Here is a 110413-nt window from a genome sequence, read left to right on the forward strand (position 1 = left end):
ACCGGCCGTCGCCTTCACCCCTTCCGCACCACCTGTTGCCGGAGAACCCGCACCGTTCTGATCACTCCGCGGTCGCCCCCCACCCATCGCCTCCGGGCACCCGTCGCGTCGTGACGCGCGTCACCATGCAGCGCCCGCGTCACTCCTCCAAGATCCGCTGGAACAGCAGATGGTCCTGCCACCGCCCCGCGATCCGCAGATACCGCGACGCCACGCCGATCTCCGTGAACCCGCACCGCCGCAGCACGGCCTGTGATGCGGCGTTGTGCAGCAGCGTCGCCGCCTGAATGCGATGAAGCCCGAGCTGATCCCGAGCGATGTGGGCCGCGGCATCCACCGCTGCGGTCATCAGCCCGCGGCGACCGAACTCGTCATCGATCCAGTAGCCGAGATTCGCGCTCTGGAACGCGCCGCGCACGATTCCCGACAGGTTCAGTCGGCCGACGATCCGCGCACCCGCGGCGAGCACGAAGGGAGCAGCGAGCCGCGCGTCGCACTCCCGCAGTACCGCGTCGACATCCGCGGCCTGACCGGCCTCGGTGAAGAAAGACGGCACGCGCACCGGCTCCCACGACGCCAGCCGCTCGCGGTTCCGGCGGTACGCCTCGGCGAGCGCCGCAGCATCCGCCGACGCGAGCTCCCGCATCACCACCCCGTCGCCGAGCGCGACCTCCGGCATCAGTCGAGCAACTCCGCCTCGATGACGTCATCGCCAAACGAATCCGGCGGTGTCTGCCCGCTGCTCGTCAGCACGAGTTGCGAGCCGTCGACCGACACGTCCACGCGCACCAGGTCGCCGTCATGGACTCCGCCCGACAACAGCGCCATCGCGAGCCGGTCCTGGATCTCCGACTGGATCAGCCGGCGCAGCGGCCGCGCACCGAACAGCGGGTCGAACCCGCGCTCGGCGAGCCACGCCCGCGCATCCGGCGTCACTGCCAACGTCAGCCGACGAGAACGCAACCGCACCTGCAGCGCATCCACCGCCAATTCGACGATCTGCGCGAGATCCGACTCGGTCAACGGCGAGAACATCACGACGTCGTCAAGACGGTTCAGGAACTCCGGCCGGAACGCTTGACGCACCATCGCCATGACCTGTTCCCGCTTCTTCTCGTCCGTCAGCGTCGGATCGATCAGCACCGGCGACCCGATGTTGCTCGTCAGGATCAGGATCGTGTTCGTGAAGTCGACCGTCCGCCCCTGACCATCCGTCAGCCGGCCGTCGTCGAGCACCTGCAGCAGCACGTCGAACACCTCGGGGTGCGCCTTCTCGACCTCGTCCAGCAGCACCACCGAGTACGGCCGACGCCGCACGGCCTCGGTCAGCTGCCCGCCCTGCTCGTATCCGACGTATCCGGGAGGCGCACCGACGAGCCGCGCCACCGCGTGCTTCTCGCCGTACTCGCTCATGTCGATGCGCACCATCGCGCGCTCATCATCGAACAGGAACTCCGCCAGCGCTTTCGCGAGCTCGGTCTTACCGACACCCGTCGGACCGAGGAACAGGAACGACCCCGTCGGCCGGTTCGGGTCGCTGATCCCGGCACGCGAGCGACGCACGGCATCCGACACCGTCTTCACGGCCGCCTTCTGCCCGATCAGGCGCTTGCCCAGCTCCGACTCGAGGTGCACCAATCGCGCGCTCTCGCTCTGCAACAGCTTTCCCACCGGGATGCCGGTCCACGCCGCAATGACCTCGGCGATGTCCTCGTCGGTCACCCGATCGCCCACCATCCGCTCGGCACCCTCGCCGATCGCGCCCTCAGCCATCTCCGCCTCGGCGAGCTTGCGTTCGAGCGCCGGGATCTCGGCGTACAGCAACCGCGACGCGCGCTCGAGATCACCCTCGCGCTGAGCCCGCTCCGCCTCGACACGCAACGCATCGAGACGCGTCTTGAAATCGCCGACGGCGTTGAGCGATGCCCGCTCTCGCTCCCACCGCGCCTGCAGATCGTCAAGCTCCTGCTGCGCCTTCGCGAGTTGATCGCGAAGCGCCGCGAGGCGCTCCTTCGACGCGTCGTCCTTCTCCTTCTTCAGCGCGAGCTCTTCGAGCTTCAGCCGGTCGGCGTGCCGACGCAGCTCGTCGATCTCGAGCGGCGCCGAATCGATCTCCATGCGCAGCCGCGACGCTGCCTCGTCGATGAGGTCGATCGCCTTGTCGGGCAATTGCCTCGACGGGATGTACCGGTTCGACAGCGCCGCCGCAGCCACGAGCGCGCCATCCGAGATCGCGACCTTGTGGTGCGCCTCGTAGCGCTCCTTCAGCCCGCGGAGGATCGCGATCGAATCCTCGACGCTCGGCTCGCCCACGTACACCTGCTGAAAACGCCGCTCCAGGGCGGCATCCTTCTCGATGAATTCGCGGTACTCGTCGAGCGTCGTCGCGCCGATCAGGCGCAGCTCACCGCGCGCGAGCATCGGCTTCAGCATGTTGGATGCCGCGACCGACCCTTCGCCGCCGCCTGCGCCCATCAGGGTGTGGAGCTCGTCGATGAAGGTGATCACGCGGCCCTCGGACTCGGTGATCTCCTTGAGGACGCTCTTCAGCCGCTCCTCGAATTGCCCGCGGTACATCGCACCGGCCACCAGTGCCGAGATGTCGAGCGCGATCAGTTCCTTACCCTTGAGCGACTCGGCGACGTCGCCGGCGACGATGCGTTGCGCGAGCCCTTCGACGACGGCGGTCTTGCCGACTCCGGGCTCACCGATGAGAACCGGGTTGTTCTTCGTGCGCCGCGTGAGCACCTGGCTCACCCGGCGGATCTCGCTGTCGCGACCGATGACGGGGTCGAGCTTGCCCTGACGCGCACGGTCGGTGAGGTTGATGCCGAACTGCTCGAGGGCGCTTCCCTGCTCCCCCTGTCCGGATGCCGGTTGTGCGTTCATCGTCCACTCCTGAAGGGTCGATCAAAACTTGAGTCCGTCAGGCTCAACTTTATCACGAGGCCATGCCGGGGGATCCGGCCAGCTCGGGCGCGCAGGCGAACCGGGACCGGTATGCCGTCGGCGTCGTCCCCAGCACCCGCGAGAAGTTCTGGCGGAGCACCGCTGCCGACCCGAACCCGCATTCGTACGCGATCGCGTCGAGGCCGAGGTCGGTCTGCTCGAGCAGCCGCTGCGCGTGCAGGATCCGCTGGCGCGCGAGCCACGCCGCCGGTGTCGTGCCGTAATCGGCCTTGAACCGACGGGCGAACGTGCGCGGCGACATGTGCGCCTTCCCCGCCAACTGGTCGACCGAGAGGTCGAGACGGAGGTTCTCCAGCATCCATTCGGTCACGGGCGTCAGCGAGAGCGACGTCGACACCGGGAGCGGCGAGGCGATGAACTGCGCCTGCCCGCCGTCGCGCTGCGGCGGCACGACCATCCGGCGGGCGATCGTGTTCGCCGCTTCGGCCCCCAGCTCCAGTCGCAGCAGGTGCAGGCAGGCGTCGAGTCCCGCCGCGGTCCCCGCGCTCGTGATGATCCGGTCCGACTGCACATAGAGCACGTTCGGGTCGACCTCGATGTCGGGGTACATGCTCGCCATCGTCTCGGCGTACCGCCAGTGCGTCGTCGCGCGACGACCCGACAGGACACCGGATGCCGCGACCGCGAAGGACCCGCTGCACACCGTCAGCACCCACGCGCCGCGATCGACGGCCCGCCGGATCACGTCGAGCACGCGAGGATCCACGTTCGTCCACGCCTCACGCGGGATCGGCGTCACGATCACCAGGTCCGCCTCGTCCGCGAACGACAGGTCCGCGTCGACGTTGATCGAGAACGACAGGTTGCTCGGCACGGCGCCCGGGTCGGGCGTCACGATGCGGAAATCGAAGTTCCGGATGCCGTCGTCAGTCCGATCGAGCCCGAACGCCTCGCAGGCGAGTCCGAACTCGAAGGGCGCGAAACCGGGCTGCACGAGACACGCGACGGTGGTGAGCATGACGACCCCCAAAGAGGTGAAACCGAGTTGGCAGGATTCCTGCGGGCAGTGTCCCAGCGGCCACTAGTGGCAGGATGAGGGCAAGCATAGCGTTTCTGCCATGACCGCCGCACTGCTTCTTCTCTTCCTGGTCGTCGTGATCGTCAGCGCCGCCCTCGCTGTCGTCCGAGTTGTCGCCCTCGATGGCTATCGCCGCCAGCCGACCCGGACGCTCGGGTCCCGCTTCCCGTGACCCGCCTTCCGCCACTGAGAGGCCCGCCCCTAGACTCGGGGTCCCGCGAGAGGAACCCTGATGAGCGAACCCGTCCCGCCGTACCCGCCGCAGCAGCAGCAGCCCGGCTACCCGTACGGCACTCCGCCCGCACCGGCCGGCGCGGGTCGTGGCCTCGCGATCACCGCCGTGATCATCGCCGCCGTCCCGGTCCTGCTGGGCGGCATCTGGCCGATGATCACGATCCAGCTCTACCGCATGGCCTCCGACCCCACCCTGCTCGGCATCGCCAATGGCTTCTCCGCGGTCTTCACCTGCGCGCTCGCCCTGGTCGCCCTCATCCTCGGCCTCGTCGCCGTGAAGCGGGATGCCGCTGTCCGCCTCCTCGGCGGCATCGCGATCGGTCTCGCCGCAGCCACGGTCGTCGGCACGGTGCTGGGATTCCTGTCCTCCACGATCGCCAGCGGACTCTTCTGACAGGTGCGCCCGCGAGCTGGATCCGGCTAGGTTGAGGACATGGAATACGGTTTCGCAGCTGTCGTCGTCGGGATCATCGCCGCGAGCCTGTTCATCGCGAACCGTCGCGCGCGTCGCGACCGATCGGTCACCGACGAGGAAGGTCGCGGCGCGGCTGCCCGTCGCGCGATCGATTCCGAGGCACGCATGGCCAAGGCCACCGCGACGTACGTCGACAACCGGAGCAACGCCGGCGGCGCCGGCGGGATCTGACCCCGCTCAGCTCCGGCTGAGGTCCTTCGCCGCCGCCAGCAGGATCTGCGCGGAGCGAGCCCAGTCGAACGAGCGGATGTGGCTCGTCCCCGCGTCGACGAGGCGCTCTCGCACGCCCGGCTCATCGAGTGAGCGCACCGCGCGCGCCACATCGTGCGGATCGAGCGGGTCGACGTACAACGCACCGTCACCCGCGACTTCGCGGAAGATCTCCATGTCGGTGACCACCGCGGGAACACCCAGCTCCAGCGCCTCCGCCACGGGGAGTCCGTACCCCTCGTCGAGGCTCGTGGTCACCAGGGCGGCGTCGTCGGCGAGGAGCGCCGCGTAGGCGGCATCCGTCACCCCGTCGTGGAAGACGACCGACGCGCCGCCGGCCAGGGCCGTCAGCTCGGCGCGACGCTCGGGCGTGATGCGCGACAGCAGGTGCAGCGTGTGCTCGGGAAGCTCCCGCATCGCCGTCACGAGAGTTTCGACGTTCTTGTACGGCATGAACGAGCCCATGTAGACGAGGTTCCGCACGGGACCCGCACCGACGGCCGTTCCCTCCGGCAGCAACTCGGCGAGACGCTGCGGCGCGTTGGGGATCACGACGACCGGGCGCTTCGTCAGCCGCACGCGCGCGAACTGGCGCGCGCTCGTCTCACTGACCGTCGCGACGAGATCAGCCGCGTTCAGGGTCCACCGCTGCGGCCAGTACGACAGGTGGAACACCCGCCACCCGAGCCGCACGTACCAGGGCAGCGCACGCGGCGGGGTGCGGTGGCGGTAGTAGATCGTGTCGTGCAGCGTGAGGATGAGGCGGAACCGTCGACCGGCCGACCCGATGGTCTGCATCGGCGAGAACAGCACGTCGGGTCGGTGCCGGTTCAGCAGCAACGACGAGAGCGGTTCCTTGGCCGACGTCGGCGAGTGGATCGTCAAGGTGATTGCGCCGTCGGGCAGGAAGGCGCGTTGCCGCTCGTCGTGGATCACATACGTGACTTCGGCCTGATGGGCGGATGCGGCATCCGCCACCGCCTGCGCGAGCTCGGCCGAGTAGCGGCTGATGCCGTCGTGGAAGTCCGTGCGGATGTAGCGCGCGTCGAAGAACAGACGCATGTCAGCGGTCGAGCGGTTCGCCGCGGTACAGCTTCTCGAACGTGTCGAGGGTGCGCTCGATGTCGTGGATGACGACGCCGTCGAGCGAGGCCTGCTGCATCCGCGAGTATTCGGCCTGGTCGGCGGTGAGCACCGTCCGGAGCTTCTCGGCGAGCTCATCGGCGTTGCCGGGCTCGAACAGGTAGCCGTTCTCCCCGTCGTGCACGAGGTGAGGCAGTGCGACCGCGTTCGCGGCGATGACGGGCAGACCCGAGGCCATGGCCTCCATGGTCGCGATCGACTGCAGCTCGGCGACGGAGGCGATGACGAAGACATCGGCGCGCGTGTACGCCTCGCGGAGCTCCTCTTCGGACACTCGTCCGAGGAAGGTGACGCGGTCCTCGAGGCCGAGGCGCTGGGTCACCTGCCCGAGACTCTTGCGCTGATCACCGCCGCCGACGATTTCGAACTGCAGGTCGAGATCGGGCAGCTTCGAGATCGCCTCGAGCGTGACCTCGACGTGCTTTTCGGTCGTCAGTCGCCCGACGAACAGCACGCGACGCCGCTTCTCGCGCGGCTCGAGGTTGGGCGTGTAGTTGCTCTGGCGGATGCCGCAGCTGATCGGCACGACGCCGGAGATGTCGATCGTGTTCTCGAGGAACTCAGCGGCCTTGCGTGTCGGCGTCGTCACCGCGCGCGACATCTTGAAGGTGCGCTCCGCGTCGGCCCACGCGACCTTGAGGAAGATGTCGTACAGGAACTTCGGCAGCAGCGTGAAGTCGAGGATGTTGTCGGCCATGATGTGGTTCGTCGCAACCACAGGGATACCGCGCTGATGCGCGATGCGGGTCAACGCGCGACCGATGACGATGTGCGACTGGCTGTGCACGACGTCCACGTCGACCTCGTCGAGCAGCTGACGCGAGTAGTGCTTGGCCCGCCACGGCGCGACGAACCGCAGCCAGTCGTGCGGGCGGTAGCGCCACCCCGGAAGGCGGTGGACCGTCAGCGGCTGACCCTCGATGACCTCGGTGAAGACGCCGTGGTTACGGTGGGTGACACTCGGCGTGACGACGTGCACGTCGTGGCCGCGCGCGGCGAGGCCTGCGGAGAGGCGCTCGGTGAATCGGGCACCGCCGTTGACGTCGGGGGCGAACGTGTCGGCCGCCACCATGATGGTGAGGGGCCGGTGCTCGGCGGCGGGATCGTCCGGGGGCGTCATGGTCACGGGGTGCGGGCCAATCTGTGCGTCGGGGGCGGGAGGGCGCTCTCGCCTGAGGGGCGCAGGGATGTGCGGGGCGCCGGGGCTCGATTCTAGCCCGGGACCGGGTGGTCCTCCGCTGGGAGAGCGGCGCGCCCCAGGCTCAGGATGGTCCGAGGCGCCGCAACCTACGCTGGTCGATATGACGCGCATCTCCGCTCAGGCCGACCCCGCACACTGGGTTCCGATCACCGGTTCCTTCGGGTTCCGCGGGCGTCGCGCCCGCAAGAAGGCGATCGGGATGCTGCTCGCCCAGGCGAACACCGCCTTCGGTCGCGAGCAGCCCGGCAGCAAGGTCGCCGCGTGGGCGATGAGCCAGGCGATCCCCGCCCTGATGCGCCGTGCCGACGGGCGTCTGCTGGCGTGGGTGTGGAAGGACGACCCCGAGCTGCTCGTCGCCATGGCCCAGGTGCAGGAGCTCACGCCGCAGCTGCGCACCCTGCGCGCGAGCATGCCGATCGAGTACGACGACACCGTCTCGTTCACCGGTTCGCCGCTCGGCGTCGGCGAGAAGCTCGAGATGCCGCTGCCCCCGAACCCGCGTCAGACTCCGTTCGCGTCGTACACGTGGGACACCGGCACGCACCTCGTCACGCTGACCGCAGTGATCTCCGACCGCGAGCGGTTCGGCACCGTCATCCCCGCCGTCGACGCACTCGCCCGTTCGCTCCGCCTGGTCAGCGACCTGACCGTCGGCGAGGGCCCCGGCACCCTCCGCATCGACCCCGCCTGACCGTCGCTCGACCCCCGGCATCCGCTTCGTTTCGTCGACCCGTCGCAGATGGTCACTTCCGACCCCGCTCGGCGACCATCTGGGACGGTTCGGGGTGCCACCCCCGTTCCAAAAGGGTGGTTCGGACCCGTTCCAGGATCCACCGGCGGGCAGTGCCACGGTGTGAGCGATTGACGCGGATGACGCGCCACCCCGCGGCCGCGAGGTCATCCAGCCGCTCGACGTCGCGGGAATACTGACGGTCGTCGAGGCGGTGCTGTTGCCCGTCGTACTCGAGCAGCACCTTCGTCGGCGCATGCACCAGGTCGCCGTAGGCGAGGAACCGGCCGTACGCATCACGGATCTCGGCGTTCACCTCGAAGGGCGGCAAACCCGCGTCCCGCGCGTCCAACCGCAGCAGAGTCTCCGCGACGGAGTCGGTGCGCGGCGCCGCGGACTGCAGCGCGCGTCGCAGTCGGCGCACCTCGCGCGTTCCCGGGCGGGCAGCCACCTCGTCGAGCAGGTCGTCGAGCCCGAGTACGGGGTTGTGGCGTCGCATCAGTGCATCCGCGGCGACGATGAGTTCCCGATCACTGAGAAGGGATGCCGCCTGGCACCACGCCGCGGCCGGGGTGGACACCGGCAGCCCTTCGACTGCTTGGATGCGAGCGGTGGTCAGCTCGTGGCCGCGCACCCCTGCCCCGCGCGCCCGAACCGTCGGCGGGATTGCGGTCACATCGACCGCACGATGCAGCCTGTCGGGAGCCCAGCCACCCACGAGGATGAGCGCGGTTGCGTGAGAGCAGTGCTCCTGTCGCCGGAGCTTCGGCACATAGGCGAGGGCGAGCGCCCGGACATCATCGCCGCGATCGCGCGAGCGCACGCCATAGAACGGCGCGGCCAGCGACAGGTTACGGAGACGGCGGCGTGAGACGCCCGCGTCGAGCGCCTGGGCTACGTGGAATCGGTCGGGAAGGTCCGGGGGCAGAGTCAGCGGCATCCGCCCACCGTCCCCTCGTCGGGGCACCCGTCGTCGCGTCAGACCCCTCTCTGTGGACTGTTCTCGCCGCCCGCCACCGGGGAGGAGTCGCGAAACGTCTCAGATGGTCGCTTTCCTCGCCATCGAACGACCATCTGCGACGGCTCGACGCCGCCGGTCAGTCGTCAGACGACGGGCGCCAGAGGACCACGTCGGTCGCGCGGCGGACGCGCGTGCCCTGCCGGAGCGTGACGACCGATCCGGTCGCGCCGGCGGCGAACACCCGGGCGCCGCGGCGCGCGGCGACCTCGTCGCGCAGGCGCGCCTGCAGTCCCGACACCTCGCGGCGCAGCATCCGCACCTGGTTCTCGAGCTCGATGATGCGCGAGATGGCCGGCAGACTCACACCGTCGGCCGACATCTGCGCGACTTCCCGCAGCTGCGCGACGTGCCGGAGGGAGTACCGGCGCGACCCGCCACGGGTGCGCGCCGGTACCACGAGTCCCAGCCGGTCGTACTGACGCAGCGTCTGCGGGTGCATGCCGGCGAGCTCGGCGGCCACCGCGATCGCGAGGATCGGGGCTTCTTCGTCGACCTGCTCGTTCGCCATGCCTCTCACCTCACTCGCGCGCCTTGGCCATCAAGTCGGCGCGGGGGTTCTCCTTGGGCTCCAACTCGTGGAACCGTTCGAGTGCTTCGCGGGCCGGTCCGTCGAGGTGGGTCGGAACCGCGACCTGCACCTCGGCGAGGAGGTCGCCGGTGCCCTTCGCGGTCTGAACCCCGCGACCCTTGACGCGCAGCACACGACCCGACGGGGTTCCCGGCGCGACGCGCAGCTTGACGCTGTCGCCGCCCAGGGTCGGCACCTCGATCGTGGCGCCCAGCGCGGCCTCGGTGAACGTGACCGGCACATGGATGCGGAGGTTCAGCCCTTCCCGCGTGAAAACCGGATGCGGGCGGACCCCCACCGTCAGGACGATATCGCCCGACTCCCCACCATCCGGCGAGGGACGACCTCGACCGCGCAGCTTGATCTTCTGGCCGTCCGAGACCCCCGCGGGGATCTTGACCTTGATCGGCTTGCCGTCGTCGCCCTGGAGCGTGATCGTCTCGCCACGGACCGCCGTGGTGAAGTCCAGCGTCGTACGAGCGGTGACGTCGGCTCCGCGCTGCGGGCCGCCGAAGCCGCGGAATCCACCGCTCGGCTGCCCGAAGCGACCGGAGCCGAACCGGCCCCCGCCCTGCTGCCCGAACATCGCGAAGAGGTCGTCGAAGTCGGCCTGCTGGCCGCCCGCGCCGCCGGGCTGGAACCGGCTGAACACGTCTTCGAACCCGCCGCTCGCCCCGGGCTGGAAGCGTGCACTCCCCGAGCCCATGGCGCGCAGCTGGTCGTACTCGGCGCGCTGCTCCTTGTCGCTGAGCACCGAGTACGCCTCGCTGACCTCTTTGAACTTCGCCTCGGCCGTGGGGTCTCCCGCGTTCGAGTCGGGGTGATAGGTGCGCGCCAGCTTGCGGTACGTCTTCTTCAAGTCGGCGTCGGAGACGTCCTTGGACACCCCGAGCACCTTGTAGAAGTCCTTATCGAACCAATCCTGACTGGCCATCGATGCGCTTCCTCACTCAGCCGGAACGGCGACCACGACCTTCGCCGGACGCAGCTCGAGATCCCCGAGGCGGTAACCGACCTCGACGACCTCGAGGATCGTCGGCTCGGTCGTGCCGGGGGTGGGCGCCTGGAAGATCGCCTCGTGCTGCTGCGGGTCGAACGCGTCGCCCGCAGCGCCGTAGCGCTCTACTCCCAGCCGTGCCACGACAGCACGCGTCTTCTCGGCGATCGCCGCCAGCACGGTGCCCTCTTCGAGGTCGCCGTGCTTCTCAGCGCGATCGAGATCGTCGAGCACGGGCAGCATCCCCTTGGCGACCGCACCCTTGGCACGCGCGATCTCCACCTCGCGCTGGTCCTCGGTCCGGCGACGGTAGTTGGCGTACTCCGCCTGCACCCGCTTCAGGTCGAGGAGCAGATCGTGCTCCTCCTCCGGGGCGTCCGCGACGGCGGCCTCGTCGGACTGAGCCGCGCCGAGGATGTCGTCGACCGTGAGCGCGTCCGGCTCCGTGTCGGCATCCCCGGCGTGCTCGGCCGACTCGTCGGCCGGCGTTGCGGCGACGTCGTCGCCGTCCTCCGGCTTGTCGAAGTCCTTGTCCGCCATGGTTACTTCTTCTCGTCCTCGTCGTCCACGACCTCGGCGTCGACGACATCCTCATCGGAGGATGCCGGCTGCTCGCCGGCGGGCGCGTCGGTCGGGGCCTGTGCGGCGTCCGCCTGGCTCGCGGCGTAGATCGCTTCGCCGATCTTGCCCTGCGAGGCGTTCAGCTTGTCGAAGGCGTCCTTGACGGTGTCGTCGTTGTCGCCCGCGAGCGCCGTCTTGAGCGCGTCGACGTCGGCCTGGACCTCGGTCTTGACGTCCTCGGGCAGCTTGTCGGCGTTCTCGCTGAGAAGCTTTTCGATCGAGTACGAGAGCGTCTCGGCCTGGTTGCGGACCTCAGCGGCCTCGCGGCGCTTCTTGTCCTCAGCCGCGTGCTCCTCGGCCTCGCGCACCATCCGCTCGATGTCGTCCTTCGGCAGCGACGAGCCGCCGGTGATCGTCATCGACTGCTCCTTGCCGGTGCCCTTGTCCTTCGCGGAGACGTGCACGATGCCGTTGGCGTCGATGTCGAAGGTGACCTCGACCTGCGGGATGCCGCGGGGTGCCGGCGCGATGCCGGTGAGCTCGAACGTACCCAGCGGCTTGTTGTCGCGGGTGAAGTCGCGCTCGCCCTGGAAGACCTGGATGGCGACGGACGGCTGGTTGTCGTCAGCGGTCGTGAAGGTCTCGCTGCGCTTGGTCGGGATGGCCGTGTTGCGCTCGATGAGCTTCGTCATGATGCCGCCCTTAGTCTCGATGCCGAGGCTCAGCGGGGTGACGTCGATGAGGAGGACGTCCTTGCGCTCGCCCTTCAGGACACCGGCCTGCAGAGCGGCACCGACGGCGACGACCTCGTCGGGGTTGACGCCCTTGTTGGGCTCCTTGCCGGCTTCCTTCTTCACGAGCTCGCTCACGGCGGGCATACGCGTCGATCCACCGACGAGCACGACGTGGTCGATGTCGGCGACCTTGATGCCGGCTTCGCGGATGACGTCCTCGAAGGGCTTCTTCGTGCGGTCGAGGAGGTCCTTGGTGAGGTCCTCGAACTTCGCGCGGCTCAGCGTCTCGGACAGCGAGACGGGGCCCGAGTCGGTCAGCGACAGGTACGGCAGGTTGATCGAGGCCGACTGCGAGCTCGAGAGCTCCTTCTTCGCCTGCTCGGCAGCTTCCTTGAGGCGCTGCAGGGCGATCTTGTCGCTCGAGACGTCGACGCCGGTCGTGTCCTTGAACTGCTTGATCAGGTACTCGACGACGCGCTGGTCCCAGTCGTCTCCACCGAGGCGGTTGTCACCGGCGGTCGAGCGGACCTGGATGGTCGAGAAATCGTCGTCCTTGCCCACCTCGAGGAGGGAGACGTCGAACGTTCCACCACCGAGGTCGAAGACGAGGATGAGCTCATCTTCCTTGCCCTTGTCGAGGCCGTAGGCGAGCGCGGCGGCGGTCGGCTCGTTGATGATGCGGAGGACGTTGAGGCCAGCGATCTCGCCGGCTTCCTTCGTGGCCTGACGCTCGGCGTCGTTGAAGTAGGCGGGGACCGTGATGACGGCATCCGTCACCGTGTCACCGAGGTACTGCTCGGCGTCGCGCTTGAGCTTCTGGAGGATGCGCGCCGAGATCTCCTGCGGCGTGTAGTTCTTGCCGTCGATGGCCTGGGTCTTCCAGTCGGTGCCCATGTGGCGCTTGACGGAGGTCAGGGTGCGGTCGACGTTCGTGACTGCCTGGCGCTTCGCGGTCTCACCGACGAGCACCTCGCCGTCCTTCGTGAAGGCGACGACCGACGGAGTCGTGCGAAGACCCTCGGCGTTGGCGATGACCTTCGGCTCGCCACCTTCGAGGACGGCGACGACCGAGTTGGTCGTTCCCAGGTCGATTCCCACTGCACGTGCCATGTGATGCTCCTTCGTGTGACGTTCGCGTAGATCTGAAGTCTTTCCGCGGCGTCGGGTGGAACCTGAGCCGCGATGACTCAACGTTACTCCGACCGACGTCGAGCGTCAAACCAACTTGAGCCGACTCATATCAAGTTTGCAGGCTGGCGCCGAGGTTAGCGTGAACGGATGCCGATCCGCTTCACCCCACTCGACCCCACCGGCGCCGACCGCGACGCACTGATCACCTTCATGACGTCGCAGACGTTCCCGTTCCACGTCCGCACGAATCCGACGGCAACGCAGATCGCGGACGCGATCGACGACGGCGCCTACGCGGATGAGGACCACGCCTCGTTCTGGATCGACAGCGACGAGGACGGCCGCCTCGGTTTCTTCCGCCTGGAGGACCTCAGCGACGATGCGCCGCTGTTCGATCTGCGCCTGGACACGGCCCACCGCGGCCGGGGGCTCGCCGCCGAGGTGCTCCGCGCCGCGACCGACTACGTCTTCACGACCCTGCCGGACGTCAACCGGTTCGAGGGGCAGACCCGGGAGGACAACGTCGCGATGCGACGCGTGTTCGTCCGTTGCGGGTGGGTTCAGGAGGCCTACTACCGCGAGGGCTGGCCGACCGACGACGGGCGACTGCGGGCATCCGTCGCGTACAGCATCCTCCGCCGCGACTGGCGTGACGGCACCGTGACGCCCGTCGTATGGGACCTTCCGACGCAGGGGTGACGTCGCGACACCGAGTTGTCCCGCGGCGGGGGTAGTGTGCGGCTCATGACGCGTTCCAGCGGCGGGACGCCCGAGATCCCCGCCACCGCCGACAGCGGCGCCCTCCCCGTGATGTTCCAGGACCTCGAAGAGCGCCCCGTCGCGCGCAGGAACGTCGTGTCCTGGGCGATGTGGGACTGGGCGACCCAGCCGTTCAACTCGGTCATCCTGACCTTCGTCTTCGTGTCGCTGTACCTCGTGTCCGACACGTTCCTGCCGGCCGACATCGCCGCCCTCGCCGATGACGACCCGGTGAAGCAGTCCGCTCTGGCAGACCTGTCGAGCGGCTACGGACTGGTCTCGACCATCGCCGGACTCGCGATCCTGCTGCTCGCGCCGATCCTCGGGCAGGTCGCCGATCGAAAGGGGCGCAAGAAGCGCTGGCTGCTCATTGCGACCGCGCTCCTGGCGCTCCTGCAGTTCGGCCTGTTCTTCGTCTTCGCCGAGCCGTCGTACTTCTGGCTCGGCGCGATCATCGTCTCGTTGGGCGCCGTCGCATCCGAGATCGCGGGCGTCAACTACAACGCGCTGCTGGTGAGCGTCTCGACCCCGCGCACGGTCGGCAAGGTCTCGGGGCTCGGCTGGGGGCTCGGCTACATCGGCGGCATCCTGGCCCTCGTGGCCGTCGTCATCCTCAACGCGGTCGAATGGTTCGGGCTCGACACCTCGGATGGCCTCGCCTACCGGCTGATCGCGGTCGGGTGCGCGGTCTGGACCATCGTCTTCGCGATTCCGCTGTTCCGGAACGTCCCCGAGCCGCCCGCACCCGCCGGCGAGCCCCCGCTGGGGTTCACGGCCTGGTTCCGCGCCTTCTTCCGATCGATCCGCGAGCTGTTCCGCTCGCACCGGCCGACGGCGTGGTTCCTGCTCGCGAGCGCCGTCTACCGCGACGGGCTCGGCGGAGTCTTCGCGTTCGGTGGCGTGCTCGCTGCGGTCGCGTTCGGGTTCTCACCCAACGAGGTCATCCTCTTCGGCATCGCCGCGAACCTCGTCGCCGGAATCTCGACGGTCATCGCCGGCCGCCTCGACGACCGCTTCGGCGCCCGGGCGATCATCCTGACCTCGCTCGTCGGCCTCGTCGTTGCCGCGCTCGGGGTGTTCCTGCTGCACGACGCCGGGAAGCTGCCGTTCTGGATCCTCGGGCTCGCCCTCTGCGCCTTCGTGGGCCCGGCGCAGGCGTCGACGCGGTCGCTGCTCGCGCGCATCACGCCGGAGCACATGCAGGGCGAGGTCTTCGGGCTCTACGCGACGACGGGCCGCGTGGTCAGCTTCCTCGCTCCGGCGATGTGGACGCTGTTCATCACGGCCTTCGGCGCCACCTACTGGGGCATCCTCGGCATCGCGATCGTGCTCGTGATCGGCCTCGTGCTCATGCTCTTCGTGAAACTGCCGCGGCCCGCGCATCTGCGCTGACCGCGGCAGTTCACCGAGGGGACCGATCCGAGCGGATGCCGGGGCTCAGCGCTCGGCGCGGGCCAGGTTCGCGCGCAGCTCGTCGGCGGTCTGCCGGATCACGTACGCGGGCTGGTCGCGCTCGACGCGCCAGCTCTCATCGAGAGGTCCGACGTTGACGGTGTCGAAGCCGAAGTCGTCGTAGAGCTTCGTGATGAAGACGATGGCGTCATCCGAGTCGCTCGAGGTCGCCAGCGCACGGCGATCCGCCGCACCGGCGGGGGCACCGTCGGTGGTGATGTCGGCGGCCGGGATGTGGTTGAAGCCCTTGACGACGGTCGACTCCGGCAGGCGGTCCTGCAGCATCCGCGAGGTCGTGGTCTTCTTCTCGTCGAGCTCGGCGATGTGGCCGTCGCGCTCCCAGTAGTAGTTGTTGGTGTCGACGACGATCTTGCCGGCGAGCTCGACGACCGGCAGGTCGTCGATGTTCTTGAGCGGGATGGTGACGACGACCCACTCGCCGAAGGCGGCGGCATCCGCTGCCGTCATGGCGTGGGCGTTCTCACCGAGTTCGGCGACGAGATCTGCGAGCGTCTCGGGTCCGCGCGAGTTGCTGATCGCGACCTGGTGTCCCTGCGCGACGAGTCCGCGTGCAACTGCCGAACCGATGTGACCTGCTCCGATGATTCCTACGTGTGTCATACCTCGGGAAACGCATCGGCCCCGCGTCCATTCCCGGCGGAAGCTGCGCAAAGCCGATCACTCGCCGATGAGCGCACTCCACGCGTCGCCGAGAGTCGCGTCGATCTCCCGGTCACCGGCCCGGAAGGCGTGAGCGCGGTGCGCCGAGGCGACGCGCGCCCGCGCGCGGGCCGAGGTCACCGTGCCGGCATCGTCCCACGCGAGGTCGAGTTCGATACCGGGACGGGCGACGAGACCGCGCACCGATCCGGCTCCGAGGACGCCGGGCCAGGCCGGCAGGAGCACGATCGAGTCGCCGTGCGAGTGCACGAGGCACTCCGCGATGCCCGCGGTGTAGCCGAGGTTGCCGTCGATCTGGAACGGCGGGTGCGCGGCGAGCATGTTGTCGTAGAGTCCGCCGGACTGGTCGCCGCGGTCGACCGACATGTCGCGGAAGACGAGCGAGAGGAGATCCGCGACGCGCTCGGATTCGCCGAGGCGCGCGCGGAGGGCGATCTTCCAGGCGAGCGACCACCCGGTCGATTCGTCCTCACGGAGGTCGAGGAAGCGGGATGCCGCCGCCGCGAGCTCCGGGGTGAGGGGACCGGTCCCTGGGTATGCGAACACGAGCGGCGACAGGTGTCGGTGGTGCGGGTCCACGGCCGTGCGGTCGCCGGGCCACTCCGCGATCGAGCCGTCGTCATCGAGCGGGATCTCCGGAAGCTGCGCGCGCGCCTCCGCCGCCTCCGCCACCAGCGGGTCGTCGTCGTGACCGAGCAGGTCGGCGAGGCGGAGGAACTCGTCGAGGTGGGCGCGCAGCAGCACGAGGTCGAGCGTCGCCGACTCCGAGACGGCCGCCGACCCGCCGCCGGCAGTGCGGAACACGTTCTCGGGAGAGGTCGAGAGAGCGGTGCCCCATTCGCCCGATTCGGTGCGCATCGCCCAGGCGAGCGCGAACGCCGTCGCACCGCGGAGCAGTCGGAGCGCGCGGCGGCGCTCCGCCCCATCGGCGACACCGAATGCGTCGCGTTCGGCGAGGTGGCGACACAACCAGAGTCCTGCCATCGGCCAGAACGCCCAGGCTGCATCGTGCGCACCGTCGCCCACGGGCTGGGTGTAGCCCCAGGCATCCGTGTTGTGGTGCGCGACCCACCCGGGGGCGTCGTACAGCCGGCGCGCCGTCTCGGCGCCGCTGTCGGCGAGGGCCTCGATGAGGCTGAGCAGCGGCTCCTCGGTCTCGCTGAGGTTGGTCGTGTGGGCGGCCCAGTAGTTCATCTCGACGTTGATGTTCGTCGTGTAGTTCGAGCTCCAGTCGGGCCGGAGGTACTGGTTCCAGATGCCCTGCAGCGTCGCGGGCAGGCCGCCTGGACGCGACGAGCATATGAGCAGGTACCGGCCGTAGTGGAACAGCAGCGCCGCCATGCCGGGATCGCGACGCACGTCGACGCCGCCGTCCGCCGCGAGATCACGAAGACGCTCCGCAGTATCGCGGTCAAGGTCGGCGTCGGTCGCTCCGGCGAGCGCCAGCTCAGCACGGTCGTACAGGGCGGCGTGGTCGCGCACCTGCGCAGTGCGGACATCTTCGAGACCCGCGGCGATCGCAGCGTCGACGAGTCCGGCTGCGCGGCGAGAGGCAGCACGTTCGGTGCCGGCCGGCATCCGTCCCATGGCGGTGAAGGTCGTCGCGCTGGCGAGCACCACGGTGACCCGGGTCGCGCGGAGCACACGTCCGCCGCGCACGGGAGTGCCGTCGGTGAGGATGCGGGCGTGAAGCGCACCGCGAACCGAGGCGGCGCCCTCCTCGTAGACGACGGGCTCGTCGACCTCGTCGTGCGGTGGCGTCACGTCGGACGGCGCCTGGATGAGGAGAGTCGTGGCGGTGTCGTTCTCGACCCGGCCGAGTTCGCGCAGCTGAGTCTCGAGCTCGACGCGGACGTCGATCGGCTCGTCGCTCTCGAGCTCGTGCACCAGCACGCCGTGCGGAGCGCTGATCCAGGTGCGGTGACGGAGGCCTCCCCCCGCCCACAGGCCCTCGGCCGAGTGGGTCGCCGTACGGAGGTCGAGCTCGCGACGGTAGTCGGCGACGTCGGCGGCGTTCGCCCCGTCGATCCTCACGCGGAGGTCGGCGAGGGGGAGGAAGGACTGCGCGTGGCGGTGCTGCAGTCGACGGACGTGCTGGTCGGCATCCTCTTCGCGTCCGTCCGCAACGGCGTCACGGGCGGCGGCGAGTGCATCGCGGGCCTCCTCGGCGGTGACGACGGGCGCCACGAGTTCGCTGGCGGGGCTTCCCGACCACATCGTCTCGTCGTTGAGACGCAGGAGCGCATCGGTCACGCCGCCGAAGCACATGGCGCCGAGGGCGCCGTTGCCGAGTGGGAGGGCCTCGTTCCAGGTCTCCGCGGGGCGGCGGTACCACAGGACGTGCTCAGTCATCGTTCTCCTTCGGGCGCGAAGCCCTCTGCATCTGGGGGGCCGCGCCAGAACTCCTCGGTCGGATGCCGGTGGGGGGAGTAAAGGGCAGCGACTCGACGATAGACGGCTTCGGTGGTGCTCCCCTATTCGTCGCTCTTGCGCGGGGGGCACCCGTCTGCTTTTATCTCAGAGTAAGACGAAAAGGTCTCGAGGGGAATGATGAGCGGCGAGCGCGCAGCGAGCAGGGGCACGGCGACCAACGCCGACGTCACCCGCATCAACCGCACCGCGATCCTCGACGCCCTCCAGAACGGCGGTGCACTCACGCGGGCCGAGTTGATCGAGGCGACCGGCCTGGCATCGGCGACGGTGCACCGGCTCTGCGCACGCATGGTCGCCGACGGGCTCCTCGCGGTCGAGCGCGATGCGAGCGGCATCGGACGCCCGACCCACCGCTATCGCCCCCTCGGTGAGGCCCGGACGGTCGTCGCGATCGACGTCACCACCGCCGTCGCCCGCGGCGCCCTGATCGACTTGAACGGCGACATCCGCCACGAAGACCGCGCGTCGCTCCGCGATGCCGCCGGGCTACTGTCGGCATCCTCTCGGCTCGAGGGGATCGGGGTGCTCGCCGACCGACTCATCCGCACCGCCGCCGAACTCGGCACGCCGGCACAGGGCGTCGGCCTGTCGGTGCCCGGGGTTGTCGACGCCGACGGTGCCGTGAGCGACTCGGTCGAACTGGAGTGGAACGGCGTCGCTGTCCGCGATCTGATCCAGGCGCGCACGGGGCTCGGGGTCGTCGTCGAGAATGACGCCAACGCCGTCACGATCGGCGAATGGACCCGGGGCGCGGGGCAGGGCACCGGCGACCTGGCTGCCCTCGTGTTCGGCGTCGGGGTGGGCGCCGGCATCGTCTCGGGCGACCGCCTCCTGCGCGGCGCGGGCGCCGCGGCAGGCGAGATCGGCTACCTCATCACCGACCCGACCGCCTTCGAGAAGCCGCGCCGGACCGGCGGCGATCTCGAGACCCGCGTGCTCTCGCTCGGGGCCGCCGACGTCGATGACGCCTCGAGCATGGCGGTCCTCGACACAGCGGACGCCGGTGCCGAGGCATCCGAGCGTGCCGAGCGCCTCCTCGACCACATCGCGATGTCGGTCGCGGCGCTCGCGGTGATCCTCGACTGCCGGGTCGTGATCCTCGCCGGACGCCTGCCGCGGCGCACCGACCTGCTCGTCGACGGCATCAACGAGCGCCTGACGGGCCGCATCCCGCGTCCGCCCGCACTGGTCGTCGGCGCCCTTGGCGAGGACGCCGCCCTCGTCGGCATCGGCCAGCTCACGATCGACCATGTGAAGGGGGCGGTCTACCTTGCCTGACATCCTCGACCGGGAGCCGGCGTCCGGAGCGCTCGTCGGCGTCGATGTGGGCGGGACGAAGACCCACCTGCGCGCGATCGTGGACGGTGCGCTCGTCGACCGCATCGTGCCGAGCGACCTCTGGCGCCAGGACGCGATCTTCGACGACGTGCAGAACTTCGACCGCCTCGCGCAGCTCGTCACCGAGACGGTCGGCGCGGCACCCGCCGTGACGGTCGTCGGCGCTCACGGGATCGACAGCACGCGTCAGCGGCACCAGGCGACGGCGCTCCTCGGCGAGCGGATGCCGGGGGTCGTGGCCGTCGTGAACGACGCCGTCCTCCTCGCCCCGGCGATGGGACTCGAGGCCGCCGTCTGCGTCATCGCGGGAACGGGCTCGGCCGTCGTCGGCTTCGATGACACCGGCGAGCCCGTCACCGCCGACGGCTACGGCTGGCTCATCGCAGACGACGCGAGCGCTCCCGGTATCTCCCGCCGCGCGGCCGTCGCCCTCCTCCGTGCAGTCGACCGCCGGGGCACCGAAGCGATGACCGATCCGCTGGCGGCGCGATTGCTGGCCGCGTTCAACGCCCTCGACCACGTCGACCTCGCGCTGCGATTCCAGGCCGATGCGAGCGAGGCGTCGTGGGGCGGGTTCGCCCCCGAGGTGTTCGCGGCAGCCGCCGCGGGCTCGGCGATCGCACACGAGGTCGTCGCGGCATCCGCTGCTCATCTCGCCGATGCGGTCAGCGCCGTCCGCGCGCGCGGTGCGCGGGGTGCCGACGTCATCGCGGCCGGCGGTGTCATCACGGCGCAGCCCCTCCTCGCCGACCTCCTCCGGGCGGATCTGCAGCGCACCGACGGCACGCTCCGCTTCCACGTGCTCGACGAACCCCCCGTCGCCGGCGCGCTCGCTCTGGCGGTCGCCCACTCCGACGCCCCCTCCCCTCGAAAGGTGCTCTCGTGAGGATCCTGCTCTCCCCCGATGCCGCCGGCGCCGGCGAGATCGCCGCCACGCTCGTCGCGGCCTCGCTTCGCGACCTGCCCGCTCCCGTCCTCGGCGTGGCCACCGGCTCGAGCCCGCAGCCGCTCTACCGCGCGCTGGCTGCGCGCGTGCACGCGGGCCTCGACCTCTCCCGCACGACCGCGTTCGCGCTCGACGAGTACGTGGGTCTGCCGGTCGACCACCCCGAGAGCTACCACGCGGTCATCGCGCGCGAAGTCACCGCACCCCTCGGCCTCGACGCGGAGCGCGTGCACGTTCCGGAGGGTGCCGCGGCCGATCCCGTCGCAGCAGCAGCCCGGTACGAAGCCGCGATCGTCGCGGCCGGGGGCGTCGACCTGCAGATCCTCGGGATCGGCGCGAACGGCCACATCGGCTTCAACGAGCCCGGGTCCGACGCCGACTCGCGCACCCGGATCGTCGAACTCGCGCCGCGGACCGTCGCCGACAACAGCCGCTTCTTCGACGGCGACGCCGGTCGCGTTCCGACCCACGCGTTGACCCAGGGGATCGGCACGATCCTCGCCGCCCGCGAGATCGTCCTGGTCGCGTGGGGCGAGTCGAAGGCCGACGCCGTGGCACGCGCCGTCGAAGGACCCCAGACCGCGGAGCTGCCGGCATCCTTCCTGCAGCGCCACGCCCGCGTCACCCTCGTGCTCGACCACGCCGCCGCCTCCAAGCTCAGCCCGAACTCTCTCCCCGTGGAGGTGGCACGATGACCGCGCCCGTCTTCGACGTCGCCCGCATCGGCCCCGGCGAGGGCTCGATCGACCCGCGGACCCGGCTCCGCACCGACGCCCCCAGCCAATCTCTCGACGGCTGCTGGAGCTTCCGCCTCTCGCCCTCGCCCGCGCTCGCGCCGCACGACGAGTGGACGCAGGGCGAGACAGAGGGTTGGGACGAGATCACCGTCCCCGCGCACTGGAACATGAGCGGCTTCGGCACCCCGGCCTACTCGAACGTGCAGTTCCCGTTCCCGATCGACCCGCCCTACCCGCCCGACGAGAACCCCGTCGGGGACTACGTGCGCCGCATCGACGTCGACGCGGAGATCCGACGGGTGATGGATGCCGGGGGCCGCGCGCTCCTGCGCTTCGACGGGATCGAGTCCGCCGCCGACGTGTTCGTCAACGGCATCCGTCTCGGGTCGACCCGCGGCAGCCGGCTCACCCACGAGTTCGACGTGACCGACCGACTCACCGGCGCGGGCGACGTGATCGCGGTGCGCGTCGCGCAGTTCTCCGACGGGACGTACCTCGAGAACCAGGACATGTGGTGGCTTCCGGGCATCTTCCGGAGCGTCACCCTGCTCGCCCGTCCCGTCGGCGGCATCGACGACGCGGTCCTGACGGGCGACTTCGACCACGAGACCGGACACGGCGCGGTCGCCGTGACGACGACGGCCGGTGCCGTCCTCGAGGTGCCCGAGCTCGGCATCCGCGTCGACGTGGCTGCCGGCCGCAGCACGGTCGACGCCGGGGCGGTCGAGCCCTGGTCCGCCGAGACGCCGCGACTCTACGACGCGACCCTCGCCACGGCATCCGAGACCGTCTCCGTGCGGCTCGGCTTCCGCCGAGTCCGCGCCGACGACGGCGTCCTGACACTCAACGGCCGCCCGATCATGCTCCGAGGCGTGAACCGTCATGAGCACGACCCCGACCGCGGGCGCGTGCACACGACCGAGCTCGCGCGGCGCGACCTCGTGCTCATGAAGCAGCACAACATCAACGCCGTCCGCACGTCGCACTACCCGCCGCATCCCGAACTGCTCGACCTCGCCGATGAACTGGGCCTGTACGTCATCGACGAGTGCGACCTCGAGACCCACGAGTACGAGTACGTGTCGTGGCGCGGCAACCCGAGCGACGATCCGGCGTGGGAGGCATCCTTCGTCGACCGCATCCGCCGGACTGTCACACGCGACCGCACCCACCCGAGCGTCATCATGTGGTCGCTCGGCAACGAGTCGGGTGCGGGCTGCAACATCCGCGCCATGGCGCGGTGGGTGCGCGAGAACGACGCCACGCGCCTCATCCACTACGAAGGCGATCACTCCAGCCGCGACACCGACGTCTACTCGCGCATGTACGCCTCGCACGACGAGGTCCGCCGGATCGGCGAGGAGTCCGACGAGATCGCGCCCGCCGGCATCGGGGCGGCCGAGCTGCGGCGCCGGTCGCTGCCGTTCGTGCACTGCGAGTTCGGCCACGCCATGGGCAACAGCCCGGGTGGCGTCAAGGAGTACTGGGAGCTGTACGAGCGGTTCCCGCGCCTGGCCGGCGGGTTCATCTGGGAGTGGATCGAACACGCGATCGCCATCGAGGACGAGCACGGCCGCCGGGCCTTCCGCTACGGCGGCGACTTCGGCGAGTCGGTGCACGACCACAACTTCGTGATCGACGGCCTGATCAGCGCCGACCGAGACGTCCGCCCCGGCCTCGTCGACTACGCCGCGATCATCGCGCCCCTCGTGATCACCGTCGAGGGCGACCGTCGCGGCATCCGTCTGGAGAACCGCTACGACCACGTCGACACGAGCCACCTCGCCGTCATGTGGCGTCGCGAGGTCGACGGCGTCGTCGTGGCGCAGGGCGAACTCGACGTGCCGCCGATCGCGCCGCGACAGCGCGGCGTCGTGCCGCTCCCCGCCGAGGCACGCACGGTGTCGGCGTCGAGCGTCGCCGATGTGCTCACGATCGTCGCCGCGCTCCGCGACGCGACGAGCTGGGCGCAGCGCGGCCACGTGGTCGCGACGGGCCAGCGGGTGGATGCCGGGGCTCCCCGCCTCGGCGCAGCTGCGGCACCCGACCAGGGCGAGTTCGACCGGCGCGGTCGGCCCCTGCGACTCGGTTCGCTCGACGTGGTCGAGGGTCCTGGCATCGGGATCTGGCGCGCTCCGACCGACAACGACCTCTTCCCCGGGTGGGACGAACCGACGCTGCCGCCGATGGCGGAACGGTGGGCACTCGCGCGGATCGACCGGATGCAGACCCGCGTCCGCGGCATCCGACCCGAGGCGACGGCCCTCGTCGTCGACACGCGCGTCGGCGCGCCGTCGTTCGACAGCGGCGTCGATGCGCTGTGGCGCTGGTCGGACCTACCCGAGGGCCGACTCCTCGAACTCGACCTCCGCAGCATCGGATCGTGGGACAACGCCTGGATCGAGAAGGCGCCGTTCGCGTGGACCGTCGACTGGGCCCGCCTCGGCATCGACGTCACGCTCGCGGGCGCACCCGTCGGTATGGAGTTCGCGGGCTACGGTCCAGGGCCGAGCTACCCCGACACCGACTCGGGCGTGCACTTCGGCTGGTTCGAGGCCGGCGCCGACGAGCTCGTCACGCCGCACGTCCGGCCGCAGGAGAGTGGATCACGCCGGGGTGTCCGCACCGCCGTCATCCGCACCTCCGAGGGTGCGGTGCGCGTGAGCGTCGTCGGCGGCGAGGCACTGGACGCCGGGGTTGCGCTCACCGTGTCGCCGTGGGATCGCACGACGCTGAGCACGACGTCGCACGCATCGCTCCTGCCTGCACCGACCGCCACGCACGTGTCGATCGACATCGCGCAGTCCGGCGTCGGCACCGCCACCTGCGGGCCCGGCGTGCTCCCGCGGCACCGCCTGCCCGCGCGCGACGCGTCGTTCGCGCTGCTGTTCGAGACGGTCTGAGCCCGGACGGGCCGGAGCGGGTCAGTCGACCCGCTTCCGGCCCCAGGGCAGTCGGATGCCGCGCTCGTTCTCGGATTCGACCTCGAGGCCGTAGTGCTCCCCGATGTGGTCGAGCAGCTGCGCGCGCTCGGCTTTCTCGTAGATGCGTCTCTCCCGCTGGAATGCGACGACGGTCGACCAACAGATCAGCAGCATCACGATGCTGAACGGCAGAGCGATGATGATCGCCGCCGTCTGCAGGGCGGTCAGGCCACCCGCGATGAGCAGCGCGATCGCGAGGAGCGCGGTGATGAGCGTGAAGAGCGTGCGCACGGGCTTGCTCGGCTCGGGGTCGCCGCCCGTCGCGATCATGCCCATGACGAGCGCGCCCGAGTCCGCCGACGTGACGAAGAACAGGGCGATGAGGACAAGCGCACCGATGGTCAGCAGGAGCGGTGCCGGAAGGTGCTGGAACAGCTGGAACAGCGCGCCCTCGACGTTCACCGACCCGTCCGCCTGCGTCATCACGCCGGGCTCATCGACCTCGAGCTTGATCGCGGAGCCACCGAGGACGGCGAACCAGAGCACGCCGACGAGTGTGGGAACGATGAGCACGCCCATGACGAACTCGCGCACGGTACGACCGCGGCTGACGCGCGCGATGAAGATGCCGACGAAGGGCGCCCACGAGATCCACCAGCCCCAGTAGAACGACGTCCACGTCGCCTGCCAGGCCTGGCCCTCCGCGCCCTGGAATGCGCTGACGCTGAAGCTCAGACCGACGAAGTTCTGCAGGTAGGCGCCGATCGACTGCACCCACTCCCGCATCAGGTAGAACGTGTCGTTCGTGAACAGGACGAACAGGAGCAGAAGACCGGCGAGGATCAGGTTCAGAGACGACAGCCACTTCATGCCGCGGGTCACACCCGACAGCACGGAGAACAGAACGGCCGTCGTGATGACGGCGATGATGATGACCTGGACCATGAGGCTCGGATCCTTGATGATGCCCGCACTGTCGAGGCCGGAGCTGATCTGCAGCACACCGAGGCCGAGGCTGGTGGCGACACCGAAGAGGGTCCCGACGAGGGCGACGGCGTCGATCGCGTTGCCCCATCCGCCTCGGACGCGGCGACCGAGGATGGGCTCGAGCGCCCACCGGATCGACAGCGGACGCCCGCGGCGATGAATCGCGTAGGCGAGGGCGATGCCGACGACGACGTAGACGGCCCAGGCCTGAACACCCCAGTGCAGGTAGGTCTGCGTCAGCGCGGACTGCGCGAGCTGCGCGGTCGTCCCCTCGACCCCGGGCTTGGGATCGACGAAGTGGCTGAGCGGCTCACTGACGCCGTAGAAGACGAGACCGATGCCCCTACCCGCGGCGAAGAGCAGCGAGAACCAGGCTCCCGTCGAGAACTCGGGCTTGTCGTCGTCCTTGCCGAGACGGATGTCGCCGAACCGACTGAACCCGAGGAACAGGCAGAAGGCGACGAAGAACGCGGTGATGAGGACGTAGTACCAGCTGAAGGCGTCGATGATCGCGCCCTGGATCGTCCCGAAGAACGCCTCCGCCTGGGCGGGAAGCGCGATCGCGAAGGCGCTGAACGCGATCGCCACGATCGCCGCGGGCGCGATCACCCACACGCTGGCTTTCGCCCGGGGTCCTGCGGCGGTCGATCGGGTCTCTGACGGTGGGGCGCTGTCGGACATGCCGCCAGGCTACTGACGCCCCGGCATCCGCTCATCTTGTTGCGCGACGCGGGGGTGGGAAGGTAACGGGGTCAGTCGCGGGGCCAGGATGCCGCGAGTTTGCCGAGCAGGCGGACGAGTTCGGCGCGCTCCGCGTCGCTGAAATCGGCCAGCGCGGCAGAGAGCCGCTCGCGCCGCTCGCCTCGGAAATCACCCGCTCGTCGACGGCCCTCGGAGGTTAACGCGATACGCGTGCGTCTGGCGTCGTCGGGGTCGGCCTCGCGCTGGGCGAGTCCGAGCTCGACCGCCTGCTGCACGAGGCGCGAGGCGCGAGGCTGGTCGACGCCGATCGTTTCGGCGATTTCGCTCACCGACAGTGGCTGCTCCGCGTGCACGAGTGCGTCGAGCAGGCGGATGCGGGCGGGAGCGCCCGCGAGGCGCGCGCCAGGTCCGAAGGCGCGGTCGCCCCGCATCCACGGCGGCCCGGGCATATCCGAGTGCGGACCGTGCGCGTGCGGTCCGCCCGGGTGGTGGCGGCGATGCGGACCACCGCGGCCGCGCATCTGCGCGAACGCGGCCAGGAGGGCGTCGAGGTCGCCGGTCGGGTCGGTCACCTCTCGACGATACCGCGTCAGCCCGATTGCATGTCACTTGACATGCGACCCAACTGCATGTCACACTGCATGTACTTTCGCAATGACATGCAATGGTCATCACGGACAGTCCGTCGGTGACAAGACGTCCCGGAAGGACACCCCATGAACACCTCCATCAACGACACCCTCGGATTCCGCCTCAAGCTCGTCCACCGCCTCCTGGCGCGCGAGCTGCACGACAAGCGGGTCGAAGCCGGCGCCGACGCACGACGCGACGAGATCGTCGCCGCCGTGCAGGCCCGCGTCTCGGCCGCCGTCCCCGACGAGGACTACGACACCCTCCTGCGCTCGCTCGACGCGATCGCACGGGAACTCGGCTGGGACGAATCCCAGCCCATGCCTCCCCGCCCTGATCGCGGCCACCGGCGCGGTCCCTTCGGACGCGGCTTCGGTCGCGGGTTCGGCCCCGGGTTCGGTCCCGGGCACCGGTTCGCGCACTCCGACGCGGAAGACGACGAGCACGCCGAGCACCACGGGCACGGCCACCACGGCCACCACGGCCGCGGCTGCGGCGAGCGGCGCGGATTCGCGCAGCATCCCGCCGTCGCCGAGGCCTACGAGCGCGGCTTCAGCCGCGGATACGAGCAGGCGCAGCGCGACTGAGCGCGGTCAGTTCCCCTTCGCACCGGCGTCGGATGTTCCGACGTCGGTGCGGTGGAAGTTCTGGAACGAACGGGATGCCGTCGGCCCCCGCTGCCCCTGATACCGGTTCTTGTACGAGCCGGTGCCGTAGGGGTTCTCGGCGGGCGACGTCAGGCGGAAGAAGCAGAACTGCCCGATCTTCATGCCCGGCCACAGCTTGATCGGCAGCGTCGCGACGTTGGCGAGCTCGAGCGTCACGTGACCCGAGAAGCCGGGATCGATGAATCCCGCGGTCGAGTGGGTGATGAGGCCCAGCCGGCCGAGCGAGCTCTTGCCCTCCAGCCGTGCCGCGACGTCGTCGGGCAGCGTGATCTGCTCGAACGTCGCCCCCAGCGCGAACTCGCCCGGGTGGAGGATGAACGGCTCATCGGGCGCGACCTCGATCAGCCGAGTCAGTTCGGGCTGATCCTCGGCCGGATCGATGAACGGGTACTTGTGGTTGTCGAACAACCGGAAGTACCTGTCGAGCCGCACGTCCACGCTCGAGGGCTGGACCATCGCCGGGTCCCACGGGTCGAGGCCGATACGGCCACCGTCGATCTCGAGTCGGATGTCACGATCGCTGAGCAGCACGCGGCCAGCCTACTGGCCGCCCGTCAGCGCGCGCTGCGGACGACCGAGACGCTGCGCGGCGGGACGACGACACCGGATGCCGCAGCCTCCCCGACGAGCACGTCGCCGACCACCGGCGCCACGACCTCGTCGTCAGTGCGGTTCGAGAGGAACACGTACCGGGCGGCGGCATCCCCGCGCTCGATGACATCGAGCCGGCCGCCGGCGGACCGCGGGTCACCGGCAAGCGCCTCCAGCCCGAGGCCCGCGAGCACCGCGCGGACGCCGTCGCGGCCGATGTCGGCCGAGACGTACGTCGCACTGCCACCGGCCGCAAGGCGACGCCGGGTCACGGCGGGCGCGTCGGCGAGGTCGCCGTCGGCGTAGGTGTCGAGCACCTCGACGTCGTCGCCGACGTGGACGATCCGCTCGGTCCAGCCGTGTGCCACGGCTCCCGAGGCGAGGGCGATGCGCTCCGCGGGCAACAGCGGCACGAACTCCTCGACCACGACCCCGAGCAGATCGCGCAACGCGCCGGGGTATCCCCCGAGCCAGACGCGGTCGTTGCCGTCGACGATGCCGGAGAAGTACGTCGTGACGAGGTGGCCACCGGCATCCGTATACGCCTCGAGGCGGGACCGCAGGGCGCCGGGCATGACGTGCAGCATCGGCGCGACGAGCACCTCGTAGTCGTCGAACGACGCGCCCACCGGGATGACGTCGGCGCGGATTCCCAGGTCGAGCAGGGCGCGGTACCAGGCGAGGGTCTCGTCGTCGTAGGCGGGTGAGTCCGACGGGTGGGCGTCGCGCCCGCTGACCCACCACGACTCGTAGTCGAAGACGATCGCGACGCGGGCCTTCTCGCGGCGCGAGCCGTGGACAGGCGACAGGTCGCGGAGCGCGCCGCCGAGCGCCACGACGTCGCGGAACACGCGGCTGTTCTCACCCGCGTGCGGGACCATGCCGGAGTGGTACCGCTCGCCGCCGGCGCGCGACTGGCGCCACTGGAAGTAGCAGACCGCGTCGGCGCCGTGCCCGACGTGGGTCAACGCATCGCGGACGAGCTCACCCGAACGCTTGGGCGGATTCACCTCGCGCCAGTTCACGGCGCTCGTCGCGTGCTCCATGAGGAACCACGGCAGGCCACCGGCGATGTTGCCCGTGAGGTTCGCCCAGAACGACAGGTCGTCTCGACCGTGCTCGCCGGGGCGCAGGTAGTGGTCGTTCGAGACGAAGTCGACGTCGGGCACCCAGGAGGGGTAGTCGATGTCGCGGACGTTCTGCGCGACCATGAAGTTCGTCGTCAGTGGGATCTCGGGCGTCAGGTCGGCGAGCACGGCGGCTTCGGCGCGGAGGTGGTCGCGGACGGCATCCGACGAGAAGCGCTCGAAGTCGAGCTGCTGCCCGGGGTTGCGGATCGTCGGTGCGCTTCGCGGCGGCAGGATCTCGTCCCACTCCTCGTAGTGCTGCGACCAGAACGCGGTGCCCCACGCGTCGTTCAGCGCGTCGATCGTGCCGTAACGGGCGTGCAGCCAGAGGCGGAACGACCGTGCGGCGTCGTCGGAGTAGTCGTAGAGGTTGTGGCATCCGAGCTCGTTCGAGATGTGCCACGCGACGACGGCGGGATGGTCGCCGTAGCGCTCGGCGAGCGCGCGGACGAGTCGGAGCGCGTACTCGCGGAAAATCGGCGATGTCGGGCGCCAGTGCTGGCGCGCACCGGGCCAGAGGGTCGTGCCGTCGACGGTTTGCGGCAGGATCTCGGGATGCCGCCGGGCCATCCACGAGGGCGGCGAGGCCGTCGCGGTGGCGAGGTCGACGTCGATGCCGTTCGCGTGCAGCAGGTCGATGATCTCGTCGAGCCACGAGAAGTCCCACTCGCCGGGGCGCGGTTCGAGGAGTCCCCACGAGAAGATGCCGAGCGAGACGATGTTGACGCCCGCCTCGCGCATGAGCCGGACGTCGTCGTCCCAGACCTCGCGCGGCCACTGCTCCGGGTTGTAGTCGGCGCCATAGCGCATCGTCCCGGGCTTCTGTGAGCCGTCTTTGACCCAGCGGTAGTTCTCCATCCGATCACGGTAGCTCAAAAGCGTGCATGTGCACGGTTTCAGGTGTTCTAGTGTTCGTCTATGACCGATGCACCCGGCCGCGGACCTTACGCGAAGTCCGCCGCCCGGCGCAGTGAGATCATCACGACCGCGACGGCCGTCTTCGGCACGCACGGCTACCGCGGGGGATCGCTCAGGCAGATCGCGAAACAGCTCGACCTCGGCCTGACGACCGTCATGCACCACTTCCCCACGAAGGTGTCACTCCTCGCCGCGGTCCTCTCGCAGGAGGATGCCGCTGACACGGACTTCCTCGACAGGTCCGCTCGTGACGGCTTCATCCCGACAGTGCTCGCGATCGTTGAGCGGAACATCGGTCGACGCGAGCTCGTCCGCATGTTCACGGTCGTGCAGGCGGAGGCAACCCACGCGGACCACGAGGCGCACGCGTGGTTGCAGGAGCGCTACGCGTCGGTGATCCCCGACTACCGCGATGCGATCGAGCACGACCGGTCACTCGGTCGCCTGGCGACGACGCGCGACGCGACGATGCTCGCCGATCTCGTCATCGGCACGTGGGAGGGGATCCAGGTGCGCTGGCTCGCCGACGGCACCGATCCGGTCGCCGCGATGCGCGTCGCACTCGAGGCGCTGCTCGAGCCGATCCGGCGCTGACAGAGGTCAGCGGCGCGGATCGATCATCGTCATCCCGGCCGGCGACGCCGAATCCATGACCGGCAGGAGCTCGGCCGCCTGCTCGAGCGACACCGTCCGCTCGATGAGGTCCTGCGGACGGAGCGTGCCACGGGCGATGAGCTGCAGCATCCCGGGATAGTCCTCGGCCGCCATGCCGTGGCTGCCGAGGAGGTCGAGCTCCCACGCGATGGCGCGCGCGAGCGGTGCCGGCGTGAGACCGGATGCCGAGGGCAGCAGCCCGACCTGCACGTGCCGACCCCGGCGGCGGAGGCTGTGGATCGCATCGGCGCAGGTCTGCTCGCTGCCGACGGCGTCGACGGCGACGTGCGCGCCACCGCCGGTGAGCGCGTGGACGGCGGCCGGCACGTCGCTGCCGTCAGCGACGATGACCTCGTCTGCGCCCAGCGATCGCGCGACGTCGAGCGCCGCGGTCGAGCGATCGACAGCGACGACCTTCGCGCCGAGCGCCGTCGCGATCATGACGGCACTGAGCCCGACGCCGCCGGCTCCGACGATGACGACCCACTCGTCCGCTGTCAGACGGGCGCGCGCGGTGAGCGCGCGATAGGCGGTGGCGAAGCGGCATCCGAGCGCAGCGGCGGAGGCGAACGAGATCGACTCGGGGACGGCGACGAGGTTGCGATCGGCGGCGTGGATGGCGACCCGCTCAGCGAACGATCCCCAGTGGGTGAACCCGGGCTGCTTCTGGTCGGGGCATACCTGCGCGTTGCCGCTGAGGCACCACTCGCACCGACCGCATCCGCAAACGAACGGCACCGTCACGCGATCACCGACCACCCAGTGCTCGACGCCGGCGCCGACCCGGACGACGATGCCCGCCAACTCGTGACCCGGCACGTGCGGCAGCGCGATGTCGTCATGGCCCACCCAGGCGTGCCAGTCGCTGCGGCAGAGGCCCGTCGCGTGCACCTCGATGACGGCGCCGCCGTCGGGGGCGGTCGGTTCGGGCACGTCGGTCACGACGAGGGGTCCTGCGATCTGTTCCATCACCATCGCGCGCATGCCTCGATTCTGCCGGGCGGTGGGTGGTCCTCCGTGCGGGTCAGGGTCGGGTCAGGTCGACGAGCACGGCGATGACGTCGTCGAGAACCGTCGGGCGCGCGCCCGGCCGGAAGACGACCCCCATGTCTCGCGCCGCCCGCGGGTCGTCAATGGGGCGCTGCACGCAGCCGTCGAGCGGATGCGGCACCTCGGGGCCGACCGCGATCCCGAGGCCCGCGGCGACGAGACCGTGCAGGGTGCGGATGTCATCGCCCTCGAACGCGATGTCGAGCGCCGCACCCTCCGCGGCGAACAGCTGCTCGAGGGTCCGGCGCAGCCCATAGCCGGGCTTGAGGGTGACGTGCGTCTCGCCGAACACGTCGGCGAGTGTGATCCTCTTCGCCGTTGCCAGTCGATGGTCGGCGGGCACGACGACGACGAGCGGTTCGTCGTAGAGATGCACGCTCTGGTGGGCGGGATGAGTCGCCGCGGCACCCGACACGATCGCGAGGTCCGTGCGACCCGAGTCCAGCTCGGCGAGGCACGCGTCGCGGGCCCCTTGCCAGAGCTCGATCCGGATGTCCGGCCGCTCCTCGCGCAGCCGACGGACGAGCCGCGGGACGAGGTGCTCGCCGAGCGAGTTCTGGAAGGCGAGGCCGACGGTCGAGCGCGACCCGTCGAGGGAGTCGAGCGCGTCCTGCGCCGCGCGGAGCGAGACCCGGACGGCGGGCAGCATCCGTCGAGCGGCCTCGGTGAGACGGATGCCGCGACCGTCCGGGATCACGAGGGTCACGCCCAGCCGCGACTCGAGCTGCCGCAGGGCTCGGCTCACGGTCGGCTGCGGCACCCCGAGTGCCTCCGCCGCGCGCGTGACGTGCTCGTCTTCGCCGAGCGCGTCGAGGAGAGGGAGATGCGGGAGGAGGTCGGCCAGGCGATCGCGACTCATGCGCGAATGCTATCGGTGTACGCGGATTGCTATTAGATCTGTATCTAAGGGATGCCTACCGTAGAGCGAGTGACCACCGTCGACATCCCTCCCCTCACCGCGTCACCGCGCCGACTCGGCGCAGCGATGTGGACGACGGGAATCGCGACATTCGGCGTGCTCTACGCGCCGCAGGGGCTGCTGACCGGCATCGCCGACGCCTACGACCTGACGGCCGCCGACGCGTCGTGGGTCGTCTCGACGGCAACGCTCGGCCTCGCGCTCGCGATCCTGCCGTGGGCGCTGGCAGCGGACCGCTTCGGTCGGCGACGGATGCTGCAGGTCGCCGCAGTGGCCGCCGCGGTCATCGCCATCGCGTCGCCTCTGCTGCCGGGGTTCGCGGGGCTGCTCGTCGGGCGGTTCCTGCTCGGAGCGGCGCTCGGCGGCATCCCCGCCCTGGCGGTCGCCTATCTGCACGAGGCCGCCGGCCCGCAGCGGGCGGGGGTCGCGGCCGGGGCGTACGTCGCGGCGACGAGCGTCGGCGGACTCGCGGGCCGATTGGTCGCTGCGCCGGTGGGCGAGCTCGTCGGGTGGCGATGGTCGTTGGAACTCCTCGGCATCCTCGCTGCAGCGCTGACGATCGTGTTCGCGGTGCTGCTGCCGGCGACCGAGGAACATCGACCGGTGCCGCTCCGGCGGAGCCTTCGGATCCTGGGGCGGCAGGCCCTGAACGTGAGGGCGCTGCCGTTGTATGCGATCGGTGCGCTGGTCGTCGGCGCGATGGTCGCGGTGTTCAACGCCCTCGGGTTCCGCCTCGAAGCCGCCCCGTTCTTTCTGAGCTCGACAGCCGTCTCGCTGGTGTTCCTGACGTATCTGTCGGGCACCGTGACCTCGCGACTGTCGGGCGCCCTCGTCCAACGCTTCGGAACCAGGATGCCGCTGGTGGCCGGCGGTCTCGCGATGACAGTCGGGGCGGCGGTGACGCTCGCGAACAGCGTGGTCGTCATCGTGCTAGGCGTTCTGTTGATCACGGCGGGGATGTTCCTCGCGCACGCGACGGCGAACGCCGCGACCGCGCGCGCTGGCGGATCGGGGCGTCAGCACGCCGTCGCGCTGTACAGCGTCGCGTACTACATCGGCTCGAGCGTGCTGGGAACGGTCGGCGCGGTGGCCTGGACGGCGGGCGGGTGGTTCGCGCTCGCTGCACTGGTCGCCGTGGCGGGGGCTCTGGTGGCGGTCGTGTCGGTCAAGGTGCGGGACTAAAAGCGTTGCCCTCGCTACAGTGCCAGGCATGGACAGATACGGAGACTTCACAGGGCTCGGCGTCGGGATCATCATCCTGATGATGGTCCTGTACCTGGGCACTCTCGCCCTGGCACTGTGGGTCGGCTACGTGATTCAGCGCACCGCAGTGAAGAACGGGATGCTGCGGGCCATGCAGGAGAGCGGGATGACCTTCGCTCCGCGACCCGGACCGCAGTACCCCGGCTCCGGACGCCCAGGTGCGCAACCGCCGTATCCCGGCCAGCCGCCGGTGCCGCCGGCCACTCCCCCGCAGGCACCTCCCGGGCCGTCGTCGAACGACTGACGGACTCGCGTCCGGGCGGGCACTCCCCGAGCTTGCTAGGCTTGCGTGGCGCCTCCGGGCGCATGGGGCTGTAGTTCAATGGCAGAACTTCTGCTTCCCAAGCAGATAGCGCGGGTTCGATTCCCGTCAGCCCCTCCATTGTCACTTCTCGCGCGGGTGCATTTTTCGATCCGAGTGGCACTCGTTCACTTCCAAGCGGGTTTCACGCGACTGGCCTTTCTGCGGCACGAAGGCGATCCGCACCCGGCCGCCTCGTGCTAGCCGAACCTCGCCTCTTCGACATCCGAAGAATGCCACCCCGCAGCGAGTCGGGTGCGAGAGGTGCCCCTGATGCCTGCTACCGCAGCTTCGGCGACCGTGGGTCGGTCCGCTTCGGCGGGCCGACCCCCAGTCACGTCAGTACGTCATCACCAGCGAATTCGTGACGCTGATGATCGTCACGATCGCTGCGTTGAGGAATCCGGCGATGTACGGGTTGTTGGTCTCCCGATAGATCTTGCGGCTGATGACCGCGGCGACAGCCAGGATGACGACCACCGGGAACAGCCAGATGCTGAAGATGCCACCGAAGCCGTCGATCGTCTCACCGGTGATGAAGAACGTCGTGTACTGCGCGACGACCAGCACGATTGGTCCAAGCGAGTTGAACAGCGCGAGCAGTGCGGTGTTCACCCATTCGCGTCCCCGCAGCGTGAAGCGGTTGAACGAGTTGATCGCCACCGAGTTCGCGATGAAGTAGACGAGGAACAGCGGCAGGACGATCAGGGAGTACCCGATCATCTCGGGGTTGAACGCCTTGACGGCGATCACCCAGAACCGGAAGTCGGTCTTGAAGAAGTAATCCAGCACGAAGACGATGCCGAATGCGGCGACGGTCGTCGTCAATGCGAGAGCCACTCCGAGACCGAAGCGCCGCCAGCCCGGGAGGACACCGACGGCCCGCAGGTCCTGACCACTGCGGCGACCGAACAGCAGGTACGAGACGATCATGATGACGAGACCGGCGACACCGTTGATCGCGGCCCAGATGCCGATGAACCACGGCACACCGGGGGCGATGAGGTTCACCGAACCGAACGCGATCGCTCCGGCCCACTCGGCCTGGCTGAGCAGCACGTAGCTGAGGATCGAGAAGACGGCCGTGACGACCAGCCCTCCCCAGAACCAGACCAGACCGCGGCGCGTGTTCGCCACCGCCGCGATCGGCTCCGAGACGCGCACCCCCGCGAAGGCTCGGGTCCCCAGCAGCGCGCGCGTGAACGCGACGAGGAAGATGCCGAAGCCGATCAGACCGAACGTCGTGAGGACTTCCTTGAGCTGCCAGTTCTGGTCGCCTGCCGCAAGCGGGTTCGGTGCGCCGAGCGACTCGTCGAAGAAGTCGACCAGGTGCCCGACGGCCGTGCTCGAGATCGTCGACCATGGGTGCGTCTGCGGGAGAGACCAGACCACGCGCATCGCGTCGGCGCCGTCGACGTCCTGGGTGTAGACCTGGCCGGCCTCCCGCACGTCCGTCGCTTCGGACGGGTCCTGCCCGAAGTGCAGGAACGACTGGGCGTTGGGAGTGGAGAGGTATTCGCGCGGCGGGGTCAGCGCGTTGCCCTCGGCGTCGTAGCTGCGGAAGAAGAACTCGTCATACTGCGCCTGGATCACTCCGGTGTCGCGGCTTCCGTAGATGTTCGTGAATGCACCCGCGTCGTCGACGTAGACGGGGTCGTTGTCGACGAGCAGAACAGAGGCGATGAGGGGAGTCTCGGCCTGGTTGTCGAGCGCGACCGAGAAGTTCGCTGCACGTGCGCCGTTCGAGTGACCGGTCACGCCGATCCGGCTCGGGTCGACATAGGGAAGGTCGGCGATGAGCTTCACCGCGTCGTACATGCCGGTTCCACCGACGGCCTCCTGGCCGGCGGGGAGCGGGTCGGAGTTGCCGTGACCGTACATGTCGATCGACAGCACGACGTAGCCGCGTCGGGCGAGCTCGACGTAGTTGGCGTCCTGCATCTCGCGGTTGTTCCACCAACCGTGGCTGACCACGATCGCCGGGCGCGGGTCTTCAGCAGAGACGGCAGCCGGCTTGAACAGCAGGGCACTCATCTCGCGACCCGAAGCGGCCTCCCAGCGCATGTCCTCGACGGCGACGCTGCCACCGACGGTCTGCACGAGCGAGGCACCGATGCTGGAAACCAGCATCAACACCAGAGACAAGGCCAGCCAGAAGCTGTTGCGTCGGAAAGTTCGTCGCGTCATTTAGGGGGTGCTCCTTCACACACGGACCCCTCATCGGGCCCGACCTCTGCAGTGGGCTCGTTCCCGCTGCGCGACCGCCAATCTACGGTCGCAACGGCCGACACCCTGCGAAATGCACACGTGTGCACCGCCGAACCCGCACGCCTGAACGGTGCGCACCGTGTCATTTCTCCCGCGAGAGCGAGTCAGAGGTAGCTCACCACCGCCCCGACGGATTCGGCCGGCTCGGACACCATGTGAAGTCCCGAAGCGCTGTTGGCTGTGCGCGATAGCGACTCGAGCCAGGCATGGTTGATCTTCGGGGCACGGCTCCCGTGGAACTTGAAGTCGAGGGCGGATGCGGGATGAATCCACACCGAGTGCCGCCCGTCTCCCAGGGAGGCGTCGTCGCGCCAAGTGAAGAAGAACGGTTCACCACGCTTCAACTTGTTGCCGATCACGATCTGCATGTGAGCGAGCGCGCGGTCCTCGATGTCCGTTCTCACGGCGTTGCCATAGCGAAAGCTACCCATGGTCGACCCTCCGACCGGGAGTCCTGCGAACACACCGGCAGAGCCGACGATGCGGAATCCGCTGGACCTCATCCCTCTGCTGAGACTCCTCCGGCCGTGACTGGTCGACAAGGGGATGGCGCACATCGCGTTCACGTGCTTCGGATTCGGTCTGTCAGACGAGACTCGCGATCAATCCTTCGACGCGACTCCGAATATCGTCGCGGACCTCACGGACGACGTCGACCGGCTGGCCGGCGGGGTCGGTGAGCTGCCAGTCCTCGTAGCGCTTGCCGGGGAAGATCGGGCATGCGTCGCCGCATCCCATCGTGATGACGACATCCGCGTGGCGGACAGCATCGGTGGTGAGGATCTGGGGGACGGCATCGGCCAGGTCGATACCTTCCTCTGCCATGACGGTGACGGCCTGGGGATTGACAGCGTTGCCCGGCTCACTGCCGGCGGAGAAGACATCGATGCGGTCCCCGGCGAGTGCCCGGAGGTAGCCTGCGGCCATCTGCGATCGTCCGGCGTTGTGCACGCAGACGAAGAGGACGGCGGGCTTGGTGGTGTCGGTCATGGGTGCTCCTACTGAGTGGTGTCGGGGGAAGGGGGAACAACGGCCCGACCGATGATGCGGGGAGCCGTCGGGTAGAGGACGAGAAGGAGTGCGAGTCCGGCTGCGGCACCGACGAGTTGCGCCGCGATGAACGGCATCACGGACGCCGGCGCGATTCCGGCGAAGGTGTCGGTGAAGACGCGAGCTATCGTGACGGCGGGGTTCGCAAACGATGTCGAGCTGGTGAACCAGTATGCGGCGCCGATGTAGGCCCCGACCGCGGCGGCGGTGACGGCCACCGTGGTCGTGCGTGCGAGGGCAAAGATCAGCAGCACGAGTCCGGCGGTGGCGACAACCTCTCCCACGAGGTGCCCGAGGGTGGCTCGCTGGTGGGTCGAGAACGCCGGGGCGACGTCGAACATGACGCCCGCCAGGAAGGCGCCGGCGATTCCGCCCGTGACCTGAGCCGCGATGTACGCGCCGAGGTCGGCGGATGAGCGAGCGCCGGGCCCGCGTCGGCTGAGTGCCCAGTCCACGATGGAGACGACGGGGTTGAAATGCGCTCCTGACACGGGGCCGAGCATGAGGATCAATGCGGCAAGGCCGAGCGCTGTGGCGAAGCTGTTCTCGAGCAGTTGCACGCCGACATCGTTCGGGGAGAGTCGCTGAGCGGCGATCCCCGAACCGACGACGACGGTGACGAGCATCCCGGTCCCGAGCAACTCTGCCAGCAGTCGGCGCATCAGCGGTGGTCGCGCCCACGATGGCGGGAGCGGTTGAGCGCCCACGATTCAGACGGATGCCGGTGCGAGGCCGGCCTGCAGGGGCGGGGCGCAGCACGCACCGCTGCGAGAGGCGCCGTCCGCACCGATCACGATCACGGGCAACACGTTCTCCACCGGAGCCTCCCCTATGCATCGACGAAACTCGATGGATTGAGAATGCCCCGTCGCATCGACAGATGTCAATACGACGTGAGAGGATCACGGCATGCCCCCACAGCTCCCGCTTCTCCGTCCGAGGGACGGCGCGGCGTGCTGTGGCACCGTTATGGGCGGTCTGATCTCGGTCGAGGACGCTGAGCACTCGGCACGGGTGTTCAAGGCGCTCGGCGACCCCACGCGCGTTCGGCTGCTCTCACTGATCGCTGCTTCCGAAGGCGGGGAGGCCTGCATCTGCGACCTGACCGAGCCGGTGGGCTTGTCGCAGCCGACCGTCTCTCATCACATGAAGCAGCTCGTCGATGCTGGACTAGCCACCCGTGAGCAGCGCGGCCGGTGGGCCTTCTACCGTGTCGTCGCCGACACCCTCGACGCGGCATCCCAGACTCTCCGCCCGTGACCGGCACGACCATCCGGGCCATGAGGGGGGACGACTGGCCCCAGGTGGAATCGATCTACCGCGAAGGCATCGCCGCAGGAAACGCCACGTTCGAGAGCGACCCCCCATCCTGGGATGACTTCGACGAAGGAAAGCTCCACATCGGCCGGCTCGTCGCAGCCGACCCCACGGGTACCGTTCTCGGCTGGATCGCCGCTTCCCGCGTATCGACCCGAGAGGTCTACCGAGGCGTCGTGGAACATTCCGTCTACGTCGCCGATCGCGCTCACGGCCGCGGCGTCGGCACCGCCCTGCTTTCCACTTTCATGAGCGAGGCCGTTCGGGCCGGGGTATGGACGATCCAAGCGAGCGTCTTCCCCGAGAACACAGCGAGCCTGACTCTGCATGAACGAGCGGGCTTCCGCCGCATCGGCCACCGCGAACGCATCGCCTATATGACTCATGGGCCCTGGGCGGGTACCTGGCGCGACACGGTCCTCGTCGAGCGTCGCCTCAGCTGAATCGCGTCGAAACCCACGCGGCCACGGGGAGCGACAACCTGGGCGGCTCACCGAGCCGACTCACTGGGTGAGTTCGCGATCCAACCGGTCGAGCAGGAGTTCGAGGGCGATTTCGAACTCCTCTTCGCTGTGGTCTTCGCTCAGCAGATCGCGGAGCCGACGAACCTCCGGCGCATCATCCAATGTCTCCTGGCCATCCGCGTTCGGGATGGAGGCGTTGCCTTCATCGAGCGGAACATCGTCGGGGCCGAACTGGGCCCCTCGGACGGTGGTTTCCAGCAACAGCTGACCGAGGAGGAAGCTACTGAAGGTCCGATAGGCGCCGACCGCCTGCACATCCGTGAACCCTTGGGCGATCAGCGCACGGAGGAATGTGTCGACGACGGTCACGCTTCGGAGCGGTGGGCGGAGCCACGGCGCCGCCGGGTGGCGTGTCGCGATCAGGGGAAACGCCTTGGGGTGTGCGATCGCCACATCGCGGACGGCGTGCGCGACATTCTGCAAGAAGGCCTGCCAGTGCTGTCCCGCTTCACGTTCCATCGTGGTGGTGAGATCCGCCATCAGGGCGCTGACGACGCCCTCCAGCAGATCCTCCTTGCCATGCACGTATCTGTAGAGGGCCATCGCCTCGACGCCCAGCCGCAGCCCGAGGGTGCGCATCGACAGTCCCTGCGGGCCGGACTCGTCCAGCGTGGCCAGGGCCGTCGCGATGATCGCCTCGCGAGTCAACTTCGGGGATGTGGTGGTGTCGGACTTCTTCATGAGGTGGCCTCCACCTCGATCTTCCCCTGCCCCGGCAGATGTGTGGGGGTCGAGCTGCTCCGGCGACGGTGTTTACACCGTAAACTTGACCGTCGACGTGAGGACCTGCGGTCGCAGCAGCACCGTCTCGCTCGAAATCACAGCAGCTTCAAACACGAGGAAAGCGAGAGGGCGGCATGGGGCGCCTCACGATCGGAACCGACGCGATCACCTTCGACGACCACACGCTGGCGCACCTGGACGCGGTGATCGCGACCAAGCTTCGCCGCCAGGAGCCCTTCTCGTTCACGTGGGTCATCGATGCCAGCTTCGGAAGCGGACGAATGTCGAGGTGGATCAGCCCGGCGACGAACTGGAGTGTTCGTTACGACGACCGCTACCCCGCCGCCCTGAACCCGGCATGGCTGCAGCAACTCATGAAGGCAGCAAACTCTCCCGAAGGTCTTCGAGTGATCCCCGAGCCGGCGGACCGACCGTCCGAAGGTCGAGCGGGGTCGGCGACCGCCGCGGATCCCCGCTGACCCCCGGTCTCTTCGCCGCCACCGCATGACACGCTGGGACCGTGATGGGGAAAGACGAGCTCATCCGCGCGGTCGAGGCGGCGGCATCCGTCGACGGGTTCTCCCTCGATTCGGCTCAGCGCGCTGTCCTCGATCGCCTGTCCATGCTCGGCACCGAGCCGGCCGGCGCGGCGCGCAGCGTCTACGTCCACGGTGAGTCCGGCCGGGGAAAGTCCTGGTTGGCGGATGCCGTCTACACAGCTCTCCCCCTTCGTGAGAAGAGTCGCGTCCACTTCCACGGGTTCTTCCACGAGTTGCACCGCAGCATCCAGCGGCACCGGGGCGAGCCCGACGCGGCGGACCGGGCGATCGAGGATGCCATCGGGAACAGCAGGCTCCTCTTCTTCGATGAGTTGCACGTGCACGATCCCGGCGACGCGCGGCTTCTGACCCGGCTGCTCGATCACGCCTTCACCCGGAAAGTCACCGTGCTCGCGACCTCCAACTACGCACCCGACGACCTCCTCCCCGACCCCGACTGGCACCACATCTTCGAGCCCGGCATCGCCCTCATCACGGCGAACATGGACGTGCTGGCACTTCGCGGACCCACCGACTACCGCACGGTCACCGACGACCACACGCGAGGATTCGCCTCGGGCATCTGGTCGACTCGGACACCGCCGCGCACCACTGCTTCGCCGTCCAGCCTCACACTCAACGGCCGGGTGTTCCCAGCGACGTCGACGGACGACGGTCAGCTGAGTGTGACGTTCGACCAGCTCTGCCGCACCCCGACATCGACGATCGAATACCTGCGATGGGCCCGCGACTTCGGCAGCTGGACCGTAACGGATGTGCCTCGCTTCGACGCCGTCGATCCTCCGGCGCAGCAGCGATTCATCAACGCGATCGACGTCCTGGTGGCCGAGGACGTCCCCGTCGACTTCTATGCCCACGTCGACCTCGACGAGTTCCTCGAGGCTGCCTCACGGCGGCCCGATGCGTCCCGCATGTCCAGCCGGATGCGCCTCCTGGAGACGGTGAGTGGCGAACCCGTCATCCCGAAAGCCTGATCCGCGGACGGTCCCCGACTCTGCGGCATCCATTGACGCAGAAGGGGCGGGACCCGCGGCCCGCCCCTTCTGTCAGCGCGGTCAGTTCTCGCTGATGGTGCTCCGCGCTTCCTGAGCGCGATCGGTGACGGTGCCCGCAGCGTCGGCGCCGTCCTCCTTGACGGTCTGGACCGCTTCCTGGGCGCGATCCTTGACCGCACCGGCCGCCTCCTGCGCGGGCTCCTTGAGGTGACTCGCAGCATCCTTCGCCACCTCGCCGAGCTCGTCGACGAGCGGCTGCGCCTGCTCCTTCGCGGTCTGGGCGAGCTCCTTCTCCTTTGACGACGCAGGGATGAGCGACGCGGCGAGAAGGCCGGCGCCGAACGCGATGAGGCCGACAGCGAGGGGATTACCCTCGGCCTTCGCCTTCACGTCGTGCGCGACACCGGAGGCCGACCCGGCGAGGTCGTGCGCGGACGAGCCGGCGCCATCGGCCGCGCCCATGATCCGGTCGCGGACCGAGCCGACGGCGCCCGTGATCTTGCTCTTCTGGCGGTCGACGATCTTCGACGGGCTGACCTTGTCCGCCAGGGCGTCGACGTCCAATCCGAGTTCGGCACGCGTCCGCTCGATGTCGGCACGTATGGCGTCAGGTGAATCACTCATCGGTTCTCCTCGTTTCTCTTGAATGTCTCGGGAATCTCTTGGAGCGTCTCCACGGTCTGCGGGGCTCCCTGCACGTTCTTCAGTTGCTTGCGTCCGGTCACGTACAAGACGGCCGCGATGATCGCCCACAGGACCGCCACGATGACCCCCGACCAGCCCCAGCCGACCAGGGTCGCGAGCGCGGCCCAGAGAGCGAGGGACAGGAAGAGGACGACCATGGATGCCGCGTACCCGGCGCCGCCGAGCATGCCGGCACCCTTGGCCGAGGTCGTGGCCGACTCCTTCAGCTCAGCCTTGGCCAGCGTGATCTCCTGACGCATCAGCGTCGAAAGGTCCCGCGTCACTTCACCGAGGAGGTCGCCGAGCGAGGTGGTGGTGGCTTTCTGCTCAGAAGGAGTCGCGTCGCTCATCCGTGTCCCGCCCTTCAGTGCCGCGGAGGGCGCCCGCCGACTCGTCGTAGAGCGGTGTGCTCGACGACGGCAGTCCAGCGGTCGGGTTGGTCGCGATCGGGTCGAGGTACGACGGCTCGTCTCCGCCCACAGGTGTCGCAGAAGCGGATGCCGGCACGCCCGCGCCCGCCGGAGTCGGCGTGATCGAGCGGCCCGCGGTCGCGGTGCCAGCGTCGTCGTGAGACGCCATGGCCCGGACGAGGCGTCCGGCGACGATGCCCACGACTGCGGCACCGGCGATGAACGCGACGGGGCGGCGCCGCGCGAACCGCTTCACCTCGTCGAGAAGCGCCGCGGGGTCGCGGTCGCCGAGCCACGTCGCGGCGTCGGCGAGGCGCGTGGAGAGCTGCTGCACGAGGTCGGTCGCGACGCCGCCGCCCTCGGAGTTCCGGGCCATGGACCCGAGTTCCTCGCCCACGGATTTCAACCCGCTCGCGACACGCTCCTGCTGCTGCGCCGCCTGGCCGGACAGCTCCGACCGACTCTGCGAGTAGAGATCCTTGAGTTGCGTCTTCGCCTCGGTCGCGACGGATGCCGCTTCGTCCTTCGCGGTGTGCGCGACATCCTTCGCGGCATCGGTTGCGGTCCCCGTGACCGCGGATGCCTCCTGCTTCACGGTCTCGGTCGTGCCCGAGTCTGCCTCGGCTCCACCGGTACCGGCGGGTCCATTTCCGACTGACATGGTTGCTCCTTTGCTGAGGACTCGTGTCCTGGGAGCGCAACTGTGCGACCGGTTGTGGTGTCGCGAGACGGGGGTTGCGCGCGGCCCCGATGACGGGTAAACGCGAGACCGTCTATCAGGATCGGCCCGCGTAAGATGGGACCGGCGCGTCGGGAAGTCTGGTCGACATTTCTGTCTGTCGACCCTTCCGGAGGACCAGCCCGTGAACACGCCGAGCACTGACCGCACCGACCTGCGCGCGCCACGCTGGCGCGGCTACACCGAAGCCGCCCGTGTGTCCGAGATCCTCCGCAAAGAGGCCGTCGGAGGAGTGCTGCTCGTGATCGCCGCCGTCGCAGCCATCGTGTGGGCGAACGCACCGGCATCCGACAGCTATTTCGCCCTGCGCGACTTCCGTGTCGGTTACGAACCGTGGCATCTCGAGCTCTCCCTGGGCGCGTGGGCGGCCGACGGCCTGCTGGCGATCTTCTTCTTCCTCGTGGGGCTCGAACTCAAACGCGAGCTCGTCGTCGGTGATCTGCGGCGGTTCAGCACCGCGGTCGTCCCGGTGACGGCGGCGATCGGCGGCGTGGCCGTGCCGGCCCTGATCTACGTCGCCGTGGTGCGCGGGCAGGACGGACTCGCTCAGGGGTGGGCGATCCCCACGGCGACCGACATCGCGTTCGCCGTCGCCGTCCTCGCTCTCGTGGGTTCGCACCTGCCGAGCCCGCTCCGCATCTTCCTGCTCACCCTCGCCGTGGTGGACGACCTGATCGCGATCGGCATCATCGCCGTGTTCTACACCGAGGACATTGCCGTCGTTCCTCTCGTCGTCGCCGTCGGCGTGGTCGCGGTCTACGGCGTCATCGCGCAGCGCTACCGGTCTCTGTTCGCCGGACATTCGCTCGCGGCGTGGCTGGTGCTCCTGCCGATCGGCCTCGTCGCCTGGGCGTTCCTGCACGCGTCGGGCGTACACGCGACCATCGCGGGCGTCGCCCTGGCCTTCACTATCCCCGTGAAAGCGGCCCGCGGCGCGACCGACGGCCCCCGCGCAGCGGACCTCGCCCATGAGTTCGAGCACCGCTTCCGCCCGCTGTCGGCCGGCTTCGCCGTGCCCGTGTTCGCCTTCTTCGCCGCCGGAGTCGCCGTGGGCGGCACCGACGGCATCCTTCGCGCAGCGACCGACCCGGTCGCAACCGGCATCGTCGCGGGACTCGTGCTCGGAAAGCCGATCGGCATCCTCCTGGCCGTCCGCACGCTGACCCTGGTGACGAAGATCCGGCTGCACCCGGAGCTGCGGTGGGTCGACCTGCTCGGAGTGGCCCTGCTGGCCGGCATCGGCTTCACCGTCTCGCTGTTGATCGCCGAGCTCAGCTTCCCCGCCGGCTCGACCGAGGGTGACGACGCGAAGATCGCCATCATGATCGCGTCCTTGCTCGCGGCGCTGATCGCGTCCGGCATCCTCATCGCTCGCAACCGCCGTTACCGCCAGATCGCAGCGGAGGAGACCGTAGACGAGGATGCCGACGGCACGCCCGACATCTATCAGGATGCGCCTGCGCCCACATCGCGGCACGAGGGGTAACCTCGCCTGCGCACGAGAATGGCGAGCCGGGAAGTCTGGTCGGCAGCGGTTGCTCGACCGTTCCCTTCGAACGAAAGCCAGTGATGGAACACCCCGCATTGACACTCGGCGACACGGATACCGCTGTCGCCCGCGGCATCACCGCCCGCCGACCCATCGACGGCGAGGAGGTGATCCGCCCGCGCGCGGTCCTCGCCTTCGCCGATCTGCGCGACTACTCCCGCGGGACCGGCAAGGATCGCCTCCGTGCGCTCGCGACCTTGGCGGCTGTCGAAACGAAGCGGCATGTCGGGGTGCGACAGGTCGTCTTCGCGGTGATTCTCGCGCCAAGACATGCGCTGGCGTTCGACCGGGTCGCATCCGCGCTGGGTGCGCGTGTCCACGCAGAGCTGGAGCGCGACAACGCGCGGGACGTCGAGGTCACGTTCCTGGACGTCAGCGAGTGCGGAGACGTCCCGGCGCTGACGGAGCGCCTGCTCGACCGTTGCGCGGACCCCGTGGGCCAGCACGGCGTCGTCGTGCTGGACTGGGACGACATCCGCGAACACTCGATCCGGCGGGCCGCGCGCGACCAGTACCTCTGACGTCCACCGTGCCGCGCTGAGCAGGAATGCTATCGCCGGGCAACCGTTGTATTCGTGTGCATGGCGTCGGCCGCGAGAGTCACGGCGTCGACAGCAAGCACGCCCTCGTCGGGCTGACCAAGGTCGCAGCCCCTCGAGTACGCGGCGCAGGGCGTTCGCACGAACGCGGTCGGCCCCGGCTTCATCGACACCCCGCTCGTCCGTGCGAGCCTCTCGGGTGAGGCGCTGTCCGCCCTCGAGAAGGAGCACGCGGCCGGGCGCCTCGGGACGGATGCCGAGGGCGCCGCGCTCACGCGGTTCCTGCTCAGCGACGACGCGTCGTTCATCTCGGGCAGCTACCACCTCGTCGACGGTGGATACTCCGCTCACTGACGCCGGCGCTTCGCCCCGACGACGATCGTCGTCCGGGGCGGAGCCTGCGGGCGGATCAGGCTGAGGGCGCCGCTTCGATGTGAGCAACCGAACGGACCTCGAGGTACCCGCACAGGTCGGCGGCGGTCGCGAGCTCGGCCACGAGCGCGCTGGTCTCCTCAGCCGAGAGGGCGACCTCGTCGAGCTGCGGTTCGAACACGACGCGCCAGCGAACGTCCTCGCCCATGGGCGGCCGGACGTAGACCGTCGTCGATGCGTTCCGCAGTGGCACGACGACGAGCCCGCCGTCATCGCCCCAGGAATCGTCCTGGATGACGACCTTGATCAGGTCGCCGTCTTCGCGAGCGGCGGTGAAGTCGTCGAGCCACGTCTGCAGAGTGGTGCGGCTGCGGTACGGCATGTGTTCGTCCTTCTCGCGCGAGACGATGCCGATGGACCCGGCGGAACGATGTCATGCGCTGTCGTGAGGGTAACACCCCCCGCCGACCTCGTTCCGCCGGGTATCCGGACTCAGTCGCGCAGCGTCTCGATGTCGATGACGAACCGGTATCGCACGTCGGAGCGCAACACGCGCTCATAGGCGTCGTTGACCTCGTTGACGCCGATCAGCTCGGTCTCGGGGACGATGCCGTGCTCGGCGCAGAAGTCGAGCATCTCCTGCGTCTCAGCGATCGATCCGATGCTCGACCCGGCGAACGACCGGCGGTTGCCGAACAGCGTGAAGACGCGGAGCGGAAGCGGCTCGGGCGGGGCCCCGACGTTGACCATCGTGCCGTCGAGGCGCAAGAGGCGCAGGTACGAGTCGAGCTTCAGCGGTGCGCTGACCGTGTTGACGATGAGGTCGAACGTGTTGGCGAGGGTGTCGAACGTCGACTCATCACTCGTGGCGAAGTAGTGCGTGGCACCGAAGCGCTTTCCGTCCTCCTGCTTCGAGAGGCTCTGCGAGAGGACCGTCACCTCGGCGCCCATCGCAGCGGCGATCTTGACGGCCAGGTGGCCGAGCCCGCCCATGCCGACGACGGCGACCTTCGAGCCGGGACCGACCTTCCAGTGCGCGAGCGGCGAGTAGGTGGTGATGCCTGCGCAGAGGAGCGGTGCGACCGACTCGTAAGGGATCCCTTCGGGGATGCGGAGCACGAAGTCCTTGTCGACGACGACGTGCGTCGAGTAGCCGCCCTGCGTGACGGTGCCGTCGCGGTCGATCGAGCCGTAGGTCTGAGTGTTGCCCTTCAGGCAGTAGTTCTCCATGCCGGCGAGGCAGTTCTCGCACTCGCGGCACGAGTTCACCATGCAGCCGACACCGACGCGGTCGCCGACAGCGAAGTCGGTCACCTCGGAGCCGACCTCGACGACCTCGCCGGCGATCTCGTGACCGACGACCTGCGGGTAGGTCACCGGACCCCAGTCGCCTCGGACCAAGTGGATGTCGGAGTGGCAGATGCCGGCATAGCGGATCGCGATGAGGACGTCGTGGGGCCCGGTCTCGCGACGTTCGATCGTCGTGCGAAGAAGTGGATCGGACGAGGATGGTGCGGCGAAAGCGGCGACGGTAGGCATGTGGTCTCCTTGCTGATCGATAGACGGATGCCGCGGGTCGACGCATCCGTCGAGAACGACGCTACGCCCGCCAGGTGATGAGTCTCGTCTGAGCCGACCCCGCGTCAGACGGTGCTCGTGAAGATGTGACCGCCGCCGTGGACCTCGACCACTCGACCGTCGGGCAGCACGATGTCAGCTGGAACGCCGTCGGGGAGGGCGACGTCGAGGGTGAGCCCCCCCCGCCTCGACTCGCCAGGCGACGCTCACGTACCCCTGTCGCGTCTCGAGCGAGGTCTCGGCCCACTCGATTCCCGGCCCCGGGCGCGGCTCGATGCGGATCCGCTCATACCCCGGTGCCGCAGGGCGGAGCCCTCCGACGACCTGGTAGACCCAGTCGACGACGGCGCCGAGCGCGTAATGGTTGAAGCTCGTCATCCCGCCCGGGTTGATCGACCCGTCGGGCAGCATCGAGTCCCATCGCTCCCACACGGTCGTGGCGCCCATCGTGATCGGGTACAGCCAGGACGGGCACTCCCGTTCGAGGAGCAGCCGGTAGGCCTCGTCGAGGTGCCCGGTCTCGGACAGCGCCCACGTGACGTACGGCGTACCGGCGAATCCGGTGGTCACCCGATAGCCGGAGTCGCGCACGATCTGAGCGAGACGATCGGCAGCCAACCGCCGCACGTCGCCGGTGAGGACGTCGAACGCGATCGCCAGCGCATAGACCGTGGCGCAATCCGAGGCGACAATGCCGGCCTCGGTGACGTAGTGGCGGATGAAGGCCGTGCGCGTGCGGTCGGCGAGGGCGCGCCAGCGTGCGGCGTCGGTTTCCTTGCCCAACGCCGCTGCAGCGTCGGCGGCGAACGAGGCTGACCGGTAGAGACACGCGGTGGCCACGACGGCCGGATCGGCTTTGGCCGCTGCCGGGTCCTCCGGCGGCGCGTCGGGATCGAGCCAGTCGCCGAACTGGTTGCCGTGCTCCCACAGCCCCCGTTCCGAGATGAGCGGTTCGACCGAGGAGAGGTGGAGCACCATCGCGGGGTAATGAGCGGCGAGGCGGTCGAGGTCGCCGTACGCGTACCAGAGGGCCTGCGGCACCCACACTGCCGCATCGCCCCAGACCGCCGTCGGACCCGACCAGCCGCTCATCATGTCGGCGGGGAAGTTCGCGTACTTCAAGATCGCGGGGATGACGAAGGGCACGGCGCCGTCGGGAGCGTGCTCGGTCTCGAGCAGCAGGTCGTTCAGCCAGCTGTCGAGGAAGTCGGCGGAGTCGAACGCGAACGCTGCGGATGCCGCGAAAGCTGCGATGTCGCCGGTCCACCCCAGGCGCTCATCACGCTGCGGGCAGTCGGTCGGGACACTCAGGAAGTTGCCGCGCTGACTCCAGACGGAGTTCTCGACGAGCTGCGTGACGAGCGGCTGGGAGCACGCGAATCGTCCCGTCCGCGCCATCTCCGAATGGACCACGACGGCCTCGAGGTCTCCCGAGCAGAGCTCGCCGGGCCACCCGTCGACCTCGGCGTAGCGGAAACCGTGGAACGTGAAGGTGGGCTCGAACGCGTCGACCCCACCCGAGAGAACGAACTCATCGGTCGCCTCCGCGTTGCGGAGCGGCCGGACGCCCAGCTCGCCGTCCTCGAGGACCTCTGCGTGACGGATGCGGATGACGTTCCCGCGGGCGCCCTGCACCCGAAACCGGAGCCAGCCCACGAGGTTCTGCCCGAAGTCCACGAGAACACGACCCGCCGGTGAGCGCCAGATCCGCTGGGCCGGGAGCGCCTCGTGCCGCAGGACCCGCGGCGACGTTTGCGGCGCGAGCGCGGTGCGGTCGACGTCGCACTCGCGAACGGCGAGCGACGGAGCACCCTCGCGCAGGCGGGCGTCGATGGTCTGCCCTCCGTAGAGCGAGTTCCGGGTGACGTCGGATGCCGCGGCGTGCCAGGCATCCGATGTCGAGATCCGCTGCACCGTTCCGTCGCGGGAGACGATCTCCAACGTCGCCGCGACCGCGATCTCGTCGCCGTAATCGGCGAGCGCCTCGCCGAAGCCCAGCTGTCCCCGCCACCATCCGTTGCCCAGCACCAGCGCGAGCCGCAGGTCACCGCTCGCCGCACGGATCGTGGAAGTCACGTCGAACGACTGGTATGTCAGCCGCCACTCGTAGGCGGTCCAGCCGGGGTTGAGCACCGACTCCGTCGCTGGCACCCCATCGACCTCAGCCTCGTATACGCCTCGCGCCGAGGCCCAGAGAGTCGCAGACGCGACCTCATCCCGGGGTGCAAAGAGCGGAGTCGAGAAGGTGAACCGGAGGGCGACCCCACTCTCGGCATCAGCGGTCAGGAAGGCCGCATCCGTCAAGGGTGACGTCGTTACCGACATGAGGGAGCCCCTTCGCTCAGACTGAAATCGCGCTTCAGCCTAGGGGGACACGACTCAGCGCGGTCCGAACCCGTCGAGGTCGGGATCCCAGAACGTCTCGGGCTCGACGTCGTAGGCGATGTCGCCGGAGGCGCCGTCCTCGCGGGGGAAGAGCGGGTGGTGACGCAGCTGCGCCGCCGCGAAGGCGAAGTCGGGCTCGGGCCCCTCCCAATCCGTGGCGACGGACAGGACGTCATTACCCACTCCGATGACGAGGGATGCCTCGCCGATCTCGCCGTTCTTTTCGAAGACGATGGGGATGGTGATCGCGTCCGCCCGCCCACGTTCCGCGATGGCGGCTGTCAGGGTGATGAGAGCCTCCGCCACGTCATCGGACGTGACCACGGTCTCGCCGGCGTAGGTGATGCATCTCATACGACCACTATGGAACGTCCCACTCGTTTCGGCGGAGTAGTTGCGCTACCGCCTCGAGCCAGGTACGGCGGGTGCCGGGTCAGACGTCAGCGACGACCGGGGCGACATCGTCGACGGCATCCGACATCCGACGCAGGAAGTCGACGACGTGCTCCTGCGCTTCGGGCGTCATGCCCGCCGCGACGTCGTACATGAGGCCGTGCATGCGGCCGAGTGTCTCGCGCACTTCGTCGTCGGCATGCGAGGTCGCCTTCACGAAGATGCTGCGGCGGTCCGTCGGATTCGCGACGCGCTGCACGCGTCCCGCCTTCTCGAGGCGGTCGAGCATCGTCGTGATCGACGCCGACGTCACGCCGAGATACTTGACGAGTTCGGCGGGTCGAGCGGCGTGGTCGGGCTGGCGGAGCAGGAAGCGGAGCGCAAGCATCTCGTTCTCGCCCATCGACATCGAGTCGCGCGTTCGGCGCCGCATGGCCGACTCGGCGGCACGGTAGGTGCGGAGGGCCTCGAGCACCCGGCGAGCCCGCTCACGATGGCCGGGCGCCTCGTCATACCAGTACCCCACCGGTTCCGACGTGCCGTCACTGGTTATCGCGTCGGCGTCCGCCACATCCACTCCCCGCTGATGACGCCGATTGCGGCGATCTCGTCGAGAATAGGGGATGAGAGAGGGTGCCGACCTGCCCGTAGCCCCGTGTCCGCGGATCCGATACCCTCGCGCCGATCCCCAGAGGAGTCCCGATGCCGTTCCGCAGTAAAGAGACACTCGAGAGCTGGGTGTCGGATTTCCACGACGCACGCGGAGCCGGCGAGCGCATCAAGGTCATCGTGCAGGACGGCTCCGACGGCTCCGACACCGGCCTCGTCATCGTCCCGCTGGAGAACGCCACCGTGTCGATCTCGATGGAGCCCGTCTCGATCGGCGACTCGTCGTGGCGCGTGACGTTCGAACCGCAGCCCGACACCACGATGCTCAACAGCCACCAGCTCCACGGCATGGCCGCAGAGCTGGCCGTGGCGGCCGAACTCTGCGCCTACCTCGAGGGTCGCTCGGTGGGTCACGACGAGTCCGACGAGTAACGCCCGGCACCCTTCTCACATCGCGCCTTCCCTCGAAGAGAGGAAGAGGTAACCAAAGCAGTCGATCCCCGTGCGGTCGGGGAAACACCCGCCCTTTAGCGTCGAGCCTCACACCCGGCTCCACGACTGAAAGGCACTGCGATGACCTACGTCAAGCCCACCGAGCTCGTCCAGACCGTGATCGACGCCGGCGCGTCGAAGGTCATGCTCTCGACCCGCGACACCCTCATCCGCTCGATCATGGGCGGGGCGATTCTCACACTCGCCGCCGCCTTCGCCGTGACGATCAGCGTCACCACCGGCAGCCCGCTGCTGGGCGCCCTGCTGTTCCCGATCGGGTTCATCATGCTCTACCTGCTCGGCTACGACCTGCTCACGGGCGTCTTCGTCCTGGCGCCACTCGCGTGGCTCGACAAGCGCCCGGGCGTCACGCTCGGCGGCATCCTCCGTAACTGGGGACTCGTGTTCCTCGGCAACTTCATCGGGGCCTTCGCGATCGCCGTCCTCATGGCCATCGTCTTCACGAACGGGTTCTCCACCCCGCCGAACGAGGTGGGCCAGGCGATCGGCCACATCGGCGAGGGACGCACCGTCGGCTACGCCGAGCACGGGGCAAACGGGATGCTGACGCTCTTCGTCCGCGCCGTGCTCTGCAACGCGATGGTCGCCACCGGCGTCGTGCTCGCGATGGTCTCGAAAGACGTCATCGGCAAGATCGTCGCCATGTGGATGCCGATCACGCTCTTCTTCTTCATGGGCTTCGAGCACTCGATCGTGAACATGTTCCTGTTCCCGTCGGGTCTCCTCCTCGGCGGCGACTTCACGATCGGCGACTACCTGATGTGGAACGAGATCCCGACGGTCGTCGGCAACCTCGTCGGCGGGCTCCTGTTCGTCGGACTGCCGCTGTACGTCACATACGGGCGCCCGGCTGCACCCCGTCGGCTCCGCCCTTCGCGCCGCGAGACGGCTGCGGCACGCACCGCGTCCACGGACGCGCCCGTCGCCGCTCGGTGATCACCGTGGCCCGCATCGTAAAGAGCCCGCAACACGGCGGGACCGCCCACGCAACGTCACCCGCCTACGTTCGCGACATGAGCTCCACCGGCCCCACCCCGCCCCATGTGGTCGTGGTGGGAGCCGGGATGGTCGCCCATCGCTTCGTCGAGAGCCTGCTGAGCCGCACCGACGACGCGTGGCGGGTCACCGTGATCGGTGAGGAGCCGCGGTATCCGTACGACCGGGTCGGTCTCACCTCCTTCTTCGCGGGGGCGTCCGCCGACGACCTCGCCCTCGACGCGTCGCCGCTCGCGGACGACCGGGTGCGCTTCCACCGCGGCGTGACCGTCACCCGCATCGACCGCGACGCCGCCGAGGTCGTGACCGACCGCGACGAGCGCATCGCGTACGACCGGCTGGTCCTCGCCACCGGCTCGTACGCCGCGCGGCTCGCCGTCGACGGCTACGACCACGACGGATGCTTCGTGTACCGCACGATCGAGGACGTCGAGGCCCTCGAGGCTTTCGTCGAGCGACGCTCAGCCGAGCTCGGCCGGCGGCTCGTGGGGACGGTGATCGGCGGGGGGCTCCTCGGGCTCGAGGCGGCGGGCGCCCTGCAGGGGCTCGACGTCGACTGCACGGTCATCCAATCGTCGGACCGCCTCATGTCGGCTCAGCTCGACCTGCCCGCGGGCGACGCGCTTCGGCGTCTGATCGAGGAGCGCGGCATCGGCGTGCGGACCTCCTCGCTCACCACCCGACTCGACGCCGACCGGAGCGGTCAGGTTGTGGGCCTCGAGTTCCGGGACGGGTCGTGGGAGAAGACCGACGTGGTCGTCTTCACCGTCGGCGTGCGTCCCCGCGACGAGCTCGCCCGGTCGGCCGGGTTGACCGTCGACCCGCGCGGCGGGGTCGTCATCGACGCCGCGTGCGACACGTCCGATCCGCAGATCCTCGCGATCGGCGAAGTGGCGAGCTTCGACGGTCAGTGTGTCGGACTCGTCGCGCCCGGCTACGCCATGGCGGAGGTCGCGGCGGCTCGCCTCTTGGGCCTCGAGGCATCCTTCGCCGGCTTCGACGTATCGACCAAACTCAAGCTCTCGGGTGTCGATGTCGCGAGCTTCGGCGACGCGTTCGCCGAGACGCCCGGCGCTCTCGACGTCGTCTACGCCGACCCGATCGCCGGGGTCTACAAGAAGCTCGTCCTCTCGGACGACGCGAAGACGCTGCTCGGCGGCATCCTCGTCGGAGACGCGTCGGCGTACGGATCGCTCCGTCCCCTCGTCGGCGGCACCCTGGGCGGCGACCCTGTCGCATACCTCATGCCGCAGGACGGTGTCGCCGCCCCGACGGGCGAGCTGCCCGACGAGGCGCTCGTGTGCTCCTGCAACAGCGTGACGGCCGGCGGCATCCGGTCGGCCGTGCACGACGAGAACTGCACCGACGTGAAGGGCATCAAGGCGTGTACCAAGGCGGGGGCCGCGTGCGGGTCGTGCGTCGGGATGATCACGAAGCTCCTCGGCAGCGAGCTCGCGAAGACCGGTGCCGCCCTCAGCAGCTCCCTCTGCGAGCACTTCGCGATGTCGCGGCGCCAGCTCTTCGACGCCGTCCGCGTCTCGGGACTGTCGACCTTCAGCACGGTCATCGAGCGCTTCGGCACCGGCCGCGGCTGCGACATCTGCAAGCCCGTGCTCGCCAGCATCCTGTCGACGCTCACCGGGCGTCACGTGCTCGACGGCGAGAACGCGACGCTGCAGGACACGAACGACCACGTCATGGCGAACATGCAGAAGGACGGCAGCTACTCCGTCGTTCCACGCATCCCGGGCGGCGAGATCACCCCCGAGGGGCTCCTCGTGATCGGCCAGGTCGCGCAAGACTTCGGGCTCTACACGAAGATCACCGGCGGCCAGCGGATCGACATGTTCGGCGCCCGCCTCGAGCAGCTGCCCGAGATCTGGCAGCGCCTCGTCGACGCCGGCTTCGAGTCCGGCCACGCATACGGCAAGTCGCTCCGCACGGTGAAGTCGTGCGTCGGCTCGACCTGGTGCCGCTACGGCGTGCAGGACGCGGTCGGTATGGCCGTGCAGCTCGAGCTCCGCTACCGGGGGCTCCGCTCGCCGCACAAGATCAAGCTCGGCGTCTCGGGCTGTGCGCGCGAATGTGCGGAGGCGCGGGGCAAGGACGTGGGTGTCATCGCGACCGAGGCGGGCTGGAACATGTACGTCGGCGGGAACGGCGGGTTCACGCCGCGCCACGCGGTTCTGCTGGCCGAAGGCCTCGACGACGCCGGCCTTCTGCAGGCGATCGACCGGTTCCTCATGTACTACGTCTTCACCGCCGACCGGTTGCAGCGCACCGCTCCCTGGTTCGAAGACCTCGAAGGCGGCATCGACGAACTGCGCCGCGTGGTCTTCGACGACTCCCTCGGAATCTGCGCCGACCTGGATGCCGCCATGGCACGCCACCTCGACACCTACGAGGACGAGTGGAAGGCGACCCTCGACGACCCCGAGAAGCTTCTCCGGTTCGCCTCGTTCGTCAACGCTCCCACTACGCCCGATCCCTCTCTTGCCTATACGGCGGAGCGCGGCCAGGCCCGCCCCGCGACCGCCGAGGACCGCGAGGCGGGCGTGCTCATCGCCGGCACCACCCTGGAGGTGCGGCGATGACGATCCTGACCCCCGAGACGGATGCGCTCATCCCCGTCGGCTGGACCGCGGTGTGCGCCCTGGCAGACCTCGAGGTGGAGCGAGGGCGCGCAGCACTTCTCGGTGACGTCCAGATCGCCCTCTTCGTCACGCACACCGGACGCGTCCACGCGGTGCAGAACCTCGACCCGTACAGCGGCGCCCACGTCATCTCGCGCGGCATCGTCGGGACGCGGGGCGACGTCCCGACGGTCGCGTCGCCGATGTACAAGCAAGTCTTCGACCTCCGCACGGGCGCGTGCCTCGAGACGAACGGCAAGGAAGCGAAGGCCCTGCGCGTCTGGCCTGCGGCCGTCGCCGACAGGATCGTCTGCATCCGGGAGGAGCAGCCGTGACCACCATGATCGGACTCTCCATCACCGGCCGGCGCGTCGTCTTCGTCGGCGGTGGCGCTGTCGCCGCCCGGCGCGTGGGACGCTTCCTCGACGAGGGCGCCCTCGTCACCGTCGTCGCCCCCGAGCTCGGCGCCGCGATGCGCGCGCACGTCGACGCCGGGCACGTAGCCTGGGTCGCCCGCACGGCCCGCGAGGCCGATGTGGCGGATGCCTGGTTCGTCCACGCGGCGACCGCGCAGGCATCCGTCGACGCGGCCGTCGCCGCGTGGTGCGAGTCAGCTCGCGTGTTCTGCGTCAACGCGTCCGACGGGGCTCACGGCACCGCCCGGCTGACGGCGGAAACCCGCTCGGGCGACGTCATCGTCGGCGTCGCCTCTGACGCCGGAGTAGACCCGCGTCGGTCTGCCCGGTTGCGCGACGCGATCGGGGCGGCTCTCCGCGACGGGATGCTGCCCCTCCGCCGTCGACGGAAGGCGGCCGGACGCGTCGACCTCGTCGGCGGCGGCCCCGGCCCCGCCGACCTCATGACCGTCCGCGGTCGGCGGTTGCTCGCCGAGGCAGATGTCGTCATCGCCGATCGCCTCGGGCCCACCGATGTGCTGAGCGAGCTCGACCCCGACGTCGAAGTCATCGATGTCGGCAAGGCGCCGGGCCATCACCCCGTGCCGCAGGAGGAGATCAACGCCCTGCTCATCGCGCACGCCCATGCCGGCAAACGCGTCGTCCGCCTGAAAGGCGGCGACCCATTCGTCTTCGGCCGGGGCGGCGAAGAGGTCGCCGCGTGCCTCGCCGCGGGTGTACCCGTCGAGGTCGTGCCAGGACTGACGAGCGTCGTCTCAGTTCCCCAGGCCGCCGGCATCCCCGTCACCCACCGCGGCACCGCCGCGGGCCTTCACGTCACCATCGGTCAGGGTCCGATCACCGCGGCCACGCGCGCCGCCCTCGCGGACGACACGATCACGACCGTCGTCCTTATGGGCGTCGCCGCGCTCCCGAAGCTCGTCGCGGCCGCTCTCGCGGCCGGCGCGCCCGCGCACCGCCCGGTGGCGATCGTCGAGCGGGGGCACACGCCCACGCAGCGGACGACCCGGACGACCCTCGCCGCCGCGGTGAAGGATGCCGCGACCGCCGGAGTGAGCAACCCCGCCGTCATCGTGGTGGGGGACGTCGCCGCCGCGGGACTGCTCCTGCCTGCAGCGACAGCGGCAGCCGCCCCTGTGGGAGGAGGCGATCCCTTCCGGTGACCACCGCCCGCCCCGCCCTCTCCGCCGCGCTCGGCGGCTGCACGATCGTCATCGCCGTCGATCGTCGGTCCGCCGAGCTCGCGTCGGCGCTGGAGCGGCACGGCGCGACCGTACGACACGCCCCGGCTCTGACGATCGTGTCGCACATCGACGACGAGGCTCTAATCACGGCGACGCGGGAGCTCATCGACGATCCGCCGGACATCGTGGTGGCGACGACGGGTGTCGGTTTCCGCGGCTGGATGGAAGCTGCCGATGAAGCAGGACTCCAGGGCGCACTGCACGATGCGCTCGAGGGGGCTCAGATCGTCGCTCGCGGCCCCAAGGCGCGCGGCGCGATCCAGCAGGCGGGCCTCACCGCCGACTGGGTCGCCGAATCCGAGACGTCGGAAGAGCTCGGCGCCTTCCTTCTCGCCGAGGGCGTCGCCGGTCGCCGCGTCGCCGTGCAGCACCACGGCTCCGGATCGGATGGGCTCGACGAGCTGTTCAGCTCCGCCGGCGCCGACGTCGTCAGTCTGACCGTCTACCGGTGGGGCCCGCCGCCGGATGCCGCAGCCGTCGCCCGCTCGGTCGCCCAAACGGCGCACGGCGACGTCGACGCCGTCCTGTTCACCTCCGCGCCCGGTGCCGCCGGGTGGCTCGCCACTGCGCGGCGCGAGGGCGCGCTCGACGAAATCGTCCGCCGCTCGGTCGCGGGAAGCCTCCTCCTCGCCGCCGTCGGACCGATCACGGCAGGACCGCTCGTCGACGCCGGGGCGACACCCCTCATCGCCGAGCGCGGTCGGCTGGGATCGCTCGTCCGCGCCGTCGTCACCCACTTCGGCGGCGGCGGTGCCCCCGCGCTCGACACCACGGCCGGGCGCCTCGAGCTCCGCAGCGGCGCGGCCGTGCTCGACGGCACCCTCCTGCCCCTGTCGCGGACGTCGGCCGCCATTCTCGCGACCCTGTTCGCCGCGGGTGGGGGTGTCGTCGGCCGCACCGAGCTCGCCGCGGTCCTCCCCCGCTCCGGAGCATCCACCGGTGACGGTGCCCACGCCGTCGACGTGGCGATCGCACGCACGCGCGAAGCCCTCGGCATCCCCACCCTCATCCGCACCGTCGTGAAGCGCGGCTACCGCCTCGACGTGACCTTTCCGGAAGGATCCGCGTGACCCCCGTCCTCATCGCCTGCTCGCACGGCACCAGTTCGCTCGACGGCCGCGCCGCCATCTCGGCCGTCGTCGAGAAGGTCCGTCACCTCCTCCCCCACGTCGCCGTCCATGAGGCCTTCGTCGACGTGCAACAACCCGAGATCGACGACGTCGTGCGGTCGACCTCGCCGCGGCCGACCGTCATCGTGCCGCTCCTTCTGTCGACCGGATTCCACACGAAGGTCGACATCGCCCGAGCGGTGACGGATGCAGGGCCCCGCGCGACCGCGACCGTCGCCCTCGGCCCGCATCCCCTCCTGGCCGACCTGCTCGCGGCCCGCCTGCACGACGCCGGACTCGCTCCGGGTGACGCGGTGGTGCTCGCCGCTGCGGGGTCGAGCGACCCAGCGGCATCCGTCGACGTCGCCGGGATGGCCGGCGTGCTGCAGGACCGCATCGCGGCGCCGGTGTCGGTCGGCTTCGCCGCGGGCGCGGGAGTCCGCATCGGCGAGGCGGTGGCGATCGCGCGAGCGAACGGGGCGAGGCGGGTCGTGGCCGCAAGTTACGTCCTCGCGCCGGGATTCTTCGCGGATGTCATCGGGCGGTCCGGCGCCGACCTCGTGACCGCTCCGCTGGCTCCGGACGACGCGGTCGCGGCGGTCGTCGTCGAGCGCTACCTGAATGCCGTGGCGAGCGTCGCCCGCGCAGCCTGAGCCCGGTCAGCCGACCGGCTCGGCAACCTCGTCGGCTCGACGGCCCGCGGTGCGGACGGCACCGATCGACGCGACGATGACGAGGGCGATGCCGAAGAGCTCCACGACGGTGAGGTGTTGCCCGAGCAGCAGGAATCCGGCGAGCGCAGCCGTCGCCGGGGCGAGTGCCATGAGAATCCCGAAGACCGCCGCAGGAAGGCGTCGGAGCGCGATGAGCTCGAGTGCGTAGGGAATGGTCGACGACAGCAGCGCGACGGCGGCGCCGAGCGCGACGAGGTCGATCCGCAGGAGCGCCGCCCCCGCGTTGGCGATTCCGAAGGGCAGGGCGATGACCGCGCCGACCGCCATGGCGAAGGCGAGCCCATCGAGCTTCGGGAAGGCCGCTCCCACCTTGGCCGACGCGAGGATGTAGAACGCCCAGCTGACCGCGGCACCGAGCGCGAAGAGGACGCCCAGGAGGTCCAGCCGGTCGAGGCCGCCGCCGCCCAGCGCGACGACGCCGACGAGTGCGAGGCCCGCCCAGAGCCAGGCCGAGGCCCGCTTGCTCGCGATGATCGAGAGGGTGAGCGGTCCGAGCACCTCGATCGTGACTGTCACCCCGAGGGGGAGCCTCTCGAGCGCGAGGTAGAAGAACCCGTTCATGACGGCGAGCGCGACGCCGAGCTGCACGACGCCGACCCACGAGGCACGACGGTGCCCCCGCCACGACGGGCGGGCGATGAGGCCCAGGACGATCGCCGAGAACACGAGCCGCAGCATCACCATGCCGAGCGGGCCGACCTCGGGGAAGAGGATGACGGCGAGGGAGGCACCCACCTCCTGGCAGCAGAGACCGACGACGACCAGGCCGGTGGCCGTCGTCGACGTGCTGCGGGCGGTCACTCGCCGCAGATGGCGTAGCCGTCGAGCTGCGAGCTGAGGCTGTCAGCGGTCCAGGGGAGGCCGATCTCGGGAGCCGTACGCCCGTCGGCGGCCGGTGCCTTCGATGCCAGCGCCGCGAGCTGCCACGCCAGGAGGCGGGCGACGTTCGCAGAGGCGCGCGAGTCGTTCAGCACGACGACGACCGACATGCCCGTCTCACGATCGGCGAAGGCGGCGACCATGTATCCGGGCAGCGAGCCGTACTGGCCGATGAGGCTGCCGGCCTGGAACGTGCCACCGCCCGTCGTGAACCAGGTCGGCTGCTCGCCGTTCACGGGTCGCGGGTTCTCGAAGCGCTTGTCGGTGTCATACGGTCGCGCGCCGACGGCCAGCGACCGGACATAGGTCGACAGGTCCGAGACGTCGGAGACGACTCCCGCCGATGCCGCCCCGATGCTCGAGGTGAGGTCGGTCATGTCGGTCGGCGCGCTGCAATCGGGCTTCTTGTTCTTGCCCGTGACGAGGTAGGAGCCCTTGAGTCGGTCGCCCCCGCCAACCCCCGCAGGGTACGTGCTGGAGGTCATGTCGAGGGGGTCGAAGACGTACTCGTCGTACAGCTCGGCAAGCGGCTTTCCGGCGGCTCGCTCGAGCACCAGTCCGAGCAGGACGTAGCCGGTGTCGGAATCGCCGTACCGCGCTCCGGGCTCGAAGGCCGCCGGCTGCCCGATGCCATAGGCGACGAGTTCCCGCGGGTTCCACACGCGCTCGGGCGTCGCGCGAACTCGGGAGAAGACCGAACCAAGGTAGCTGTGGAGGCCGCTCGTGCTGTCGCAGAGCTGGCCGAGGGTGACCTTGCTCTGGCCCGGATAGGCATCGAGCCACTCGGTGACGCTGTCGTCGAGCTTCACCGTGCCCTTGTCGACCAGGGCGTAGAGCAGATCGCACGTCATCGGACGCGTGACGTTGACCGCTTTGAACGTCATGGAGGGGTCGACCTTCGGTCCGCCGGCACCAGAAGTCCCGACTCCTGCGACCCACTCGCCCGACCACGGGACCGAGACCGAGACGATCGCGCCGCTGGCGCCGATCGAGGTCATGGCCTTCTCGGTGAGGGCCTGCATCTGCTTCGTCATATCGGACGGGAGCGACCCGTCGACCTGATCGACGCCGATGTTGATCTTCTCAGGCTCGGGCGCACACGCACCGAGACCCATCGCGAGGCCGAGCGCCGTCACTGCAGCGACCACTCGTCTGGACACCCGTCCTGCCACGCGCAGATCACCCCCGTCTTCCGTTTCAACGATTACAACACACCGGTTCGCACCTCCCCGTCACCCACGGCGCGGGTGACGGATCCGGCGGCTCATCCGGCGTTCTGCGCGGCCCGCACCCCGGCCATGAAACGCCGCACGTCACGGTCGACCAGGATGTCGGCGGGCCGGAGAGGCCGCGAAAGGTACAGCCCGTCGAGCGTCGTCAGCCGCGACAGCGCGACGTACGTCTGCCCCGGCGCGAAGGCACCGTGGCCGAGGTCGATGATCGCGCGGTCGTAGGTCTTGCCCTGCGACTTGTGGATCGTGACCGCCCACGCCAGTCGCAGCGGGAACTGCGTGTACTCCGCGACGATCTCGCGGGTCAGCTTGCGGGTGGCCGGATCGTACGCGTAGCGGAACTTCTCCCACACGGTCGGCTCGACGTCGTGCTCCTCGCCGTCGAGCTCGACGCGCACGGTCCCCCCGGCGATGCGGCATACGGTCCCGATCGAGCCGTTCACCCAGCGCGGACCGTCGCCGCCGAACCCGCCGATGTCGTTGCGGAGGAACATGACCTGGGCGCCGACCTTGAGCTGCAGCTCCTGATCGGCGGGATATGAGGCGTCGCCGCGACCGAAGTCACCGCTGATCTCCGCTCGCGCCGTCTGAGCGGGCCCGGGAAGCGCGTCGAGGTGACGCTGGTTGATTCTCGACACGATGTCATTGCGGGTCGCAAGGGTGATGATCGGCACCTCGCCGACGGCCGGCTCGGGCGGTTTCCGCGCGCCGGCGGTGTTCAGCGCCTCCGCGATGTCGGCGGTCACGATCCCGTGGCGCACCGCGTTGAGCATCGTCTTGAACGAATCGTCGGACTGCCGGTGGATGTTGCGGAGCTCGGCGATGTGCAGCGGAGCGCCGACGCGGCCGAGATCGAGCAGCCCGTCGGAGCGGATGGCACCGGCATCTGCTCGGGGACCCGACCACACCTGCGCGTCGAAGAACCAGAACGAGCGGTAGTGGTCCTGGATGTAGCGCAGCTCGTCGCCGCGGGGCGGGACGGGCGAGAGCTGGTACGGGTCGCCGAACATGACGACCTGCACGCCGCCGAATGCCTCGGCGCGCTTGCGACGGGCCTGGCGGAGCGAGCGGTCGATGGCATCCATCACGTCGGCGTTCACCATCGAGACCTCGTCGATGATGAGCGTGTCGATCGCATTGAGGATCTTGCGCGTCGCCTCGGTCTGCTCGATCTCGCTGTCGGCGATCAGTCCGATCGGAAGCTTGAACAGCGAGTGGATCGTCTGGCCCTCGACGTTGAGCGCCGCGACTCCCGTGGGTGCGCAGACGGCGATCTGCTTCTCGGTGTTCCAGGAGAGGTGCTGCAGGAGAGTGGACTTGCCGGTTCCCGCGCGACCGGTCACGAACACGTGCTCGCGGGTGTCTTCGATGAGACGGAAGAGCGCGTCCTGTTCGGGAGACAGGGGCGGCAGGGTCACCGGAACCATGCTAGCTACCAGCCGAGCTTTCCTAGACTGAGCGTGTGGAACACGATGGGGGCGATGTGACGGCAGAAGCCCCTGTCGCGCGCACCCGCACCGCGACCGTCGCCGGTCCGCGGCGCCGACGGAAGCTCGCGGCCGATCTGGCGGCGCTGAGTGTGGTCGGCATCCTCCTCGTCGGTGCGATCGGTGCGACCTCCGCGGTGCTCTACCGCCAGCTCTACAGCCCGACCGCGTTCGTCCTGGACTACCTGCACCTGCTCGCCGACGGCCGCGCGACCGACGCGCTCCTCGTCCCCGGGGTGTCGGCGTCGTCGAAGACCCTCGCCGCCGCCGACCTGCCGGAGGACGCGAGCGGAGCCCTCCTCCGCAGCAGCACCCTGACGCCCCTGTCCGACGTCGAGCCGGTGTCGGAGAAGACGGATGCCGACGGCACGACCACTGTGACGGTGACGTATCGCGTCGGCGGTCACGCCGGCGCGACCTCGTTCCAGGTGGAGCGCGACGCGCAGGACGACGGGATCCTTCCCCGCTGGCGTTTCGCGAAGAGCCCGCTCGCCGTCATCGAGCTCGCCGTCAAGGGATCGATGCAGTTCGAGGTGAACGGCTTCTCGGTCGACAAGCGTCAAGTGTCCCCCGACGGCAACGAGGCCGATCCGCTCGACCCGATCCCGATGCTGGCCTTTTCTCCGGGGCTGTACTCGATCAAGGTCGACACCGCCGCGACCACGAGTCCCGGGGTCGCCGTACTCTCGGACACCCCGCTTGCCGAGATCCCCGTTTCGTTCCAAGCCGAGCCGACGGACAAGTTCATCGGGGTCGTGCAGAAGCAGGTCGATGGCTTCCTGGCGCAGTGCGCGACGCAGAAGGTGCTGCAGCCGACGGGATGCCCCTTCGGCTACTACGTGCGCAACCGCATCGTCGAGCCGCCGAACTGGAAGATCGAAGAGAACCCTGTCGTCACCCTCGAACCCGACGGCGCCGGCTGGGCGATCACCCGCACGCAGGCCGTCGCGAAGATCGAGGTGCAGATCCGGTCGATCTTCGACGGATCGGTCTACAACGTGACCGAGCTGGTGCCGTTCTTCCTCACGGGCAAGATCACGATCCTGCCCGACGGAACCGCGTCGATCGCGGTCTCGGCCGCAGACTGATCGGATTCAGCGCGCTGCGTGGCGCTCGGCATCCCGTTCGTCACGGGCGGCGATCTCGGCCAACCGCGCGTTGTACGCCTCGAGTTCCGCGTCGCCACTGCGATCGGCCTGACGGTCGCCGCTGCGCTGACTGCGCTCGTCGGAACGGTTCCACTGCACGGCCACGACGATCGCGAGGATGAGCGTCGGGATCTCACCGATGGACCACGCGATGCCGCCGCCGGTGTACTGGTCGGAGAGGGGATCGAGACCCCACTCGCGACCCATCGACCCGAACCACTCTGCGACGAACAGTCCCGACGACATCATGATCGCAATGCCGAAGAAGGCGTGCATCGCCATGACGCCGATGAGGGTCAGCAGGCGGCCGGCGTGCGGCAGACGGTACGGCACCGGGTCGATGCCGACGAGCGACAGCACGAAGAGGTACCCGACGGTGAGGAAATGCACCACCATCCACTCGTGGCCGAGGTGCTCGTAGAGCGTCCAGCGGAAGAGGTCGGTGTAGTAGAACGCCCAGAGCGACACGATGAACAGTGCTGCTGCGACGAGCGGGTGCGTGATGATCTTCGCGTAAGGGCTGTGCACTGCCCAGAGAATCCACTCCCGGCCCCCGCGCGTACCGTCGTCGCGCTTGCGGATCGCGCGCGACGCGAGCGTCACGGGAGCGCCGAAGACGAGGCACATCGGAATCGCCATCGAGAGCAGCATGTGGCCCACCATGTGCATGCTGAACAGGTAGTCCTGGTACGCGTTCACCGGTCCGCAGGTGACGTAGAACAGCAGCGCGAGACCGATGCCCCAGAAGATCGTCCGCCCGACGGGCCATGCGTCGCCGCGTCGAACGAGGCGGCGGACGCCGGCGAAGTAGAAGAACAGGCCGAACCCGACGGCGAACGCCCAGATGAGATCGATGTCCCACGAGGTGACGAAGCGGTCGAGGGTCAGTTCGGGCGGCAGAGCGGACCCTGTCAGCACCTCGGCCGGTGTCCGGTCGAGCGGGAGTGTGGTGTCGACGGGAGGTGGCGTCAGCGAAAGGGCGACAGCCGCGCCCGAGGCGATGCCCATGAACACGACCTCGACGGCGACGAGGGTCCAGAACCGGGCCGAGACGGCGGTCTCACGGATGCCCGCGATCAGGCGACGGCGATAGACGGCACCGAGCACTCCCATCGCCAGAAGGGCGACGACCTTCACCATGAGGAGAGCGCCGTACGCCGAGAAGAGGTTCTGGAACGTCAGGATGCCGACGGCCGCCCGCGCGATGCCCGACAGGGTCACGACGACGAAGGCGGCGAGCGCGATGCTGGAGTACCTCTGCAGGACGTTCGCGACCTTGCCGCGGTCGAGGAGCGGCCGCAGCAGGATCATGAGCAGGAGGCCGCCCAGCCACGCAGCCGCGGCGATGATGTGGAGCGCGAGCGACGTGACCGCGATGTTGTGGTTGGCCTCGCTGCCGGTGTGACCGGCGGTCGCCATCGGCACCATCGCGGCGATGGCGAGGATCGCCACGAAAAGGGTCGCCAGCCACCCGCGTACGGCGAAGGCGAGGACGGTGAGCGCGGCGCCCGCAACGGTCGTCATGAGCCAGGCGCGGCCGGGGTCGGTGTCGACGAGGAAACGCCCGAGCTGTTCGCCGAACGCGGCGTCGGCACTCGGTTGCGCGTTCAGGACTTTGAGGAAGGTGAGGTACGCCGTGGTGCCCGCGGAGACGGTGAGGATCGCGGCGCCGGCGGATGCGGCATCCAGTGCAAGATCGAATTCCTTCGACCCGGACGCGAGCGCGAACAGCGCCAGGACGAGCGAGCCGACGAGCAGAGCCGCCGACAGGTTCACCGTGAGTTCGGCGACCGGCAGGACCCACCGGACGACGGGACCGGGGTCGCCGATCACGAGGGGTTTCGCTCCCCCGCCGTAGGCCAGTCCCAGGAGCAGGGCGACGAGACCGGCGCCCGCGAGGATCGCCGGCCCGGCGAAGCGGAGAGCGCGCGGATTCACCCCTTCAGCCTACGCGCGGGCAGGTGGGGGAACGCCGAAGGGGGATGCCTCGCGGCATCCCCCTTCGTACGACTGCAGCGTCTTACTTGACGGCAGCCTTCAGCTTCGAGCCGGCGCTGACCTTGACGCGCTTGCCGGCGGGGATGTTGATCTCGGCACCCGTCTGCGGGTTGCGGCCGGTGCGAGCGGAGGTCTCAACCTGCTCGAACGCGATCCAGCCCGGGATCGAGACCTTCTCGCCCTTGGCGACAGCCTCGGACACGGACGCGAACAGGCCGTCGACGACGCGCGAGACGGTGGCCTGGCTTTCGCCGGTGGCGCTGGCGATGCTGGCGACGAGTTCGGTCTTGGTGATGGCCATGGTGCTCCTCCAGACGGCGGATCGCCGTCTTCAGTTACTCGGACCGACGGGATGACCGTCGGTTGGTCGTTGCGACCGGTCCCGAATATACCCACGAACCGCGTTTTTCCGCGGATCTTCGGCCACCTGAGCCGTAATCCACCGGCGTGTCGCGTGTCTCGAGTGACTTTTGGGGCAGATGAGGCCCTTTCGGCCGGATTCCGCGTAATTCCGCGGAGGGGGTTGCTTTCGCCGCCCGTTCTCCGGATGAACCCCGTGCGCGGCACCGGGTCGGGCTGTCCGGAGACCATCCGTCCGGAGAACGGGCTCAGCCACGGGCGAAGCGATCGGCCGCCGCCGAGGCGATCGCGACGGCGCCGGGACCGCCGTGCCCCTCGTCCTCGAGGATGTGCAGCTCGCTCCCCGGCCAGGCGCGGTGCAGGCGCCACGGGGTGACGGCAGGGCCGCTGACGTCGAGCCGGCCGTGGATGAGGACGCCCGGGATGCCGACGAGCCGGTCCATCCGCTCGAGGATGGGCGCGTCGAGGAAGCAGTCCTGTGACCAGTAGTGGGTGACGAGGGTGGCGAAGTTCGCCCGCATCCGCTCGTCGTCGTGGAGGGGGCCGGGACCTGCCCAGGGCGAGAGCGCGATGTGCGCGGACTCCCAGGCGTCCCACGCGTCCGCGGCCCGGGCGCGGACTGCCGGATCGGGGTCGCGCAGCATCCGCGCGTAGGCCTCGACCACCCGCTCCCCCGGCGGGACCAGCGCGGCGAGCTCCGCCCACGCCTCGGGGAAGATGCGGCCGACACCCTCGGTGATCCAGTCGATCTCGTCGCTGGCTCCCGAGGTGACGGCGAGGAGGATGACCTCGGTCACCCGCTCGGGGTGCGCCTGCGCGTACGCGAGGGCGAGGGTCGATCCCCACGAGACGCCGTAGACGAGCCAGCGGTCGATGCCGAGGTGCTCACGGAGCGCCTCGATGTCGGCGATGAGCGCACCGGTCGTGTTGGTGTCGAGGTGCTCGAGGTCGTCGATCGCCCAGGGGGTGCTGGCGCCGCATCCGCGCTGGTCGAACCCGACGATCCGGTACCGCTCGGGGTCGAACACGCGCCGGTAGCCGCCCGGCCCGAGGCCGCCGCCGGGCCCGCCGTGGAGGTACAGCGCGCCGCGACCCGCGTCGGATCCGGACACCTCCCAGTGGAGGCGGGCGCCGTGGGGGCGGTCCAACATTCCGGACGCGTGGGGCTCGATCGGGGGATGCACGCGGGGCACGCTACCAGCCGGGTGCGGCGCGGCATCCGTGCGCCGGATTCGGAGATCAGAGCCGGATTCGGATGCGGCACCGGTTGCTCATCCGAATCGGAGGCACATCTCCGAATCTACGACGTGGGTCAGAGCCGGCGGAGGGCGGCGACGACCTCGTCCTCCCAGCGGCGGGCCGCGGGAAGCGCGCCGACGTAGATCGGGGTGTCGTGGGTCACACCGAGGTAGCGCGTGGCGCTCGCGTCGACGCCCGCCTCTCGGAGCTTTTTGGCATAGGTCGCGCCGTCGCGGCGGAGCGGGTCGTACTCGGCCGTCAAGACCACCGCCGGCGGCAAGCCCGCGTGCGAGGCGGCGCGCATGGGCGACGCGTACTGCTCGTGCGCGCGACTCCGGTCGCCGAGGTACGTGCGGGCGACGGAGCGGAGCTCCCGCAGCGCGACGAGGGCCGGGATGCCGAGGGCGTACGTCGCGCGCAGGTCGATCCACCGCCCGGTGAGGTCGGTGACGGGCACCTCGAGAATCTGCAGGGTCGCCTGTCGCGTACCGCGATCGCGGTTGAGGAGGGTGAGGGATGCCGCGAGGCATCCCCCCGCCGACGCACCGTTGAGGCCGATCCGATCCGGATCGATGCCGAGCTCGGCGGCGTGCGCGTGGAGCCATACCCACGCGGCGTGCGCCTGCTCGATCTGCGTCGGGTACCGGTGCTCGGGCGCGAGCGAGTAGCCCACGGCGACCAGCACGACGCCTGAGCGGTCGGCGCGACGGCGGCAGGAGGCATCTGCCGTCGGGTAGTCGATGCCGCCGATGCGGAACGCTCCGCCACCGATCACGAGGCACGCGGGGGCGGGTATCGGCGCGGTCGCGGGACGGTAGATGCGAAGGCGGACGTCGGGATGGCCGTCGACCGGCACCGTGACGTCGGTGGTCTCCATGTCGGGACCCGGGATGCCGGCTGTGCGCAGCTCCATGCGGTCCCAGTTGAGCGCCGCTCGGCGGTGGCGCTCGCGCGGTGTCAGCGCCTTCTTCCCCGAAGCCGAGGCCGATGCCGTGGCTGCCGGCTTCTCGGGGCGGAACCGCGCGGTGAGGTCCTGCCACGCCTTCTTCGCCAGGTAGCGGCGGTGCGTCCGCAGACGCTCACGGAAGAACGGATCCAGCGGCATGGGCCTCCCCCTCGTCGGTTCGAGCGTATCCCCGCCGGGAACGACGAAGCCCCCGTCCGAGGACGGGGGCTTCGCACGAGTGCTGAGTGCTTACCAGCTCGACTTGGTCACGCCGGGCAGCTCGCCACGGTGTGCCATCTCGCGGAAGCGGACACGCGAGATGCCGAACTTCGACAGGTGGCCGCGGGGGCGTCCGTCGATGGCGTCGCGGTTGCGCAGGCGAACCGGCGACGCGTTGCGGGGAAGCTTCTGCAGGCCGACACGAGCGGCCTCGCGGGCCTCGTCGGTCGCGTTCGGGTCCACGAGGGTCTTCTTCAGCTCGGCACGCTTCTCGGCGTAACGGGCGACGATGACCTCGCGCTGGTTGTTGCGCGCGATCTTGCTCTTCTTCGCCATGCGATCAGCGCTCCTCTCGGAATTCGACGTGCTTGCGGATCACCGGGTCGTACTTCTTGAGCACGATGCGGTCGGGGTTGTTGCGGCGGTTCTTGCGCGTCACGTAGGTGTACCCCGTGCCGGCGGTCGAGCGCAGCTTGATGATCGGACGTACGTCCTGAGCCTTCTTGGCCATTAGAGCTTCACACCCTTCGCAAGGAGGTCCTTCACGACCGACTCGATGCCACGGGCGTCGATGACCTTGATGCCCTTAGCCGAGACGTTCAGCGTGATCTTGCGACCAAGCGAAGCGACGAAGTAGGTCTTCTTCTGCACGTTCGGGTCGAAGCGGCGCTTCGTCCGGCGGTGCGAGTGCGAGATGTTGTGACCGAAGCCGGGAACAGCTCCAGTCACCTGGCACACTGCTGCCATAGTGATTTCTCCTTAGTACCGTGACACCGGACGGTGCCACCCAAGATCCCTTGTCTGCACCCCGCGCCCGGACACGGCTGTAGGCCGTCTTCTGAGAGCGGGATGCGAACTGCGTGCTGGAGTGCGCGCAGACGAAGAGTCAGTCTAGCACGGCCGGGCGTGTCGGCTTGACTCAGCCGGCATCCGACACTGCCGCCACGACCTCGTCGTAGGTCGCCTCGGGGTCGTCCATGAGGCGCGCGGTCACCGCTGCGTGCGCCCGCGTGTACGGACCGCCCGTCGCGAGCGCCCACTCGACCTGCGGACGGCCGGGCTCGCCGATCGTCGCGAAGGCCTCGCTCAGGCTCCGCCGGGTGTCGTCCTCGCCGCGCGCGAACTGCGTCGCCAGGGTCGTCGCGAGAGCGGATGCCTCGCCTGCCGGCACGTGCCGAGCTGCGGTGCGCCACGCAACGCGCGCGACGGAGTCGTCGGCATCCGTCAGCAGTTCGCTCGTGATCGCGGGCCAGACGCGCGGTCCACCGATCTTCGACATCGTGTGCAGCGCCTGCGCGCGGATCTGCGCCCCGCGGGAGCGGAGTTCAGCGATGAGCTGGTCGAGGACCTCGTCGGCGTCGTGGCGGGTCAGCGCCCACGTCAGCATCTCGCGGACGAGGAACTGCGGCTCGATGCGGCACTGGGCGACGAGCACCGGGACGTACTCCGGCTGCGGGTAGGTGCCGGCCGTCATCGCCGCCTGCACGCGCGACGATGGGTCGAGCGAGGTGAGCGCCGCCTCGAGGCGGTCTGCGGCAGAAGTCTCGGTCACGGTCACCTCACGGGGTCAGGGGGGATGCGGCATCCCACATCTTCGGCAACGTCAGGGCCCGTGCGGGTGTTCCCGAGCCGGCGCCCGAGCGGATATCGGCGCTCCCGCGGACGAATGCGCCCGCCATCCCCGCGCGCACGCAGATCCCCGCGCGCACGCAGATCTCCGCGCGCACGCGACCTCAGCCGGCGGCGTCCTGCGCGCCGCGGCCCCAGCGGAAAGCCGATACCGTCGGGTCGCCCGGGATCCAGAAGCGCCACGGGAAGGCATCCGTCCCGGCGACCCCCGCTACGCCGACGCGGGGCCCTGTCGCTATCTCGGCCAGCGGCTCCGCGGGCAGAAACAGCCGCGCACTCGCGCCCGCCCGCTCCTCCCCCGTGATCGCATCGATGCCGTCGTGGACGGGATGCCGGAGCCCCACCGCTTCGCCGAGGCGTCCCGGTCCGCGGGCCAGGTCGCGCGCGGTGCGCGCGGCGGGCCGGCGGATGTGCGCGGCATCCGCACCTTCGACGATCTCGCCGCCGCGCAGCAGGATTCCGCCCGCCACGCCCTCGGGACCGCACACGACGTTGACGCACGAGTGGATGCCGTGGCTCAAGTACACGTACAGATGCCCGGGCTCGCCCCACATCGTCGCGTTGCGGGCGGTCTGCCCCATCCGCGCGTGCGAACCGGGGTCGGCCAGGGGGCCCGTGCCCTGCCCGTGATAGGCCTCGACCTCGGTGATCCGGACGGCGACGACGCCGTCCGTGGTCGTCACCCGCAGCTCACCGCCCAGCAGCGTCGGCGCCACCTCGGCGGGCAGGCCGGCCAGCGCCTCCCGCGTCGCCGGACGGGGCGCGGTCACAATGACGGCGCCTTCCGACACCACGCCACGTCGAAGCCGTCGATGGTCGTGATCTGCTTCCCGTCGAGCCCGTAGATCCGGGTTTCGAGCTTCTTCGGCAGGGGCAGCGTGTACCCGTCGTAGGGGTTGTCGACGACGTCGGGCGCGACGACGAGGGCGGCGTACCGACCGCTCGGCGACACGCACGTCTGCAGGAGGCCGTCCGCCGGGTCGACCTGCGCGACGACGCTCGTCGTGCCGGCGGCATCCACCCGCGTGACGGCCGTCGCGAGAGGCGTCATCCCGTCGAACGGGGTGAGGGCGCGGAGCGTCGACCCGTCGGACAGCGCCAGGACCGATCCGGTCTGGCCGAGCTCCGCGGGAGTCGGCGGCGGGGCCTTCTCCTTCGCCGAGGCGAGGTCGATGACCGCCGGCCCGTCGATGCGCTCGATGTACGCGGTCGTGCCCGAGATGTCGTCGATGCCCGCGGCGTTCCCGAGCTCGACGGGAGGGGCGCCCGCCGACGAGACGAGGCTCAGCGCACCGTCGAAGGTCAGCATGAGGATGGTGTCGGTCCCGGGCACGAAACGCCAGTCCTCGACGCGCGGGTCCGCGCCGGTCACCTTGATCTCGGCGGGCTTCGCGGCCGGATCGGCCGTCGACCCGGTGAAGAGGAGACTCTCACGACCACCGGATGCCGAGATGTCGGCATCCGTGAAGGTGTAGCCGATCGTGTTGCCGCGCTCCGCGCTCTGCAGGTTCGTCACGACACCCTTGCCGGGCAGAGCGAGCTCCTGCGGTCCCGACCCATCGGTGCGGGTGACGATCAAGTGCGAGACGCCGTCCTTGAGCGTCGAGACCACGAGGTGCGCCGCCGTCGCACGGAAGTCCTCGATGTGCTCGTTCTCGAAGACGGGCTCGTTGTCGCCGTCGAGACCGACTCGGTAGATCTTGTCGCCGCCGGAACTCCGCTCCAGGACGTACGAGTGGAGCTTCGGCGTCGAGAACGACTCCTCGACCGTCGAGGTCGGCCCCCCGCCGAGACCCGCCAGCCGGTCGATGCGGATCGAGTAGGTCGTCTGGTCCCACAGCGGATCGGTGAAGCGGATGCCGACGCTGCGCCCCGAAGTATCGACGGTGAACTTCGCCGCCGGCGTGACGGTGACCTGTGCGGCATCCACCTTCTTCAGCGACTGCGTCGTCTCCAAGATGAGCCGGGAGCCGGACGAGCTGACAGCCGCCGCGACATCGGACTGCACGGAAGTGACGCGCGGTCCCTGCAGCGTCGTCACGACACCGCCCGCGAGCGCCACCACGCCCAGCACCGCCACCACCGCGAGCACGCGCACCGAGAAGCCGCGCGCCTTCCGCCGTTGGCGTTGGGCCCGCCGCCCGTCAGAACTCATACGGGTCCTTGGGCTGGGCGACGGGCTTCACCGAGGCTGCCTTGACCTCGAGCTGGCCGTTCACGTCGCGGATCGTCCCCGTCACGGTGACCCACTGGCCGTTGCTCGGAACGTCGTCGGCCGCGATGGGCAAGCTCGCGGGCTGCGCGTCGATGACGCAGTGCGTGATGATGAGCCGCGTCAGGTCGAACCCGCCCTTGCCGGGTGCGACGAAGCCCGTCAGCGAGATCTCGGTGCCGTCGAAGAGTTCGGGGTCGGTGGCCGTGGCGAACACGCTCGCCCAGTCGCCGATCCCGAACGAGGCGGTGTCGCCCGTGATGGCGAGTGCGACCGTGTCGGAGCCTTGGAAGAGCGGTGCTGCTCCGGTCGTGCGCGAGGCCGCGAGCTCCGCCGAGAGGGTCGCCGGCGGCACGACGAGCATGGTCCCGGCGACGCCGAGGGCGAGCACACCGCCCGCGATGGTCGCGGCGGTGCCGACGAGCTGACGCGGGCTCCGCGGCGCGTGATGGTGGGGGTCGTGGTCTTCGGTGCGGGAGTGCGCGTGCTCTCGTTGCGAGCGGCGCGAGCCGGCGGCATCCGCGGCGGATTCGGAGATGTGCGCCGGATTCGGATCGAAAGTGGCGCTCGGGTCCGAATCCGCAGAGGATCTCCGAATCCCCGGCGCGGCGGGTGCCGGGGCATCGCCGTGATCGTGGCCGTGGTCCTCCGCCGCGCCCAGCGGCAGCAGAAAGCTCAGGACCGAGCCGACGAGCGCGAGAACGGCCATCGACACCGCGAACCACGACGACTCCGGGTTGATGTAGAGGCTCAGCCGGTCGGTCAGCGCGAGGGCGATGGTCAGGGCGGCGATGGATGCCACGGCCCCGACGCCCAGCATCCGGAACCACACGGTGTCACGCAAGGAGGTTCACCACCCCTCCGATGGCCGCCGCCGCGAGGACGACTGCGGCCACGAGGACGCCGAGCACCCGGCCGCGGAAGGTGGTGCGGAGGAGCGCCAGCATCTTCACGTCGACGAGCGGCCCGACGAGGAGGAAGGCGACGATCGCGCCGGGCGTGAAGGTCGACGCGAACGACAGCGCGAAGAACGAGTCGACATTCGAGCAGATCGACACGATCATCGCGAGCATGATCATGGCCGCGATCGACAGCGCCGGGTTCGAGCCGATCGACAGCAGCACGTCGCGCGGCACGATCACCTGGACGGCGCCGGCGACGGCCGAGCCGATGATGAGGGCGGGCATGACGGCGCGCAGCTCGACGACGAACTGGGCGAGGCTCCGCCGCCCGCGGTCTCCGGTCACTCCCTGCTCGGCGAGGCACGCGTCGCGGAAGCGGTCGGTGATCAGAGCGTCGGGGTCGGGATGCCGGCTGTACAGCCATCCGATGACGTTCGCGATGAGGTACCCGCCGAGCAGGCGGGCGACGAGGATGCCGTCGTCGAAGCCGAACGCCTGGTGGGTCGTGATGATGACGATCGGGTTGACGATGGGCGCCGCGACGAGGAAGGTCAGCGTCTCGGCGACCGAGAAGCCGCGCATCATCAGCCCGCGGGCGAACGGGACGTTGCCGCACTCGCACACCGGGATGAGCATGCCGAGCAACGACAGGACGGCGCGACGACCCCAGGGGTTCCGCGGCATCCAGCGTTCGATGACGCCCGGCGGAACCCACACCTGCACGACGATCGACAAGATGACGCCGAGCATGACGAACGGCAGCGACTCGATGAGGACGCTGAGCGCGAGGGTCAGCCCGTCCTGAGCGCGGGTGGGAAGCTCCGGCGACGGGCTCCAGAGCGCAACCCCGACGAGCGCGAGGACGGCGATGAATCCGAGGCCCAGCGCGAGAGCACCTCGGCCGGCCGACCCCCGCACGGGGCCGGACGACGAGCGAGGTGCCGCGGGGCGGACCTCAGTCCGCACGAGCCCCGGGCGCCGCGGGTTCGCGCCCCGCAGCGTGCGTCGCGAGTGCCGCGCACTCCGCGCAGGTGCCGAAGATGTCGACCACGTGCTCGGCGTCGGTAAATCCGTTCGCCGCTGCGGTGCGCTTCGCCCAGGTCTCGACCTCGTCGGCCTGGATCTCGACGGCCTTGCCGCACACGCGGCAGATCAGGTGGTGGTGGTGGCCGGTGCTGGCGCACGCGCGGTAGATCGCTTCGCCCTCGGGCGACTGCAGCTGGTCGGCCTCTCCGCTTGCGGCGAGGGTGGCGAGGGCGCGGTAGACGGTCGCGAGACCGATGCCGGTGTTCTCATCGCGGAGCGCGGCGTGCAGATCCTGGGCGCTCACGAATCCCGGGGCGTCGGACAGTGCGGAGCGCACGCGCTCGCGCTGCCAGGTGTTGCGCTGGGCCATGGCCGGATTCTACGCGCGCACGCTAGCGACCGGCTGGGTGCGGCGGGAGGCATCCGTCCGCTGCACCCGACCCCGGCGGTCGCCGACGATGCGGCAGACGAGGTAGATGACGAACGAGATCGTCGTGATGTACGGGCTGACGGGGAGGGTGCCCGCGACGGCGAGCAGGATGCCGCCGACCGCCGAGACGAACCCGAACGTCGCCGCCAGTAACGGCACCGCGACAGGACCGTTCGCGATGCGCACGGCTGCGGCGGCAGGCGTCACCAGCAGCGCGAGGACGAGGAGCGCGCCGATGATGTGCACCGCGACGGCGACCGCGAGCCCGAGCAGCAGCATGAAGGCGAGCGAGATCAGCCCGGTGGGCACGCCGCGGGCGGCGGCGGACTGCGGGTCGAGGGAGTCGAACCTCAGGGGCCGCCAGATCATCAGCAGCGCGACCAGCACGATCGCCGAGATCACGACGAGCCAGGTGAGCTGGTCGGACTGCACCGAGACGATCTGGCCGGTCAGCAGGCTGAACCGGTTGGCGCTCCGCCCGTTGTAGAGCGCGAGGAAGAGGATGCCGAGGCCCAGGCCGAACGGCATGAGGACGCCGATGATCGAGTTGCGGTCCCGCGCGCGGGCACCGAGCCATCCGATGAGGGCGGCGGCGATCATCGAGCCGACGATCGAGCCGGTGACGACGTCGGCGCCGACGAGGAGGGCAGCGGCCGCTCCCGCGAACGAGAGCTCGCTGATGCCGTGGACGGCGAACGCCATGTCGCGCTGCAGCACGAAGACGCCGATGAGCCCGCCGACGAGACCGAGGATGGCGCCGGCCCAGACCGAGTTCTGCACGAGCGCGAGGATCTGCCCGTACACCGGCACCCCGCCGAACATGGCGTCGGCGATGTCGTCCCAGTTCATGCGTGGTCCTCGTGGTGATGGTGGGATGCCTCGGCATCGGGGGCGCCGACGACGACCAGGCGGTCTCCCGCCTCGAGCACGAAGACCGGTGCGCCGTACAGGTCGGTCAGCACCTCGGACGTGAGCACGTCCTTCGGCTTGCCGAGGGTGAAGCGGCCGTTCACGATGTAGAGGATCCGGTCGACCTTGTCGAGGAGCGGGTTGATGTCGTGGGTGACGAGGAGCACTGCGGCGTCGCTCCGGCGGTGTCGGTCGATGAGCCCGACGACGGCTTGCTGGTTGGCGAGGTCGAGGCTCGTGAGCGGTTCGTCGCACAGCAGCAGGCGGGGGTCGTCGGCGAGCGCCTGCCCGACGCGCAGGCGCTGCTGCTCTCCGCCCGACAGGATGCCGACGGGCCGGTCCGCGAACTCGGTGGCACCGATCGCCGCGATCAGCTCGTTCACGCGTTCCCGGTCCTTGCGGCGCGGGATGGGCGGACCGAAGCGGTGACCGTTGACGCCGAGGGCGACCAGGTCGCGCCCGCGGAGCGCCGTGTCGCGCGGGAGCGGCCGGGTCTGCGGCAGGTAGCCGATGCCCCGGTTGCCGGCGCGGTGGACACGCTTGCCGTCGACCTCGATCGTTCCCTCGCTGAGGTCCTCGAGCCCGAGGATCGCGCGGAGGAGGGTCGTCTTGCCCGAGCCGCTGGGCCCGAGGACCGCGATCAGCTCGCCCGGTTCGACGGTGAGGTCGAGTCCGCTCCAGAGCTCGCGCCCGCCGCGACGGAGCGCGGCACCCCGGATCTCGAGCGGAGGTGTTGCGGGCCGGGTCACCGGGTCAGCGTACCCGCCAGCTCGTCGATGTTCTGCTGCATCCACTCGACGTAGGTGAGCCCATCGGGAACCAGCTCGGTGAACTTGAGCACCGGGATGTCGTTGGCCTTCGCGAGCTTCTCGACCTCGGTCGTCTCAGCCCCACCGGTCTGCGCGTTGACGATGACGGTGCGGACGTCACCGGACTCGAGGATCTTGGTCGCTTCGAGGAGCGTGGCGGGCGGGACATCCTGGCCCTCCTCGACGGCTTCGCTGAACGCCTCGGGGGTCGCGTTCTCGAGGCCGGCGGCAGCAGCCAGGTAGAGGGGCACGGGCTCGGTCACGAAGACCTTCTCGCCGGCGTACTTCGCCTTGAGGCCGTCGAGCGAGGTCTCGAGACCGGAGATGCCCTTGATGAGGGTGTCGGCGTTCTTCGTGAACGTGTCGGCCTTGGCGGCATCCATCGTTCCCAGCTCCTTCGCGACCGCGGTGATGAACTCCTCCATCGTGTGCGGGTCGTACCAGACGTGCTCGTTGAAGCCCTCGATGTGGCCGTGACCGTGGTCGTCGGCGTGGTCCGGGTCGGCCTCTTCGTAGGCGTGCGAGTACTCGACGGCGGTGAGGACCGGCGCCTTCGCGCCGCTGGCCTCGACCAGGGAGTCGAGGAAACTGTCGTACCCGGCGCCGTTCTCGAGGATCAGGTCGGCGTCGGAGATGGTCAGCTGGTCACGAGCGGATGCCTCGTACGAGTGCGGGTCCTGCGAGAGCGAGTGGACGATCGAGGTGACCTCGACGTCCTTGCCGCCGATCGCCTCGGCGATCGAACCGTAGACGTTGGTCGACGCGACGACCTTCAGCGGCGTCGCGTCACCGGAGGAAGCCGCAGGGCTGGTCGCCGTGGCGCAGCCGGCGAGGACGAGGACGGATCCGGCCGCGAGGGCGAGGAGAGCGGGCACACGAGAGGTCATGCGCTGAGTGTACGTCCTGTTGATAACGGTTCTCAAACTCAGCGGTCGACCTACAGCGAATACATCACCGCAGACTCTCTCCCAGGGGTTCCGCAAGAGGCGGATGGGCTCTTGCGCCGGTGTTACTCTCATCGGACCGGCTGGCATCCGAACCTTCCGGCGTCTCATACCGGGGAGCTCCAGCGTGACCGATCAGCTGACCTTCATCGCTTACGCGAGCCGCGCGGCGGATCCCTTCGATCACGCGCGCCTGGTCGAACTCCTCACCGAGAGCCGGGCGAACAACTCGCGCGACGGCATCACGGGCATGCTCGTCTACAGCGACCCCGACTTCATCCAGATCCTCGAAGGACCGGATGCCGCAGTCCGCGCTCTCTTGGAGCGCATCGGCCGCGACCCCCGCCACACCGACGTCCGCGTCCTACTCGACGAGCCGGCGACGGAACGCAAATACTCGACGTGGTCGATGGGCTACGAGCCGACCACCCCTGGGGACGGTTCCGACGACGCCATGGCGTCGATCCAGACGGCGACCGACGAGGCGTCGACGCGCGAGTCGGCCGACGCCCTCGGCGGCTGGTTCAGGGACCAGGCGGGCGCGGACCGCATCTGACGAGCCGCGAGCCATCGCAGCTGCGATACCACCCGCCGCCCGCCCTCGTCGTGTCAACTGCGGGAGGTTCTCCTCGCCGGCCGCTACGAGTCCCGCGGGAGGGCGGAGCGGGCGATGGACACGAACGCCAGCCCCGAAAGGTTGATGATCACGTCACGCGGCGTGCGGACGACGACCGCGAGCACCCCGTGGCAGGCCTCGCAGCGGGCGACGACACCCATCGCCGTCACATAGGCGTGCGCCCTCGCGAGCTCGGACCGGTGGCGGCATCCCGAGCATTCGCCGGTCGCGTCGGTCGAGTCGATGCCCAGGACGTCGACGAGCGTCCCGGCGAGTGCGTTCCCGTCCACGTGCGTCATCCGCTGCCTCCGAAGCGCTCGGCCCGTATCCGCGCGGGGTCATGACCGAGCTCCGAGAGCCAACCCGAGACGGTCTCCACGAACGGCGTGGGTCCGCATACGAAGATGCGCGGGACCGCTTCAGCAGGGAAGGTCAGCTCGGCGAGTGACTCCCGGGTCAGTCGGCCGGGGCGACGCGGTGCCCCGGCCGCGGAGCGACGCGTGTAGACCATGTCGACCCGCGTCTTCGCCAGCGCTGCGAGGCCGTCGGCGAAGAAGACGTCGTCAGGCGTCCGCACCGAATACAGGAGCCGGAAGTCCGCCCCCTGCAACTCCTGCTCCCGCGCTGACGCCATCGCGAAGAGGGGCACGACCCCGGAGCCGCCCGCGATCAGCTGCACCGGCGCGGGGTCGGCGTCGTCCGGCGTCCAGACGAAGTAGCGACCCAGCGGTCCGTGCACCTCCAGCTCGTCCCCCTCCCGCAGATCGTGGACGAGGTACGGCGAGACCTCACCCGAGGGGACTTCGTCGACCGCGAGGACGACCTGCGTGGTCGGTCCCGACGAGGCGATCGAGTATGACCTCGACGCCTGATACCCGTCGGGCGCGGTCAGTCGGATGTCGAGATGGCAGCCGGCGTGATTGCCCGGCCACGTCGGGACGTCGATCGCGAGGCGGACGGCCGACGCGGCCTCCGGGCGTCGCGAGGCGACGCGGCCGACGTGCCAGCCCGCTCGGAACCGTTCCGTCACCAGTAGCGTTCCTCGCGCCACGGATCGCCGCGGAGGTGGTAGCCGTTCTGCTCCCAGAATCCCGGCTCGTCGGTGGGCATCATCCGCATCTCGGCGACCCACTTCGCGCTCTTCCAGAAGTACAGGTGCGGCACGAGCAGCCGCGCCGGTCCGCCGTGCTCCGCCGTCAGCGGCTCACCGTCCGCCTCGGTCGCGATCCACGCCTGCCCTTCGAGCAGATCGTCGAGGGGAACATTCGTGGTGTACCCGTCATGCGTGCGCACCATGACGAAGTCGCAGGAGGTCTCGACATCCTCGAACAGCCGATCCACGGAGACACCGCGCCACGACATGCCGAGGCGCGACCAGTGGGTGACGCAGTGGATGTCGGTGACGATGTCCTCCGCGCCCGCGTCGTGGAGGGTCGTCCAGTCCCAGCGATGCTGGACGCCCGCCTCGGTGGTGATCGTGAACGACCACTCGTCCGTGGAGATGTCCGGAGTCGGGCCGGCGGTGAGAACGGGCCAGTCGTCGACGAGGGTCTGACCCGGCGGCAGCCGCGGATCGCTCGTGCCGCGCCGACCGCCGAACCCGCGATTGATGATCGCCATGGGAGATCTCTACCGCGTCCGGCATCGTCTCGTCAACGACGGCGCGAGCAGCGCGTTCAGTCGAGCAGGAGCGCCGGCTCCTCGAGCACCGACGCGACGTCGGCGATGAAGCGGCTGATGCCGTCGCCGTCGATGACGCGATGGTCGAACGATCCCGACACGGTCGTCACGAACCGGGGGCGCACCTCGCCGTCGACGACCCACGGCTTCTGCCGGATCGTGCCCATCGCGATGATGCCGGATTCGCCCGGATTGATGATCGGGGTCCCGGCATCCATCCCGAAGACGCCGATGTTCGTGATCGTGAACGTGCCGCCCTGCTGGTCGGCGGGGGTCGTCTTGCCGTCGCGCGCCGTGGCGGTGAGCTTCTCGAGCGCACGAGCGAGACCGCGCATGTTGAGGTCCTGCGCGTCCTTGATGTTCGGGACGAGCAGGCCGCGCGGCGTCGCCGCGGCGATCCCGAGGTTGACGTAGTGGCGCACGCGGATCTCGGCGCCGTTCTCGGTCTCGACCCAGGCCGCGTTGATCATGGGCGTGCGGCGGAGGGCCCAGATGACGGCGCGGGAGAAGATCAACAGCGGCGAGATCTTGACATCGGCGAAGTCGGGCGAGGCCTTCAGCCGCTTCACGAGCTCCATCGTGCGGGTCGCGTCGACGTCGGTCCACACCGACACGTGCGGCGCGGTGTACGCACTCGACGTCATCGCGTTGGCGGTCGCCTTGCGGACGCCCTTCACGGTGATCGCCTCTTCGCGCGCATCCGCGGGCGGGGCCGCCGGAGCGGTGACGGATGCCGCCGGTGCCGCGACCGGGATCGACATCTCCCGCTCCTCGGGGAGATCGGGGGTCGCGATGTTGCGGAACACCGACGCCTGCTCGGCGTGGCGGACGACGTCCTCGCGGGTGACCTCACCGGCGGTGCCGCTCGGCGACACGTCGGCCAGATCGACGCCCAGATCGCGGGCGAGCTTGCGGATCGGGGGCTTCGCGACGACGCCGACGGCGCGGGTCACGGGCTTCTCAGCGGGCTTGCGGCGACGCGACTTGACCTCGCCACCGGTGCCGTAGCCGACGAGCACCGAGCCACCGGGCTCCTCGGCGGGCTTCTCGCCGTGCTCCGAGCGGCCGATGTCGGCATCCGGCTGACCCTCGCCCCCGGCGATCGTGATGATGGCCGCGCCAACCTCGACGGTCGTGCCCTCGGTGGCGAGGATGTCGCCGACCGTGCCACTGAACGGCGACGGCAGCTCCACGAGGGACTTGGCCGTCTCGATCTCGACGAGGACGTCGTTGACGTCGACCGCATCGCCGGGCGCCACACGCCACTGCACGATCTCGGCCTCGGTGAGTCCTTCGCCGACGTCCGGCAGGTGGAAGGTCTGCGTGCTCATGTCATCTCCATCCCCGCGAGACTGCAGACGCGCGTCGAGACAGCGGCGTGACACCGCAGTCTCGATGCACATGTGCAGTCTCGCGGACGTGAGGGGGTCGCGGGTAGGGGGGCATCGTCGGGGGGTCAGTAGGCGAGGACGCGGTCGACGGCCTCGAGGATGCGGTCCGCGTCGGGGAGGAACTGGCCCTCCAGCTTGGCGGGCGGGAACGGCACGTCGAAGCCCGACACCCGGAGGACCGGTGCCTCGAGGGCGTAGAAGGCCCGCTCCATGACGGTCGCCGCGACCTCGGAGCCGACCGACACGTTGCCGGGCGCCTCCTGCGCGTAGATCATGCGGCCGGTGCGGCGGACGGACTCGAGGATCGGCTCGTAGTCGATCGGCGCGAGCGAACGCACGTCGATGACCTCGCACGAGGTGCCCTCGCCCTCGGCGAGCGCGGCGGCCTGCAAGAGAGTCGTGACCATGGCGCCGTGACCGACGAGGGTCACATCGGTCCCGCGGCGGACGACGCGGGAGGCGTGGAGGGGAAGAGCGCGCTCGGCGACATCCACTTCGCCCTTCATCCAGTACTTCGCCTTGGGCTCGAGGAAGATGACGGGGTCCGGCGAGGCGATGGCGTCCTGGATCATCCAGTACGCGTCGTTCGGCGTCGACGGCGAGACGACCCGCAATCCCGGGGTGTGCGCGAAGTACGCCTCGGGGCTCTCCTGGTGGTGCTCGACCGCGCCGATGTGCCCGCCGTAGGGGATGCGGATGACGACGGGGAAATTCGCGGTGCCCTCGTGACGGTTCGTGAGCTTCGCGAGCTGCGTCGTGATCTGGTCGAAGGCGGGGAAGACGAACCCGTCGAACTGGATCTCGATCACGGGCCGGAACCCGGCCATCGTGAGGCCGATCGCGGTGCCGACGATGCCGGACTCGGCGAGCGGGGTGTCGAGCACGCGCTGCGAGCCGAACTCGGCGTGCAGGCCCTCGGTCACGCGGAACACGCCGCCGAGCGGGCCGATGTCCTCGCCCATCAGCAGGACGTGGTCGTCCGCGGCCATCGCCGCCCGGAGGCCGGCGTTCAGGGCCTTCGCGAACGGCAGGGTCTGGATGTCGCTCACGCGTTCCCCTCCTCGAAGGATGCCTCGTACTCGGCGAGCCAGCGCTGCTGCTCCTGCACGAGCGGGTGGGCGTCGCCGTAGACGTGGTCGAACATGATCTCGGTCGGGATGTCGCCGAGCGCGTTGGTACGCACGCGCACGTCGTCGGCGTACGCGGCGGCGGCGGCATCCACCTCGTCGAAGAAGGATGCCGAGGCGCCGCGGTTCTGCAGGAAGGCCCGCATGCGCGCGATCGGGTCGCGCTCGGCCCAGGACTCCTCTTCGTCGCTCGTACGGTACTTCGTCGGGTCGTCGCTCGTGGTGTGCGCGCCCATCCGGTAGGTCAGCGCCTCGATCGCACGCGGGCCGGCGCCGGAGCGGGCCTCATCGAGCGCGAGCTTGCTGACCGCGTAGCTGGCGAGCACATCGTTGCCGTCGACGCGGACCGACGGGATGCCGTAGCCCTCGCCGCGGCGAGCGAGCGGCACGCGCGACTGCGTCGAGACGGGCACCGAGATCGCCCAGTGGTTGTTCTGCAGGAAAAAGACCTGCGGGGTGTTGTAGCTCGCCGCGAAGACCATCGCCTCGTGGACGTCGCCCTGGCTGGAGGCGCCGTCGCCGTAATAGACGATGACCGCCTCATCCTTCTCGGGGTCACCGGTGCCGGTGCGTCCGTCGAAGACGAGGCCCATGCCGAGGCCCGTCGCGTGCAGGGCCTGCGCCCCGAGGACGAGTGTGTAGAGATGCGTGTTCTGGTGATCGGCCGGATTCCAGCCGCCGTGCGTGAGGCCGCGCATCAGTCGGATGATGTCGATCGGATCGACACCGCGGGTCGTCACGACGACGTGCTCGCGGTACGACGGGAAGACGTGGTCGTGGGTGCGGGCGGCCCGCACCGAGCCGACCTGCGCTGCTTCCTGCCCGAGGGACGGCGGCCACAGCGCGAGCTGGCCCTGCCGCTGCAGGTTGGTCGCCTGCCGGTCGAAGGCGCGCACCACGACCATGTCGCGGTAGAACGTCTCGAGCTCAGCGTCGGTGAGCGCGTCGATCAGCGGGAGGTAGCGCTCCGCCGTCGGGGAGGGGGCGTACGAACCGTCGGCGGCGAGGACGCGGACGACGTCGGATGCTTCGGCCGGAGCCTCGAACGAGGGGGTCACCCTCCCACGCTAAACCCCGACGCATCCCCCGTTCTGCATGAGGTCGACAACGGATGCCGCGATTCGCGGTGCGGTCGGGACAACAGCGGCAGGCGAGAGGCCCGCTTCAGCGCCGCTTCAGCGTGGGCACGACACACTGGGCGCATGCGAGTTCTGGTGGTCGACGATGAGGTGCGCCTGGCCGACGGCGTGCGACGAGGCCTCGAGGCTGAGGGGTTCGCGGTCGACGTCGCGCACAACGGCGTCGACGGACTCTGGCGCGCCCGCGAGACGACCTACGACGCGATCGTGCTCGACCTGATGATGCCGGGGATGAGCGGCTGGAAGGTCTGCGAAGCGCTCCGCGCGGAGGAGAACTGGACGCCCGTCCTCATGCTCACGGCGAAGGACGGCGAGTGGGACCAGGTCGACGCCCTCGACGCCGGGGCCGACGACTACGTCACGAAGCCCTTCTCCTACCCGGTGCTCGTCGCACGGCTTCGCGCCCTCATCCGGCGCGGCGGGGTTGAGCGCCCGGTCGCCCTCGAGGCGGGCGACCTGCACGTCGATCCGGCCGCGCGACGCGTGCGACGCGGAGACACCCCGATCGAGCTGACCTCGCGCGAGTTCGCGGTGCTCCTGCACCTCATCCGCCATAAGGGCCAGGTCGTCTCCAAGCGCGACCTCATCGCAGGCGTCTGGGACGACGACTTCGACGGCGACCCGAACATCGTCGAGGTCTACGTCGGACATCTTCGCCGCAAGCTCGACCGGCCGTTCGAGCGGACCGCGATCGAGACCGTGCGCGGCGCCGGATACCGGCTGGCGGCCGACGGTGGCTGAACGGATGCCGCTGCTCAGATCCCTCCGGGCGCGTATCACGGCCGCCGCGACCCTCATCGTCGCCGTCGTGATGGTGCTCGCGTCGATCGGGTTCAGCGCCGTGCTCAGCTCGGAGGTGCGGGATGCGACCGCTCGCGCGGCGGAGACCCGGGCGACCGAGCTCGCGCAGCGGGTCGAGGCATCCGGAACTGCCGGCATCGCCGACCTCGACGACGACATCGTGCAGGTGGCCGACGCCTCCGGGCGGGTGGTCGCCGCCTCCGAGGACGCCGACGACGGCACCCTTCCCGCCGATCGCGAGGGGCAGGTCGTGACGTACGACGGCGATCCCGTCTTGATCATCGTGGAGGACGTCGACGACGATGCGGACACCCGGATCGTGCTCGCCGCCTCGGTCGACGGCGATGACGCCACGCTCGCCACCGTGGCGTGGCTGCTCGCGGCATCCACTCTCCTCGTCGTCCTCGTCGTCGCGGCCGTCACCTGGTGGGTCGTCGGCCGCGCGCTGCGGCCGGTCGGCCGGATCCGTCGTGAGGTCGACGACATCACCGCCGATCGGCTCGACCGGCGTGTGCCCGAACCGTCGTCGGGCGACGAGATCGCGGCGCTCGCGATCACGATGAACCGCATGCTCGACCGGCTCGACGCGTCCGCGACGGCGCAGCGGCGATTCGTCTCGGATGCCTCGCACGAACTGCGCTCGCCTCTCGCCACCATGCGCCAGCACGCCGAACTCGCGCGGGCTCACCCCGACGCGACGACGCTCGACGATCTCGCCGAGGTGGTCGCCGAGGAGGGCGTGCGGATGCAGGACCTCGTCGACGGCCTGCTCGTGCTGACCCGCCTCGACGAACAGGGTTCGCAGCGCCGGGGACCCGTCGACCTGGACGATCTCGCCCTCGCCGAGGTGTCGCGCCTTCGCGCCGCGGGCCTCACCGTCGACGGCTCCGCGATCAGCGCCGTGCAGGTCACGGGCGACGAGCGTCTGCTGGGTCGGATCGCCCGCAACCTGGCCGACAACGCGGCCCGACACGCGGCATCCCGGGTCGCCATCAGCGTCGCCCGTGACGGCGCCCAGGCGGTGCTGACGGTCGATGACGACGGCAACGGCATCCCGCCCGAGGAGCGCGAGCGCGTGTTCGAACGCTTCGTGCGCCTCGACGAAGGACGGGCGCGGGATGCCGGGGGCAGCGGCCTCGGCCTCGCGATCGTCGCGGGCGTGGTGCGAGCCTCGGGCGGCACGGTCTCGGTCGGCGAGTCGCCGCTGGGCGGCGCCCGCTTCACCGTGCGACTGCCGGCATCCGACTGAACGGATCCGACGTCAGTCGGCGTGCTCCGGAGGCCAGACCACCGCGAAGCGTTCGAAGACGATCTCGTCGGCTTCCGACCAGGTCGCGCCGCGCGCGGCGGCTACGCGGGTGAAGTAGCGGCGGTGCTCGCGCTGCCAGCTCTCCAGCGACCGGTCGTCCTCGCCCTCGTCGGCGGCGAAGGCAGCATCCGCACTCGCGAACGGACCGATGCGCAGTTCCGTGCTCCTGATGATGATGCGGGGCGTGCCGCTGCCGTCGCAGGCGATCCAGTGCGAGCCGACGCGGGGAACAACATCGCCGCGCGCCAGGAAGTCGGCGACGAGCTCGGAGGTGGCGCGTTTCGGACCCGTCAGGACGGCGTCGAGCAGCTCGTCCGCGAGCCGCACACTGTCGCCGAAGTGCTCGACGGTGTACTCGGGTCCGGCGGCCGCGGCCTCGGGGCGGGCGTCCCGGTACGCCGCCCACATGCGATCGGCGGCGGCGCGGTCGAGCGGGAGGGCGGCGGATGAGGTGCTCTCTGGCATCGAACGATCCTCGCACCCACCGGCATCCGAGTGAACCTGAACGGCGCTTCAGGTCGCTTCAGGTCAGCTTCAGTACCCGCTCGGCACTCTGGGGTCATGAGCGAGAACAACACCACCCCCGACCACACGCCCACCACCGACGCGACCGTCCCGATGACGCCCGTCGCCGATGCTCCGGTTGCCGCTCCGAAGCGGCGTGGACGCTCCGCCCTCGTCACAGGCGGCGCTGCGCTCGGCGCACTCCTCCTGATCGGCGGCGGCGTCGCCGCAGGCTCCGCCCTGGCGGACGACCGCGACGACCAGGTGGACAGCGTCTCGTCGAGCCAGCGTTCCGACGTGGCCTCGACCGGCAGCACCTCGACGGCCGAGGTGTCCGACGACACCCGGAGCGACGACGACGTGCCCGCGACGGCATCCGGTGACTTCGGCGCCGCGAGCGCGAGCGACCTGTCGACGATCGCCGACGCCGCGAAGGGTGTCGCGAAGGGCGCCCCGACCGGCATCGACGCGAACCGCGACGGCAGCTGGGACGTCTCACTGACCGCTGCCGACGGCGCCGAGACCGAGGTGCTCGTGCGCGCCGACGGCACCGCCGTCGTGGCCGAGGCCGAGCCCGCCGAGGCCGACGACCGTGCCCCCCAGAACGTCCTCGACGCGAAGACGCTCTCGACCATGGTTGACGCGGCACTCGCCGAGCGGCCGGGACGCGTCATCGACATCGACGCGGACGACGACAACCGGTCGCCGTTCGACGTGTCCATCCTCACGGGCGACCGCCAGATCGTCGAGGTCACCCTCGACGCTTCCGGGAAGGTCCTGGCGACCGAACTCGACGACTGATCGGATGCCGCCACGCGGCATCCTCGCTCCGGGCGCGGCTCCTTCGGGATCCGCGCCCGCGCGTGTTCCCGGTGGAGTTGCCGAGGGGATCCCGTTGGATCCAGCCATGAAAGCGCCCCGGTCGACCCGGCCGCATCGGCCCGGATGCCACGATGAATGCCGCGCCACCCTCGCGCGGTCTCGGAAGGATGCGGATGCCCGACCTGTCACCCCACGTCACCCTCACGACGGGCACCGTCGCCGGCGCCGAGACGGACGGGATCCGCCGCTTCCTCGGCATCCCCTACGCGGAGCCCCCGTTCGGAGCGCGCCGCTTCGCCGAGCCGGTCCCGGTACTGCCCTGGGAGGGGGTGCGCGACGCGACGTCGTTCGGGCCCACCGCACCGCAGAGCCCGTACCAGGGCGAGGCGGCGAAGCTCTTCGGTAGCGTCGAGATCCCGGGCGACGACATCCTGACCGTCAACGTCTGGGCCCCTGCCGATGCAGAGTCCGCGCCCGTCGTGGTGTGGGTGCACGGTGGTGCCTTCGAGCGTGGCACCTCCGCCCTCGAGGGATACGACGGAACGACCTTCGCCCGAGACGGAATCGTCTTCGTGTCGCTGAACTACCGCCTCGGCGCGGAAGGGTTCTCCGTGCTCGACGGCGTCCCCCGGAACCTCGGCCTCCTGGACGTCGCAGCCGCTGTCGAGTGGGTCTACCGTGAAATCACGGCATTCGGCGGCGATCCAGAAATGGTCACCCTGATGGGCGAGTCGGCGGGGGGTGCCCTCGTCGCGGCCGCCGTGTCGCTCCCCCGCATCGGTGAGCGCGTCCACGGGGCGATCATCCAGTCCGGCCCGCTCGATGCGTCCTCACCGGAACGCGCTGGCCGCGTCACCCGGGCTATCGCGAAGCACCTCGGCATCCCGGTCACGCGCGATTCGTTCGCCGCGGTCAGCCCGCAGCGGCTCGTCGACGCGCGGCTGGAGATCGCGCGGAAGTCATCGCCGGTGCCGACAGGTGGCTTCGCGCTCAGTCTCGACCCCGATTCGGTGCCCCGTCCTCCGGAAGAGGCACTCACGGATGCCGCGGCTCCGGTCCTCATCGGAACCAACACGGACGAGTATCGGCTGTGGCTGAGCCCCACTGCGATCGCCGAACTCGGGCCCGTCAAGGTGGCCGGCCTCGCCCTGCTCGCGCGGATCCCGGTTGGAGCGATGCGCTCAGCGCGGGCCGCAGGGTTCCGCGGTGCGGAGGCGCTCGGCCAGGCCCTGAGCGACAAGATCCTCCGCGCACCGGCGACCCGCGTCGCGAACGCCCGACCGGATCGGACATTCGTCTACGAGTTCGCCTGGCGAAGTCCAGTCCGCGGCCTTCTCGCGGCGCACGCCGTCGAGATCGCGTTCGCGTTCGGTCGTGTGAACGGCCCCGACGCGGAGTCGCTTTCCGGAACCGGTGCTCCGCAGACCCTCGCCGACGAAATGCACAGCGCGTGGGTGTCTTTCATCCGGACGGGCGACCCTGGCTGGGCGCCGTTCGGTGGGTCTCGCACGACACGCGTGTTCGATGAGGTGTCGGAAACGACGCCGCAGCGCCGTCCCGAGGTCGTCGACGCGTTCCGCTGAGCGGATGCCGCCGGTCGCTCAGCCGCGGATGGCCGTCGCGACCCGCTCGACCACGGCATCGATGTCAGCCGCTGTCGCCCCGGCATCCGCGTCGTACACGAACTCCGTCACGCCGCGCTGGATGCCGCAGTAGTCGAGGATGCCGGTGCCGATCTGCGTCTCGAGCGAGACGTCGTACCCGCGGCGTTCATAGAGAGGCGCGTCCGATCCGGCGAGGAGTACCAGGTGCGCCGTCAGATGACCGAGTCCCGGACGGATACCGCTTCCCTCCCCGACGCCGAAGGCCCATCCGTTCGTGAACACGCGATCGATCCACCCCTTCAGGAGCGCCGGCATCGACCACCAGAACACGGGGAACACCAGAACGAGCTGTTCCGCGCGCTCGATGCGGGCGATCTCGGCGACGACATCGTCGGGGTACTCGCCCGCGACGCGATAGGAGTGCCGATCGCCGAGGGTGAACCGGGGGTCGAAGCCCTCGGCAGCGAGGTCGGCGAACTCGACCTGATCGGGCGGCAAGGCGGCCGCGAGCCGCTCGGCGACGCGATGGGTGAGGGACGACGGATCGGGGTGGGCGACGACGATCAGCATGGACATCCTCCCATTCTTCACCGATCGGAGGGCGGAGAAAGATGTGGGGGGAAGGTTGTAGCACATCGCGCTTGTCCCCCGAAAGGGGGACAAGAAAGGACGTGGGAGCGCATAGATTGTGCGTTGCTGTAGACCAACAGTTGGGGAGCTGGATTGCCCGCACCCGGCTGGTTTCTGGGGGATTCCAGGCGTTCCCGCGTGCGGGCCACGCTACAGCGCGACGACCCGGCTGGGGTCTGGGGGAGACTCCACTCCAGCCGGGTCCGTTATTTCCGGGGCTTCCGTCGTCAGGATGACCGGCGTATCGTTCCCGGCAACCCAGCCCCGGGTGTCGGTGCGGAATCGCAGACCCGTTCATCACGGCGATGCATCCGAGAGCCCCGGACCGTCGAGCCGCCCTCCCCCCGCAGCTCCGGCCCGGGGACTCACCCGTGTCCGTGGCAGGCGTGAGGATGACGGGGTGCCCGACTCCCTCCCCTCACCATGCCGCGTCTGCCGGGGCGACTCCGGCGCGAGGCGGGGCGACGCCTGGTACTGCAACCGATGCGGGTGGCGGCTCGGAGACGCACCCGACGCCGACCTCCCGCGCCCGCACATCGACGTCGTCTACTACCTCCGCTATCGCGACCGCGTGAAGATCGGAACGTCGGCGACGCCGCGTCGCCGGCTGGCCGCCATCATGCACGACGAGCTGCTCGCCTTCGAACCCGGCGATCGACACCTGGAGCACGAGCGCCACGTCGAGTTCGCCGACCTGCGCGAGGGCGGCGAGTGGTTCACCCTCACCGGCCCGCTCATCGCGCACGTCGACGCCGTGCGCGCTCGGATCGGCGAGCCGTGGGCAGCCTACGACCGCTGGCTCGGCGACGCGTATCGCCGCCTGTCCTCGTGATCGCCCGTCAGCCCTTGTCGAGGAAGACCCCCACGCGGTCGCCGTCGAGGACGAACTGGATCGCGCGGCCGTCGGGGAGGTCCGCCTCAGGAGCGCCTTCGCCGGTCAGAGGAACAGCCGCCGACGCAGGGAAGGCGCCGACCGCGCAACCACCCCAGATGTTCCCGTCGTAGGACCAGCCGTCAGCGTCGTTGAATTCCTGCGAATCCGGGATCAGCCGGGTCTCGAAAACCTGGATGCACGATCCGCCCTCGGCACTGCCGCTGTAGAAGCCGTACGTCGTCCGGACGACGGTGAAGCCCTCGTACTGGAACGCAAGCCCGTCCTCCTCCCATCCGAAGTACCCGGGTGGGATCTGCGGTGTCGCAATCGGGCTCAGGGTCTCGATCTGCTCGGCACCCGACGATGTCGACACCGGTGCCACCGCGACCACGGAGTAGGTGAGGCCTGCACCGAACAGGGCGGCAATGACCACGGCCGCGGTCCACACCGCGGTGCGGACCCGCGGGCGACGCCAGAAGGTCGGCTCGACTTCCGCAGGCGGGACGACATCGGGCTCGCTCGGTGACGCAGCGGCATCCTGGTCGGGGGCGGGTTCGTCGACGGGAGGCAGCACCGGGGCCTCCTCCACGGCCGTGCGCCGTCCCGCCTCCTCGAGTTCCGCCAACCGGCGCATCGCCTCCGGATCGAGGTGGATGTCGGCGGCCGGGCTGTACGCGCGGGCGCGCAGCGCGCGGAGTTCGTCACTGATCGGAATCCCCATTCGAGCATCGTGGCACACCGGGCATCCGTGACCTTCGCAGGGCCGTCGAGGCCGTCCATTACTCCATTTTGCGACTCGCGCAAGTCCACCCTCGACCTCCGCGGGCAGGGGTAACGTCGTCCCTCATGAGCACTACCGGCACGATTCCCGCGGACGCATTCTCGATCAAAAGCCCTTACGGGCGGCGAGCGATCGGGCTCTCGATAGCCGCGGCGGTCGGTGGCTTCCTGTTCGGCTTCGACTCGTCCGTGATCAACGGTGCTGTCGACGCGATCGAGGGCAATTACGAGCTCGACAAGGTGCTCACGGGCTTCGTCGTGGCCGTGGCGCTCCTCGGCTGTGCCGTCGGCGCCATCCTGGCCGGCACCCTCTCCGACCGCTGGGGCCGCCTCAAGACGATGATGCTCGGCGCCGTCATGTTCCTCGTGTCCTCGATCGGGTCGGGTCTGACCTTCAGCGTCCCGGACCTCATCGTCTGGCGCGTCATCGGCGGCATCGGCATCGGCATCGCCTCGGTCGTCGCCCCCGCCTACATCGCGGAGATCGCGCCGCGACAGATCCGCGGCAGCCTCGCCTCGCTGCAGCAGCTTGCGATCACCCTCGGTATCTTCGCGGCCCTCCTTTCCGACGCTGTCCTCGCCAACAGCGCGGGCGGCGCCTCCGAGCAGCTGTGGCTGGGACTCGAGGCCTGGCGCTGGATGTTCCTCGTCGGCATCGTCCCGGCGGCGGTCTACGGCATCCTCGCCTTCACGATGCCCGAGTCGCCGCGCTTCCTCCTCGCGAAGGGGCGCAACGACGAGGCCCGCGAGGTCTTCTCCCGACTCGTCCCCGAGGCCGACCTCGACAAGTCCGTCAACGAGATCCGCTCGGCGATCGACGAGGACCGCAAGAGCAAGAGCGCGTCGCTCCGCGGACCCGTCCTCGGCCTGCAGGGGATCGTCTGGGTCGGCATCATCCTGTCGACGTTCCAGCAGTTCGTCGGCATCAACGTGATCTTCTACTACTCCACGACCCTCTGGAAGGCCGTCGGTTTCGACGAGAGCAACTCGCTGACGATCAGCGTCATCACCTCGATCACCAACGTCGTCGTCACCCTCATCGCGATCTGGCTCGTCGACCGGGTCGGCCGCAAGCCGATCCTGCTGACCGGTTCGGTCCTCATGACCCTGTCGCTCGCGACCATGGCCCTGGCCTTCGCATTCTCGGTCACGGTCGACGGCGAGGTCTCGCTCCCCGGTGCATGGGGCCCGATCGCGCTCGTCGCGGCGAACCTGTTCGTCGTCGGATTCGGCGCCTCGTGGGGGCCGCTCGTCTGGGTGCTCCTCGGCGAGATCTTCCCCAGCCGCATCCGCGGTAAGGCACTCGGCGTGGCTGCCGCCGCGCAGTGGATCGCCAACTTCCTCATCACCGTCTCGTTCCCGGCGATGTCGGGCTGGTCGCTGCCGCTCACCTACGGCATGTACGCCCTGTTCGCGGGGCTGTCGTTCGTCTACGTCGCCTTCCGGGTGCCCGAGACGAAGGGCATGGCGCTCGAGCAGACCGAGACGCTGTTCGTCCGCAAGCAGAAGGACAAGGCGCCGCGCTGATTCGGCACCGGTTCCGGGGGCGCGTATCGTCGCCCGACCGACCGCAGAGCGACACAACGCGCCCCCGAAAGCCCACCTCAGGGCTCCGGGGGCGCGTTCGTATACGGCGTGGTCAGGCCAGAACGGATGCTGCGACGGCTACGACGAGCTCGATCGACTCGTCCTCACCCACCGAGACCCGCACACCGTCGCCGGCGAACGGCCGGACCACGAGGTCGGCCGCCTCGAACGCCGCCGCGACCTCGAGCGATCGATCGCCCGCCGGCAGCCAGACGAAGTTGCCCTGCGCGGTCGGGACGTCCCAGCCGATCTCCCGCAGCCGCGTGACGAGTCGGTCGCGGCGCTCCGCGACGACCGCGACGCGCTCGCGCAGCTCGTCCTCGGCGTCGAGGCTCGCGAGAGCTGCCGCCTCGGCCTGCGCCGTGACGGAGAGAGGGATGCCGGCACTCCGCGCCACGTCGAGGATGCGGGGGTGCCCGACGGCGTAGCCGATACGCAGTCCCGCGAGTCCGTAGGCCTTCGAGAAGGTGCGGAGGACGACCACGTTGTCGTGACCGGCGGCGATCACCCGCTCGCCGTTGACGGCGGAGGCATCCGTCACGAACTCGACGTAGGCCTCATCGAGGACGATCAGGACATCGGAGGGGATGGCCGCGACGAACGCGTCGAAGTCCGCCTGCGAGACGACGGCGCCCGTGGGGTTGTTCGGGGTGCAGACGAACACGGCCCGGGTACGCTCGGTGACGGCAGCGGCGAGCGCGGGCAGGTCGACGGCGGCGGCATCCGTCAACGGCACCATCACGGGGGTAGCGCCGGTGACGGTCACGATGCCCGGGTACGCCTCGAACGACCGCCACGGCAGAACGATCTCATCGCCGGTGGATGCTGCGGCCTGAGCGAGCTGGTACAGGATCGAGACCGAGCCGGCGGCGATGTGGATGCGGTCATCCGTCACCCCGAACCGATCGGCGAGCCGGGCACGCAGTCGGCCGGCGAGCGCGTCGGGGTAGCGGTTGAACGCGACCGCATCGCGCACAGCGGCGACGACGCCGGGGAGCGGATCGAACGGGTTCTCGTTGCTGGAGAGCTTGTACGCGGTGGCGCCGGCCTGCTTGCCCTGCTTGTACGAGGGGAGCGCGGCGATCTCGGGGCGAACCCGGACGGGGATGTCGGTCACGCGATGAGTCTACGAGCGTGCGGTCGGACGGCGTGGAAGACTGCGAGCATGCGCTTCTTCATCCGCGTCGTGATCAACGCGTTCGCGATCTGGGTTGTCACCCTCATCGAGCCGCTGCGCGTCGACGTCACCCCGTTCGCCCCGGGCGAGACGCTGCAGCTCGTCCTGTCGCTCCTGGCAGTCGCCGCGGTCTTCGCGATCGTGAACACCGTGATCGGCACGATCCTGAAGATCGTCGCCTTCCCGCTCTATATCCTGACGCTCGGACTCATCTCCCTCGTGATCAACGGGTTCCTGTTCTGGCTGACCGGCTGGTTCACCGCTTGGTGGGGCTGGGGCCTCACGGTCGAGTCGTTCTGGCTCGGCGTCGTCGCAGCGCTGATCATCTCGATCATCAACTTCGTCTTCGGGATCATCCTGCGTCCGCAGACGAAGGCGTGACGCCCTCCTCGGTGTCGTAGACGAACACCTCGACCGATTCCGCCCGGCTGATCTCGGCCAGGCGCTGCCGCACGGCATCCATCCGCGGATCCGATGAGTCGTCGAGCATCTCGGCGGTCTTCGTGTAGGCGTCCATCTGGTGGGAATCGATCCCCGGCCACGGACTGACGTTCCGCTCGACGACCATGCTCCCGGTCGCGCCGATGGAACCGTCGTGTCCTCCCGCGGCCAGGAGCGGCACGAGGTCATCGCTGTGGCGGAAGTCGATCTGGAGTGTGTCGGCTCCCACGTCCGCCTGCACCGGGTTTCCAAAACCGACCAGCATGGGCACCTCATACTCCTCCTCGAGTGCGAGGCGGCTCGCGATCATGGCTCCCTGTGAATGACCGCTGACCATGACGGAGTCGCCCGGCTTCGCGCCGGCCTTGTCGAGGGCGATGCGCGCGGACTCGTAAGACGACGACGCGGCCCCGAGGTACAGCGGCACATTCGACGGCATGCCGAAAGCCCCGACGTCGCCCGTGGTCCGGGTTCCCGAGACGTAGAGCGCGAACCGATGCTGACCGCCGGGCATCGTGTACCGCTCGACTCGGATGTCGCCGGGGCGCTCCGTGGACGGTTGACGCCGGGCGAGGGCAGCCATCGAATCGGGCGCCGTGCCCTTGCGGAACGCGATCAGCTCGACCGTCGGCGTCCTGGGCGTTCCCACGAGCCTGCTGCCGTCAGGGATCGCCCCCTTCCCTGCGGAGCGGATCACGCGCGTCCCCGCGCCGTACAGACCTACCACCGACGCGCCCAGCGCGCCGAACAGAAGACTCGACCAGGTCAGCTCGTCACCCACCGTCGCGAACGGGTTCGGAGCCTCGGCGAATGCCTGATCCGCGAGCTCGGCGACTGCAGGAGAGGATGCCTCGAGTTGCCCGATCCGGCGGGTGAGGAGGACGGCGTCTCGGCGATCACCCGCATCGCCCAGGGCAGCGGCCGCCTGCTGCGCCCGCAGTTCGACCAGCTCATACGCGGTCGCGGTGTCACGCAGGGCGCTCACCAGCATCCGTCCCCGCTCGCCCACCGTCGCGGCCGCCGTCACCGGATGCGCAGCCGTGCCCCCGATCAGGGTGATGCCGAGCAGCTGGTCGGCGTGGCTGAGCGTGGCGTGAAGCGTCTCCGCGCCGGCGACAGCCAGCTCAGCCTGCGCCGCCGCATGGCGGAGCGTCTCCGTGTCAACGGCGACGACCCGCCCGCTTCGGATCTCGAGGTCGCCCATCAGCCGACCGCCTCCATCCAGTGCCGATCCTTCTGCGTCTGCTGGATCGCCCCCTCGATCGCCGACACGAGCTGGGCGAGCTCGTCATGCCACGCGTCGACAGCGGCACGGAATGCATCGGCAGCCGTCGCCTCCCAGTCCACGACGTGCGCCAGTCGCCGGACCTCGTCGAGCAGGACGAGGGCCTGATCGTCGGCCTGTCGCAGCAGAGCGAGCGCCTCATCGAGGGTCGCGAGCCGCTCCTCGAGAGGGGCGCCCCACAGGTATCGGGACGGCGCGAGCACATCGGACATGCGTCGACTGTGAGCCGCGGCATCCGGTTCGACACAGCGCCGGGAACCGATGGTGGATGCCGCAGGACCGTCTCGCACTGTGCAGAAGGCGCTTGGATCAGCACAATGGAGTGGTGCCCGCGCCCGATGATGCTTTTCGCGTGGTTTTCGTGTGCACCGGGAACATCTGCCGCTCCCCGATGGCGGAGGTCGTGTTCCGGTGGTTCGCCGATCAGGCGGGACTCGGCGACCGCGTCGTCTCGACGAGCGCCGGCACGGGCGAGTGGCACGTCGGCGAGCGGGCGGACAGCCGCACCCTCGACGCTCTCGACCGACGCGGGTACGACGGGACCCGGCACCGGGCGCGACAGTTCTCCCGTGACGACTTCGACAGCAACGACCTCGTCATCGCCCTCGACCGATCACACGAGCGGATCCTGTCGGAGTGGGCGCGGAGCCCCGCAGACGTCGACAAGCTCGCGCTCCTGCTGAGCTTTGACTCGCGCGGCGACGGCGTCCTCGACGTGCCGGACCCCTACTACGGGGGACCCGCGATGTTCGACGAGGTGCTCGGTATGATCGAGAGCGCCAGCCGGGCTCTGTTCCGGCAGCTCGAACCCGCGCTTCGCCGGTGAGCGCATCCCCCACCGAACGGAGTCGCGTGTCCTCCCTGCCCTCGATGTCGCTGAGCCCCCTCGACGGGCGCTACGCACCCGCTGTCGCCCCCCTCGCCGAGTACCTCTCCGAAGCGGGCCTCAACCGGGCTCGCGTCGAGGTGGAGGTCGAGTGGATCATCGCGCTCACCGACCGCGGCCTGTTCGGGTCGTCGGCGCTGACCGACGCGCAGAAGGAGTCGCTCCGCGACCTCTACCGCGACTTCGGCGCCGAGGAGATCGGCTGGCTCGCCGAGAAGGAAGCCGTCACCCGCCACGACGTGAAGGCGATCGAGTACCTCGTGCGCGACCGCCTCTCGTCGCTCGGACTCGGCGCCATCGCCGAGCTCACGCACTTCGCCTGCACGAGCGAGGACATCAACTCCGCGTCGTACGCCCTCACGGTGCAGCGCGCCGTGGAGCGGGTCTGGCTGCCGAAGCTGCAGTCCGTGATCGCCTCGCTGACGGCTCTCGCCGAAGAGCACCGGGATGCCGTCATGCTGTCGCGCACGCACGGGCAGCCGGCGACGCCTTCGACGATGGGCAAGGAGCTCGCCGTCTTCGCATGGCGCCTGCAGCGGGTGGCCGACCAGATCGCCGGCGGCGACTACCTCGCCAAGTTCTCGGGTGCGACGGGCACCTGGTCGGCGCACCTCGCCGCCGAGCCCGACGTCGACTGGCCCGCGCTGTCGCGCGAGTTCATCGAGGGTCTCGGCATCGGCTTCAACGAGCTGACGACGCAGATCGAGTCGCACGACTGGCAGGTAGAGCTGTACGACCGCGCACGTCACGCCGGCGGCATCCTCCACAACCTCGCGACGGACGTGTGGACCTACATCTCGATGGGCTTCTTCGCCCAGATCCCCGTCGCCGGTGCGACCGGATCGTCGACGATGCCGCACAAGATCAACCCGATCCGCTTCGAGAACGCCGAGGCGAACCTCGAGATCGCGAGCGGCCTGTTCGCCACGCTCGCCGCAACCCTTGTGACGTCGCGTCAGCAGCGCGACCTCACCGACTCCACGACGCAGCGGAACATCGGCGTCGCGTTCGGGCACTCGCTGCTCGCCCTCGACAACCTGCTGCGCGGCCTGACGGAGATCTCGCTCTCGCGCGACGTGCTGCTGGCGGACCTCGACGCGAACTGGGAGGTCCTCGCCGAGGCGATCCAGACCGTCGTCCGTGCCGAGATCGTCGCGGGCCGCTCGCAGATCACCGATCCGTACGCGCTCCTGAAGGACCTCACGCGCGGCCGTCGGGTCGGCGCGCCCGAGCTCGCCGAGTTCGTGCAGGGTCTCGACATCGGGGATGCCGCGAAGCAGCGCCTGCTCGCGCTCACGCCCGCGGGCTACGCGGGACTCGCCGACCGGCTGGTCGACCTGCTCGGCTGAGTCGGGCTGGGGCGCGGGTAGCGCGCGGCGCCGGGGTCAGTGCCCGGACGGGGGGGCGTGGCCGCGACCGGCGCCGCCCTCGCTCGCGTCGGACGGGGTCTCGTCCTCGGGGTCGAGCAGCAGGCCGCGATCGACGGGCCGGCTGGCCTTCACAGGGTCGACGGCGAGGAGCGACAGGGCCATGATCACGAGCGTCGCGATGAACGTGATCCCCGCGACGATGCCGGCGACGACCCAGGCGCGGAGGTGCTGATCGACGGTGCTTCCCGGACGCTGGTCCTGCAGGACGCCCATCGAGACGAGGGTGACGACACCGGCGAACACAGCCGCCAGCAACGCGAAGCCAAGCAGGTGGACGGGACGCATCAGGTCCCGACGGGTGGGGTTCTTCTCGCTCATGAGTGGCCTCCAGCGGCATCCGTGTCAGCCGTCTCGACGGCAGCCGCCGCGTCGGGTCGGGGCGAGAACGCCGCGATTCCCAGGTATACGGCGACGATCGCCGCGTAGCCGCCCAGCACACCGACGCCGATCGTGATGCCGGTCAGGGTGAAGGATCGCCGCGCCTGGTCGATGTAGTACTCGAGCAGGTAGTCGCGCGGAATGAAGGTCAGGGCGACCCCGAGGATGAGCGTGAGCGCCCCGACGAAGATCGCCTCGCGCGCGGCCGCATTGCCACGGCTCCGTTCGCGGATACCGATGATCAACTCCGCGGAGCCGGTCACGAGGGCCCACACGAGGACCGTCGTGAAGAAGCCGTCGTCGGTGCGCAGCGCCGGGAAGCTCGCGATCATGCCCGCCACGAATGTGAGACTGCCGAGGAGCACCGCCTGCCAACGATCGCCGGCGGGGAAGACGAGCCACACCGACAGCAGGAGGACGAGGGCGGTCGCGATGGCGAAGCCGCTGAAGACGGCCATGCCGACCTGCGCCGAGTGATCGACGGAGAACGTGATCATGATCGCCGCGAGCGCCGCGAAAAGGGCGCGACCCATCTGCAGGTGTCGCACCTCGAAGGTGCGGGGGGCAGCGTCAGACACAGGCGTGTTTCTCACAGACAGGAACGGGGATGCCCCCAGTTTAGGTCGTTCGCCTGATGCCGTCCTCCGCGGGCCGGGATGCGGTTGACTGGGTGCATGTCCTCGCGTCGCCGCAGTGCCTCCTCGATCACCGGGGCGGGCATCGCCGCGGCCCTGCTCTTGAGCGGATGCTCGGCACCGGAGGAACCCGCCGCCGAGTCGCCGACCCCGTCGCGGACGCCCTCCGCGAGCCCGACCCCGCCGCCCACTCCCACACCGACGCAGACGCCGTCGCCTGCGCCGAAGACGCCGCGGACGGTCGCGAGCGGGCTCGAGGCGCCGTGGTCGATGTCCGTTCTCGGCGAGACCGTCTTCGTGAGCGAGCGCGACTCCGCCCGGATCCTCGAGGTGGCGCCCGACGGCGAGACCCGCGTCGTCGACACGGTGGACGACGTCGTGCACAGCGACGAGGGCGGCCTGTTGGGGCTCGCGACCGACGGGGACGCTCTCTACGTCTACTCGACCGCCCGCAGCGGCAATCGAGTGGAGCGATACGTGATCGCGGGCGAACCCGGCTCGTACCGACTCGGCGAGCCGACACCGGTGATCGACGGGATGCCGGCGGGCACCCATCACAACGGCGGTCGTATCGCGTTCGGACCCGACCGCATGCTCTACATCGCGAACGGCGACACGAGCGACGAGCCCGCCTCGCAGAACCCGCGTTCGCTGGCGGGCAAAATCCTGCGGATCGCGCCCGACGGCTCCATCCCGACCGACAACCCCGACCCGCAGTCGCCCGTCTACAGCCTCGGTCACCGCAACGTGCAGGGGTTCGCCTGGGCTGAGGACGGCACGATGTTCGCGAGCGAGTTCGGTCGCAACTACCGCGACGAGCTCAATGTCATCGAACCGGGCGGCAACTACGGCTGGCCGTACGTCGAGGGCACCGGCGGCGAGGACGATGGTTTCATCGATCCCGTGCAGACCTGGTCGACGGATGCCGCCAGCCCAAGCGGCATCGCCATCGTGGACGACACGATCCTCATCGCAAACCTCCGCGGCCGAGTGCTGCGCGCGGTGCCGGTCGCCGATCCGTCGTCATCAACCGAGCTGTACGCCGGCGAGTACGGGCGACTCCGCGACGTCACGGTCGGCCCCGACGGCACGGTCTTCGTCCTCACGAACAACACCGACGGACGAGGATCGCCGCGCACGGGCGACGACCGGATCGTCAGTCTCGCGGTGCCGCAGCCCTGACGAGTTCGCGGATGCGCTGCTCCACGGCATCCGTCATCTCGATCACCGCGAACGAGACGGGCCACATGGGGCCGTCGTCGAGCTGCGCGGTCTCGTCGAAGCTGACGGTGCCGTAGCGCGTCTTGAACTTGGATGCCGGCTGCCAGAAGACGACGACCTTGCCGTCCTTCGCATAGGCCGGGAAGCCGTAGAACGTCTTGGGGTTCAGATGCGGCGCCTCCTCGAGCACGATGACGTGCACCCGCTCGGCGATGATGCGGTCGGTGCCCTCGAGCGCCTCGATGGCGTCGAGGCAGGCCTGATTCTCCTTCTCGATCTTTGCGAGGCCCTTGAGGCCCTTCATCGCCTTGAGCTCGTCCGCGCGCTGCTTCATCGCAGCCTTCTCGGCGTCGCTGAATCCGGCGCCCTCGCTGGTCTTGCCTGCCATGGTGTCGTTCCTTCCGGGGTTCTGTTGCCGATGTTGCCAGGTGCGGGGGTCCGGGGCGAGGGGCCCGCGCTATTCCGGGGACGCGAAGTTTCGGGTGGCCCGGCTCGCCCAGCACGTGGCGTCCCCGGAGGATCAGAGCGCGCGGTAACTGCGCCCGTGCGGATGCGTCAGCGCCACGGGCTCACCGTCGACCGCGAGGACGAAACGGTGCCGCTCCCCCGGCGGCACGATGCTCTCGAACTCGGGGAACACCCCGAGCCCCTCGTTCGAGAGCCAGACCCCATCCGTATCGGTCATCGTGCGGCGGAACCGGTCCCGGTCTTCGGGGCTCAGATAGGCGAGCACCGCCGTGTGGAACACGACGAGGGTCGCATCGTCGGGGGCGGATGCCGCGGCATCCGCGATCAGGTCGTTGAGGTCACCGGCGCGGATCGGAGCCGGGTCGGATGCCGCCACCGCGACGGCGGCGCGGAGCCGGGCGCGCCGGTCGTCGTGCTCGGGCCACACGAGCGCGTCGAGCCACGCGAGCGTCTCGGGGTCGGCCGGATCGAGCGGGTTCAGGTCGATGCCGCCTCGCCAGACGACCTCGGGAAGGCCGGCGGGCGGCGCGGCGTTCTCGATGCGACAGTCGATCACGACGCCGGTCGGGGCGGCGGGGTCGAGCGAGGTGACGGTGCCGTCGTCGCCGGTGTACCGGTACGAATACCGGTCGGGGTAGAGGCAAAGACCTGCAGAGGCGCCGACTTCGAGGAGAGCGAGCGGTCCCGGTATGCGGGCCAGCTGCGGCAGGAGTACGGCGCAGCGCGCGGCCTCGTTCGTCTGCGTCGCGTGCGTGAGCGCGATGTCGCGGATGCGCGGCCACTGCGCGATCGCGTCACGACGGGCATCCGTCCACGGTGAGACGGGCACGCCGGCGACGCGCATCGCGGCGAAGACGAGGTTCGCCTGGCGCTTCGTGCGCGGGAGCTCGTCGATCAGCGCGAGCATCTCGGCGTCGTCCGCGACCCCCAGCGCCCAGTTCTCGTACACGGCGGACGAGCCGGGAGCCTCGAGCGCGCCGAAGGTGCGGTAGTGCTCGGCGGTCGGCGAATCGGACGCGACGCCCCACGACGAAAGGTCTGTCATGGGGTGAGCGTAGTGCGGCGCCGCAGATTCGGAGATGTGCTGCGGATTCGGATGCGTCAGCGCTTGCGCGTCCGAATCCGGCGCCGTTCTCCGAATCCGCGAGGGGTGTGGGACGCCGCTGGGTGAGGCGCACCGCGCCGCACCGCTGGGCGCGCGGAGCGGGGCTCGCGAGGCGCGCGCGGCGCGCGGCGCGCCTCCTACTCCGCGAGGAACGCCAGCGCGGCCTCGCGGAACGCGCGGGAACCGGGCGCGTTGAAGTGGTGCCGGTCGGGGATTTCGACGAAGCGGCCGTGCGGGGTCGCGGCAGCGAGCGAGCGGGAGCCTTCGATGATCCCGTCCTTCGTCCCCGTCGCGAAGAGCACCGGCTGACCGGGAGCCTTGCCGGGGTCGGGGTCGACGGTTCCGGTCGCGCGCATGCCGCGGGCGATCGCCAGCAGCGCGCGCAGGTCATTGCCGGGCACCCGCTCGGTGAGGGAGATGTAGTTGTGGGTCACGGCATCCGTCACCGGCGTGCCCTCGTCGACGTACGCCTGCACCTGGTCGAGATCGAGCCGCCCGAGCGGCACGCCGTCGGGAACGCCGCCGAGGACGACGCGCGGGATGCGGGGCTCCAGGTCGCGAGCGACCTCCCACCCGACGCGCGCGCCGAGCGAGTAGCCGACGTACAGCGCTTCGTCGACGAGGTAGGTGTCGAGCACGGCCTCGACGTCGGTGACCATCGTGCGGAGGGCGTAGGCCTCGGCCACGTGGGGCTTGTCGCTCGCGCCGTGACCGCGCTGGTCGACGGCGAGCACGCGGTATCCGGCGCGCAGCAGGTCGCGCACCCACCCGGTGTTGACCCAGTTGTCACGCGCGCTCGAGGCGAACCCGTGCACGAGGAGCACCGTCGGGGCATCCGCCAGTCCCCACTCGTACGTCGCGATCCGATACCCGTCGCCGACCATGACGAACTGCGGATCGGGAGTCTCGGTGAGCGCGGGGAAGACGGTGGTCATCCCCCGATTGTGCACCCCTCAGGTTCCTCTCAGGAACCGGCGTCGCCGAACCGTTCTCCCGAAACGAGCTCCTCGGCGACGCGACGGAGGGCCAGGAGCAGGGGTTCGACGAGCACCGTCCCGAGCACGACGTAGCGCACCGCTGCATCCGACGACGTCGTCGGGATGGCGTCGATCTCGGCCTCGACCATGCGCCGGATGCCGGCGAGGTAGGCATCCATAGTGGTCTCAGGCACGGTGAATCCGGCTCGATCGAGGGTGCCGAGGGCGCGCGCGACGCCGGCGACCTGCTGCGGATCGCAGGACTCGGGCTGCCATCCCCATCGCGAGATCAGCGCGGCGGCAGCGGTCAGGTCGAGGGCGGCGTCGACGGGCGGCGACACAGCGGTGTGCGCCATGCCGAGGAGGTGGCTCGGGTTGGCGGGCGGATCGTCGAGCGCCGTGATGACCCGGCGGGAGGCGGCGATGCCGACGCCCGAGTCCGCGAGCGCGCGGATCAGCCGCAGTCGCTCGACGTGTGCGGGGCCGTAGACGGCTTGCGTCGCGGAGGTCCGCTCGCCCTCGGGGAGCAGCTTCTCGCGCAGGTAGTACTTGATCGTCGCCACCGGGACGTCCGTCTCGGCGGCGAGTTCTGAGATCCGCATCGATTCCCCCTTGACATCGATAGTACCGCTATCCATTCTAGATAGCGACACTATCGAAAGGCATCGACATGGCTCGGATGACCCACTCGCACGACGGCGAACTCGTCGTCTTCCACCTCGGCATGACGATCAAGAAGTGGTGGCGCCCCGACGTGTGGATGCCGATCTCGGCCGCCATGCCGAGGATGCTCGGCGAGCTGTTCAGCGACCCGGAGTCCGGCCTGCTCGGCTCGACGATGCTCGTCGGACGGCGCGGCCCGTACCTCGTGCAGTACTGGTCGTCGCTCGAGAAGCTCTACGCCTACGCGTCGGCACCCGAGCAGGCGCACCGTCCCGCCTGGACAGCCTTCAACCGCAACGCGCGCAAGCACCCTGGCGCGATCGGCGTGTGGCACGAGACCTATCGGGTCGCCGCCGCCGAGTCGATCTACGTCGACACTCCCCCGATGGGTCTCGGTGCCGCGACCGGACTGGTCGAGATCGGCCGCCGCCACGACCGGGCGCGGGCACGCCTGGACGACGGCGCGACCGCGTGAGCCGCTGCGGGGCGGGTGGGGCGCCCGCGAAGTGGCGTCACCGCGAGGCCCCGATCGGGCCGGGAATGGCGGTCGCATCCCCGGCCGGAATGGGACCTCAGCTGCAGCGGGAGCGCGCGACACCGCGGCACCACCGCGCGAACCCCGACGTCAGCGCTTGCGCGTGAGTCGCCGAGCCGAGCCGGAGCGACGGCGGAGGACCTGACGCATCCGTGACGGGTATGCGGGCAGCGGCACCGGCTGGGTGACGACCGTCTCGACCGTCATCGATCCGTCGACCGGTCCGATGACCGCGATGGGTGTCGTCGGCGTGATCGTCATCGGAGCCATCGGCATCGTCGCGAGCCGCTTGTGCGCGCGGATGTACGACGGGATGAGGATGACGGCGGCCGAGATCCACGCGAGCGGGTTCGACCAGGCAACGCCGATGAAGCCGAAGAGCGACCCCAGCAGGATGGCCGCCGCGGCTCGCGCGATGAGCTCGACGACCCCGGTGACCGTCGGGATGACGGCGTTGCCGAGACCCTGCAGCGCACCGCGCGTCACGAAGAGCACACCGAGCGCTGTGTAGCTGAGGCCGTTGATCACGAGCATCGAGACCGCGAGGTGCACGACCTCATCCGCCCCATCACCGACGAAGATGCGAACGATCGGCCCGCCGAACGAGATGAGCAGGATGCCGAGGGCCACCGCCGTGCCGATCGCGATCCACGTGGCCTGCACCACACCGCGACGGATGCGGTCGGGGCGGCCGGCGCCGTAGTTCTGCGCCACGTACATCGAGACCGCGAGCGACATCGACTGGAGCAGCGCGACCGCGAGACCGTCGACGCGGGATGCCGCGGTGTACGCCGCGATCGCCTCGCCGCCGAGCGTGTTGAGCGCGACCTGCACGGTGAGCGCGCCGATCGCGATGATCGACGCCTGGAAGCCCATCGGCAGGCCGAGGCGCAAGTGGCGAACGATGTCGACGCGCGTGATGCGCCAGTCCTCGCGGCGGAGGTGCAGTTCAGGGATGCGGCGGCGAACGAACTCGAGACACAGGAGGACCGACACAGCCTGCGCGATGACGGTGGCGAGCGCGGCACCGGCGACGCCCATCCCCAGCCACGCGATCGCCGCGATGACGAGGACGACGTTGAGGCCGCACGAGACGATGAGGAAGATGAGCGGTGTCCGCGAGTCGCCGATCGCACGAATGACGGCGGACAGGAAGTTGAAGAACATCAGCGCGCCAGCGCCGAGGAAGCTGATCTGCGTGAAGATCGTCGCGTCGGCCAGGAGCTCGGGCGGCGTCTGCAGCAAGACGAGCGCAGGGTGGGCGAGCAGCGGCGCGCCGACGGTCAGGAGGATGGTCGTGATCCCGCTGAGCACGGCGCCGGTTGCGACGGACCGGCGGACACCGGCGGCATCCATCGCTCCGTAGGCCTGCGCGGTCGGGATCGCGAACCCGGAGGTCAGACCCCACGCGAAGCCGAGCAGCAGGAACAGCAGACTGCCCGTCGCGCCCACGGCGGCGAGCGCGTCCACGCCGAGCAGCCGGCCCACGACGATCGTGTCGGCGAAGTGGTACATCTGCTGCACCACGTTGCCGATCATGAGCGGCAGGGTGAACAGGAGGATGACGCGCCAGGGGCGGCCCGTCGTCAGGGAGGTGGCCATGCGGGCTTTCGGGGATTTCGAATCGATTCGAGGACGATCGATTGTACCGATCCCCACCTGAGTGCCGAAAGGGGGTCAGACGAAAAAGAGGGGCACCGATTTCTCGGCGCCCCTCTCTCGCGGAGTGGATCAGAACGTGGCGGTGTCCGGGTCGGCACCGACGCGCTGACCGCGGTCGAGTGCGCCGATGGCCGATACCTCGTCGGCGGTCAGCTCGAAGCCGAACACGTCGAAGTTCGTCACGATGCGCTCCGGGGTGGAGGACTTGGGGAAGACGATGAGGCCCTCCTGCAGGTGCCAACGGATGACGACCTGAGCCGGGCTCACGCCGTGGGCGGCGGCGGCATCCGCCACGGCCTTCTCGCCGAACAGGTCGTACTTGCCCTGGCCGAGCGGACCCCACGACTCCGTGAGGACGCCCTTCGGTTCCTGGAAGGCGCGAAGCTCACGCTGCGCGAAGGCCGGGTGGAGCTCGATCTGGTTGACCGCAGGCACCGTGTCGGTCTCGTCGAACAGGCGCTGGAGGTGCGGCTGGTGGAAGTTCGAGACACCGATCGAGCGCGACAGGCCCTCAGCCTGGAAGGTCTCGAGCTGCTGCCAGGTCTCGACATAGCGATCCTTGTCGGGGCGCGGCCAGTGGATCAGGTACAGGTCGACATAGTCGAGCCCGAGCTTCTCGAGGCTCGACTCGATCGCCGGGCGAGCGGTGTCGCGGCCCTGCTCGGAGTTCCACAGCTTCGTGGTGATGAAGAGCTCGTCACGCGGGACGCCGGAGGCGGCGATCGCGCGACCGACACCCTCTTCGTTGCCGTAGACGGCGGCGGTGTCGATGTGGCGGTAGCCGGCTTCGAGGGCGACGCTGACGATGCGCTCGGCCTCGGCCGGGTCGACCTGGAAGACGCCGAAGCCCAGCTGGGGAATGGTGTGTCCGTCGTTGAGTGCGAGTGTGGGAACGGTCATGGCTTCAGCCTTCCACCGCTGGATGAGCGATCCCTATGCCTTGACGAAACGTGACGGATGCGGCAACGGGCGCGGCGGCGAGCAACAAAGGTTGACAAAGCGGACGCCTGTCAACCAAGGTTGCTTTCATGAGAAGTCCCGGTGCTATCGAGGTCGCGAGCGACACCTCCGACCCGAAGGCAGGGCTGCGAGCTGTTGCTTCACTGCGGGTCTTGGCCGACACCCTCGAGCTCCGGCAGGTCGAGGCGGCGCTCCGAGCCGGAATGACTTGGCAGGGCGTCGCCGATGCACTCGGGGTCACGCGCCAGGCCGTGCACAAGAAGTACGCGAAGCGGATCGACCCGTCCATCGAGGTACCCCGGAGGCGAGCATGAGCAAGATGACGACCGCGATCGGGAACGCGCATCGACTGACGCAGCACGCGATGGAGGAGGCATCCCGCGTCGACCGTCGCGAGCTCGGTGTCGAGCATCTGCTCCTCGCCCTCACCCTCGACGCGTCGGATGCCGGCCAGGTGCTGCGGGCGTCCGGAGTGACCGTCGCCGCGGTTCGCTCCGCTGTCGCTGCCGAAGAGGCCGAGCAGCTCTCGTCGCTTGGGATGACCGGCGCGCAGATCACGCCCGGACCGATTTCCATAGGCCCCGGAGCGGGCTGGACCTGGACGCCTGTCGCCGAGAAGCTGCTGACGGCATCCGGCGACGGGACGACCGCCGGCATCCTGCGTCGCGTGCTGGCAGAGCCGAGCGGAGCCATCGCATCGCTGTTGCGTCGGATGGACGTGTCGGCGGAGGAGCTGCGGGACCGTCTGGACGCTGCAACCGCGCTGCCGCCCGCGGTATCGGTTCGACGGCCGCACCCGCTCGCCCGATCCGCCGCCGCTTTCGTCGCAGCATCCATCCACGACACGTGGGCGCTCATCAGCAGCGCGGAACGCCTGCCCGAGTGGGAGGAGTCGGTCGGTCATGTCACCGGAGATTCCGGGGGTGGGTGGATCGGGTCCCCTCGCGACGAGGTGACGGCGAAGCCCGCGTTCCGCCGTCTGCAGATCGCGCGGACGAGGAATGTCGACGCGCACCGCGTCAGCTGGACGTTCCGCTACCCCGACGCGCCGCGGGCCAACGAGCGTCGCATCAGCCTCCGGCTCGAGCCCGCCGCGGGCGGGACGATGGTGCACATCGACTACGCCTGGGAGCGCCCGCAGCGCCGACGGCGAGCTGCGCTCGGACCGGTGATGGCGCCGGTGTACCGCCTCGTCGTGGCCATGCAGGTGGCACGACTGGGCGCCTCCATCGGCGCGGCGTTGCGCTGACAACAGGTGAAGCGATTCACATGAATGGATTCGCCTAGCACTGCGTCCGCTCCTCGGCAAGCGTTCGTGGCCGAGCCTGCGAAAGCGCACCATTCAGTCATGTCGGAAACACCCGTGTCCGCGACGGATGCCGAGCTGGTGCGACTCCTCGCCCAGACGGCAACCGGTGACGTCGCCTCATTCGCCCGCGTGTACGACGCGACATCGGCGGCGGCCTTCGGCCTCGCCGTGCGCGTGACGGGCGACCGAGATCTCGCCGAAGACGTCCTCCAGAAGGCTTTCGCGTCGGTGTGGACTGACGCGCGGCGGTACAGCGCGCGCCGGACGCCGCCTCGCACGTGGATCCTCGCGATCGCGCACCGCCACGCGGTCGAGCGTCTGCGCGCAACCCGTGCGGAAGCCCCAGGGGCATCCGCGGTGCACGAGCCGAACCGCACCGCCGCCAGCCACCGGCAGCTGCGAAAGCTGCCCGACGACCAGGAGCGCGCGGTTTCGCTCGCCTACCTCGGCGGGTACACCCAGCCCGAGATCGCCGCGATGACCGAGGCTCCGCTGAGCACCGTGAAGTCGATGACCCGCAGCGCCCTCGATCAGCTGCGTGACGCCGCTCGGCCGGTCACGGCCGCGATCCCCCTGCCGCCGACGGGGTCGTTTCCGATCCAGCCGCCGCCCACGGGAGCGGTCGCTTAGCGGCATCCGTCAGCGTAGCGGCATCCGTCGGCGCTCGCCCGTCGCGAACTGCGGCACCTGACGGCGTGTTGCGACAGCAGAGCACGCGCGGCGCCTAGACCGCGCCTGCCATCGCGCGGCCGGCGGCGCGTCCGGAGAAGATGCACCCGCCGAGGAAGGTCCCCTCGAGCGCGCGGTAGCCGTGCACGCCGCCGCCGCCGAAGCCGCTCGCCTCGCCCGCGGCGTACAACCCGGGGATCGGCTCCCCCGACGCGGCGAGCGCCCGGCCGGACAGATCGGTCTCGATGCCGCCGAGGCTCTTGCGCGTGATGATGTGCAGCTTCACCGCGATGAGTGGCCCCGCCTTCGGGTCGGCGATCGGGCCCGGCGTCGCGACGCGCAGCAGCTTGTCGCCGCGGTATCTGCGCGCCTGGCGCACCGCAGTCACCTGCGCGTCCTTCGTGAACGGGTTCGTCATCTCGCGGTCGCGCGCCTCGAGCTCGAGCCGCACGCGGTCGACGTCGAGAAGAGGGGATGCCGCCCGCATCCGCTCGAGCAGGTGCGGAACCGTGTCGGCGACAATGAAGTCCGCGCCGCGCTCCTTGAAGGCCTCGACCGGCGGAGTGGCCCGGCCGGCTTTCAACCGCCCCGCGAGGAGCTTCAGGTCCTTGCCCGTGAGGTCGGGGTTCTGCTCGCTGCCCGACAGGGCGAACTCCTTCTTCAGGATCGCCTGGTTGAGCACGAACCAGCTGTGATCGTGTCCGCCGCGAACGATGTGCTCGAGCGTGCCGATCGTGTCGAACCCGGGGAACAGCGGCGTGGGCAGGCGGTGACCGGTGGCATCCAGCCACAGCGATGACGGCCCGGGGAGGATCCGGATGCCGTGGCGCGGCCACACCGGGCTGTGGTTCTGGATGCCCTCGACGTAGTGCCACATGCGGTCGCCGTTGATCAGGTGGGCGCCGGCGGTCCCGGCGACCCCCAGCATCCGTCCGTCGACGTGCGCGGGAACGCCGGAGAGCATCGACTCGGGCGCGCGACCCATGCGGGCGGGCCACTGTGCGCGGACGAGGTCGTGGTTGCCGCCGATACCGCCGCTCGAGACGAGGACCGCCCCGGTGCGGAACGAGAACTCGCCCGTCTCGTCGCGGTTGCTCGGGGCGCCGCGCTCGGCGGAGTCGGGCGCGAGCACGGCGCCGCTCACGCCGACGACGGCGCCGTCCTCGACCTCGAGCCGGTCGACACGATGCCGGAACGCGATGCGCGCGCGGCCGGTCGCAACCCCCTCGAGCACGCGGCGGACGAAGGGGTCGAGGACACCCGGACCGGTGCCCCACGTGATGTGGAACCGCGGCACGGAGTTGCCGTGCGCCGTCGCACGATCGCCGCCGCGCTCAGCCCATCCGACGACGGGGAAGAAGCGGATGCCGCGCTCCCGCAGCCATGCCCGCTTCTCACCGGCGGCGAACTCGAGGTACGCCTCCGCCCACGCGCGCGGCCAGCGGTCCTCGGGGCGGTCGAAGCCGGCCGAGCCGAACCAGTCCTGCCGCGCGAGTTCGAGGGAATCCTTGACGCCGAGTCGGCGCTGCTCGGCCGAGTCGACGAGGAACAGTCCGCCGAACGACCACCAGGCCTGACCACCGAAGCTCGCCTCGGGCTCCTGCTCGACGATGAGAACCCGCTTGCCCGCGTCGAGGAGTTCGGAGGCGGCGACCAGCCCGGCGAGTCCGGCTCCGACGACGATCGCGTCCGCGGCATCCGCTGTCATGCGCTGTCTCCTTCGACCGGCCCGTCCACCGTGACGAGCGCTGAAGCGACTCTAAGCCGCCGCGACGCTCCCGACGCCGTGACAGATGCACGACCGCTGGGGCGGGTGACCACTCGCGGGCCGCCCGAAGCGACTCCTGCACCAACAGTCGTGCAAACGTCACCCGGAGCGCCGTTACAGACTGAAGCCGCCGTCGCTCGTGAGCACCTGACCGACGATCCAGGCGCCCTCGGCGGTCGAGAGCCAGCCGATGAGCGCCGCGGGGTCGGTCGGCACGCCGACGCGGCCGAACGGCGTCGAGCCGAGCCACTCCTCGATCCCCGACGTGTCGCGGTCGGCGGTGTCGGGATCCATGTACCCGGTGTTGACCGGCCCGGGATTCACGGTGTTGAGGACGATGCCGAGCTCGAGCAGTTCCGCTGCGACCGTGCGGGTGATGCCCGCGAGCGCCGCCTTGCTCGTCGCGTAGGCGACCTCGCCGCGCATCGCGCCATGGCCCTGCCCGGACGTCATCCAGAACACGCGGCCGGTCGGCTCCGCGTAGGGCTTCGCGCCCTCGATCACGTCGCCGGGACGCCGCTGCCCGGACTGCGGCGGAGCCAGGCGGCGAGCGAACTCCGCCGTGAGCAGCAGCGTCGAGCGGGCGTTCGTGTCCCAGAACGCGTCGAGGCGTTCCGCGGTCATGTCGAGGATGCTGCCGTCGTCGCCGCTTTTGGCGTGATTGCAGACCAGGATGTCGAGGCGCCCCGTGAGGGCAGCGGCGGCGTCGATGAGGCCCGGGATCGCCGCGGCATCCGTCAGATCCACCTCGGCGTCACCGAACATCGCCTCTCCGATGAGCGATGAGCGGATGCCGCCACGCACAGCGCCGAGGTCGTCTCCGCCCCACGGCTGATCGAGGTCGTGAGGGCGCCAGTGCTGCACGAAGACGCTCGCGCCGAGCTCGGCGAGGCGGGATGCGACGGCGAAACCGATGCCGCGACGGCGCGAGACGCCGGTGACGAGAGCCGTCTTGCCGGCGAGGGGGAAGGTCATTTATTCGGCCTGACGGTGAGGGATTGGACGACGGAGCCGACGACGCCGCGCTCGTCGTGGAGGACGGTGTGCGTCATCCCGAGGCCGGTCGCGCCGAACGTGACGGTGGTGTCGAAACCGATCCAGCCGACCTCGGGCCCGCGCACGAGATGCAGGGTGAGGTCGAGGTTCGGGAACGCGACCTCGCACGGGTCGGCGCGCGGGGTGACCCCGTTGGCGATGT

115 protein-coding genes, 1 tRNA gene and 2 pseudogenes (1 of these 118 cut by a window edge) are annotated in these 110413 nt (G+C 69.7%); 45 read left to right on the forward strand and 73 right to left on the reverse strand.

The window, feature by feature from the left end; all coding sequences use genetic code 11:
- Positions 1 to 139: 139 nt before the first annotated feature.
- The 3 genes from MO1_RS12300 to MO1_RS12310 are packed head-to-tail and all read right to left on the reverse strand — an operon-like array spanning position 140 to position 3928.
- The gene (locus tag MO1_RS12300) at positions 140 to 679 is read right to left on the reverse strand and encodes a GNAT family N-acetyltransferase (RefSeq protein WP_060916176.1); all 540 of its coding nucleotides are present in this window, start codon (positions 677 to 679) and stop codon (positions 140 to 142) included.
- Entirely contained in the window at positions 679 to 2889 is a 2211-nt protein-coding gene (locus MO1_RS12305; RefSeq protein WP_082724416.1) for an ATP-dependent Clp protease ATP-binding subunit, read from the reverse strand. The genes MO1_RS12300 and MO1_RS12305 overlap by 1 nt, the downstream gene beginning before the upstream one ends.
- A gap of 52 nt (positions 2890 to 2941) precedes the next feature.
- Positions 2942 to 3928 carry a GlxA family transcriptional regulator gene (locus MO1_RS12310; RefSeq protein WP_060916234.1) on the reverse strand — a complete coding sequence of 329 codons (987 nt, stop codon included), beginning with the start codon at positions 3926 to 3928 and terminating at the stop codon, positions 2942 to 2944.
- A gap of 100 nt (positions 3929 to 4028) precedes the next feature.
- On the opposite strand from MO1_RS12310, the gene MO1_RS14925 reads away from it, so the two are divergent.
- From MO1_RS14925 to MO1_RS12320, 3 genes are read left to right on the forward strand one after another with little or no spacing between them, the layout of a single operon-like run.
- Positions 4029 to 4160 carry a hypothetical protein gene (locus MO1_RS14925; RefSeq protein ID WP_255209268.1) on the forward strand — a complete coding sequence of 44 codons (132 nt, stop codon included), beginning with the start codon at positions 4029 to 4031 and terminating at the stop codon, positions 4158 to 4160.
- 60 nt (positions 4161 to 4220) lie between these two features.
- Positions 4221 to 4616: a hypothetical protein gene (locus tag MO1_RS12315; protein WP_060916177.1), complete on the forward strand. Its 396-nt coding sequence runs from the start codon at positions 4221 to 4223 to the stop codon at positions 4614 to 4616.
- Positions 4617 to 4655: 39 nt separating this feature from the next.
- A complete protein-coding gene (locus MO1_RS12320) occupies positions 4656 to 4868 on the forward strand; it encodes a hypothetical protein (protein WP_036309518.1) in 213 nt (70 codons plus the stop codon).
- A 6-nt stretch (positions 4869 to 4874) separates the two neighbouring features.
- Here the strand turns inward: MO1_RS12320 and MO1_RS12325 are convergent, their stop codons facing one another.
- Together MO1_RS12325 and MO1_RS12330 are read right to left on the reverse strand one after the other, a co-directional pair.
- Positions 4875 to 5969 (reverse strand): glycosyltransferase, encoded by a 1095-nt coding sequence (locus tag MO1_RS12325; RefSeq protein WP_060916178.1) that lies wholly within the window; start codon positions 5967 to 5969, stop codon positions 4875 to 4877.
- A gap of 1 nt (position 5970) precedes the next feature.
- A complete protein-coding gene (locus MO1_RS12330) occupies positions 5971 to 7170 on the reverse strand; it encodes a glycosyltransferase (protein ID WP_036309814.1) in 1200 nt (399 codons plus the stop codon).
- 181 nt (positions 7171 to 7351) lie between these two features.
- Between MO1_RS12330 and MO1_RS12335 the strand changes: the two genes are divergently transcribed.
- Positions 7352 to 7942 (forward strand): hypothetical protein, encoded by a 591-nt coding sequence (locus MO1_RS12335; protein ID WP_036311635.1) that lies wholly within the window; start codon positions 7352 to 7354, stop codon positions 7940 to 7942.
- Positions 7943 to 7994: 52 nt separating this feature from the next.
- Here MO1_RS12335 and MO1_RS12340 read toward each other — a convergent pair whose 3' ends face one another.
- The 5 genes from MO1_RS12340 to dnaK form a co-directional block, all read right to left on the reverse strand.
- A complete protein-coding gene (locus tag MO1_RS12340) occupies positions 7995 to 8921 on the reverse strand; it encodes a DUF559 domain-containing protein (RefSeq protein WP_060916179.1) in 927 nt (308 codons plus the stop codon).
- A 157-nt stretch (positions 8922 to 9078) separates the two neighbouring features.
- Positions 9079 to 9510, reverse strand: a complete 432-nt coding sequence (locus MO1_RS12345) for a heat shock protein transcriptional repressor HspR (protein WP_036311630.1) — start codon at positions 9508 to 9510, stop codon at positions 9079 to 9081.
- 10 nt (positions 9511 to 9520) lie between these two features.
- On the reverse strand, positions 9521 to 10504 hold the full coding sequence (locus MO1_RS12350) for a DnaJ C-terminal domain-containing protein (protein ID WP_036311628.1): 984 nt from the start codon (positions 10502 to 10504) through the stop codon (positions 9521 to 9523).
- A gap of 12 nt (positions 10505 to 10516) precedes the next feature.
- On the reverse strand, positions 10517 to 11107 hold the full coding sequence (locus tag MO1_RS12355) for a nucleotide exchange factor GrpE (protein ID WP_060916180.1): 591 nt from the start codon (positions 11105 to 11107) through the stop codon (positions 10517 to 10519).
- A 2-nt stretch (positions 11108 to 11109) separates the two neighbouring features.
- Positions 11110 to 12972, reverse strand: coding sequence for a molecular chaperone DnaK (gene dnaK / locus MO1_RS12360; RefSeq protein ID WP_060916181.1), 1863 nt, complete (start codon positions 12970 to 12972; stop codon positions 11110 to 11112).
- A gap of 168 nt (positions 12973 to 13140) precedes the next feature.
- Here dnaK and MO1_RS12365 point away from each other — a divergent pair, with 168 nt between their 5' ends.
- Both MO1_RS12365 and MO1_RS12370 read left to right on the forward strand, forming a co-directional pair.
- On the forward strand, positions 13141 to 13692 hold the full coding sequence (locus tag MO1_RS12365) for a GNAT family N-acetyltransferase (protein WP_060916182.1): 552 nt from the start codon (positions 13141 to 13143) through the stop codon (positions 13690 to 13692).
- Positions 13693 to 13737: 45 nt separating this feature from the next.
- Positions 13738 to 15144: an MFS transporter gene (locus MO1_RS12370; RefSeq protein WP_060916183.1), complete on the forward strand. Its 1407-nt coding sequence runs from the start codon at positions 13738 to 13740 to the stop codon at positions 15142 to 15144.
- Between the two features lie 45 nt (positions 15145 to 15189).
- On the opposite strand, the gene MO1_RS12375 is transcribed toward MO1_RS12370, so the two are convergent.
- Entirely contained in the window at positions 15190 to 15825 is a 636-nt protein-coding gene (locus MO1_RS12375; protein ID WP_060916184.1) for an NADPH-dependent F420 reductase, read from the reverse strand.
- A gap of 57 nt (positions 15826 to 15882) precedes the next feature.
- Positions 15883 to 18237 carry a glycosyl hydrolase family 95 catalytic domain-containing protein gene (locus tag MO1_RS12380; protein WP_060916185.1) on the reverse strand — a complete coding sequence of 785 codons (2355 nt, stop codon included), beginning with the start codon at positions 18235 to 18237 and terminating at the stop codon, positions 15883 to 15885.
- Between the two features lie 198 nt (positions 18238 to 18435).
- Between MO1_RS12380 and MO1_RS12385 the strand changes: the two genes are divergently transcribed.
- Genes MO1_RS12385 through MO1_RS12400 form a run of 4 tightly spaced genes read left to right on the forward strand, consistent with a single transcriptional unit; the run spans position 18436 to position 24242 of the window.
- Positions 18436 to 19596, forward strand: a complete 1161-nt coding sequence (locus tag MO1_RS12385) for an ROK family transcriptional regulator (RefSeq protein ID WP_255209269.1) — start codon at positions 18436 to 18438, stop codon at positions 19594 to 19596.
- Complete coding sequence (locus MO1_RS12390; RefSeq protein WP_060916187.1) at positions 19589 to 20542, forward strand: BadF/BadG/BcrA/BcrD ATPase family protein; 954 nt, start codon at positions 19589 to 19591, stop codon at positions 20540 to 20542. Before MO1_RS12385 ends, MO1_RS12390 begins: the two co-directional genes overlap by 8 nt.
- Entirely contained in the window at positions 20539 to 21297 is a 759-nt protein-coding gene (locus MO1_RS12395) for a glucosamine-6-phosphate deaminase (RefSeq protein ID WP_036311602.1), read from the forward strand. The genes MO1_RS12390 and MO1_RS12395 overlap by 4 nt, the downstream gene beginning before the upstream one ends.
- The gene (locus tag MO1_RS12400) at positions 21294 to 24242 is read left to right on the forward strand and encodes a glycoside hydrolase family 2 TIM barrel-domain containing protein (protein ID WP_060916188.1); all 2949 of its coding nucleotides are present in this window, start codon (positions 21294 to 21296) and stop codon (positions 24240 to 24242) included. Before MO1_RS12395 ends, MO1_RS12400 begins: the two co-directional genes overlap by 4 nt.
- Before the next feature lie 21 nt (positions 24243 to 24263).
- On the opposite strand, the gene MO1_RS12405 is transcribed toward MO1_RS12400, so the two are convergent.
- Complete coding sequence (locus MO1_RS12405) at positions 24264 to 25931, reverse strand: BCCT family transporter (protein ID WP_060916189.1); 1668 nt, start codon at positions 25929 to 25931, stop codon at positions 24264 to 24266.
- 71 nt (positions 25932 to 26002) lie between these two features.
- Positions 26003 to 26524 (reverse strand): MarR family winged helix-turn-helix transcriptional regulator, encoded by a 522-nt coding sequence (locus MO1_RS14535; RefSeq protein ID WP_082724418.1) that lies wholly within the window; start codon positions 26522 to 26524, stop codon positions 26003 to 26005.
- 144 nt (positions 26525 to 26668) lie between these two features.
- Here MO1_RS14535 and MO1_RS12415 point away from each other — a divergent pair, with 144 nt between their 5' ends.
- Complete coding sequence (locus MO1_RS12415; protein WP_060916190.1) at positions 26669 to 27169, forward strand: hypothetical protein; 501 nt, start codon at positions 26669 to 26671, stop codon at positions 27167 to 27169.
- A gap of 6 nt (positions 27170 to 27175) precedes the next feature.
- Here the strand turns inward: MO1_RS12415 and dcd are convergent, their stop codons facing one another.
- Together dcd and MO1_RS12425 are read right to left on the reverse strand one after the other, a co-directional pair.
- Positions 27176 to 27781, reverse strand: a complete 606-nt coding sequence (gene dcd, locus MO1_RS12420; RefSeq protein WP_036311593.1) for a dCTP deaminase — start codon at positions 27779 to 27781, stop codon at positions 27176 to 27178.
- 23 nt (positions 27782 to 27804) lie between these two features.
- Positions 27805 to 29826, reverse strand: a complete 2022-nt coding sequence (locus tag MO1_RS12425) for a beta-galactosidase (RefSeq protein ID WP_060916191.1) — start codon at positions 29824 to 29826, stop codon at positions 27805 to 27807.
- Positions 29827 to 29886: 60 nt separating this feature from the next.
- Between MO1_RS12425 and MO1_RS12430 the strand changes: the two genes are divergently transcribed.
- Positions 29887 to 30480: a TetR/AcrR family transcriptional regulator gene (locus MO1_RS12430; RefSeq protein WP_060916192.1), complete on the forward strand. Its 594-nt coding sequence runs from the start codon at positions 29887 to 29889 to the stop codon at positions 30478 to 30480.
- Positions 30481 to 30486: 6 nt separating this feature from the next.
- Here the strand turns inward: MO1_RS12430 and MO1_RS12435 are convergent, their stop codons facing one another.
- Together MO1_RS12435 and MO1_RS12440 are read right to left on the reverse strand one after the other, a co-directional pair.
- On the reverse strand, positions 30487 to 31524 hold the full coding sequence (locus MO1_RS12435) for a zinc-dependent alcohol dehydrogenase family protein (RefSeq protein WP_060916193.1): 1038 nt from the start codon (positions 31522 to 31524) through the stop codon (positions 30487 to 30489).
- Positions 31525 to 31564: 40 nt separating this feature from the next.
- Positions 31565 to 32449 carry a LysR family transcriptional regulator gene (locus MO1_RS12440; protein ID WP_060916194.1) on the reverse strand — a complete coding sequence of 295 codons (885 nt, stop codon included), beginning with the start codon at positions 32447 to 32449 and terminating at the stop codon, positions 31565 to 31567.
- 69 nt (positions 32450 to 32518) lie between these two features.
- Here MO1_RS12440 and MO1_RS12445 point away from each other — a divergent pair, with 69 nt between their 5' ends.
- The 3 genes from MO1_RS12445 to MO1_RS12455 all read left to right on the forward strand — a co-directional run bounded on the left by MO1_RS12445 (position 32519) and on the right by MO1_RS12455 (position 34154).
- Positions 32519 to 33691, forward strand: coding sequence for an MFS transporter (locus MO1_RS12445; RefSeq protein WP_082724419.1), 1173 nt, complete (start codon positions 32519 to 32521; stop codon positions 33689 to 33691).
- Positions 33692 to 33719: 28 nt separating this feature from the next.
- Positions 33720 to 34016, forward strand: a complete 297-nt coding sequence (locus MO1_RS12450) for a hypothetical protein (RefSeq protein ID WP_036311580.1) — start codon at positions 33720 to 33722, stop codon at positions 34014 to 34016.
- Between the two features lie 64 nt (positions 34017 to 34080).
- Positions 34081 to 34154, forward strand: a tRNA-Gly gene (locus MO1_RS12455).
- 258 nt (positions 34155 to 34412) lie between these two features.
- On the opposite strand, the gene MO1_RS12460 is transcribed toward MO1_RS12455, so the two are convergent.
- The 4 genes from MO1_RS12460 to MO1_RS12475 all read right to left on the reverse strand — a co-directional run bounded on the left by MO1_RS12460 (position 34413) and on the right by MO1_RS12475 (position 38056).
- On the reverse strand, positions 34413 to 36260 hold the full coding sequence (locus MO1_RS12460; RefSeq protein WP_236081028.1) for an alpha/beta hydrolase family protein: 1848 nt from the start codon (positions 36258 to 36260) through the stop codon (positions 34413 to 34415).
- 185 nt (positions 36261 to 36445) lie between these two features.
- Entirely contained in the window at positions 36446 to 36772 is a 327-nt protein-coding gene (locus MO1_RS12465; protein ID WP_060916236.1) for a DUF7882 family protein, read from the reverse strand.
- A gap of 154 nt (positions 36773 to 36926) precedes the next feature.
- A complete protein-coding gene (locus MO1_RS12470) occupies positions 36927 to 37331 on the reverse strand; it encodes an arsenate reductase ArsC (protein WP_036311579.1) in 405 nt (134 codons plus the stop codon).
- Positions 37332 to 37339: 8 nt separating this feature from the next.
- Entirely contained in the window at positions 37340 to 38056 is a 717-nt protein-coding gene (locus MO1_RS12475; RefSeq protein ID WP_370670648.1) for an aquaporin, read from the reverse strand.
- Positions 38057 to 38300: 244 nt separating this feature from the next.
- Between MO1_RS12475 and MO1_RS12480 the strand changes: the two genes are divergently transcribed.
- Positions 38301 to 38651 (forward strand): ArsR/SmtB family transcription factor, encoded by a 351-nt coding sequence (locus MO1_RS12480; protein WP_370670647.1) that lies wholly within the window; start codon positions 38301 to 38303, stop codon positions 38649 to 38651.
- A gap of 20 nt (positions 38652 to 38671) precedes the next feature.
- The gene (locus tag MO1_RS12485) at positions 38672 to 39151 is read left to right on the forward strand and encodes a GNAT family N-acetyltransferase (protein WP_136362389.1); all 480 of its coding nucleotides are present in this window, start codon (positions 38672 to 38674) and stop codon (positions 39149 to 39151) included.
- A gap of 60 nt (positions 39152 to 39211) precedes the next feature.
- Here the strand turns inward: MO1_RS12485 and MO1_RS12490 are convergent, their stop codons facing one another.
- The gene (locus MO1_RS12490; RefSeq protein WP_036311569.1) at positions 39212 to 39913 is read right to left on the reverse strand and encodes a TetR/AcrR family transcriptional regulator C-terminal domain-containing protein; all 702 of its coding nucleotides are present in this window, start codon (positions 39911 to 39913) and stop codon (positions 39212 to 39214) included.
- Between the two features lie 176 nt (positions 39914 to 40089).
- Between MO1_RS12490 and MO1_RS12495 the strand changes: the two genes are divergently transcribed.
- Both MO1_RS12495 and zapE read left to right on the forward strand, forming a co-directional pair.
- Positions 40090 to 40434: a DUF7882 family protein gene (locus MO1_RS12495; protein WP_036311568.1), complete on the forward strand. Its 345-nt coding sequence runs from the start codon at positions 40090 to 40092 to the stop codon at positions 40432 to 40434.
- Positions 40435 to 40478: 44 nt separating this feature from the next.
- Positions 40479 to 41489, forward strand: coding sequence for a cell division protein ZapE (gene zapE / locus MO1_RS12500; protein WP_235186112.1), 1011 nt, complete (start codon positions 40479 to 40481; stop codon positions 41487 to 41489).
- Positions 41490 to 41570: 81 nt separating this feature from the next.
- Here the strand turns inward: zapE and MO1_RS12505 are convergent, their stop codons facing one another.
- The 3 genes from MO1_RS12505 to MO1_RS12515 are packed head-to-tail and all read right to left on the reverse strand — an operon-like array spanning position 41571 to position 43265.
- On the reverse strand, positions 41571 to 42134 hold the full coding sequence (locus MO1_RS12505) for a DUF3618 domain-containing protein (RefSeq protein WP_036311566.1): 564 nt from the start codon (positions 42132 to 42134) through the stop codon (positions 41571 to 41573).
- Positions 42131 to 42544: a phage holin family protein gene (locus tag MO1_RS12510; protein ID WP_036311564.1), complete on the reverse strand. Its 414-nt coding sequence runs from the start codon at positions 42542 to 42544 to the stop codon at positions 42131 to 42133. Before MO1_RS12510 ends, MO1_RS12505 begins: the two co-directional genes overlap by 4 nt.
- On the reverse strand, positions 42522 to 43265 hold the full coding sequence (locus MO1_RS12515; RefSeq protein WP_060916198.1) for a hypothetical protein: 744 nt from the start codon (positions 43263 to 43265) through the stop codon (positions 42522 to 42524). The genes MO1_RS12510 and MO1_RS12515 overlap by 23 nt, the downstream gene beginning before the upstream one ends.
- Positions 43266 to 43467: 202 nt before the next feature.
- On the opposite strand from MO1_RS12515, the gene nhaA reads away from it, so the two are divergent.
- From nhaA to MO1_RS14540, 3 genes and pseudogenes are all read left to right on the forward strand, one after another.
- Entirely contained in the window at positions 43468 to 44829 is a 1362-nt protein-coding gene (gene nhaA, locus MO1_RS12520) for a Na+/H+ antiporter NhaA (RefSeq protein WP_060916199.1), read from the forward strand.
- Positions 44830 to 44912: 83 nt separating this feature from the next.
- Positions 44913 to 45413, forward strand: a complete 501-nt coding sequence (locus tag MO1_RS12525) for a hypothetical protein (RefSeq protein WP_236081029.1) — start codon at positions 44913 to 44915, stop codon at positions 45411 to 45413.
- An 86-nt stretch (positions 45414 to 45499) separates the two neighbouring features.
- Positions 45500 to 45785, forward strand: a pseudogene (locus MO1_RS14540) (SDR family NAD(P)-dependent oxidoreductase); the annotation flags it as partial.
- Positions 45786 to 45840: 55 nt separating this feature from the next.
- Here the strand turns inward: MO1_RS14540 and MO1_RS12535 are convergent.
- The 5 genes and pseudogenes from MO1_RS12535 to MO1_RS12555 form a co-directional block, all read right to left on the reverse strand.
- Positions 45841 to 46185: a hypothetical protein gene (locus tag MO1_RS12535; protein WP_036311560.1), complete on the reverse strand. Its 345-nt coding sequence runs from the start codon at positions 46183 to 46185 to the stop codon at positions 45841 to 45843.
- Positions 46186 to 46295: 110 nt separating this feature from the next.
- Positions 46296 to 47342, reverse strand: a complete 1047-nt coding sequence (locus MO1_RS12540) for an NAD(P)-dependent alcohol dehydrogenase (protein ID WP_060916201.1) — start codon at positions 47340 to 47342, stop codon at positions 46296 to 46298.
- A gap of 104 nt (positions 47343 to 47446) precedes the next feature.
- Positions 47447 to 49706: pseudogene (locus tag MO1_RS12545) on the reverse strand (family 78 glycoside hydrolase catalytic domain).
- A 54-nt stretch (positions 49707 to 49760) separates the two neighbouring features.
- The gene (locus MO1_RS12550) at positions 49761 to 50120 is read right to left on the reverse strand and encodes a hypothetical protein (RefSeq protein WP_060916202.1); all 360 of its coding nucleotides are present in this window, start codon (positions 50118 to 50120) and stop codon (positions 49761 to 49763) included.
- A 79-nt stretch (positions 50121 to 50199) separates the two neighbouring features.
- On the reverse strand, positions 50200 to 50730 hold the full coding sequence (locus tag MO1_RS12555) for a MarR family winged helix-turn-helix transcriptional regulator (protein WP_082724421.1): 531 nt from the start codon (positions 50728 to 50730) through the stop codon (positions 50200 to 50202).
- 131 nt (positions 50731 to 50861) lie between these two features.
- Here MO1_RS12555 and MO1_RS12560 point away from each other — a divergent pair, with 131 nt between their 5' ends.
- The 7 genes from MO1_RS12560 to MO1_RS12590 all read left to right on the forward strand — a co-directional run bounded on the left by MO1_RS12560 (position 50862) and on the right by MO1_RS12590 (position 58332).
- Positions 50862 to 51200: a hypothetical protein gene (locus MO1_RS12560; protein ID WP_036311550.1), complete on the forward strand. Its 339-nt coding sequence runs from the start codon at positions 50862 to 50864 to the stop codon at positions 51198 to 51200.
- Positions 51201 to 51341: 141 nt separating this feature from the next.
- On the forward strand, positions 51342 to 52217 hold the full coding sequence (locus MO1_RS12565) for a formate/nitrite transporter family protein (RefSeq protein ID WP_036311547.1): 876 nt from the start codon (positions 51342 to 51344) through the stop codon (positions 52215 to 52217).
- A gap of 77 nt (positions 52218 to 52294) precedes the next feature.
- A complete protein-coding gene (nirB, locus tag MO1_RS12570) occupies positions 52295 to 54871 on the forward strand; it encodes a nitrite reductase large subunit NirB (RefSeq protein ID WP_174520587.1) in 2577 nt (858 codons plus the stop codon).
- Positions 54868 to 55245 (forward strand): nitrite reductase small subunit NirD, encoded by a 378-nt coding sequence (gene nirD / locus MO1_RS12575; RefSeq protein WP_036311540.1) that lies wholly within the window; start codon positions 54868 to 54870, stop codon positions 55243 to 55245. Before nirB ends, nirD begins: the two co-directional genes overlap by 4 nt.
- 5 nt (positions 55246 to 55250) lie before the next feature.
- On the forward strand, positions 55251 to 56489 hold the full coding sequence (gene cobA, locus MO1_RS12580; protein WP_235186111.1) for a uroporphyrinogen-III C-methyltransferase: 1239 nt from the start codon (positions 55251 to 55253) through the stop codon (positions 56487 to 56489).
- A complete protein-coding gene (locus MO1_RS12585; protein WP_036311533.1) occupies positions 56486 to 57640 on the forward strand; it encodes a uroporphyrinogen-III synthase in 1155 nt (384 codons plus the stop codon). Before cobA ends, MO1_RS12585 begins: the two co-directional genes overlap by 4 nt.
- Entirely contained in the window at positions 57637 to 58332 is a 696-nt protein-coding gene (locus tag MO1_RS12590; RefSeq protein ID WP_036311528.1) for a sirohydrochlorin chelatase, read from the forward strand. The genes MO1_RS12585 and MO1_RS12590 overlap by 4 nt, the downstream gene beginning before the upstream one ends.
- Positions 58333 to 58338: 6 nt before the next feature.
- Here the strand turns inward: MO1_RS12590 and MO1_RS12595 are convergent, their stop codons facing one another.
- The 3 genes from MO1_RS12595 to MO1_RS12605 form a co-directional block, all read right to left on the reverse strand.
- Positions 58339 to 59214 (reverse strand): EamA family transporter, encoded by an 876-nt coding sequence (locus MO1_RS12595; protein WP_036311526.1) that lies wholly within the window; start codon positions 59212 to 59214, stop codon positions 58339 to 58341.
- Complete coding sequence (locus MO1_RS12600) at positions 59211 to 60464, reverse strand: serine hydrolase domain-containing protein (protein WP_255209272.1); 1254 nt, start codon at positions 60462 to 60464, stop codon at positions 59211 to 59213. The genes MO1_RS12595 and MO1_RS12600 overlap by 4 nt, the downstream gene beginning before the upstream one ends.
- Positions 60465 to 60556: 92 nt before the next feature.
- The gene (locus MO1_RS12605; RefSeq protein WP_060916204.1) at positions 60557 to 61951 is read right to left on the reverse strand and encodes an ATP-dependent DNA helicase; all 1395 of its coding nucleotides are present in this window, start codon (positions 61949 to 61951) and stop codon (positions 60557 to 60559) included.
- Between the two features lie 35 nt (positions 61952 to 61986).
- Between MO1_RS12605 and MO1_RS12610 the strand changes: the two genes are divergently transcribed.
- Positions 61987 to 63099, forward strand: coding sequence for a hypothetical protein (locus MO1_RS12610; protein ID WP_060916205.1), 1113 nt, complete (start codon positions 61987 to 61989; stop codon positions 63097 to 63099).
- A gap of 6 nt (positions 63100 to 63105) precedes the next feature.
- Here MO1_RS12610 and MO1_RS12615 read toward each other — a convergent pair whose 3' ends face one another.
- The 16 genes from MO1_RS12615 to MO1_RS12690 form a co-directional block, all read right to left on the reverse strand.
- Positions 63106 to 65097, reverse strand: a complete 1992-nt coding sequence (locus MO1_RS12615; RefSeq protein ID WP_060916206.1) for a bifunctional copper resistance protein CopD/cytochrome c oxidase assembly protein — start codon at positions 65095 to 65097, stop codon at positions 63106 to 63108.
- Positions 65098 to 65179: 82 nt separating this feature from the next.
- The gene (locus tag MO1_RS12620; RefSeq protein WP_018187642.1) at positions 65180 to 65458 is read right to left on the reverse strand and encodes an HU family DNA-binding protein; all 279 of its coding nucleotides are present in this window, start codon (positions 65456 to 65458) and stop codon (positions 65180 to 65182) included.
- 307 nt (positions 65459 to 65765) lie between these two features.
- Positions 65766 to 66710: a prolyl aminopeptidase gene (gene pip, locus MO1_RS12625; protein WP_157526435.1), complete on the reverse strand. Its 945-nt coding sequence runs from the start codon at positions 66708 to 66710 to the stop codon at positions 65766 to 65768.
- Positions 66711 to 66829: 119 nt separating this feature from the next.
- Positions 66830 to 67861: an alpha/beta hydrolase gene (locus tag MO1_RS12630; RefSeq protein WP_060916208.1), complete on the reverse strand. Its 1032-nt coding sequence runs from the start codon at positions 67859 to 67861 to the stop codon at positions 66830 to 66832.
- 90 nt (positions 67862 to 67951) lie between these two features.
- On the reverse strand, positions 67952 to 68257 hold the full coding sequence (gene rpsN / locus MO1_RS12635) for a 30S ribosomal protein S14 (RefSeq protein ID WP_018187657.1): 306 nt from the start codon (positions 68255 to 68257) through the stop codon (positions 67952 to 67954).
- 4 nt (positions 68258 to 68261) lie between these two features.
- Positions 68262 to 68432: a 50S ribosomal protein L33 gene (gene rpmG / locus MO1_RS12640; protein ID WP_005051772.1), complete on the reverse strand. Its 171-nt coding sequence runs from the start codon at positions 68430 to 68432 to the stop codon at positions 68262 to 68264.
- The gene (gene rpmB, locus MO1_RS12645; protein WP_036311509.1) at positions 68432 to 68668 is read right to left on the reverse strand and encodes a 50S ribosomal protein L28; all 237 of its coding nucleotides are present in this window, start codon (positions 68666 to 68668) and stop codon (positions 68432 to 68434) included. Before rpmB ends, rpmG begins: the two co-directional genes overlap by 1 nt.
- A gap of 172 nt (positions 68669 to 68840) precedes the next feature.
- A complete protein-coding gene (locus MO1_RS12650; protein WP_036311730.1) occupies positions 68841 to 69473 on the reverse strand; it encodes a HEAT repeat domain-containing protein in 633 nt (210 codons plus the stop codon).
- 181 nt (positions 69474 to 69654) lie between these two features.
- The gene (locus tag MO1_RS12655) at positions 69655 to 70320 is read right to left on the reverse strand and encodes a DNA-3-methyladenine glycosylase (protein WP_235186096.1); all 666 of its coding nucleotides are present in this window, start codon (positions 70318 to 70320) and stop codon (positions 69655 to 69657) included.
- Entirely contained in the window at positions 70317 to 71705 is a 1389-nt protein-coding gene (locus tag MO1_RS12660) for a hypothetical protein (RefSeq protein WP_255209273.1), read from the reverse strand. The genes MO1_RS12655 and MO1_RS12660 overlap by 4 nt, the downstream gene beginning before the upstream one ends.
- Positions 71695 to 72594 carry a TIGR03943 family putative permease subunit gene (locus MO1_RS12665; protein WP_060916210.1) on the reverse strand — a complete coding sequence of 300 codons (900 nt, stop codon included), beginning with the start codon at positions 72592 to 72594 and terminating at the stop codon, positions 71695 to 71697. The genes MO1_RS12660 and MO1_RS12665 overlap by 11 nt, the downstream gene beginning before the upstream one ends.
- Before the next feature lie 4 nt (positions 72595 to 72598).
- On the reverse strand, positions 72599 to 73630 hold the full coding sequence (locus MO1_RS12670; RefSeq protein WP_060916211.1) for a permease: 1032 nt from the start codon (positions 73628 to 73630) through the stop codon (positions 72599 to 72601).
- On the reverse strand, positions 73620 to 74060 hold the full coding sequence (locus tag MO1_RS12675) for a Fur family transcriptional regulator (protein WP_060916212.1): 441 nt from the start codon (positions 74058 to 74060) through the stop codon (positions 73620 to 73622). The genes MO1_RS12670 and MO1_RS12675 overlap by 11 nt, the downstream gene beginning before the upstream one ends.
- 9 nt (positions 74061 to 74069) lie before the next feature.
- A complete protein-coding gene (locus MO1_RS12680) occupies positions 74070 to 74969 on the reverse strand; it encodes a metal ABC transporter permease (protein WP_060916213.1) in 900 nt (299 codons plus the stop codon).
- Positions 74966 to 75778 carry a metal ABC transporter ATP-binding protein gene (locus MO1_RS12685; RefSeq protein ID WP_060916214.1) on the reverse strand — a complete coding sequence of 271 codons (813 nt, stop codon included), beginning with the start codon at positions 75776 to 75778 and terminating at the stop codon, positions 74966 to 74968. Before MO1_RS12685 ends, MO1_RS12680 begins: the two co-directional genes overlap by 4 nt.
- Complete coding sequence (locus tag MO1_RS12690; protein WP_255209274.1) at positions 75775 to 76725, reverse strand: metal ABC transporter substrate-binding protein; 951 nt, start codon at positions 76723 to 76725, stop codon at positions 75775 to 75777. The genes MO1_RS12685 and MO1_RS12690 overlap by 4 nt, the downstream gene beginning before the upstream one ends.
- A gap of 184 nt (positions 76726 to 76909) precedes the next feature.
- Here MO1_RS12690 and MO1_RS12695 point away from each other — a divergent pair, with 184 nt between their 5' ends.
- Positions 76910 to 77338 (forward strand): BLUF domain-containing protein, encoded by a 429-nt coding sequence (locus MO1_RS12695; RefSeq protein WP_036311720.1) that lies wholly within the window; start codon positions 76910 to 76912, stop codon positions 77336 to 77338.
- An 83-nt stretch (positions 77339 to 77421) separates the two neighbouring features.
- Here MO1_RS12695 and MO1_RS12700 read toward each other — a convergent pair whose 3' ends face one another.
- From MO1_RS12700 to MO1_RS12725, 6 genes are all read right to left on the reverse strand, one after another.
- Positions 77422 to 77697: a DUF6510 family protein gene (locus tag MO1_RS12700; protein ID WP_060916215.1), complete on the reverse strand. Its 276-nt coding sequence runs from the start codon at positions 77695 to 77697 to the stop codon at positions 77422 to 77424.
- A complete protein-coding gene (locus tag MO1_RS12705) occupies positions 77694 to 78428 on the reverse strand; it encodes an FAD-binding oxidoreductase (RefSeq protein WP_157526437.1) in 735 nt (244 codons plus the stop codon). The genes MO1_RS12700 and MO1_RS12705 overlap by 4 nt, the downstream gene beginning before the upstream one ends.
- On the reverse strand, positions 78425 to 79018 hold the full coding sequence (locus MO1_RS12710; protein ID WP_036311493.1) for a molybdopterin-dependent oxidoreductase: 594 nt from the start codon (positions 79016 to 79018) through the stop codon (positions 78425 to 78427). Before MO1_RS12710 ends, MO1_RS12705 begins: the two co-directional genes overlap by 4 nt.
- Before the next feature lie 56 nt (positions 79019 to 79074).
- Positions 79075 to 80409, reverse strand: coding sequence for a dihydrolipoamide acetyltransferase family protein (locus MO1_RS12715; RefSeq protein WP_036311491.1), 1335 nt, complete (start codon positions 80407 to 80409; stop codon positions 79075 to 79077).
- A 125-nt stretch (positions 80410 to 80534) separates the two neighbouring features.
- The gene (locus MO1_RS12720) at positions 80535 to 81518 is read right to left on the reverse strand and encodes an alpha-ketoacid dehydrogenase subunit beta (RefSeq protein WP_036311487.1); all 984 of its coding nucleotides are present in this window, start codon (positions 81516 to 81518) and stop codon (positions 80535 to 80537) included.
- A complete protein-coding gene (locus tag MO1_RS12725) occupies positions 81515 to 82654 on the reverse strand; it encodes a thiamine pyrophosphate-dependent dehydrogenase E1 component subunit alpha (RefSeq protein WP_060916216.1) in 1140 nt (379 codons plus the stop codon). The genes MO1_RS12720 and MO1_RS12725 overlap by 4 nt, the downstream gene beginning before the upstream one ends.
- A 144-nt stretch (positions 82655 to 82798) precedes the next feature.
- Here MO1_RS12725 and MO1_RS12730 point away from each other — a divergent pair, with 144 nt between their 5' ends.
- Positions 82799 to 83476 (forward strand): response regulator transcription factor, encoded by a 678-nt coding sequence (locus MO1_RS12730; protein ID WP_036311483.1) that lies wholly within the window; start codon positions 82799 to 82801, stop codon positions 83474 to 83476.
- A 4-nt stretch (positions 83477 to 83480) separates the two neighbouring features.
- A complete protein-coding gene (locus MO1_RS12735; protein ID WP_060916217.1) occupies positions 83481 to 84785 on the forward strand; it encodes a sensor histidine kinase in 1305 nt (434 codons plus the stop codon).
- 12 nt (positions 84786 to 84797) lie between these two features.
- On the opposite strand, the gene MO1_RS12740 is transcribed toward MO1_RS12735, so the two are convergent.
- Positions 84798 to 85310, reverse strand: a complete 513-nt coding sequence (locus MO1_RS12740; RefSeq protein ID WP_036311480.1) for an ASCH domain-containing protein — start codon at positions 85308 to 85310, stop codon at positions 84798 to 84800.
- 96 nt (positions 85311 to 85406) lie between these two features.
- On the opposite strand from MO1_RS12740, the gene MO1_RS12745 reads away from it, so the two are divergent.
- Both MO1_RS12745 and MO1_RS12750 read left to right on the forward strand, forming a co-directional pair.
- A complete protein-coding gene (locus MO1_RS12745; RefSeq protein ID WP_036311478.1) occupies positions 85407 to 86150 on the forward strand; it encodes a PepSY domain-containing protein in 744 nt (247 codons plus the stop codon).
- Between the two features lie 194 nt (positions 86151 to 86344).
- Positions 86345 to 87754, forward strand: a complete 1410-nt coding sequence (locus MO1_RS12750; protein WP_060916218.1) for a carboxylesterase/lipase family protein — start codon at positions 86345 to 86347, stop codon at positions 87752 to 87754.
- 18 nt (positions 87755 to 87772) lie between these two features.
- On the opposite strand, the gene MO1_RS12755 is transcribed toward MO1_RS12750, so the two are convergent.
- Entirely contained in the window at positions 87773 to 88351 is a 579-nt protein-coding gene (locus MO1_RS12755) for an NAD(P)H-dependent oxidoreductase (protein ID WP_060916219.1), read from the reverse strand.
- 454 nt (positions 88352 to 88805) lie between these two features.
- On the opposite strand from MO1_RS12755, the gene MO1_RS12760 reads away from it, so the two are divergent.
- Entirely contained in the window at positions 88806 to 89237 is a 432-nt protein-coding gene (locus tag MO1_RS12760) for a hypothetical protein (RefSeq protein WP_036311472.1), read from the forward strand.
- A 7-nt stretch (positions 89238 to 89244) separates the two neighbouring features.
- Here MO1_RS12760 and MO1_RS12765 read toward each other — a convergent pair whose 3' ends face one another.
- The gene (locus tag MO1_RS12765; RefSeq protein ID WP_036311470.1) at positions 89245 to 90000 is read right to left on the reverse strand and encodes a hypothetical protein; all 756 of its coding nucleotides are present in this window, start codon (positions 89998 to 90000) and stop codon (positions 89245 to 89247) included.
- Between the two features lie 125 nt (positions 90001 to 90125).
- Here MO1_RS12765 and MO1_RS12770 point away from each other — a divergent pair, with 125 nt between their 5' ends.
- Positions 90126 to 91586: a sugar porter family MFS transporter gene (locus MO1_RS12770; protein WP_036311468.1), complete on the forward strand. Its 1461-nt coding sequence runs from the start codon at positions 90126 to 90128 to the stop codon at positions 91584 to 91586.
- A gap of 112 nt (positions 91587 to 91698) precedes the next feature.
- On the opposite strand, the gene MO1_RS12775 is transcribed toward MO1_RS12770, so the two are convergent.
- Positions 91699 to 92763, reverse strand: coding sequence for a histidinol-phosphate transaminase (locus MO1_RS12775; RefSeq protein ID WP_036311466.1), 1065 nt, complete (start codon positions 92761 to 92763; stop codon positions 91699 to 91701).
- 48 nt (positions 92764 to 92811) lie between these two features.
- On the opposite strand from MO1_RS12775, the gene MO1_RS12780 reads away from it, so the two are divergent.
- Entirely contained in the window at positions 92812 to 93204 is a 393-nt protein-coding gene (locus MO1_RS12780; RefSeq protein WP_036311463.1) for a phage holin family protein, read from the forward strand.
- Here MO1_RS12780 and MO1_RS12785 read toward each other — a convergent pair.
- Together MO1_RS12785 and MO1_RS12790 are read right to left on the reverse strand one after the other, a co-directional pair.
- The gene (locus MO1_RS12785; protein ID WP_060916220.1) at positions 93176 to 94468 is read right to left on the reverse strand and encodes an alpha/beta hydrolase family protein; all 1293 of its coding nucleotides are present in this window, start codon (positions 94466 to 94468) and stop codon (positions 93176 to 93178) included. The two genes, MO1_RS12780 and MO1_RS12785, sit on opposite strands and share 29 nt — an antisense overlap.
- Positions 94468 to 94761 (reverse strand): hypothetical protein, encoded by a 294-nt coding sequence (locus MO1_RS12790; protein WP_060916221.1) that lies wholly within the window; start codon positions 94759 to 94761, stop codon positions 94468 to 94470. The genes MO1_RS12785 and MO1_RS12790 overlap by 1 nt, the downstream gene beginning before the upstream one ends.
- A gap of 179 nt (positions 94762 to 94940) precedes the next feature.
- Between MO1_RS12790 and MO1_RS12795 the strand changes: the two genes are divergently transcribed.
- Positions 94941 to 95375, forward strand: coding sequence for a low molecular weight protein-tyrosine-phosphatase (locus MO1_RS12795; protein ID WP_235186092.1), 435 nt, complete (start codon positions 94941 to 94943; stop codon positions 95373 to 95375).
- A 26-nt stretch (positions 95376 to 95401) separates the two neighbouring features.
- Positions 95402 to 96784, forward strand: coding sequence for an adenylosuccinate lyase (purB, locus tag MO1_RS12800; RefSeq protein ID WP_060916222.1), 1383 nt, complete (start codon positions 95402 to 95404; stop codon positions 96782 to 96784).
- Between the two features lie 36 nt (positions 96785 to 96820).
- Here the strand turns inward: purB and MO1_RS12805 are convergent, their stop codons facing one another.
- Both MO1_RS12805 and MO1_RS12810 read right to left on the reverse strand, forming a co-directional pair.
- Complete coding sequence (locus tag MO1_RS12805; protein ID WP_036311451.1) at positions 96821 to 97183, reverse strand: hypothetical protein; 363 nt, start codon at positions 97181 to 97183, stop codon at positions 96821 to 96823.
- Positions 97180 to 97821 carry a hypothetical protein gene (locus tag MO1_RS12810; protein ID WP_036311449.1) on the reverse strand — a complete coding sequence of 214 codons (642 nt, stop codon included), beginning with the start codon at positions 97819 to 97821 and terminating at the stop codon, positions 97180 to 97182. The genes MO1_RS12805 and MO1_RS12810 overlap by 4 nt, the downstream gene beginning before the upstream one ends.
- A gap of 96 nt (positions 97822 to 97917) precedes the next feature.
- Here MO1_RS12810 and MO1_RS12815 point away from each other — a divergent pair, with 96 nt between their 5' ends.
- A complete protein-coding gene (locus MO1_RS12815; protein ID WP_060916223.1) occupies positions 97918 to 99060 on the forward strand; it encodes a PQQ-dependent sugar dehydrogenase in 1143 nt (380 codons plus the stop codon).
- Here the strand turns inward: MO1_RS12815 and MO1_RS12820 are convergent.
- The 4 genes from MO1_RS12820 to MO1_RS12835 form a co-directional block, all read right to left on the reverse strand.
- Positions 99035 to 99487: an iron chaperone gene (locus MO1_RS12820; protein ID WP_036311445.1), complete on the reverse strand. Its 453-nt coding sequence runs from the start codon at positions 99485 to 99487 to the stop codon at positions 99035 to 99037. The two genes, MO1_RS12815 and MO1_RS12820, sit on opposite strands and share 26 nt — an antisense overlap.
- A gap of 132 nt (positions 99488 to 99619) precedes the next feature.
- A complete protein-coding gene (locus MO1_RS12825; RefSeq protein WP_060916224.1) occupies positions 99620 to 100612 on the reverse strand; it encodes a DUF2332 domain-containing protein in 993 nt (330 codons plus the stop codon).
- Between the two features lie 197 nt (positions 100613 to 100809).
- Complete coding sequence (locus MO1_RS12830; RefSeq protein WP_060916225.1) at positions 100810 to 101607, reverse strand: alpha/beta fold hydrolase; 798 nt, start codon at positions 101605 to 101607, stop codon at positions 100810 to 100812.
- Positions 101608 to 101636: 29 nt separating this feature from the next.
- Complete coding sequence (locus MO1_RS12835) at positions 101637 to 102251, reverse strand: MerR family transcriptional regulator (RefSeq protein WP_036311438.1); 615 nt, start codon at positions 102249 to 102251, stop codon at positions 101637 to 101639.
- Positions 102252 to 102319: 68 nt separating this feature from the next.
- Between MO1_RS12835 and MO1_RS12840 the strand changes: the two genes are divergently transcribed.
- Complete coding sequence (locus MO1_RS12840; RefSeq protein WP_036311436.1) at positions 102320 to 102787, forward strand: DUF4188 domain-containing protein; 468 nt, start codon at positions 102320 to 102322, stop codon at positions 102785 to 102787.
- 150 nt (positions 102788 to 102937) lie between these two features.
- Here MO1_RS12840 and MO1_RS12845 read toward each other — a convergent pair whose 3' ends face one another.
- Complete coding sequence (locus MO1_RS12845) at positions 102938 to 104449, reverse strand: MATE family efflux transporter (protein ID WP_036311433.1); 1512 nt, start codon at positions 104447 to 104449, stop codon at positions 102938 to 102940.
- Positions 104450 to 104578: 129 nt separating this feature from the next.
- Entirely contained in the window at positions 104579 to 105409 is an 831-nt protein-coding gene (locus MO1_RS12850; RefSeq protein WP_060916226.1) for an aldo/keto reductase, read from the reverse strand.
- Between the two features lie 128 nt (positions 105410 to 105537).
- Between MO1_RS12850 and MO1_RS12855 the strand changes: the two genes are divergently transcribed.
- The 3 genes from MO1_RS12855 to MO1_RS12865 all read left to right on the forward strand — a co-directional run bounded on the left by MO1_RS12855 (position 105538) and on the right by MO1_RS12865 (position 107408).
- Entirely contained in the window at positions 105538 to 105783 is a 246-nt protein-coding gene (locus tag MO1_RS12855) for a hypothetical protein (RefSeq protein WP_060916227.1), read from the forward strand.
- Positions 105780 to 106718, forward strand: a complete 939-nt coding sequence (locus tag MO1_RS12860) for a Clp protease N-terminal domain-containing protein (RefSeq protein ID WP_060916228.1) — start codon at positions 105780 to 105782, stop codon at positions 106716 to 106718. Before MO1_RS12855 ends, MO1_RS12860 begins: the two co-directional genes overlap by 4 nt.
- Positions 106719 to 106817: 99 nt before the next feature.
- A complete protein-coding gene (locus MO1_RS12865; RefSeq protein WP_060916229.1) occupies positions 106818 to 107408 on the forward strand; it encodes a sigma-70 family RNA polymerase sigma factor in 591 nt (196 codons plus the stop codon).
- 94 nt (positions 107409 to 107502) lie between these two features.
- On the opposite strand, the gene MO1_RS12870 is transcribed toward MO1_RS12865, so the two are convergent.
- The 3 genes from MO1_RS12870 to MO1_RS12880 form a co-directional block, all read right to left on the reverse strand.
- Positions 107503 to 109155, reverse strand: a complete 1653-nt coding sequence (locus MO1_RS12870; RefSeq protein WP_060916230.1) for an FAD-binding dehydrogenase — start codon at positions 109153 to 109155, stop codon at positions 107503 to 107505.
- Between the two features lie 174 nt (positions 109156 to 109329).
- Complete coding sequence (locus tag MO1_RS12875; protein WP_060916231.1) at positions 109330 to 110190, reverse strand: SDR family oxidoreductase; 861 nt, start codon at positions 110188 to 110190, stop codon at positions 109330 to 109332.
- Positions 110187 to 110413: the 3' end of a thioesterase family protein gene (locus MO1_RS12880; RefSeq protein ID WP_060916232.1), read on the reverse strand. 550 nt of this gene lie beyond the right edge of the window; 227 of the gene's 777 nt are visible here — the last part of the coding sequence; its start codon lies beyond the right edge, outside the window; its stop codon occupies positions 110187 to 110189. The genes MO1_RS12875 and MO1_RS12880 overlap by 4 nt, the downstream gene beginning before the upstream one ends.

This window comes from Microbacterium oleivorans NBRC 103075 (genome assembly GCF_001552475.1).
Lineage (GTDB): Bacteria > Actinomycetota > Actinomycetes > Actinomycetales > Microbacteriaceae > Microbacterium > Microbacterium oleivorans.

What these genes read in the sequence shown, in the direction of transcription:
- MO1_RS12415 (WP_060916190.1), top strand. Translation starts at nt 26,669, where the DNA reads ATGAACACCTCCATCAACGACACCCTCGGATTCCGCCTCAAGCTCGTC.
- MO1_RS12540 (WP_060916201.1), bottom strand. Translation starts at nt 47,342, where the DNA reads ATGCCTACCGTCGCCGCTTTCGCCGCACCATCCTCGTCCGATCCACTT.
- MO1_RS12795 (WP_235186092.1), top strand. Translation starts at nt 94,941, where the DNA reads ATGGCGGAGGTCGTGTTCCGGTGGTTCGCCGATCAGGCGGGACTCGGC.
- MO1_RS12400 (WP_060916188.1), top strand. Translation starts at nt 21,294, where the DNA reads ATGACCGCGCCCGTCTTCGACGTCGCCCGCATCGGCCCCGGCGAGGGC.
- MO1_RS12300 (WP_060916176.1), bottom strand. Translation starts at nt 679, where the DNA reads ATGCCGGAGGTCGCGCTCGGCGACGGGGTGGTGATGCGGGAGCTCGCG.
- MO1_RS12875 (WP_060916231.1), bottom strand. Translation starts at nt 110,190, where the DNA reads ATGACCTTCCCCCTCGCCGGCAAGACGGCTCTCGTCACCGGCGTCTCG.
- MO1_RS12310 (WP_060916234.1), bottom strand. Translation starts at nt 3,928, where the DNA reads ATGCTCACCACCGTCGCGTGTCTCGTGCAGCCCGGTTTCGCGCCCTTC.
- MO1_RS12350 (WP_036311628.1), bottom strand. Translation starts at nt 10,504, where the DNA reads ATGGCCAGTCAGGATTGGTTCGATAAGGACTTCTACAAGGTGCTCGGG.
- MO1_RS12560 (WP_036311550.1), top strand. Translation starts at nt 50,862, where the DNA reads ATGCCGTTCCGCAGTAAAGAGACACTCGAGAGCTGGGTGTCGGATTTC.
- MO1_RS12730 (WP_036311483.1), top strand. Translation starts at nt 82,799, where the DNA reads ATGCGAGTTCTGGTGGTCGACGATGAGGTGCGCCTGGCCGACGGCGTG.
- MO1_RS12765 (WP_036311470.1), bottom strand. Translation starts at nt 90,000, where the DNA reads ATGGGGATTCCGATCAGTGACGAACTCCGCGCGCTGCGCGCCCGCGCG.
- MO1_RS12750 (WP_060916218.1), top strand. Translation starts at nt 86,345, where the DNA reads ATGCCCGACCTGTCACCCCACGTCACCCTCACGACGGGCACCGTCGCC.
- MO1_RS12855 (WP_060916227.1), top strand. Translation starts at nt 105,538, where the DNA reads ATGAGAAGTCCCGGTGCTATCGAGGTCGCGAGCGACACCTCCGACCCG.
- MO1_RS12735 (WP_060916217.1), top strand. Translation starts at nt 83,481, where the DNA reads ATGCCGCTGCTCAGATCCCTCCGGGCGCGTATCACGGCCGCCGCGACC.
- MO1_RS12495 (WP_036311568.1), top strand. Translation starts at nt 40,090, where the DNA reads ATGGGGCGCCTCACGATCGGAACCGACGCGATCACCTTCGACGACCAC.
- MO1_RS12330 (WP_036309814.1), bottom strand. Translation starts at nt 7,170, where the DNA reads ATGACGCCCCCGGACGATCCCGCCGCCGAGCACCGGCCCCTCACCATC.
- MO1_RS12345 (WP_036311630.1), bottom strand. Translation starts at nt 9,510, where the DNA reads ATGGCGAACGAGCAGGTCGACGAAGAAGCCCCGATCCTCGCGATCGCG.
- MO1_RS12340 (WP_060916179.1), bottom strand. Translation starts at nt 8,921, where the DNA reads ATGCCGCTGACTCTGCCCCCGGACCTTCCCGACCGATTCCACGTAGCC.
- MO1_RS12860 (WP_060916228.1), top strand. Translation starts at nt 105,780, where the DNA reads ATGAGCAAGATGACGACCGCGATCGGGAACGCGCATCGACTGACGCAG.
- MO1_RS12830 (WP_060916225.1), bottom strand. Translation starts at nt 101,607, where the DNA reads ATGACCACCGTCTTCCCCGCGCTCACCGAGACTCCCGATCCGCAGTTC.
- MO1_RS12515 (WP_060916198.1), bottom strand. Translation starts at nt 43,265, where the DNA reads ATGTCAGTCGGAAATGGACCCGCCGGTACCGGTGGAGCCGAGGCAGAC.
- MO1_RS12700 (WP_060916215.1), bottom strand. Translation starts at nt 77,697, where the DNA reads ATGACGCACGTGGACGGGAACGCACTCGCCGGGACGCTCGTCGACGTC.
- MO1_RS12680 (WP_060916213.1), bottom strand. Translation starts at nt 74,969, where the DNA reads ATGAACTGGGACGACATCGCCGACGCCATGTTCGGCGGGGTGCCGGTG.
- MO1_RS12740 (WP_036311480.1), bottom strand. Translation starts at nt 85,310, where the DNA reads ATGCCAGAGAGCACCTCATCCGCCGCCCTCCCGCTCGACCGCGCCGCC.
- MO1_RS12675 (WP_060916212.1), bottom strand. Translation starts at nt 74,060, where the DNA reads ATGGCCCAGCGCAACACCTGGCAGCGCGAGCGCGTGCGCTCCGCACTG.
- MO1_RS12820 (WP_036311445.1), bottom strand. Translation starts at nt 99,487, where the DNA reads ATGGCAGGCAAGACCAGCGAGGGCGCCGGATTCAGCGACGCCGAGAAG.
- MO1_RS12620 (WP_018187642.1), bottom strand. Translation starts at nt 65,458, where the DNA reads ATGGCCATCACCAAGACCGAACTCGTCGCCAGCATCGCCAGCGCCACC.
- MO1_RS12355 (WP_060916180.1), bottom strand. Translation starts at nt 11,107, where the DNA reads ATGGCGGACAAGGACTTCGACAAGCCGGAGGACGGCGACGACGTCGCC.
- rpmB (WP_036311509.1), bottom strand. Translation starts at nt 68,668, where the DNA reads ATGGCAGCAGTGTGCCAGGTGACTGGAGCTGTTCCCGGCTTCGGTCAC.
- MO1_RS12485 (WP_136362389.1), top strand. Translation starts at nt 38,672, where the DNA reads ATGAGGGGGGACGACTGGCCCCAGGTGGAATCGATCTACCGCGAAGGC.
- MO1_RS12450 (WP_036311580.1), top strand. Translation starts at nt 33,720, where the DNA reads ATGGACAGATACGGAGACTTCACAGGGCTCGGCGTCGGGATCATCATC.
- MO1_RS14925 (WP_255209268.1), top strand. Translation starts at nt 4,029, where the DNA reads ATGACCGCCGCACTGCTTCTTCTCTTCCTGGTCGTCGTGATCGTCAGC.
- MO1_RS12845 (WP_036311433.1), bottom strand. Translation starts at nt 104,449, where the DNA reads ATGGCCACCTCCCTGACGACGGGCCGCCCCTGGCGCGTCATCCTCCTG.
- MO1_RS12470 (WP_036311579.1), bottom strand. Translation starts at nt 37,331, where the DNA reads ATGACCGACACCACCAAGCCCGCCGTCCTCTTCGTCTGCGTGCACAAC.
- MO1_RS12525 (WP_236081029.1), top strand. Translation starts at nt 44,913, where the DNA reads ATGGAACACCCCGCATTGACACTCGGCGACACGGATACCGCTGTCGCC.
- MO1_RS12825 (WP_060916224.1), bottom strand. Translation starts at nt 100,612, where the DNA reads ATGACAGACCTTTCGTCGTGGGGCGTCGCGTCCGATTCGCCGACCGCC.
- cobA (WP_235186111.1), top strand. Translation starts at nt 55,251, where the DNA reads ATGATCGGACTCTCCATCACCGGCCGGCGCGTCGTCTTCGTCGGCGGT.
- MO1_RS12785 (WP_060916220.1), bottom strand. Translation starts at nt 94,468, where the DNA reads ATGGGCGACCTCGAGATCCGAAGCGGGCGGGTCGTCGCCGTTGACACG.
- dnaK (WP_060916181.1), bottom strand. Translation starts at nt 12,972, where the DNA reads ATGGCACGTGCAGTGGGAATCGACCTGGGAACGACCAACTCGGTCGTC.
- MO1_RS12465 (WP_060916236.1), bottom strand. Translation starts at nt 36,772, where the DNA reads ATGGGTAGCTTTCGCTATGGCAACGCCGTGAGAACGGACATCGAGGAC.
- MO1_RS12365 (WP_060916182.1), top strand. Translation starts at nt 13,141, where the DNA reads ATGCCGATCCGCTTCACCCCACTCGACCCCACCGGCGCCGACCGCGAC.
- MO1_RS12780 (WP_036311463.1), top strand. Translation starts at nt 92,812, where the DNA reads ATGCGCTTCTTCATCCGCGTCGTGATCAACGCGTTCGCGATCTGGGTT.
- MO1_RS12690 (WP_255209274.1), bottom strand. Translation starts at nt 76,725, where the DNA reads ATGACCTCTCGTGTGCCCGCTCTCCTCGCCCTCGCGGCCGGATCCGTC.
- MO1_RS12715 (WP_036311491.1), bottom strand. Translation starts at nt 80,409, where the DNA reads ATGAGCACGCAGACCTTCCACCTGCCGGACGTCGGCGAAGGACTCACC.
- MO1_RS12745 (WP_036311478.1), top strand. Translation starts at nt 85,407, where the DNA reads ATGAGCGAGAACAACACCACCCCCGACCACACGCCCACCACCGACGCG.
- MO1_RS12770 (WP_036311468.1), top strand. Translation starts at nt 90,126, where the DNA reads ATGAGCACTACCGGCACGATTCCCGCGGACGCATTCTCGATCAAAAGC.
- MO1_RS12870 (WP_060916230.1), bottom strand. Translation starts at nt 109,155, where the DNA reads ATGACAGCGGATGCCGCGGACGCGATCGTCGTCGGAGCCGGACTCGCC.
- MO1_RS12535 (WP_036311560.1), bottom strand. Translation starts at nt 46,185, where the DNA reads ATGCCGTACCGCAGCCGCACCACTCTGCAGACGTGGCTCGACGACTTC.
- MO1_RS12405 (WP_060916189.1), bottom strand. Translation starts at nt 25,931, where the DNA reads ATGTCCGACAGCGCCCCACCGTCAGAGACCCGATCGACCGCCGCAGGA.
- MO1_RS12660 (WP_255209273.1), bottom strand. Translation starts at nt 71,705, where the DNA reads ATGAGTTCTGACGGGCGGCGGGCCCAACGCCAACGGCGGAAGGCGCGC.
- rpsN (WP_018187657.1), bottom strand. Translation starts at nt 68,257, where the DNA reads ATGGCGAAGAAGAGCAAGATCGCGCGCAACAACCAGCGCGAGGTCATC.
- MO1_RS12480 (WP_370670647.1), top strand. Translation starts at nt 38,301, where the DNA reads ATGCCCCCACAGCTCCCGCTTCTCCGTCCGAGGGACGGCGCGGCGTGC.
- MO1_RS12305 (WP_082724416.1), bottom strand. Translation starts at nt 2,889, where the DNA reads ATGAACGCACAACCGGCATCCGGACAGGGGGAGCAGGGAAGCGCCCTC.
- nirB (WP_174520587.1), top strand. Translation starts at nt 52,295, where the DNA reads ATGAGCTCCACCGGCCCCACCCCGCCCCATGTGGTCGTGGTGGGAGCC.
- MO1_RS12510 (WP_036311564.1), bottom strand. Translation starts at nt 42,544, where the DNA reads ATGAGCGACGCGACTCCTTCTGAGCAGAAAGCCACCACCACCTCGCTC.
- MO1_RS12440 (WP_060916194.1), bottom strand. Translation starts at nt 32,449, where the DNA reads ATGAGTCGCGATCGCCTGGCCGACCTCCTCCCGCATCTCCCTCTCCTC.
- MO1_RS12565 (WP_036311547.1), top strand. Translation starts at nt 51,342, where the DNA reads ATGACCTACGTCAAGCCCACCGAGCTCGTCCAGACCGTGATCGACGCC.
- MO1_RS12375 (WP_060916184.1), bottom strand. Translation starts at nt 15,825, where the DNA reads ATGACACACGTAGGAATCATCGGAGCAGGTCACATCGGTTCGGCAGTT.
- MO1_RS12385 (WP_255209269.1), top strand. Translation starts at nt 18,436, where the DNA reads ATGAGCGGCGAGCGCGCAGCGAGCAGGGGCACGGCGACCAACGCCGAC.
- MO1_RS12325 (WP_060916178.1), bottom strand. Translation starts at nt 5,969, where the DNA reads ATGCGTCTGTTCTTCGACGCGCGCTACATCCGCACGGACTTCCACGAC.
- MO1_RS12335 (WP_036311635.1), top strand. Translation starts at nt 7,352, where the DNA reads ATGACGCGCATCTCCGCTCAGGCCGACCCCGCACACTGGGTTCCGATC.
- MO1_RS12370 (WP_060916183.1), top strand. Translation starts at nt 13,738, where the DNA reads ATGACGCGTTCCAGCGGCGGGACGCCCGAGATCCCCGCCACCGCCGAC.
- MO1_RS12840 (WP_036311436.1), top strand. Translation starts at nt 102,320, where the DNA reads ATGGCTCGGATGACCCACTCGCACGACGGCGAACTCGTCGTCTTCCAC.
- MO1_RS12380 (WP_060916185.1), bottom strand. Translation starts at nt 18,237, where the DNA reads ATGACTGAGCACGTCCTGTGGTACCGCCGCCCCGCGGAGACCTGGAAC.
- MO1_RS12425 (WP_060916191.1), bottom strand. Translation starts at nt 29,826, where the DNA reads ATGGAGAACTACCGCTGGGTCAAAGACGGCTCACAGAAGCCCGGGACG.
- MO1_RS12505 (WP_036311566.1), bottom strand. Translation starts at nt 42,134, where the DNA reads ATGAGTGATTCACCTGACGCCATACGTGCCGACATCGAGCGGACGCGT.
- MO1_RS12790 (WP_060916221.1), bottom strand. Translation starts at nt 94,761, where the DNA reads ATGTCCGATGTGCTCGCGCCGTCCCGATACCTGTGGGGCGCCCCTCTC.
- MO1_RS12315 (WP_060916177.1), top strand. Translation starts at nt 4,221, where the DNA reads ATGAGCGAACCCGTCCCGCCGTACCCGCCGCAGCAGCAGCAGCCCGGC.
- MO1_RS12460 (WP_236081028.1), bottom strand. Translation starts at nt 36,260, where the DNA reads ATGACGCGACGAACTTTCCGACGCAACAGCTTCTGGCTGGCCTTGTCT.
- MO1_RS12835 (WP_036311438.1), bottom strand. Translation starts at nt 102,251, where the DNA reads ATGCGGATCTCAGAACTCGCCGCCGAGACGGACGTCCCGGTGGCGACG.
- MO1_RS12630 (WP_060916208.1), bottom strand. Translation starts at nt 67,861, where the DNA reads ATGCCGCTGGATCCGTTCTTCCGTGAGCGTCTGCGGACGCACCGCCGC.
- rpmG (WP_005051772.1), bottom strand. Translation starts at nt 68,432, where the DNA reads ATGGCCAAGAAGGCTCAGGACGTACGTCCGATCATCAAGCTGCGCTCG.
- MO1_RS12605 (WP_060916204.1), bottom strand. Translation starts at nt 61,951, where the DNA reads ATGGTTCCGGTGACCCTGCCGCCCCTGTCTCCCGAACAGGACGCGCTC.
- zapE (WP_235186112.1), top strand. Translation starts at nt 40,479, where the DNA reads ATGGGGAAAGACGAGCTCATCCGCGCGGTCGAGGCGGCGGCATCCGTC.
- MO1_RS12805 (WP_036311451.1), bottom strand. Translation starts at nt 97,183, where the DNA reads ATGAGCGAGAAGAACCCCACCCGTCGGGACCTGATGCGTCCCGTCCAC.
- MO1_RS12755 (WP_060916219.1), bottom strand. Translation starts at nt 88,351, where the DNA reads ATGTCCATGCTGATCGTCGTCGCCCACCCCGATCCGTCGTCCCTCACC.
- MO1_RS12320 (WP_036309518.1), top strand. Translation starts at nt 4,656, where the DNA reads ATGGAATACGGTTTCGCAGCTGTCGTCGTCGGGATCATCGCCGCGAGC.
- MO1_RS12490 (WP_036311569.1), bottom strand. Translation starts at nt 39,913, where the DNA reads ATGAAGAAGTCCGACACCACCACATCCCCGAAGTTGACTCGCGAGGCG.
- MO1_RS12815 (WP_060916223.1), top strand. Translation starts at nt 97,918, where the DNA reads ATGTCCTCGCGTCGCCGCAGTGCCTCCTCGATCACCGGGGCGGGCATC.
- MO1_RS12435 (WP_060916193.1), bottom strand. Translation starts at nt 31,524, where the DNA reads ATGCGCGCGATGGTGATGGAACAGATCGCAGGACCCCTCGTCGTGACC.
- MO1_RS12850 (WP_060916226.1), bottom strand. Translation starts at nt 105,409, where the DNA reads ATGACCGTTCCCACACTCGCACTCAACGACGGACACACCATTCCCCAG.
- MO1_RS12430 (WP_060916192.1), top strand. Translation starts at nt 29,887, where the DNA reads ATGACCGATGCACCCGGCCGCGGACCTTACGCGAAGTCCGCCGCCCGG.
- MO1_RS12865 (WP_060916229.1), top strand. Translation starts at nt 106,818, where the DNA reads ATGTCGGAAACACCCGTGTCCGCGACGGATGCCGAGCTGGTGCGACTC.
- MO1_RS12710 (WP_036311493.1), bottom strand. Translation starts at nt 79,018, where the DNA reads ATGGCGATCATCAATCGCGGGTTCGGCGGTCGGCGCGGCACGAGCGAT.
- MO1_RS12550 (WP_060916202.1), bottom strand. Translation starts at nt 50,120, where the DNA reads ATGAGATGCATCACCTACGCCGGCGAGACCGTGGTCACGTCCGATGAC.
- nirD (WP_036311540.1), top strand. Translation starts at nt 54,868, where the DNA reads ATGACGATCCTGACCCCCGAGACGGATGCGCTCATCCCCGTCGGCTGG.